The 113,535-nt window shown below is 65.3% G+C and carries 100 protein-coding genes (2 of these 100 cut by a window edge); 38 read left to right on the top strand and 62 right to left on the bottom strand.

The features are described from left to right. On the top strand, nt 1–484 hold the final stretch of the coding sequence (ftrA, locus tag AC13GF_RS14315) for a transcriptional regulator FtrA (RefSeq protein ID WP_483005036.1). Its footprint begins 518 nt before the window's first position; the window shows 484 of its 1,002 coding nt (coding positions 519–1,002); the start codon falls outside the window, past its left edge; the stop codon is at nt 482–484. Between the two features lie 65 nt (nt 485–549). Here the strand turns inward: ftrA and AC13GF_RS14310 are convergent, their stop codons facing one another. Together AC13GF_RS14310 and AC13GF_RS14305 are read right to left on the bottom strand one after the other, a co-directional pair. Then, nucleotides 550–1,470 carry an NADP-dependent oxidoreductase gene (locus tag AC13GF_RS14310; RefSeq protein ID WP_483005035.1) on the bottom strand — a complete coding sequence of 307 codons (921 nt, stop codon included), beginning with the start codon at nt 1,468–1,470 and terminating at the stop codon, nt 550–552. Nucleotides 1,471–1,559: 89 nt separating this feature from the next. After that, nucleotides 1,560–1,895 (bottom strand): pirin-like C-terminal cupin domain-containing protein, encoded by a 336-nt coding sequence (locus AC13GF_RS14305; protein ID WP_483005034.1) that lies wholly within the window; start codon nt 1,893–1,895, stop codon nt 1,560–1,562. A gap of 95 nt (nt 1,896–1,990) precedes the next feature. Between AC13GF_RS14305 and AC13GF_RS14300 the strand changes: the two genes are divergently transcribed. Further along, a complete protein-coding gene (locus AC13GF_RS14300) occupies nt 1,991–2,395 on the top strand; it encodes a winged helix-turn-helix transcriptional regulator (RefSeq protein ID WP_483005033.1) in 405 nt (134 codons plus the stop codon). A gap of 27 nt (nt 2,396–2,422) precedes the next feature. Here the strand turns inward: AC13GF_RS14300 and AC13GF_RS14295 are convergent, their stop codons facing one another. Beyond that, nucleotides 2,423–2,947: a GNAT family N-acetyltransferase gene (locus AC13GF_RS14295; RefSeq protein ID WP_483005032.1), complete on the bottom strand. Its 525-nt coding sequence runs from the start codon at nt 2,945–2,947 to the stop codon at nt 2,423–2,425. A gap of 165 nt (nt 2,948–3,112) precedes the next feature. On the opposite strand from AC13GF_RS14295, the gene AC13GF_RS14290 reads away from it, so the two are divergent. From AC13GF_RS14290 to AC13GF_RS14275, 4 genes are all read left to right on the top strand, one after another. Then, the gene (locus AC13GF_RS14290; protein ID WP_483005031.1) at nt 3,113–3,568 is read left to right on the top strand and encodes an SRPBCC family protein; all 456 of its coding nucleotides are present in this window, start codon (nt 3,113–3,115) and stop codon (nt 3,566–3,568) included. A 10-nt stretch (nt 3,569–3,578) separates the two neighbouring features. Continuing rightward, nucleotides 3,579–3,911, top strand: coding sequence for an ArsR/SmtB family transcription factor (locus AC13GF_RS14285; RefSeq protein ID WP_126930369.1), 333 nt, complete (start codon nt 3,579–3,581; stop codon nt 3,909–3,911). A gap of 2 nt (nt 3,912–3,913) precedes the next feature. Then, nucleotides 3,914–4,381, top strand: coding sequence for an SRPBCC family protein (locus AC13GF_RS14280; RefSeq protein WP_483005030.1), 468 nt, complete (start codon nt 3,914–3,916; stop codon nt 4,379–4,381). 97 nt (nt 4,382–4,478) lie between these two features. Continuing rightward, nucleotides 4,479–5,243 (top strand): COG4705 family protein, encoded by a 765-nt coding sequence (locus AC13GF_RS14275; RefSeq protein ID WP_483005029.1) that lies wholly within the window; start codon nt 4,479–4,481, stop codon nt 5,241–5,243. Here the strand turns inward: AC13GF_RS14275 and AC13GF_RS14270 are convergent. From AC13GF_RS14270 to AC13GF_RS14235, 8 genes are all read right to left on the bottom strand, one after another. Next, nucleotides 5,240–6,022 (bottom strand): 3-hydroxybutyrate dehydrogenase, encoded by a 783-nt coding sequence (locus AC13GF_RS14270; protein WP_483005028.1) that lies wholly within the window; start codon nt 6,020–6,022, stop codon nt 5,240–5,242. The genes AC13GF_RS14275 and AC13GF_RS14270 overlap by 4 nt on opposite strands. Nucleotides 6,023–6,523: 501 nt before the next feature. After that, a complete protein-coding gene (locus AC13GF_RS14265; RefSeq protein WP_414577698.1) occupies nt 6,524–7,069 on the bottom strand; it encodes a hypothetical protein in 546 nt (181 codons plus the stop codon). Between the two features lie 3 nt (nt 7,070–7,072). Then, nucleotides 7,073–8,119, bottom strand: a complete 1,047-nt coding sequence (locus AC13GF_RS14260) for a hypothetical protein (RefSeq protein ID WP_189719593.1) — start codon at nt 8,117–8,119, stop codon at nt 7,073–7,075. Next, entirely contained in the window at nt 8,116–9,150 is a 1,035-nt protein-coding gene (locus tag AC13GF_RS14255) for a radical SAM protein (protein WP_032129299.1), read from the bottom strand. The genes AC13GF_RS14260 and AC13GF_RS14255 overlap by 4 nt, the downstream gene beginning before the upstream one ends. A gap of 174 nt (nt 9,151–9,324) precedes the next feature. Then, complete coding sequence (locus tag AC13GF_RS14250) at nt 9,325–10,611, bottom strand: alpha/beta hydrolase (protein ID WP_483005027.1); 1,287 nt, start codon at nt 10,609–10,611, stop codon at nt 9,325–9,327. A gap of 564 nt (nt 10,612–11,175) precedes the next feature. Continuing rightward, nucleotides 11,176–11,655: a hypothetical protein gene (locus AC13GF_RS14245; RefSeq protein ID WP_483005026.1), complete on the bottom strand. Its 480-nt coding sequence runs from the start codon at nt 11,653–11,655 to the stop codon at nt 11,176–11,178. Between the two features lie 85 nt (nt 11,656–11,740). Next, complete coding sequence (locus AC13GF_RS14240) at nt 11,741–12,478, bottom strand: hypothetical protein (RefSeq protein WP_483005025.1); 738 nt, start codon at nt 12,476–12,478, stop codon at nt 11,741–11,743. 99 nt (nt 12,479–12,577) lie between these two features. Beyond that, nucleotides 12,578–13,417: a type 1 glutamine amidotransferase domain-containing protein gene (locus tag AC13GF_RS14235; RefSeq protein WP_483005024.1), complete on the bottom strand. Its 840-nt coding sequence runs from the start codon at nt 13,415–13,417 to the stop codon at nt 12,578–12,580. A 97-nt stretch (nt 13,418–13,514) separates the two neighbouring features. On the opposite strand from AC13GF_RS14235, the gene AC13GF_RS14230 reads away from it, so the two are divergent. Then, a complete protein-coding gene (locus tag AC13GF_RS14230) occupies nt 13,515–14,438 on the top strand; it encodes a LysR family transcriptional regulator (RefSeq protein ID WP_483005023.1) in 924 nt (307 codons plus the stop codon). A 550-nt stretch (nt 14,439–14,988) separates the two neighbouring features. Further along, nucleotides 14,989–15,363 (top strand): hypothetical protein, encoded by a 375-nt coding sequence (locus AC13GF_RS14225; protein ID WP_483005022.1) that lies wholly within the window; start codon nt 14,989–14,991, stop codon nt 15,361–15,363. Between the two features lie 41 nt (nt 15,364–15,404). On the opposite strand, the gene AC13GF_RS14220 is transcribed toward AC13GF_RS14225, so the two are convergent. From AC13GF_RS14220 to moeB, 8 genes are all read right to left on the bottom strand, one after another. Further along, entirely contained in the window at nt 15,405–17,252 is a 1,848-nt protein-coding gene (locus AC13GF_RS14220; RefSeq protein WP_483005021.1) for a DUF3732 domain-containing protein, read from the bottom strand. Beyond that, a complete protein-coding gene (locus AC13GF_RS14215; protein WP_483005020.1) occupies nt 17,249–17,689 on the bottom strand; it encodes a three component ABC system middle component in 441 nt (146 codons plus the stop codon). The genes AC13GF_RS14220 and AC13GF_RS14215 overlap by 4 nt, the downstream gene beginning before the upstream one ends. Then, nucleotides 17,686–18,900 carry an ABC-three component system protein gene (locus AC13GF_RS14210; protein WP_483005019.1) on the bottom strand — a complete coding sequence of 405 codons (1,215 nt, stop codon included), beginning with the start codon at nt 18,898–18,900 and terminating at the stop codon, nt 17,686–17,688. Before AC13GF_RS14210 ends, AC13GF_RS14215 begins: the two co-directional genes overlap by 4 nt. Nucleotides 18,901–19,272: 372 nt before the next feature. After that, the gene (gene guaA / locus AC13GF_RS14205) at nt 19,273–20,838 is read right to left on the bottom strand and encodes a glutamine-hydrolyzing GMP synthase (protein WP_097047922.1); all 1,566 of its coding nucleotides are present in this window, start codon (nt 20,836–20,838) and stop codon (nt 19,273–19,275) included. A 103-nt stretch (nt 20,839–20,941) separates the two neighbouring features. After that, on the bottom strand, nt 20,942–22,399 hold the full coding sequence (guaB, locus tag AC13GF_RS14200) for an IMP dehydrogenase (RefSeq protein ID WP_075676539.1): 1,458 nt from the start codon (nt 22,397–22,399) through the stop codon (nt 20,942–20,944). Between the two features lie 327 nt (nt 22,400–22,726). Next, nucleotides 22,727–23,605, bottom strand: coding sequence for a bifunctional methylenetetrahydrofolate dehydrogenase/methenyltetrahydrofolate cyclohydrolase FolD (folD, locus tag AC13GF_RS14195; RefSeq protein WP_132809944.1), 879 nt, complete (start codon nt 23,603–23,605; stop codon nt 22,727–22,729). Nucleotides 23,606–23,771: 166 nt separating this feature from the next. Further along, complete coding sequence (locus tag AC13GF_RS14190) at nt 23,772–25,604, bottom strand: monovalent cation:proton antiporter-2 (CPA2) family protein (protein ID WP_126929942.1); 1,833 nt, start codon at nt 25,602–25,604, stop codon at nt 23,772–23,774. Nucleotides 25,605–26,070: 466 nt separating this feature from the next. Then, nucleotides 26,071–27,207 carry a molybdopterin-synthase adenylyltransferase MoeB gene (gene moeB / locus AC13GF_RS14185; RefSeq protein ID WP_483005018.1) on the bottom strand — a complete coding sequence of 379 codons (1,137 nt, stop codon included), beginning with the start codon at nt 27,205–27,207 and terminating at the stop codon, nt 26,071–26,073. 90 nt (nt 27,208–27,297) lie between these two features. Here moeB and AC13GF_RS14180 point away from each other — a divergent pair, with 90 nt between their 5' ends. The 3 genes from AC13GF_RS14180 (at nt 27,298) to AC13GF_RS14170 (ending at nt 29,700) form a co-directional block, all read left to right on the top strand. Beyond that, the gene (locus AC13GF_RS14180) at nt 27,298–28,113 is read left to right on the top strand and encodes a helix-turn-helix domain-containing protein (protein ID WP_483005017.1); all 816 of its coding nucleotides are present in this window, start codon (nt 27,298–27,300) and stop codon (nt 28,111–28,113) included. Nucleotides 28,114–28,187: 74 nt separating this feature from the next. Further along, a complete protein-coding gene (locus AC13GF_RS14175) occupies nt 28,188–28,823 on the top strand; it encodes a LysE family translocator (protein ID WP_439450172.1) in 636 nt (211 codons plus the stop codon). After that, complete coding sequence (locus AC13GF_RS14170) at nt 28,780–29,700, top strand: lysine transporter LysE (protein ID WP_483005016.1); 921 nt, start codon at nt 28,780–28,782, stop codon at nt 29,698–29,700. The genes AC13GF_RS14175 and AC13GF_RS14170 overlap by 44 nt, the downstream gene beginning before the upstream one ends. A 137-nt stretch (nt 29,701–29,837) precedes the next feature. On the opposite strand, the gene der is transcribed toward AC13GF_RS14170, so the two are convergent. From der to ndk, 7 genes are all read right to left on the bottom strand, one after another. Continuing rightward, nucleotides 29,838–31,235: a ribosome biogenesis GTPase Der gene (der, locus tag AC13GF_RS14165; protein WP_049453247.1), complete on the bottom strand. Its 1,398-nt coding sequence runs from the start codon at nt 31,233–31,235 to the stop codon at nt 29,838–29,840. A gap of 15 nt (nt 31,236–31,250) precedes the next feature. Continuing rightward, nucleotides 31,251–32,459 (bottom strand): outer membrane protein assembly factor BamB, encoded by a 1,209-nt coding sequence (gene bamB / locus AC13GF_RS14160; RefSeq protein ID WP_483005015.1) that lies wholly within the window; start codon nt 32,457–32,459, stop codon nt 31,251–31,253. Continuing rightward, on the bottom strand, nt 32,459–33,097 hold the full coding sequence (locus AC13GF_RS14155; protein WP_032130493.1) for a YfgM family protein: 639 nt from the start codon (nt 33,095–33,097) through the stop codon (nt 32,459–32,461). Before AC13GF_RS14155 ends, bamB begins: the two co-directional genes overlap by 1 nt. A 65-nt stretch (nt 33,098–33,162) precedes the next feature. Then, nucleotides 33,163–34,035, bottom strand: coding sequence for a RodZ domain-containing protein (locus AC13GF_RS14150; protein ID WP_483005014.1), 873 nt, complete (start codon nt 34,033–34,035; stop codon nt 33,163–33,165). Nucleotides 34,036–34,053: 18 nt separating this feature from the next. Further along, a complete protein-coding gene (pilW, locus tag AC13GF_RS14145; protein WP_483005013.1) occupies nt 34,054–34,839 on the bottom strand; it encodes a type IV pilus biogenesis/stability protein PilW in 786 nt (261 codons plus the stop codon). Beyond that, the gene (gene rlmN / locus AC13GF_RS14140) at nt 34,826–36,031 is read right to left on the bottom strand and encodes a dual-specificity RNA methyltransferase RlmN (RefSeq protein ID WP_483005012.1); all 1,206 of its coding nucleotides are present in this window, start codon (nt 36,029–36,031) and stop codon (nt 34,826–34,828) included. The genes pilW and rlmN overlap by 14 nt, the downstream gene beginning before the upstream one ends. Nucleotides 36,032–36,041: 10 nt before the next feature. Then, a complete protein-coding gene (gene ndk, locus AC13GF_RS14135) occupies nt 36,042–36,467 on the bottom strand; it encodes a nucleoside-diphosphate kinase (protein WP_008265389.1) in 426 nt (141 codons plus the stop codon). A gap of 319 nt (nt 36,468–36,786) precedes the next feature. Here ndk and AC13GF_RS14130 point away from each other — a divergent pair, with 319 nt between their 5' ends. The 3 genes from AC13GF_RS14130 (at nt 36,787) to AC13GF_RS14120 (ending at nt 41,172) form a co-directional block, all read left to right on the top strand. Further along, nucleotides 36,787–37,440, top strand: a complete 654-nt coding sequence (locus AC13GF_RS14130) for a TetR/AcrR family transcriptional regulator (protein WP_099497437.1) — start codon at nt 36,787–36,789, stop codon at nt 37,438–37,440. 39 nt (nt 37,441–37,479) lie between these two features. Next, the gene (locus tag AC13GF_RS14125; protein ID WP_033834902.1) at nt 37,480–39,852 is read left to right on the top strand and encodes a 3-hydroxyacyl-CoA dehydrogenase/enoyl-CoA hydratase family protein; all 2,373 of its coding nucleotides are present in this window, start codon (nt 37,480–37,482) and stop codon (nt 39,850–39,852) included. A 111-nt stretch (nt 39,853–39,963) separates the two neighbouring features. Beyond that, nucleotides 39,964–41,172 (top strand): acetyl-CoA C-acyltransferase, encoded by a 1,209-nt coding sequence (locus tag AC13GF_RS14120; RefSeq protein WP_482996838.1) that lies wholly within the window; start codon nt 39,964–39,966, stop codon nt 41,170–41,172. Between the two features lie 477 nt (nt 41,173–41,649). Here the strand turns inward: AC13GF_RS14120 and galU are convergent, their stop codons facing one another. The 8 genes from galU to cmk form a co-directional block, all read right to left on the bottom strand. Next, nucleotides 41,650–42,528 carry a UTP--glucose-1-phosphate uridylyltransferase GalU gene (gene galU / locus AC13GF_RS14115; protein WP_019336276.1) on the bottom strand — a complete coding sequence of 293 codons (879 nt, stop codon included), beginning with the start codon at nt 42,526–42,528 and terminating at the stop codon, nt 41,650–41,652. After that, nucleotides 42,525–44,438 (bottom strand): polysaccharide biosynthesis protein, encoded by a 1,914-nt coding sequence (locus AC13GF_RS14110; RefSeq protein WP_483005011.1) that lies wholly within the window; start codon nt 44,436–44,438, stop codon nt 42,525–42,527. Before AC13GF_RS14110 ends, galU begins: the two co-directional genes overlap by 4 nt. 3 nt (nt 44,439–44,441) lie before the next feature. Next, a complete protein-coding gene (locus AC13GF_RS14105) occupies nt 44,442–45,431 on the bottom strand; it encodes an MraY family glycosyltransferase (protein ID WP_483005010.1) in 990 nt (329 codons plus the stop codon). Nucleotides 45,432–45,434: 3 nt separating this feature from the next. Beyond that, nucleotides 45,435–46,613, bottom strand: a complete 1,179-nt coding sequence (gene lapB, locus AC13GF_RS14100; protein ID WP_005416232.1) for a lipopolysaccharide assembly protein LapB — start codon at nt 46,611–46,613, stop codon at nt 45,435–45,437. A gap of 6 nt (nt 46,614–46,619) precedes the next feature. Beyond that, nucleotides 46,620–46,904: a LapA family protein gene (locus tag AC13GF_RS14095; protein ID WP_010484569.1), complete on the bottom strand. Its 285-nt coding sequence runs from the start codon at nt 46,902–46,904 to the stop codon at nt 46,620–46,622. A gap of 77 nt (nt 46,905–46,981) precedes the next feature. Further along, nucleotides 46,982–47,287 carry an integration host factor subunit beta gene (locus AC13GF_RS14090; protein ID WP_005409286.1) on the bottom strand — a complete coding sequence of 102 codons (306 nt, stop codon included), beginning with the start codon at nt 47,285–47,287 and terminating at the stop codon, nt 46,982–46,984. Between the two features lie 87 nt (nt 47,288–47,374). Further along, complete coding sequence (rpsA, locus tag AC13GF_RS14085; RefSeq protein WP_005416230.1) at nt 47,375–49,060, bottom strand: 30S ribosomal protein S1; 1,686 nt, start codon at nt 49,058–49,060, stop codon at nt 47,375–47,377. A gap of 198 nt (nt 49,061–49,258) precedes the next feature. Beyond that, on the bottom strand, nt 49,259–49,936 hold the full coding sequence (cmk, locus tag AC13GF_RS14080) for a (d)CMP kinase (protein WP_483005009.1): 678 nt from the start codon (nt 49,934–49,936) through the stop codon (nt 49,259–49,261). 197 nt (nt 49,937–50,133) lie between these two features. Between cmk and ykgO the strand changes: the two genes are divergently transcribed. The 6 genes from ykgO to AC13GF_RS14050 all read left to right on the top strand — a co-directional run bounded on the left by ykgO (nt 50,134) and on the right by AC13GF_RS14050 (nt 54,631). Beyond that, entirely contained in the window at nt 50,134–50,259 is a 126-nt protein-coding gene (ykgO, locus tag AC13GF_RS14075; protein ID WP_005409283.1) for a type B 50S ribosomal protein L36, read from the top strand. 176 nt (nt 50,260–50,435) lie between these two features. Continuing rightward, on the top strand, nt 50,436–50,735 hold the full coding sequence (locus AC13GF_RS14070; RefSeq protein WP_227837998.1) for a hypothetical protein: 300 nt from the start codon (nt 50,436–50,438) through the stop codon (nt 50,733–50,735). Nucleotides 50,736–50,774: 39 nt separating this feature from the next. Further along, entirely contained in the window at nt 50,775–51,812 is a 1,038-nt protein-coding gene (locus tag AC13GF_RS14065; RefSeq protein ID WP_483005008.1) for an agmatine deiminase family protein, read from the top strand. Between the two features lie 161 nt (nt 51,813–51,973). After that, entirely contained in the window at nt 51,974–52,861 is an 888-nt protein-coding gene (locus AC13GF_RS14060; protein ID WP_005409280.1) for a carbon-nitrogen hydrolase, read from the top strand. 14 nt (nt 52,862–52,875) lie between these two features. Beyond that, nucleotides 52,876–53,406: a GNAT family N-acetyltransferase gene (locus tag AC13GF_RS14055; RefSeq protein ID WP_483005007.1), complete on the top strand. Its 531-nt coding sequence runs from the start codon at nt 52,876–52,878 to the stop codon at nt 53,404–53,406. A gap of 4 nt (nt 53,407–53,410) precedes the next feature. After that, nucleotides 53,411–54,631, top strand: coding sequence for a TraB/GumN family protein (locus AC13GF_RS14050; RefSeq protein WP_478057143.1), 1,221 nt, complete (start codon nt 53,411–53,413; stop codon nt 54,629–54,631). A gap of 141 nt (nt 54,632–54,772) precedes the next feature. Here the strand turns inward: AC13GF_RS14050 and AC13GF_RS14045 are convergent, their stop codons facing one another. The 3 genes from AC13GF_RS14045 to AC13GF_RS14035 are packed head-to-tail and all read right to left on the bottom strand — an operon-like array spanning nt 54,773 to nt 62,525. Further along, entirely contained in the window at nt 54,773–57,859 is a 3,087-nt protein-coding gene (locus AC13GF_RS14045; RefSeq protein WP_483005006.1) for an efflux RND transporter permease subunit, read from the bottom strand. Continuing rightward, complete coding sequence (locus tag AC13GF_RS14040) at nt 57,856–61,377, bottom strand: efflux RND transporter permease subunit (RefSeq protein ID WP_483005005.1); 3,522 nt, start codon at nt 61,375–61,377, stop codon at nt 57,856–57,858. The genes AC13GF_RS14045 and AC13GF_RS14040 overlap by 4 nt, the downstream gene beginning before the upstream one ends. After that, nucleotides 61,374–62,525, bottom strand: coding sequence for an efflux RND transporter periplasmic adaptor subunit (locus AC13GF_RS14035; RefSeq protein WP_483005004.1), 1,152 nt, complete (start codon nt 62,523–62,525; stop codon nt 61,374–61,376). The genes AC13GF_RS14040 and AC13GF_RS14035 overlap by 4 nt, the downstream gene beginning before the upstream one ends. Before the next feature lie 206 nt (nt 62,526–62,731). Between AC13GF_RS14035 and AC13GF_RS14030 the strand changes: the two genes are divergently transcribed. Together AC13GF_RS14030 and AC13GF_RS14025 are read left to right on the top strand one after the other, a co-directional pair. Next, the gene (locus tag AC13GF_RS14030) at nt 62,732–63,121 is read left to right on the top strand and encodes a c-type cytochrome (RefSeq protein WP_005413034.1); all 390 of its coding nucleotides are present in this window, start codon (nt 62,732–62,734) and stop codon (nt 63,119–63,121) included. A gap of 9 nt (nt 63,122–63,130) precedes the next feature. Continuing rightward, on the top strand, nt 63,131–63,592 hold the full coding sequence (locus tag AC13GF_RS14025; protein WP_126930619.1) for a c-type cytochrome: 462 nt from the start codon (nt 63,131–63,133) through the stop codon (nt 63,590–63,592). A gap of 180 nt (nt 63,593–63,772) precedes the next feature. Here AC13GF_RS14025 and AC13GF_RS14020 read toward each other — a convergent pair whose 3' ends face one another. Next, on the bottom strand, nt 63,773–65,653 hold the full coding sequence (locus AC13GF_RS14020; protein ID WP_483005003.1) for an ATP-binding cassette domain-containing protein: 1,881 nt from the start codon (nt 65,651–65,653) through the stop codon (nt 63,773–63,775). Between the two features lie 256 nt (nt 65,654–65,909). Further along, entirely contained in the window at nt 65,910–66,785 is an 876-nt protein-coding gene (locus tag AC13GF_RS14015) for a LysR family transcriptional regulator (protein WP_483005002.1), read from the bottom strand. A gap of 102 nt (nt 66,786–66,887) precedes the next feature. On the opposite strand from AC13GF_RS14015, the gene AC13GF_RS14010 reads away from it, so the two are divergent. Then, complete coding sequence (locus tag AC13GF_RS14010; RefSeq protein WP_483005001.1) at nt 66,888–67,967, top strand: YeiH family protein; 1,080 nt, start codon at nt 66,888–66,890, stop codon at nt 67,965–67,967. 142 nt (nt 67,968–68,109) lie between these two features. Beyond that, the gene (gene dbpA, locus AC13GF_RS14005) at nt 68,110–69,486 is read left to right on the top strand and encodes an ATP-dependent RNA helicase DbpA (RefSeq protein ID WP_483005000.1); all 1,377 of its coding nucleotides are present in this window, start codon (nt 68,110–68,112) and stop codon (nt 69,484–69,486) included. A 78-nt stretch (nt 69,487–69,564) separates the two neighbouring features. Here the strand turns inward: dbpA and AC13GF_RS14000 are convergent, their stop codons facing one another. The 4 genes from AC13GF_RS14000 to AC13GF_RS13985 all read right to left on the bottom strand — a co-directional run bounded on the left by AC13GF_RS14000 (nt 69,565) and on the right by AC13GF_RS13985 (nt 73,374). Next, a complete protein-coding gene (locus tag AC13GF_RS14000; RefSeq protein WP_154348896.1) occupies nt 69,565–70,101 on the bottom strand; it encodes an adenine phosphoribosyltransferase in 537 nt (178 codons plus the stop codon). A gap of 592 nt (nt 70,102–70,693) precedes the next feature. After that, a complete protein-coding gene (locus AC13GF_RS13995) occupies nt 70,694–72,259 on the bottom strand; it encodes a protein adenylyltransferase SelO (protein WP_483004999.1) in 1,566 nt (521 codons plus the stop codon). 32 nt (nt 72,260–72,291) lie between these two features. Further along, nucleotides 72,292–72,981, bottom strand: a complete 690-nt coding sequence (locus tag AC13GF_RS13990) for a glutathione S-transferase family protein (RefSeq protein ID WP_010484523.1) — start codon at nt 72,979–72,981, stop codon at nt 72,292–72,294. 183 nt (nt 72,982–73,164) lie between these two features. After that, nucleotides 73,165–73,374, bottom strand: coding sequence for a cold-shock protein (locus tag AC13GF_RS13985; protein ID WP_004153307.1), 210 nt, complete (start codon nt 73,372–73,374; stop codon nt 73,165–73,167). Between the two features lie 301 nt (nt 73,375–73,675). Here AC13GF_RS13985 and AC13GF_RS13980 point away from each other — a divergent pair, with 301 nt between their 5' ends. Then, entirely contained in the window at nt 73,676–74,164 is a 489-nt protein-coding gene (locus AC13GF_RS13980) for a YaiI/YqxD family protein (protein WP_010484520.1), read from the top strand. A 6-nt stretch (nt 74,165–74,170) separates the two neighbouring features. On the opposite strand, the gene AC13GF_RS13975 is transcribed toward AC13GF_RS13980, so the two are convergent. Further along, entirely contained in the window at nt 74,171–75,049 is an 879-nt protein-coding gene (locus AC13GF_RS13975) for a pseudouridine synthase (protein WP_483004998.1), read from the bottom strand. Nucleotides 75,050–75,173: 124 nt separating this feature from the next. Here AC13GF_RS13975 and AC13GF_RS13970 point away from each other — a divergent pair, with 124 nt between their 5' ends. The 3 genes from AC13GF_RS13970 to AC13GF_RS13960 all read left to right on the top strand — a co-directional run bounded on the left by AC13GF_RS13970 (nt 75,174) and on the right by AC13GF_RS13960 (nt 79,064). Continuing rightward, complete coding sequence (locus AC13GF_RS13970) at nt 75,174–75,722, top strand: YaeQ family protein (protein WP_043403207.1); 549 nt, start codon at nt 75,174–75,176, stop codon at nt 75,720–75,722. Beyond that, entirely contained in the window at nt 75,719–76,903 is a 1,185-nt protein-coding gene (locus AC13GF_RS13965; protein WP_483004997.1) for a BaiN/RdsA family NAD(P)/FAD-dependent oxidoreductase, read from the top strand. Before AC13GF_RS13970 ends, AC13GF_RS13965 begins: the two co-directional genes overlap by 4 nt. A gap of 91 nt (nt 76,904–76,994) precedes the next feature. Beyond that, the gene (locus AC13GF_RS13960) at nt 76,995–79,064 is read left to right on the top strand and encodes an EAL domain-containing response regulator (RefSeq protein WP_483004996.1); all 2,070 of its coding nucleotides are present in this window, start codon (nt 76,995–76,997) and stop codon (nt 79,062–79,064) included. A gap of 108 nt (nt 79,065–79,172) precedes the next feature. Here the strand turns inward: AC13GF_RS13960 and fabV are convergent, their stop codons facing one another. The 7 genes from fabV to queA all read right to left on the bottom strand — a co-directional run bounded on the left by fabV (nt 79,173) and on the right by queA (nt 88,269). Continuing rightward, nucleotides 79,173–80,432, bottom strand: a complete 1,260-nt coding sequence (gene fabV / locus AC13GF_RS13955) for an enoyl-ACP reductase FabV (protein WP_483004995.1) — start codon at nt 80,430–80,432, stop codon at nt 79,173–79,175. 709 nt (nt 80,433–81,141) lie between these two features. Further along, nucleotides 81,142–82,122 carry a protein translocase subunit SecF gene (gene secF / locus AC13GF_RS13950; protein ID WP_126929910.1) on the bottom strand — a complete coding sequence of 327 codons (981 nt, stop codon included), beginning with the start codon at nt 82,120–82,122 and terminating at the stop codon, nt 81,142–81,144. Between the two features lie 15 nt (nt 82,123–82,137). Beyond that, the gene (secD, locus tag AC13GF_RS13945; protein WP_483004994.1) at nt 82,138–83,994 is read right to left on the bottom strand and encodes a protein translocase subunit SecD; all 1,857 of its coding nucleotides are present in this window, start codon (nt 83,992–83,994) and stop codon (nt 82,138–82,140) included. A 61-nt stretch (nt 83,995–84,055) separates the two neighbouring features. Then, nucleotides 84,056–84,400 carry a preprotein translocase subunit YajC gene (gene yajC / locus AC13GF_RS13940; RefSeq protein ID WP_005409257.1) on the bottom strand — a complete coding sequence of 115 codons (345 nt, stop codon included), beginning with the start codon at nt 84,398–84,400 and terminating at the stop codon, nt 84,056–84,058. Between the two features lie 134 nt (nt 84,401–84,534). Continuing rightward, entirely contained in the window at nt 84,535–85,665 is a 1,131-nt protein-coding gene (tgt, locus tag AC13GF_RS13935) for a tRNA guanosine(34) transglycosylase Tgt (protein WP_029379947.1), read from the bottom strand. An 80-nt stretch (nt 85,666–85,745) separates the two neighbouring features. Next, a complete protein-coding gene (locus AC13GF_RS13930) occupies nt 85,746–86,843 on the bottom strand; it encodes an alpha/beta hydrolase (protein ID WP_483004993.1) in 1,098 nt (365 codons plus the stop codon). Nucleotides 86,844–87,201: 358 nt separating this feature from the next. Beyond that, nucleotides 87,202–88,269 carry a tRNA preQ1(34) S-adenosylmethionine ribosyltransferase-isomerase QueA gene (gene queA / locus AC13GF_RS13925; RefSeq protein ID WP_483004992.1) on the bottom strand — a complete coding sequence of 356 codons (1,068 nt, stop codon included), beginning with the start codon at nt 88,267–88,269 and terminating at the stop codon, nt 87,202–87,204. 210 nt (nt 88,270–88,479) lie between these two features. Here queA and AC13GF_RS13920 point away from each other — a divergent pair, with 210 nt between their 5' ends. Further along, nucleotides 88,480–89,976, top strand: coding sequence for an aminotransferase class III-fold pyridoxal phosphate-dependent enzyme (locus AC13GF_RS13920; protein WP_032128302.1), 1,497 nt, complete (start codon nt 88,480–88,482; stop codon nt 89,974–89,976). Nucleotides 89,977–90,193: 217 nt separating this feature from the next. Beyond that, on the top strand, nt 90,194–90,787 hold the full coding sequence (locus AC13GF_RS13915) for an LOG family protein (protein ID WP_049428514.1): 594 nt from the start codon (nt 90,194–90,196) through the stop codon (nt 90,785–90,787). Between the two features lie 19 nt (nt 90,788–90,806). On the opposite strand, the gene AC13GF_RS13910 is transcribed toward AC13GF_RS13915, so the two are convergent. Continuing rightward, complete coding sequence (locus tag AC13GF_RS13910; RefSeq protein WP_483004991.1) at nt 90,807–93,647, bottom strand: bifunctional diguanylate cyclase/phosphodiesterase; 2,841 nt, start codon at nt 93,645–93,647, stop codon at nt 90,807–90,809. Between the two features lie 247 nt (nt 93,648–93,894). Between AC13GF_RS13910 and AC13GF_RS13905 the strand changes: the two genes are divergently transcribed. From AC13GF_RS13905 to AC13GF_RS13885, 5 genes are all read left to right on the top strand, one after another. Beyond that, the gene (locus tag AC13GF_RS13905; RefSeq protein WP_229301232.1) at nt 93,895–94,413 is read left to right on the top strand and encodes an RNA polymerase sigma factor; all 519 of its coding nucleotides are present in this window, start codon (nt 93,895–93,897) and stop codon (nt 94,411–94,413) included. Beyond that, nucleotides 94,410–95,417 carry a hypothetical protein gene (locus AC13GF_RS13900; protein ID WP_483004990.1) on the top strand — a complete coding sequence of 336 codons (1,008 nt, stop codon included), beginning with the start codon at nt 94,410–94,412 and terminating at the stop codon, nt 95,415–95,417. The genes AC13GF_RS13905 and AC13GF_RS13900 overlap by 4 nt, the downstream gene beginning before the upstream one ends. 40 nt (nt 95,418–95,457) lie before the next feature. Beyond that, on the top strand, nt 95,458–96,054 hold the full coding sequence (locus AC13GF_RS13895) for an IMPACT family protein (RefSeq protein ID WP_483004989.1): 597 nt from the start codon (nt 95,458–95,460) through the stop codon (nt 96,052–96,054). Continuing rightward, on the top strand, nt 96,047–97,819 hold the full coding sequence (locus tag AC13GF_RS13890) for an ABC transporter transmembrane domain-containing protein (protein ID WP_483004988.1): 1,773 nt from the start codon (nt 96,047–96,049) through the stop codon (nt 97,817–97,819). The genes AC13GF_RS13895 and AC13GF_RS13890 overlap by 8 nt, the downstream gene beginning before the upstream one ends. Nucleotides 97,820–97,889: 70 nt before the next feature. Then, entirely contained in the window at nt 97,890–98,084 is a 195-nt protein-coding gene (locus AC13GF_RS13885) for a hypothetical protein (protein ID WP_010484482.1), read from the top strand. A 270-nt stretch (nt 98,085–98,354) separates the two neighbouring features. Here the strand turns inward: AC13GF_RS13885 and AC13GF_RS13880 are convergent, their stop codons facing one another. From AC13GF_RS13880 to AC13GF_RS13870, 3 genes are all read right to left on the bottom strand, one after another. Continuing rightward, nucleotides 98,355–99,479, bottom strand: a complete 1,125-nt coding sequence (locus tag AC13GF_RS13880) for a prephenate dehydrogenase (protein WP_483004987.1) — start codon at nt 99,477–99,479, stop codon at nt 98,355–98,357. Next, the gene (gene pdxY, locus AC13GF_RS13875) at nt 99,476–100,384 is read right to left on the bottom strand and encodes a pyridoxal kinase (RefSeq protein ID WP_180847154.1); all 909 of its coding nucleotides are present in this window, start codon (nt 100,382–100,384) and stop codon (nt 99,476–99,478) included. Before pdxY ends, AC13GF_RS13880 begins: the two co-directional genes overlap by 4 nt. A gap of 669 nt (nt 100,385–101,053) precedes the next feature. Continuing rightward, nucleotides 101,054–102,253: an MFS transporter gene (locus AC13GF_RS13870; protein WP_483004986.1), complete on the bottom strand. Its 1,200-nt coding sequence runs from the start codon at nt 102,251–102,253 to the stop codon at nt 101,054–101,056. 72 nt (nt 102,254–102,325) lie between these two features. Between AC13GF_RS13870 and AC13GF_RS13865 the strand changes: the two genes are divergently transcribed. After that, nucleotides 102,326–103,123, top strand: coding sequence for an AraC family transcriptional regulator (locus tag AC13GF_RS13865; RefSeq protein ID WP_483004985.1), 798 nt, complete (start codon nt 102,326–102,328; stop codon nt 103,121–103,123). A 2-nt stretch (nt 103,124–103,125) separates the two neighbouring features. Here the strand turns inward: AC13GF_RS13865 and AC13GF_RS13860 are convergent, their stop codons facing one another. From AC13GF_RS13860 to hrcA, 5 genes are all read right to left on the bottom strand, one after another. After that, nucleotides 103,126–103,956, bottom strand: coding sequence for a hypothetical protein (locus AC13GF_RS13860; protein ID WP_483004984.1), 831 nt, complete (start codon nt 103,954–103,956; stop codon nt 103,126–103,128). Between the two features lie 131 nt (nt 103,957–104,087). After that, entirely contained in the window at nt 104,088–105,215 is a 1,128-nt protein-coding gene (gene dnaJ / locus AC13GF_RS13855) for a molecular chaperone DnaJ (protein ID WP_483004983.1), read from the bottom strand. A gap of 154 nt (nt 105,216–105,369) precedes the next feature. Next, complete coding sequence (dnaK, locus tag AC13GF_RS13850) at nt 105,370–107,292, bottom strand: molecular chaperone DnaK (RefSeq protein WP_057500812.1); 1,923 nt, start codon at nt 107,290–107,292, stop codon at nt 105,370–105,372. Between the two features lie 182 nt (nt 107,293–107,474). Further along, nucleotides 107,475–107,990, bottom strand: coding sequence for a nucleotide exchange factor GrpE (gene grpE / locus AC13GF_RS13845; protein ID WP_126930179.1), 516 nt, complete (start codon nt 107,988–107,990; stop codon nt 107,475–107,477). Between the two features lie 63 nt (nt 107,991–108,053). Further along, nucleotides 108,054–109,118: a heat-inducible transcriptional repressor HrcA gene (hrcA, locus tag AC13GF_RS13840; protein WP_008266321.1), complete on the bottom strand. Its 1,065-nt coding sequence runs from the start codon at nt 109,116–109,118 to the stop codon at nt 108,054–108,056. Between the two features lie 115 nt (nt 109,119–109,233). On the opposite strand from hrcA, the gene recN reads away from it, so the two are divergent. Further along, the gene (recN, locus tag AC13GF_RS13835; RefSeq protein WP_483004982.1) at nt 109,234–110,895 is read left to right on the top strand and encodes a DNA repair protein RecN; all 1,662 of its coding nucleotides are present in this window, start codon (nt 109,234–109,236) and stop codon (nt 110,893–110,895) included. Nucleotides 110,896–111,016: 121 nt separating this feature from the next. Here recN and AC13GF_RS13830 read toward each other — a convergent pair whose 3' ends face one another. Next, nucleotides 111,017–111,934: a LysR family transcriptional regulator gene (locus tag AC13GF_RS13830; protein WP_483004981.1), complete on the bottom strand. Its 918-nt coding sequence runs from the start codon at nt 111,932–111,934 to the stop codon at nt 111,017–111,019. Between the two features lie 97 nt (nt 111,935–112,031). Here AC13GF_RS13830 and AC13GF_RS13825 point away from each other — a divergent pair, with 97 nt between their 5' ends. Continuing rightward, nucleotides 112,032–113,288, top strand: a complete 1,257-nt coding sequence (locus tag AC13GF_RS13825; protein ID WP_483004980.1) for an SGNH/GDSL hydrolase family protein — start codon at nt 112,032–112,034, stop codon at nt 113,286–113,288. Nucleotides 113,289–113,351: 63 nt separating this feature from the next. On the opposite strand, the gene fur is transcribed toward AC13GF_RS13825, so the two are convergent. Next, nucleotides 113,352–113,535, bottom strand: the 3' portion of a protein-coding gene (fur, locus tag AC13GF_RS13820; RefSeq protein WP_005409235.1) for a ferric iron uptake transcriptional regulator. Its footprint extends 224 nt past the window's final position; 184 of the gene's 408 nt are visible here — the last part of the coding sequence; the start codon falls outside the window, past its right edge; the stop codon is at nt 113,352–113,354.

Here is a 113,535-nt window from a genome sequence, read left to right as displayed (position 1 = left end):
CATGATGCTGCACATGGTGCGCAAGGACTACGGCGCACGTGTAGCCAACCTGGTGGCCGAACGGCTGGTACTGGCGCCATGGCGTGATGCCGAACGCAGCCAGCGCGTCAGCCGCGCCATTCCCCATGGCGAGCCCACGCGCCTGGCAAAGCTGATGGAATGGATGCGCCGCAACTTGCGCGAGCCGCACTCGCTGGGCAGCCTCGCCGAGCAGGCCGCGCTCAGCCAGCGCACCCTGCAGCGGCAGTTCCTGGAAGCCACCGGCCTGTCACCCATCGACTGGCTCATCCGCGAGCGCGTGGCCTTTGCCCGCGAGCTGCTGGAAACCACTGACCGGCCGCTGCAGTGGATTGCAGAACAGGCCGGCTTTGGTTCGCAGGAATCGTTCCGTCGGCACTTCCGCGGTCAGGTTGCTGCAAGTCCTACCGAGTACCGCAGCCAGCATCGCGGCGGTATCGCAGCCGATCGCCTGGTTGGCTGCTGATACCAGGTCCACTCGACCCTCCTACCTCATCCCAGACACTCCCGGGACACAGCAGCAGCCGATCGTCATTGCGGCAACAGAAGCACCGATTTGCCTCGGGTATGGCCCTTGAGGATATCGTCGTAGGCCTTCGCGGCATCATCGAAGGCGTAGGTGCGGCTCACGCTCCAGCGCAACGTGCCATCGGCCACACCGGCAACCACCCGGCGCAGCTCCTCGACATCGCGGGACACCCAGATCGGGAAGACCCTCGCCGAGGTGATCGGCTTCCCGGCGATCGTCGCGATCTGGCCATCGGCACGCACCAGCGCCAGCGACACGGAGGTCGCCTCCTGGGTCCCCGCCATATCGACCGAGGCATCGAACGGCGTCGGATGCACTGCACGGATGCGATCGGCAAGTCCAGGGCCGTAGGCCACCGCAATCGCGCCGAGCTCGGCGAGATAGGCAAGGTTGTCTTCCGACGATGTGGCAACCACCGTTACCCCAGCCTGTCGCGCAAGCTGCACGGTGATTGAACCTACGCCACCCGATCCACCATGGATGAGCAGAGCGCTTCCCGGCACGAGCTTCAATGTCGACAGGATCGTCGAGGCCGTCTGGCTTGCGCCCGCCAGCGATCCTGCGACCTCCCATGTCATGGCCGCCGGCTTCACGATCAGGTTCGCGGATGGAACCAGGATGTGGGTGGCATGGGTGAATCCTGCGCCCGAACCCAGGACTTCCGTGCCCACCGGAAAGCCCGGCGCCGCCGCGCCCACCGCGCGCACAACGCCGGCGAACTCAGTGCCGAACGCCAATGGCAGTGCTGAGTGACGGACTTCACCGGTCATGCGCCGGGCATCGATGGGGTTGATCCCAGCGGCCCTGACTTCGATCAGGACCTCGCCTACGCTTGGCTTGGGCATCTTCGCAGTCAAGCGTTCAACCACACTGGCATTGCCGTACTGGCGCGCCACGAACATCGTGAATTGGGACGGAAGCATTTCTTCAGGAACTCCGGGACTGTGGGGGATGGTGCGGTGCGAATGGAGGCCGCCGCTGTGCTTCAGGGAACCACTGTCAGCTCACAACGTCAGGTGGATGGTGTGTGGGAGCGGACGGGATAATCGCGCTCGGCTTCCGTCGAGGCAGCAGGCGCCAGCGACGAGAATCGCCCCACCGTTTTCGGATGTACCGGGCCATCTTCCTGCCAGGGCCATCCGCCGAACTGCGTTGCGGAAAAATCTGCATGGGCCTGTCGCAGGCCCGCTTCGTCATTCATCACGAATGGGTCACTGGCGACCACCGGCTCAGCAATGGGCTGCTCTTGCATGAGGAGGATTTCCAACAGCGTCTGGTCACGGTTGGCAACGGCGTTGCCCCTCCTTGGGCGCGACAGACTTGCAACATCCAGCACAACCGAACTCATCGGAAACCCTCGCCTGACAGACTGACGTGCGCACTAACAAAATGTGCGTACGAGCATGGTAGGGTCCATTTTTCAACGTACAAGACGGCACATTCATGGGCGGAACACACACCGGTGTTCGTACTGGCATCGCGCATGGCAGCGGCGTCTGTCCAGCGATCACCGACACGTTGTCGCGCATCGGCGACAAATGGACGGTGCTGATCGTCGGCACCCTGCGTGATGGGCCGATGCGCTACAGCGAACTGGGCCGCGCCATCGGCGGCATCTCACAACGCATGTTGACCTTGACGCTCAAGGGGCTGGAGCGCGACGGGCTTGTCAGCAGAACGGTCTATCCATCTGTGCCGCCGCGCGTGGACTATGAGCTCACCGAGCTCGGCCGTCTGCTGCTCGCGCCCCTGCATGCGCTCTTTCAATGGGCGGTCGCATATCAGCCCACGATGCTGGAAGCGCGGGAGCGCTACGACAACAAATCGGGGGCGACGTCCTCGCAATGATCAGGAGTCGTAACCTTGGCTGGTCGTTCAGAGCTGCCGGCCCAGCAGCATGCGCGGCCAGCCGTCCACGTTGAAAGGCGCGATGCGCGTATAGCCACAGGACTCGTAGAAACGCACCAGATCACCGCTGCCACCGGCATAGCAGTCCACGCGCAGATGATCGAGACCGGCAACGCGCGCCTGCTCATCGGCAAACACCATCAAGCGACGACCAATGCCGCGCACGCGAGGATCGCGTGAGGCCACCAGCACCCGCACGTACAGCTCCGGCCCGGTGGGCGCTGGTACATAGGGCATCGACTCGCCCAGCGTCAGGAACGCGCGCACGTGGCCGTGCTCGTCCTGCGCCACCCACGCTCCCGGCAGGGCACACGCCTCGGTCACCTGGGCAATCCGGCGCGGCATCGTTGACCACGGCTCGCTGCCCCATTGCTGCAGATTGCCGATCGACACGAACCACGCAATGACTTCGTCGAAGAGCGTCAGCACCGCAGGCGCATCGGCCACGCTGGCGCGGCGGATGTTCAAGGTGTCCTTTCCAGCTTCAGTCATGCATGCACTCCCTGACGTCCCGTAGATCCAGTAGTGCCAGGCCATGCCTGGCAGGCGCCCAGTGTATTGATCCAGTCCCCCGGACACCGAACTTGACATGCAGGTATTTGCCTGCACATAGTTCACTCGACGGCGGCGCCTGTCCGCCCACGCGAGGAACCTGCAATGGTGGATATCGCACACAGGGTCGGCATCAAGGCCCCTGCAAGCCAGGTGTACCAAGCCCTGGCCACCCCCGAAGGCGTCGCCGCCTGGTGGGCCGAAGACACCCATGGCGACCGCGAAGCCGGCGGCACGGTCAAGGTCCGCTTCACCAACAACGGTGAGGAAATCGGCGCCATGCAGATGAAGCTGGAGCAGCTCGTTCCCGGCCAGCTGGTGCTCTGGCAGTTCCTCGCCGGACCTGCCGAATGGATCGGCACCCACGCGCGCTTCACGCTGAAGCAGGAAGGCGACTACTGCATTGTCCTGTTCACCCACGAAGGCTGGAAGGAGCGTGTCGAGTTCACCTCCCACTGCAGTACCAAGTGGGCGGTGTTCCTGATGAGCCTGAAGGCGCTGCTGGAGACCGGCAAGGGGCAGCCCAACCCACACGACGTCAGGATCGACAACTGGAACTGAAGACATCCCCATGGCGGTAGACAACGTGCGCGACGCAGACAAGGTATTCAAGGCACTGGCCGATCCCACGCGCCGGACGCTGCTGGATCTGCTCTGCGAACACAACGGGCAGACGCTCGGCCAGTTGTGCGAGCACCTGGACATGGCCCGGCAATCGGTCACCCAGCACCTGGGCCTGCTGGAAGACGCCAACCTGATCAGCACCGTGCGCCGTGGCCGCGAGAAGCTGCACTTCATCAACCCGGTGCCGCTGCATGAAGTCTATGAGCGCTGGGTACGCAAGTTCGAGCAGCAGCGCCTGAGCCTGCTGCATGACCTGAAACGAGAACTGGAAGGAGAATGACGATGTCCGCAGAGTCCACCCGCTTCATCCACGTGATCTATATCGCCTCCACACCGCAGAAGGTGTTCGAGGCCATCACCCGGCCCGAGATCGCCAGCCGCTACTGGGGCCACGAGAACGTCTCGGACTGGAAACCCGGCTCGCGCTGGCAGCACGTGCGCGCCAACGAAACGCGCTCGGTCGAACTGGTCGGCGAAGTGGTGGAAAGCACCCCGCCCTCGCGGCTGGTCATCACCTGGGCCGCCGTCTCGCAGGCAGACAATCCAGATGCCTACAGCCGGGTCACCTTCGACATCGTGCCCTACCAGGACATGGTGCGCCTGACCGTCACTCACGACGAACTGGAACCCGGCAGCGGCATGGATACCGGCATCCGCCAGGGCTGGCCGATCGTGCTGTCGAGCCTGAAGTCGTTGTTGGAGACGGGCAAGGGGCTGGATGTGTTTGCGAAGCCGAGTGCTACCAGCTGAATCGCGGCATTCGGTTGACACAGAACGAAGACTGCTACGACCGCGTTCCGACGCGCGCACCGACACGATCGCCCACAGGCATCCCTGACGACGTTCGATGAGTGCTTCAGACGCAGACTCCCTGCACAGCAAAGTGGCGGCGGTCACCCTCGGCTTCTGGGTGATGAAGATCGCCGCCACCACCCTCGGCGAGACCGCGGGCGACCTGCTGTCGATGACGCTCAACCTGGGTTACGTGGCCAGCTCGGCCATCCTGCTGGCGATCTTCGCCGGCCTGTTGGCCCTGCAGCTGTCTGCGCAGCGCTTCCACCCGGTGCTGTTCTGGTCGGTGGTACTGGCGACCAGCACTGCCGGCACCACCATGTCGGACCTGATCGACCGCACGCTCGGCCTGGGCTACGCCACCGGCGCCAGCCTGCTGGCCGGTTGCCTGGCGCTGGTGCTGCTGACTTGGCGCATGTCGGAGAAGTCGATCTCGGTCAGCAACATCGCATCGCGCCGCGCCGAGGGCTTCTACTGGACCGCCGTGCTGTTCTCCAACACATTGGGTACGGCGCTGGGCGACTTCCTGGCCGACGATTCCGGGCTGGGCTTCACCGGCGGCGCACTGCTGATCGGCAGCCTCATCGCGCTCACCGCACTAGCCAGCCGCATCAAGGGCATCAACCGGGTCATCCTGTTCTGGATCGCCTTCGTGCTCACCCGCCCGTTCGGCGCCACCTTCGGCGATCTGCTCACCAAGCCGCTGGAAAAGGGCGGGCTGGGCTTCGGCACAGTCGGCTCGTCGCTGGTGCTGTTCACCATCCTTGCCACGCTGGTGGCGCTGCCGATGATGAAGCGTAAGGCACAGCCGGCCAGCTAGCGCGCGGTCCAGCCCCCATCCACCGGCAGCGCCGTGCCGGTAATCTGCGCCGCCGCGTCCGAGGCCAGGAATACCACCATCTCGCCCAGCTGATCGGGCGTCACGAACTGCAACGAGGGCTGCTTCTCAGCCAGCAACGCGCGCGCAGCGGTCTCCTGATCCGTGCCCTCGCGCTCTGCCAAGGCGGTGATCTGCTGCTCAACCAGCGCCGTCCGCACCCAGCCCGGGCAGATCGCATTGGCGGTGATGCCGGTGCCCGCATTCTCCAGCGCGGTCACCTTGGTGAAGCCCACCACGCCATGCTTGGCCGCCACATAGGCCGACTTGTTCACCGAGCCCACCAGCCCATGCACAGAGGCGATGTTGATGATGCGGCCGGCGCCCTGCTGCTTCATGTGCGGCAAGGCCGCCGCCGTTGCGTGGAACACCGCCGAGAGATTCAGTGCCAGGATCGCATCCCACTTCTCGACCGGGAACTCCTCGATCGATGCTGTGTGCTGGATGCCCGCGTTGTTCACCAGGATGTCGATGCGACCCATCGTCGCGACAGCGTGGGCGATCAGACCGCGCACTGCTTCACCTCGTGAAAGGTCGGCGCCGTCATGGGCCACGCGCACGCCGAACTCGGCTTCCAGTTTGGAACGGATGCGTTCGATTTCCGCCGCATCACCGAAGCCATTCAGAACGATGTCGGCACCTTGCCGCGCCAAGGCGGTGGCGATGCCAAGACCGATACCACTGGTGGATCCGGTAACTACCGCGACCTTTCCAGAGAACATGGGCGAGCTTCCATCGGGCGTAGGTGGTCAGTGTAGCTTCACCGGTGCCCCCTTTAAGCGACGCTACCTTGGTCAATCAACGGTTAGAACGCGTTGGGCATCCGCCGAGGGAAGTGTCCAGCGTTCATTCAAAACGGACGGTACACCTCAGAGGGGGCGCAGCCGTGGCCTGCTGGCGATACTGTCCGACTCCCACAAGGGCAATGCATCCATGCTTTGCCCAGCGGATCGAACACGTCCGAAAATAGCTTCTGCGGCCGTTCTACTCCCCCCACCTCCAACCGGGCGGAGCGCCTTTCATCCAGCAGATAAGGACAAGGACCAACACTACGGCCCACGTGTAGAGCTGAAACGCGATGGGCTCGCGAAATGGAGAGAACAGAAACGGACCTGCCAGCAGCAGGCCGAATGCGACTGCGTACACAAGCCAGCCCTGCCACGCGCACGGCATCCCCCAACCCCATCCGTACTTTTTCCTGGTAAACCAGTACTTCCTGCTGATCATTGCAATCTTCCTCGATGGCCGCCGGTCTCACGTACCTGATCCATGCATGCTTTGAGCTGTTCGTGAAGACGTCGGTCCAGAATCAAGTCAGTATCCCCTCTGGCTTTGACGAGAACAGAGCTACGGTCCGTGCGCAGCACGAAGACGTTGCGACCGCTGTGCATGCGGAACTTGCCAAGCTCAACGCCACCGGTGCTCGTTCCAAGTTGCCGGTGAGGCAGCGTGATCCTTGAAGCATCGGAAGCGTCCTGCCACGAGACACTGGAAAGCGGGAGCTGCAGTCGGACAAACGCTGCTGACCCAATCAGCTGGCCATCTGTAACGGCGATGTACGCTGTCCGCGCTTGATATACGAGGCCAAAGGCAACTACGACAACAACGGCCAGCGCCGAGCCGAGCGCAATATTCCTGGCTGGCACCCCGCCAGAGCGGGGTGCCAGCCATACTGCGATCAGAACCACGGCTGCTGCCACGCATATGCCGAGAGGAAGCGCATAGGCATGAATCAGGGAGACGTCCAGCGTGGATCGGCACATCATCATGAACTACTCCGCAGAGATTGACCGCATGCCGTAAACGTAAGTCGCTTCGACAATCGTCTCAAATGCATCTTCTTCATAGGTGACAAGGCCGACGTTTCGCATCGCGCGCAGGAACGAGCGAACCTCGTTCTTTATTACGAGTTTTGCGTGTTCGTCGTAAAGGCCGGGGGCTCCCAGGATGGAAGCTGCACGATGTGCAACGTCGCAACTGTCGCAGATGTCACCGTCCAGCCGACTCAGCTGGCCGTTGAACACATGATTGTATGACGGTATCTGGGTCTCGTTTCCGGCAACCACTACCTTGTTCACAACGGCAACCATGGTGAATGCAGCCACGGCTACGGTCACACCAACAATGGCGTCAACAGCCGCAACCACAATCACAGCCGCGCCAACAACCGCTTGACCAGGGGCTGTCCGCAGAAGCTCCGCCACACTGGCGAGGGCCGCGAGGTCTGCCGTTGTAGGAGGCTTGTCAGTAGCTTTGATGAAAGCGAGTACCGATTCGGCATCGGGAGACTCGTCCCCAGAAAGCTCCATCACGCCGCGGATCATGTCTATATTGCTCTGGAGTGCGTGCTGCATCTTCATGGTGAGCACGTCTTCCTTTGGACGCGCCAACGCACCAGATGCCTGGAGATAGTTCAACATTTGCGTATAGTCACGACGTTTGGCCGCGTCTTGTACATCCCTATCCGACAGAGCAACCAGCAGAGCCAGAGATGGTGCGTTCAGTGTCTCTTTGCTGGTGTCGAACCCAAGCGTGGAAAGATATCGACCAGGATTGGTGTTGAAGAGCGAACGCTTCTTCTCGTCAGAAAACATATCGACAGCAGCGGCACTCAACTTTGACCAGTGATCCCAGCCGGCTGCAGGCATGCCGCTACGCGAGAGTGGAAGAAGCATTCGTGTTGCGTTGACATCCGTGCCGCCGGTAAGGCTCGCAGGTGTGCCGAACACCCTCTTGTCGCCCGCGGCAGCCGCCGCCCCGGAAATTGATGCAGCAGCACTGGCCGCGAGTGTGGACTGGATGAACTTCCGCCGCTTCATTTGAACGCTCCTTGTTGCCGAGAAAGGGTGTCTACTGCCTTACCGAGTGCGTGGCGACTCATTACCTCTGGAATGAACTTCTGGTAATCCGATTCAAGTCTTGCGCGCACTTCACTGTTCTTGTGAAGCACTGCGCAGTCGTGGCACATGTGCACCGATCCATTCAGTAGTTCATCGGCTTTCTCTTCGCCCATCACGCGCCTGATGATCTCCGCAGGGCCGTCCACTCTGATCCAGAACTTGAGGAAATCGTCCGTTTGAGAGAGATAGGCGTTGCTGACGCCATCCTCGAGACGCCCAACTTTCATCTCTGGGATGTGCTCAAGTGTCAGTCCGCAACAGGCAGCGACTTCCTTGTAGGGCGTGACAACGATGTTGTCATGAATCTGGTGGCACGGGGCTATTCGCAGGTGCTGTGGAACCGTATTCTCGCGCTTGACCTGATCGCTTTTGAACTCCATCCAGCTGTTTGACTGCAGTTGCAAGCCCTTCTTCAGAAGCATCCGTATTGTCGAATCCTCGGCGAAGGTCGCCATTGTTCGACCGTCTTCCGTGTCTGCCTCCACCGTCACGAGAACGTGCAGCCCCGCAGTGAGGCCGGCCTCGGCAGCATTGACCACGGAAGAATGAGGTACCCACTCCTGATGATCTTTGCCGGAGCTGATATTGAGCTCTTTCAATCCCGCGGTTGAAAGCTTTTCAGCCCAACGCTTCGCGGTGGATCGGGTCTTCGCCCAGGAGCCATTCGATACCATCCGCGTGCCGAGCCCTAGCGATGTCGCTTCGGCTATCACACTGATCAAATCGTCTTTGAGAAGTGTCGCCTCGCCGCCGGTGAAGACGATGACAGACAGCGAGGGGAAGGAGCCTTTGGCATCATGAAGCGCTGTGATCATCTCATCGCGACTGAGCCTTCCTTTGACCGTCGGGCTCGACTCGAAACAGCACTGAACGCATGCCGCAGTGCAGCGATAGGTTGTGATAAACGTCAGCGTCCTGGGCGATAGCACCTGGGTAGCGCATAAATCCATTTTTGCTTCTCCATGTTACTGGCAAGGGCCAATCCGGGCCGCCTGTGGACACTACGGCGGGTCCAAACAGCAGATCCACCATAAGGAATATTTCGGAAGATTGAAACCCCGCAGATCTTCGATTGCATATTTGACGGGAGAACGCCTACGGGCGCTCATGGCCCGACAGCCTCATTACTTCTGGGCTTTAAGCCAACGCGCGAGATCGCTGATCATTACCGGGTCCACGCTTCCGGGCTGCATGTATTCCTGGGGGGAAGCCGGGCCATCACCTGCAATGCCGAGGTGGTTGAGTGCGGAATACTCTCTCAGTTGCACTTCCTGCTGCCCCTCCAGCGATTCGTTCCACATGCGCCAGTCAATCGCTGTTACCTGAAAATCGCGGCCACCATGCAATAGAAGCAATGGTTTCCGGAGTGACCTGGCGTCACCGCGCGCGTCAACTGCTTCGATGCTCTTCCAGAAGGATTGGGGTGCACCCAGCGGGAGCTTGCTGGCCTCAACTTCCTGATCACCCAAAGCAGCCGCGATTTGTGTATCCAGCATGGCCAGCTGCTCTTCCGCTTTTGGCCCAAGCTGCCCGTCTACCGAAAGGAGGCGGCGGGTCTGCTCTGGAATAATCTGCAACAGGCTTCGCGCGGGTGCGGCCCATAGGACTACCCCTCTCACTTCAGGTGATCGCTGGGCGATGCGCGGCGCCAGCATCGCGCCTTGGCTATGGCCCAGCACAAATAGACGCTTGCCATCTATGCTTCGATCAGCGCCCAACGCCGTGAGCGCGGCGACCGCATCGTCGGTTGTTTCATCATCAATGCTGAAGTCGCCATTAAGATCCTGGGGGCGCGCACGGCTTCGCTTGTCGTATCGAAGTACTGCGATACCCTGCGCGGCGAGACCGCGCGCGACGTCCAGGAAGGGCCGATTGGGTCCAACGGTTTCGTCACGATCCTGCGGTCCTGAGCCATGCACCAGCACAACGGCGGGAAATGGGCCTTCTCCTTTGGGAAGCGATAGCGTGCCTGGAAGCGCACCGCGTGCCTGTGGAACGACGAAATCGATCTCATGGTAGCTGGCACTGGCCGGGGCCGGCGCCGCTTGTTCGGGCGCGGCGGGCCGCAACATTAACCCGGCGACTTTCTCCTGTTTGTCGACCACCACTTGTGCAACAAATCGACCGTTGCTGAACTGCAATGGCACCAACACCAGCTGCATGCCTTCATGAGTGCTGATCGCTGCCAGGCCACGACTCTTCAAAGTCCCCAATGAGTTCCACAGGGTGCTGAGAGATTCCGCCGGTACCGCTTCGGCCATTTGTGGAGTGAACATTGCTTCGGCTTCAGCGATGCGCCCAGCCTCCAGGTGATCGAGCAAGCGGGCTACGACTTGCTCAGGCTCTGCTGCGACCGCTGAATGAACAAGCATCGTTAGCGACAAGATCAACATCCCAATGCGCTTCTTCAATGTTATAGCTCCATCTTGACGCTGCCCAACAGGGGTAGTCAGCGTCGACGTGATAGCGCTCACCAACCCAGTTCTGGCGGATTCGTTGAGTCGAGGCAGCGCATACGCAGTTCATCCTGAATGACGCCATCATGGATGCATGCGGGTACGGAGGTCAACGTGTGCTAGAGGTGGCTGCGATTCTTGGTTGGAGATGGGTCGCAAGCAAGCGGGGATATTCGTCTAGAGCGCGCTACGAACTTTGAAGCAGATATACCCCTCGCTGACACAGGCCGGCTTCACAGCCTGACCGGTCACATGCTGGACCTTCCGAGCCAGAGTGCCAACCTGCGCGCGCTCCTGCTCATTCGCCAGCACGGGCAATATATGGCCGAGCGTGTCCACGGCAATGTGAAACTTGCTTCCATTCTTGCGTTTATTGTCGTCATAGCCTGCGCGCGGGCCACCCCCGCACGTCGATTGCGCAACAAACGCCCATTTCTCATCGATCACATCGGTCGAACAGGGGCTGCGCGCTGTGATGCCATTGCAGTGACACTGTTCATGCCGAACTTCAAACACGCTCTAGAAGATGACGCTTGCCCGATCAACGGTCGCGAGCGGATTAGCCTTCCGCACCGCCTCCAGGAACAGCAGGAAGTCGCGGTTGAACAGCGACAGATTGTTGGTGAACGTCACGCACTTTCTACCCGATGCTCTGCTGAAGCATACCTGCCAGACATAGCGCGCGTAGATGACATCGGACGTTCGTGTGACTGAGGTGATCTGGGAGAGCGGAACTGCCGTGGGTACCGGGCCCCGCTGCAGGTAGAAGGATTCTGTATCAAAGAAGTAGTGCTCCCGATCCTCTTTCCCATCCACCATCACCAAGGTCATGGACGTGCCGGAGATCCGGCGCGGGGAATTCAAACGCAACCCTGATCCCAACGCCGAACGGGCTCTCGCTGACATTTGCCGAAGGATGAACCAAAGGATCACCAACGGAAGTGCCGCAAGGACAACAAAACCTACGGTCTTCAAAACAGTTTCCAGCGTGCTGGGCACACAGATCTCCAGGATGAACGTTCAGGCAATGGCGACGCCCGGGTAGATCCACGCCACGCGTGGATGGCGCTCCCTCAACGCCCCATCACTTCCAATGATCCGGCCCCAGGAACGGCAGGCTCAACACAAACACCGGAACCGCCACCGGCACCAACGCCGCACCCAGCACCTTTCCGGCCGCCGTCCCAACCCCAGGCTTTTCCGTATCGTCCGGCCGGATCCGCTCAGCCCGCGCGGTGATCGACTGCGGCAGCTTCGCCTTCGCGGCCAGCGCCGCAGCATCCGGCAACGTCACCCGCTCGCCATCACTCTCGAACAGCGCGCTGTAGTAGCTTCCGCCCTGCCTGGAAAGGTTGCAGTCCGGGTTGGCCGCCAGCTCGTAGCGGCTCCGGGCTTCAAGAATGTACGGCCGGCGCGTCAACGCATCGATGGCCTTGGCCACCCTCGGGCTGATCTCCAACCGCTCCAGCTTGAACTGCGCCGCCTGTTCCGGCGTCACCTGCTCCGGCCGCAGCAGCAGCGCGTAGCTGCCATGCACCTTGGCCCGGTCGGCCGGCACGCGCCAGTCCTCACGGAAGTACATCTGCGCGCAGACCACGGCCTCGCGCAGCGGGCTGTCCATCAGGGCGCGGTAATCACGGAACGGCGCCGCATCAAAGCGCATGGGTTCGTCATAGACCGTCAGCAGGTACAGCTTGCCATCGTCGGCCACGAATGCGCTGGTGATCTCGCGATTGGAATGATGGTAATCCGGCCCGCTGGCGCAGCCAGACAGCAGGGTCAGGCATAGGGCGGAAAGAATGAAGAGGATGGACGTTCGCATTTCGTATTGAAGGGCTTCCCTGGAAAACCGCCCCCCCCCCATAAGGACGGGGCCAGTCCGCCATGGTGCCACGGCGCCGCTTGCGATGCAGGGCCCGCCTTACTTCAACCGCTCCACCAGCCGCTGCCCCACCTCCAGCGCCGAAGCCGGGTTCTGCCCGGTAATCAGCTCGCGGTCCACCACCACATGCCCGGTCCACGGCGTGGTATTGCTGCCGAACTTCGCACCCGCCCGCTGCAACGCAGTCTGCGGGTAGAACTTCATCTCACCACCACCCAGCAACGGCTTGGCCTGCGCTTCTTCCTGGTTGCTGATCACCGTCATCTGGTAGCCGCTGTAGATCCACTTCGGCGTGGCCGGCATCGCACCCGCTTCCAGCGTCGCCACGAACCCAGCGGCAACCGGCAGCGTGGACAGCAGCGCGATCGGCCCGTGGCAGACCAGCGCGGTGGTCTTGTTGCGCCGGTGGAAGTCGGCCAGCAGCCGGCCAAGCGCGGGGCTCTTCAGCAGGTCCTGCATCGGCGCGTGGCCACCGGGAATGTAGACCGCATCGAAACGCGCGTAGCCTTGCTGCTCCACGCGCGCAAGGCTGACCACCGGCGATGCCGTCGGCGAGGTCAGCGCCAATTTCTCCAGCAGCTCCTTGTGCAGCGTCAGCTGCGCGGCATCGTTACCGAAATACGCCGGCGTCACCGAGGACGCATCCACCGTCGGCGCCCGCCCCTGCGGCGTGGCGAAGGTCACCTCGTGGCCGGCGTCGAGCAGCAGCTTGACCGGCTGCATCAGCTCGTTGAGATAGAAGCCGGTGGACAGCACCTTGCCGTCCTTCAGGTCCAGGTGGTTTTCGTCGGACAGCACCACCAGCACGTTGGCAGCCTGCACGCCGGTCACGGCCAGGGTCAGGGCCAGCGCTGCGGCCAGCCGGGTCATCAGGTTCATGGGATAACTCCTATCGGGGAATGGCCGCCACTTTATTCATCGCCCCAGCGGCGATAAATTGGCCCCATCACAAAACATCTGTTCCCCGGAGAGCCAAATGAGCCGCAAGTTCGACTACCTGGGCGATGTGGAGGTGTTCCTGGCGGTGGTCGAGCACGGCTCGTTCACCGCCGGCGCGGTGGCGCTGTCCACCACGCCCTCGGTGCTCAGCCGCGCGGTCACCCGCCTGGAAGCGCGGCTGGGCCGGCAGCTGTTGCAGCGGACCACCCGCCGTGTGGGCCTGACCGACGCCGGGCGGCTCTATCTGGAACAGGTGCGCACCGCCTTTGGCCTGCTGGACGACGCCGAGCGCGACGTACTGGCCCAGGACGGTGCACTGGCCGGCCGCGTGCGCCTGAGCGTGCCCACCACCTATGGCCACTACCGGCTGCCGCCCGTGCTGGCGCGCTTTGCGCGGCAGTACCCGCAGGTGCAGGTGGAACTGAACATCACCAACCGCAACGTGGACCTGGTGGCCGAAGGCTTCGACCTGGCCATCCGCCTGGGCCAGTTGCCGGACAGCGGGCTGGTGGGGCGGAAGCTGGAGGATGCGCCTTTGGTGCTGGTGGCTTCGCCGGAGTACCTGCAGCGCTGTGGTACGCCGCAGACGCTGGACGACCTGCAGCAGCACCTGTGCCTGCCGTTCGTGATGCCGCGCACCGGGCGGTTGGCGCCGTGGGTCTTCCGCGACGGCGGGCGCGACGTGGACTGGCTGCCGCGTTCGTCCATCGAGACCTCCGACGATGTGCTGGGCGTGGTGTCGCTGGCCGGACAGGGCATCGGCATCTGCCAGAGCTATGAATTCATCGTGCGCGAGCGGCTGCAGCGTGGGGGGCTGGTGGAGGTGTTGCCGCAGCTGCGGGGGAGATCGCGGCCGTTCTCGGTGATCTATGCGCCGCATCGGCGGCAGTCGGCGGCGGCGCGGGCGATGATTGAGTTGCTGGTGGGGAATGCGAGCGCGGCTGAGGATCGCGTTGGTTGAGGCTGCGAGCTTGTTAACGGTGTCGGGTTTGAACCGATTTTCGGAGTGTGCGGCTGATCGCGCGCCGTCGCTTGGCGAGGCGGACTAAGAACTGTTGCAAAGAAGGCCGTCGCGCTATTCGCTTGTGGCATGGACGATTGCGCCACTTTGATTCGTAACTAACAGAGCAGCTGCGCGAATGCGTCTGCTGGCGTCGCGTGCTGCACGAAAGGTGCGTGCAACAATAGTTCTTCGCTTTCGGATTCCGCGATTCCTTCGCGAATTTCTATTGGCATTCGAAGCGGCTGCGTAAACACCATGGCGCGCCACCGACAACGGGTGGCCCCGGGTCTGCAAACCCGTTTGATGCACGCGCAAGTTGTTTACGCTTGCCCGTCGGCACCGTCCTTAACCGGTGCCGGCGGGCAATCCGTCGGCCTTTCTGGCGGGCGGTGCGTGGGAGTCTTCGGACTCACCGGCCAATAGCGCTGCATCAACCGGTTTGCAGCCACGCATCGTCCGCCACCTCTTCACGGTGGCGCTGTTAAGCACAGCCACGGAAGCCGACGCCATGAACGAATCCGACACCTTCTCCTCGTACACCGTTGTTGAGCCCATCAACGACGACACTCCCCTGCCCGATCTGAACTCCCTGCTCGGTATCCTCGAGCGCATGCGCGGTTGCGAGGGGGCTGACGGTCACCCGTGGCCAGAGACCGACGTGTCACCCGGCCGTCGCGTGAGCCTGGCGCGGAGCGAACGCGCGATGGTGGGGGCGCTGACGGTTCTGGAGTTGCTGCACGCCGCAGACCGCTGCCGGGTAGCTGCGGACCCGGAGCGGCATTTGGATGAGGGGGTTGTGGATGGCCTGTTTCTGGCCTGCCGGGGGTTGGCCGAGTGGGCTTGTCAGGAAGTTCGGCCCAATCCCGAACAATCAAAGAGATGAAAGGCGCCCAGCTTTAGCAGCTCATCCATGCAGAACTAGATTTACGGCAGCCAAGATCTGGGAATCAGCGCTTCACCACCACGGAATTCGGGGAGCAAGTGCACATATTCCATTCCCTCAAATGCCGCCCTTGGGACATGCTCGAACACAATCATTTGGAATTGCGCGGCATACTCTCTATTCATCTTTCCAATAAAATCACTTAGCAGCTTGAATGCTATTGAAACCTTTTCACTATCACTATTATCCAATGCAATGCCATCCATACCCCCCTCATCAGGATAATATGGCCGACTTGGCTGATCAATAATTAGACACCTCGGAACAAAGGGCGAGCCATGACTAATTGCCACCTCATGAAGCGCAAGAAATTGCAAAAGATGCAAGAACATGTGATTCGAGCTACTCCCGACATTCTCAATTAGACTTGACTTTGGCTTCCTAAGCCTAAGCCTTTTCTCCTTATAAGAAAAATCCGTCTGATACTTTGAATAGTTTGCAAGAGCCGCACCTGTCTCAGCAAGGTAGTCCTGAGCTATTTCGTTAATCATTGAAACAACGGATGCCCTTGTTTCATCAACGTCACGAACGTTGATCGAATCAATCTCATTCTGCAGTTGATCAGCGGATGAATGCAGATGAATCGAGGGGGCCTTTGGAGTAGAGTCAAATACACTAAGGCGCCCCTTCGTTTCCCCTACGAACAACCATTTATCACGCTCCGACTCGAATGATCTAGGCTCTTCCGGAAGCGCCTCCAGCTCACGACGAAGCCCCCCTTGCTCAATAGTCAGTGCATCGATAATAGATCCAACCTGGCCGTCGACGGGCTGCTTCCGACTCGTGGATCTTCTTATCTCCGAAAGATCGAACTTCAAACTCGCCATCAAATCATCAAATATTTCAGATTTAACTAATAGTGGCGCATTCTCTATTAGATGACCAACCGGAAGCAAGCTATCTTCCGCCGAGCTCAGTGCCCGCTTGTATTCCTTATAATCAGCTGAGAACTGTCGCAGCTGCCGAAGTCTTTTATCCACGGAGAACAACTCGGCAGCGATCTCTGCGCGACGACCCATCGCCTTCCCGGTATCAACTGAAGCAGCTCGCTCGATTGCATCTCGGACAGCCTCGCGAGAAATATTCTTAACGCTTGAATCAAATATTCCATATTCGGCAGCTCGTGAAGCTATAGTGCGTATTTCATCATCGAAATCATCTTGCCCCGCGTGAAGCCGCGACTCTCTGCGCAGCACCTTTGCAAGCTCCCGCCCCAAAACATCACGTCGCTCGCGCGCGGCCATATTCCCGAGATCGTCAATTCCCAGAGCCATATCAAATATACGAGGGAGCGCTTCCCGGTAGCGATCCTCAGACTGCTTATCAAAAAACACCTTACTATTAGTAATAATATCTTCAGATATTGTATTGAACATCAAAAAATATCTAAACGACACCTTGGAGCCTGCCTTTATCGCTCCACCGCCGAATGGGACTACAACACCCCCATCAATACTAAATTCGCTTTCAATTATCTTCTTGATATCATCCTCACGTGCATTCGGCACGGGCACATCAGGAAGATTGCCGATTGAAGAGAAAAAGTACTCCGCCGATACTTTGTTTCCTTCCGGACTTCTCCTGGCTAGCGTGTATACCTTTTCATTGACATAGAAGACAACCCCATACCAAGCAACGTTTTCATTTATTACGCTATCTGGCAGCTTATGCGAGCCAGCCAAGAAGCAATAGTCAATTATATCCAGGAGAGCGCTTTTCCCGGTGTGACTCTCGCCAGATATTACATTAACTCTATTCCTCTCGAAATCAAGCGAACGGCACTCGCCACTCTTTGACCATATAACAATTTTATCGAAACCAAATTTCACAGTTTCACCCTAAAATTTAGATAAAGCTCTTCATCTGATGAACTCAGAAGACTAGAAATGTGGCCCGACGCCTTCACGATGCGAATTGCTCGATCACCAAATTCAGGGCCAATTTTCAGGGGAGACACTAGCTTGACACCCCCGTCAAATTCCACGTATCCGGCCGCAACAAGCCATTGAATTGCATTTACCGATGTGACGAGGCTACTGAAGAATCTCTCATTGAAGTTCGCAAATAAGTCCGGGCGCACTGCGACGAGACCGGATACTTCACGGAACGCCACATTCGATCGCCCTAGGTAGCGCACGGTCGAATCGTGCATAACCAATGGCATGATAAGAATCGTCTTTGCAACGGATAATTCTTTGGAATGGGCAAGCACGGAAAGGATTGATGAGGCACATATCGCGGGATTGTTATAGGCAGACCCAATCATTCAGACACCTGTGCCCAGTCCCTGTGCCAACCAATCTTTCCGATATCTGAAAGATAATAAAGCTCACCATTACTCAGCTTGACATCCAGCACACTCTCATTTAGCGAGAAGCGCTCCCTCTTAAGGCGCCTAAGTATATCCATGCCACAATCAACGACATCCTCTATGGACTTGCACTTTTCGAATGCCCCGTGGAATTCATTGTCCCAGCTTGTATAGACCTCATCATGGAAGCGGGCAACTTCTTCACCAACAAGGTCTCCTGCCTGAACCCACCTCTCCAAGTTGGTTGAGAGACGAATCTTTTGACCGGTATATTCTATGGCCCGCTCCTTATCGGAAGCACTCAGCGCACCAACTTCAATTAACCGAGCAACAAATACCTGGTTAAATACGTCAGAGGGAACTATAGGCTCGAAGTTGTGCTGAACCAGCTTTCCACCTCGAGCATCCTCGAATATCTTCCGGTACCTTGCAATGAATTCGTCAAATGAGATTACGCAGAATCCACCATTTTTTACTGCAATGAAGTTGTCACTCCGCACCTGAGAATCAAGACGTTCGAACACTTGATCAATCTTATTCTCTGCGATGATTTTTTCATGGATTGATTTCTTAACCATTCCAATAATGTCATCGGCGCCCAGCTCAAACTTAACATTCGCAAGGAATCGTGAGCGCACCTGAACATTGAGAGCCAGCACTGAGGATATATACGCGGCGATCTTTGCGTCCTTTGTTTTTTCAAGGAGGCGTCCGAGATGAATATCCACATCACCAAAGTCGGATGTTCTTTGGCACTCCAAAAGCTTCTTTATGAAATCATTTGTCTTACTCTCGGACTTATTAGAGACAAGATGAAATTCAGTTTTCGCAACGAATAGCAGCTGCTCATCGACCGTTTTGCGCCCATCTGCCGCGTCCGAAATCACCTTAGACCAGTTGTACATGGTCTTCCACAAATCGCCATCGAGTTCGGTAAGCGCTATTGGACTGCCACTGGAATTAGTCTGAACCGTATGTTTTAACTGATAAAGAACATTAAAGTCCGCGGCCAACTCGGTGTGGACATCGTCCTTCAACTCAAGGCCTACGGATTGGCCTTTACCAAGATTCAGAATTCTGTATAGAAAGTAGTAGTGCTGATAGTCGAAACCGATACTTGTATCTGCCGCACTGGTCTTTTCTGTAAAGGATTTTTCGTCCGTCATGCGCCCCTCCTTTGCGCCGCGTTCCAGATTGACTCTCTAATCGCCCGTGACCCAAACCGCCAGTTTTTTGACGGCTCGGGCCTAGCAGGACGAAGCGTCAGTCCGGATCATACTGTGGTCAGTCCGACGTGGGAAACCTCGTTGGTGCTCTACGCAACTCCGAACTGGCTTCCCACCTTACGGGTAATGCCCAATCGCAAATCCGCTCTTCACTCAGCTCGACAATGTAGAGACCAGCGATCCGCAGCATTCTAGGTGGGCATTCAAGGAGGTCAGTTGGAGACGACTGAGAACAGGAACTGGAATCAGAGCAGCATCGAAAGTTCATCTACAAACAAAGAGGGCGCCTCTCGGCGCCCTCATTCTTTCAACTCATTCCCACTCAATGGTCGCCGGCGGCTTCCCCGAGATGTCATAAACCACCCGCGACACCCCCCGCAACTCATTGATGATCCGGTTGCTCACCGTACCCAGGAACTCATACGGCAGATGCGCCCAATGCGCCGTCATGAAGTCAATCGTCTCCACAGCCCGCAGCGCAATCACCCACTCATAAGCACGCGCATCGCCCACCACGCCCACCGACTTCACCGGCAGGAACACGGCAAACGCCTGGCTGGTCTTGTCGTACAGGTCCGCCTTGCGCAGCTCATCAATGAAGATGGCATCGGCCTTGGCCAGCAGCTCGGCGTATTCGCGCTTCACTTCGCCCAGGATACGCACGCCCAGGCCCGGGCCCGGGAACGGATGGCGGTAGACCATGGTCCGCGGCAGGCCCAGCTCAACGCCCAGGCGGCGCACTTCGTCCTTGAACAGCTCGCGCAGCGGCTCCACCAGGCCCAGCTTCATGTGCTCCGGCAGGCCGCCCACGTTGTGGTGGCTCTTGATCACATGCGCCTTGCCGGTCTTGCTGCCGGCCGACTCGATCACGTCCGGGTAGATGGTGCCCTGCGCCAGCCACTTGGCGTTCTTCAGCTTGTTCGACTCTTCGTCGAAGATCTCGACGAACAGGTTGCCGATGATCTTGCGCTTGGCTTCCGGGTCGCTCACGCCTTCCAGTGCGGCGAAGTAGCGGTCGGCGGCGTTCACGCGAACGACCTTTACGCCCATGTGCTCGGCGAACATCGCCATCACCTGGTCACCTTCCTGCCAGCGCAGCAGGCCGGTATCCACGAACACGCAGGTCAGCTTCTCGCCGATGGCCTTGTGCAGCAGCGCGGCCACCACGGACGAATCGACGCCACCGGACAGGCCCAGGATCACTTCGTCATCGCCCACCTGATCTCTTACGCGGGCAATCTGGTCGTCGATGATGTTGGCGGCGGTCCACAGGGTCTGGCAGCCGCACACGTCCACCACGAAGCGGCGCAGCAGCGCCTGGCCCTGCAGGGTGTGGGTCACTTCCGGGTGGAACTGCACGCCGTACCAGCGCTTTTCTTCGTTGGCCATGGCAGCCACCGGAATGCGGTCGGTGGTGGCGGTGATGGTGAAGCCCGGCGGTGCAACGGAGACGTGGTCGCCGTGGCTCATCCAGACATTCAGCTTCGGCTCGCCGCCGTGGTCGCTCAGGCCCTTGAACAGTGCATCGGGGTTGATCACGTTCACTTCGGCGTGGCCGAACTCGCGCTGGTCAGCCGCTTCAGTGGCACCGCCCAGCTGCGCAGCCAGGGTCTGCATGCCGTAGCAGATGCCGAAGATCGGCAGGCCGCTGTCGAACACTTCCTGCGGCGCGGCCGGCGCACCCGGCAGCGTGGTCGATTCTGGGCCACCTGACAGGATGATGCCCTTGGCGCCAAACGCGGCGATCTCGGCCGGGTTGTGGTCCCACGCCCAGATTTCGCAGTAGACGCCCAGCTCGCGGATGCGGCGGGCGATCAGCTGCGTGTACTGCGCGCCGAAATCGAGGATGAGGATCTTGTCGTTATGGATGTTGGTCATGGCGCCCCGGCAATGCAGTAGGGAAAACGAAATCAGATTTACGGCGGCAGATGGAGAAAGAGGAACGGGAAGTGCTTCCCCGTTCCTCTTTGCTCGGCCCGCGTCAGGCGCGGTAGTTCGGCGGCTCTTTGGTGATCGTCACGTCGTGGACGTGGCTCTCACGCTGGCCGGCGCCGCTGATCTTCACGAACTTGGGCTTGCTGCGCATGTCTTCGATGGTGGCACAGCCCACGTAGCCCATGGTGGCGCGCAGGCCGCCCATCAGCTGGTGGATGATGCCGCCCACCGGGCCGCGGTACGGCACGCGGCCTTCGATGCCTTCCGGCACCAGCTTGTCGGCGGTGGCGGCGTCCTGGAAGTAGCGGTCCTTCGACCCCTTCTCCATGGCAGCCAGCGAACCCATGCCGCGGTAGCTCTTGTACGAACGGCCCTGGTACAGCTCGGTCTCGCCCGGCGATTCTTCGGTACCGGCCAGCAGGCCGCCGACCATGATGGTCGAGGCACCGGCGGCCAGCGCCTTGCCGATGTCGCCCGAGTAGCGGATGCCACCGTCGGCGATCAGCGGGATGCGGTCCTGCAGCGCTTCGGCCACCAGGTCAATGGCAGTCACCTGCGGCACGCCGACGCCGGCGACGACGCGGGTGGTGCAGATCGAGCCCGGGCCGATGCCGACCTTGACCGCATCCGCGCCGCTGTCCAGCAGCGCCAGTGCGGCTTCGCCGGTGCAGATGTTGCCACCGATGACCTGCACGTGCGGGAAGTTCTTCTTGACCCAGCTGACGCGGTCCAGCACGCCCTGCGAGTGGCCGTGCGCGGTATCGACCACGATCACGTCCACGCCGGCGGCGACCAGCGCTTCCACGCGGCGGTCGGTGTCACCACCCACGCCGACGGCAGCGCCGACCAGCAGACGGGTCGACAGATCCTTGGCAGCGTTCGGGAAGTCGGTGTTCTTCTGGATGTCCTTGACGGTGATCAGGCCACGCAGCTCGAACGAATCATTGACCACCAGCACCTTCTCGATGCGGTTGCGGTGCAGCAGCTGCAGCACTTCGTCGGAGGCGGCGCCTTCCTTGACCGTGATCAGGCGATCCTTCTTGGTCATGATGTGGCGGACCGGATCGTCCAGCTCGGTCTCGAAGCGCATGTCGCGGTGGGTCACGATGCCGGCCAGCAGGCCGTCGCTGCCCACCACCGGCACGCCGGAGATGTTGTGCGCCTGGGTCAGGGCCAGCACGTCGCGGATGGTGGTTTCCGGGCCGACGGTGATCGGGTCGCGGATGACACCGGCCTCGAACTTCTTGACCTTGGCCACTTCCGCGGCCTGCTGTTCCAGGCTGAGATTCTTGTGGATGATGCCCATGCCGCCGAGCTGTGCCATGGCGATGGCCAGGCGGGCTTCGGTGACGGTGTCCATGGCTGCAGACAGGATCGGAAGCTTCAGCTTCAGGTCGCGAGTCAACCGAGTTTCGAGGTTGACGTCCTTGGGCAGGATGGTCGAATGGGCGGGGACGAGCGAGACGTCGTCGTAAGTGAGTGCTTCAGCCTGGATGCGCAGCATCGGCATACCCGAGATGTGGGGAAGCGCGACATTTTACCCCTTTTCAGGAGCCAAGAACAGCATTTTTGGTAGCCAGAATTGGATTTCCGCGCGACACAGTGTCGCACCAGCGGTGATCCGTTCAGGGCGCCCAAGCGCACCGCCTTTGGTAGGTGCCAACCTTGGTTGGCACAAACAGCCAGAGGCCTTCACCCCATCTGGGGTCCAGGTGCCGGACGGATCGTGCCAACCAAGGTTGGCACCTACCAGGAGCGGGTCATCGGCCTGCCCTGGCATTGTGCCGACCAACGGTCGGCACCCACCAACAGCAGACAGCTCCAACTGGGGTCAGCTCAGCGCTTCCGCCGCTTCCAACGTGTTCTGCATCAACGTGGCCACGGTCATCGGGCCCACGCCACCCGGCACGGGGGTGATCCAGCTCGCCCGCTGGGCAGCCGCTTCAAATCCAACATCACCCACCAGGCGGCCGTCATCCAACCGGTTGATACCCACATCGATCACCACCGCGCCCGGCTTCACCCACTCGCCCGGCACGATGCCCGGGCGGCCGACCGCCACCACCAGGATGTCGGCGTTGCGCACGGCCTGTTCCAGCACGTCCTTGGGGGTGAACTTGTGGCAGCTGGTCACGGTGCAGCCGGCAATCAGCAGCTCCAGACCCATCGGGCGGCCGACGTGGTTGCTCACGCCCACGATGGTGGCGTTGCGGCCGCGCACCGGCTGGTCGGTGTGGCCCAGCAGCGTGGTGATGCCGCGCGGGGTGCACGGGCGCAGGCCGAATTCGCGCAGGGCCAGGTGGCCGACGTTTTCCGGGTGGAAACCGTCCACGTCCTTGCGCGGGTCGATGCGCTGGATCAGCCGGCGCGCGTCGGGAATGCCGGGCAGCGGCAGCTGGATCAGGATGCCGTTGATCTTCGGATCGGCGTTGAGCTGGTCGATCAGGTCGAGCAGCTCGGCTTCGGTGGTACCGGCCGGCAGATCGTAGTCATGCGCTTCGATGCCGACCTTCTCGGCGGCACGGCGCTTGTTGCGCACGTACACGGTCGAAGCCGGGTCGCCACCCACCAGCACCACGGCCAGGCCCGGGCGACTGCCGCCGGCGGCCACGCGGGCGTCGACGCGCACCTTCAGGCTGTCGAGCAGGTCCTCGGCGATACGGCGGCCATCGAGGATGCGGGCAGGAAGCGGGGAGGCGGAATCGGTCATCGGGAGCAGGCGTGGGGCGGCGGGGACGCTATTGTCCCTGATTCACGCCCCCTCGCCCACCGCCGCGCGCCGACACCGCGCACCGGTAGTGCCGGCCGCTGGCCGGCAACCCGATGACGTCGGAACGTTTCCGTATTTGCCGGCCAGCGGCCGGCACTACCGGGCTTTATTCTTCCTCTTCCGGCACATCCTGCGGGTTCAGCGTCTTGCTCTCGCGCTTCGGCGCGGTGAACGGGGTCGGCGTCGGTACGCCCTGCGGGCTGTTGCCGTAGATCATGCGCGCGCCGGCATTCAAGCCACCGCCGGCAATCTCCAGCTCGAAGCGCTCCGCATCGCGGCGACGGATCTGCTCGGCAATCTCGATCGCGTCGTCTTCGTCTGCACCCAGTTCCACCAACGCGGCCTGGCCGAACAGCACTGCCGATTCAAACGTCTCGCGGATCTGGAAATCGACGCCGGCATGGATCAGCCGCAGCGAATGCTCGCGGTCGAACGAGCGCACCATCAGCTTGGCCTGCGGGAACTCGTGTGCCACCAGTTCGACGATGCGGTCGGCGGCCTCGGCCTTGTCCACGCACACCGCAATCGCACGCGCGGTCGCGGCACCCGAAGCATGCAGCACATCCAGGCGGGTGCCATCACCGTAATAGATCTTGAAACCAAATCGCGCGGCGCTCTGGATCATCTCCACATCGTTGTCGATGATGGTCACGTCCACGTCGCGCGCCAGCAGCGACTGGCTGGCGACCTGGCCGAAGCGGCCGAAGCCGATCAGCAGCACGCTGCCGGACAGGCCATCGGCCTCGTCCACGCCGTCCATGTTCACCGTCGGCTTCGGCGCGATGCGCTTGTAGACCAGCACCACCAGCGGGGTCAGCGCCATCGACAGCACCACCACGGCGGTGAAGTTGGCATTGATCTCCAGATCGATCACGCCGGCCGATGCGGCAGCGGAGAACAGCACGAAGGCGAACTCGCCGCCCTGCGCCATCAGCACGCCACGGTCCAGCGCCTGTGCGTGGTCGCTGCCCATGATGCGCGCCACCACATAGATGCACAGCGCCTTGGCTGCCATCAGGGCCAGCACCAGGCCGAGGATCAGCTGCCAGTGCGCAGCCACCACGCTCAGGTCCAGCGCCATGCCCACGCTGAGGAAGAACAGGCCGAGCAGGATGCCGCGGAACGGTTCGATGTCCGCCTCGATCTGGTGGCGGAAGGTCGATTCGCTCAGCAGCACGCCGGCCAGGAACGCGCCCATCGCCATCGACAGGCCGGACAGCTGCATCAGCAGCGCCGCACCGAGCACCACCAGCAACGCGGCGGCGGTCATCACCTCGCGCGCCTTCGATTCGGCCAGCAGGCGGAACAGCGGGTTGAGCAGGAAGCGGCCGACCAGCACCAGGCCGACGATGGCACCGACGCCGATCGCCACCGACAGCCAGCGCGAACCCTCGCCATCGGCGCTGCCCGCACTCGGGCCCATCCAGGCCACCAGCGCCAGCAACGGCACGATCAGCAGGTCTTCAAACAGCAGGATGGAGACGATCTTCTGCCCCGACGGCAGTGCGATGTCGCCGCGCTCGGCCAGCAACTGCATCACCACCGCGGTGGAGGTCAGCACGAAGCCGGTGGCGCCGATGAAGGCCACCTGCCACGGCAGGCCGAACAGCTTGGCGATGCTGGTCAGCACCAGCGCACAGGTGACGATCTGCAGCGTGCCCAGCCCGAAGATCTCCTTGCGCAGGCTCCACAGGTGCGAGGGCCGCATTTCCAGGCCGATCACGAACAGGAACATCACCACACCGAGCTCGGCGGTATGCAGGATGGCTTGGGGGTCGGAGAACCAGCCCAGCCCGAACGGTCCGATCGCCAGGCCAGCGGCGAAGTAGCCCAGTACCGAGCCCAGGCCGGCCCGGCGGAACAAAGGCACCATCACCACCGCCGCGCCCAACAGGGCCACGACCTTGACCAGCTCGCTGGTCGCTGCTTCTACCGCCATGCGGTGTTTTCCCCAAGATCCAGAATCGGGTTCAACAATAGAGCAATGCCGATGACGGCAATAGCACGCATGTTGCGTCGGATTGTCTTGGAGATGGAACGATGCCAGGAGTGACCCCCAGCATCATCCCGAAACCATGCATGCGCGTCGGTGGGTGCCTTGCATCCGCGTCGGTGGGTGCCAACCCTGCATCCGCTTCGGTAGGTGCCAACCTTGGTTGGCACGAAAGCGCCGACCAAGGTCGGCATCCACCAAGGCATTCCCCGGCCGGGTTCACCCACCCCGACAAAACGCGGCGTAATCGATATACCCCGGGAAGGGCACGCCCGGTGCGCACACCGGGCAGTGCGGGTCCGGCCGGATACCGGATCCCGAAACCATGCACCCGCTTCGGTAGGTGCCAACCTTGGTTGGCACGAAAACGCCGACCAAGGTCGGCATCCACCAAGGCATTCCCCGACCGGCTTCACCCACCCCGGCAGAACGCGGCGTAATCGATATACCCCGGGAACGGCACGCCCGGCGCGCACACCGGGCAGTGCGGGTCCGGCCGGATGCCGGTCTCGCGGAAGCGCATGCCCAGCGCATCGAAGCGCAGCAGGCGGCCGACCAGCGGCTCGCCGATGCCCAGCAGCAGCTTCAGCACCTCGGTGGCCTGCAGCACGCCGGCCAGCCCGGGCAGTACACCCAGCACACCCGCCTCGGAACAATTCGGCGCAAACTCCGGCGGCGGCGGCTCGGGGAACAGGCAGCGGTAGCACGGCGCCACGCCACGCTGGCGGCCGGCGTCAAACACGCTTACCTGGCCGTCAAAGCGCTCGATGGCGGCATACACCAGTGGCTTAGCGTGCTTGATGCAGGCGTCGTTGAGCAGGTAGCGCAGCGGGAAGTTGTCCGACCCATCCAGCACCACGTCCACGCCCTCCAGCAATGCATCCACGTTCTCGGAGGTGACCCGCTCCGGCACGGCCTCGACCTCGATCGACGGGTTCAGCGCCAGCAGCCGCTCGCGCGCGGAATCGACCTTGAGCTGGCCGACGCTGGCCTCGGTATGCACGATCTGCCGGTGCAGGTTGCTGCGCTCCACGCGGTCATGATCGGCAAAGCGCAGGTGCCCTACCCCGGCGGCGGCCAGGTAGAAGCCGGCCGGCGCGCCCAGCCCACCCGCGCCCAGCACCAGCACGCGCGACTGCTGCAGCCGGCGCTGGCCCGCCTCGCCCACCTGCGGCAGCAGCAGGTGGCGCGAATAACGGTCGTAGAAATCGCGGTCGGCAGCGCTGGCCAGCGGCTGCACCAGTGGCAGCGACTGCTCGCGCCAGGCCACGGTACCGCCCGTCACGGAAGCGACGCGGGTGTACCCGGCCTCCAGCAGGAACTGCGCGGCATCGGCCGAGCGCTTGCCGCTCTGGCAGATCAGCAGGATTTCCTGGTCGTGCCGCGGCAGATGCGCGGACGGGTCGGCCTGCAGCTCGCCCTTGGCCACGCCGCGCGCGCCCTCGGCCATCCCGCCGGCCCGTTCATGCGCCTCGCGTACATCGATCAGCACCGCGCCATGGGCCAGGCGCTCGCGTGCCTGCGCGGGGGAAAGCTCTTGGATGCTCATGGCCGCATTATCGCGCAGACACCCTCGACGCGCCTTGCCCCGAACATGGCACCATGCGGGCGTTGCCCCCCTGCATCCCGGAACCGCCGCATGCGCTCTGCCACCGAATTCTGGCGTGACCCGCGCATGCCCTTCGTCGAAAGCCGACGGGCGTGCGACAGCCGCGCCTGCCATCGCCCGCACAGCCATGACACCTTCTCGATCGGCGCCGTGGACGCCGGCAGCAGCCTGTTCACCGGCGCCACGGAAGGACCGCGCCTGCTGCAGCCCGGCAGTCTGGTGGGCGTACCCGCAGGCCGCGTGCACGCCTGCAACCCCTTGCCCGGCCAGGTCTGGAGCTACCAGATGCTGCATCTGGACGCGCGCTGGATGGCCGAGGTCCGCGCCGAGTATGACGACCTGCCCGAACCCGACTGGCAGCAGGAGCCGATCCGGATTTCCAACCATCGCCCGCGCTACCAGCAGTACTGCCAGCTCAACGAGACGCTGTTCTCCGACGATCCGGCCAGTGTCAAGGAAGCCGCCCTGATCGCGTTCGTCGGCGATCTGGATGAACACGATGGTGTAGCCGTCGCTGGCCCGCCTGAAGATGCCGCATTACAGCAGAGGATGCAGCCGGTGATGGACGTTCTGCGCCAGCGGCTCGAACACACCCCGGCCCTGCAGGAGCTGGCATCGCTGGCAGGCATGAGCCGCTACCAGCTTATCCGCGCCTTCCGACGTGCCACGGGCCTGACCCCGCACGCCTGGCAGATCGACCAGCGCATCCAGGAGGCCCGCCGCCGGCTGTGCGAAGGGCAGGCACTGGCCGTGGTCGCGCATGCGCTGGGTTTTGCCGACCAGAGCCATTTCCAGCGGGTCTTCAAGGCCCACGCCGGTGCGACCCCGGGCCAGTACCGGCGCTGAGCCTGCAATAACGTTCAATACCATCGCGCGGCGCATCCCCAGACTGGCGGCCCAGCCAGCCGCCGCCGGACCCGATGGAACAGTTCCTGGTCATCGCCACCGTACATTTTCTCGCCCTGCTCTCACCCGGCCCCGACTTCTTCCTCGTTGCACGTACCGCGATCACCTCTGGCTGGCGCACCGCCAGCGGCGCCTGCGCAGGCATCGCCGTCGGCAATGGCGTCTTCATCGTGGCCGCTTTCACCGGAATGGCCATGCTGCGCGCAGGCAGCGCGGGGTTCATTGCGGTGCAGTTGGCGGGCTGCGGGTTCCTGTTGTACCTCGGCACGCTGTTCCTGCGCCATGCGGGTTCGACGACGCTGCAGGCATCTGAAGCTGCCGCCGGATCGCGAGCGGGTGGTGCCCACGGATGGTGGAAGGCGGCAGGGCTGGGCGCCCTGTCTGCGCTGCTCAACCCGAAGAATGCGATGTTCTACGCAACGCTGGCGGCAATGCTCAACGGTCCGCAGGCCAATGCCGCAACAAAATTCTTCTATGGCGCGTGGATGTTCGGCATCGTCCTGCTATGGGATCTGCTGGTCGCCGCGCTGGTCGGCCACCCGTGGGTGCTGGGTCGATTCGCACGCGCCCTGCCCTGGCTGGAGCGGGCCGCAGGACTCCTGATGATTGCGCTGGCGCTATGGATCGTCGTGTCGCTGTGGGTGGGCTGATGCCAGCGGTTCGCGCCTGCCGCAATGGCGTTCAATACGGCGCGTCCGCCGCAGCCCACACTCGGCACTTTCTGTAGGTCAGTGGCAGGTTTACGTGCAGCAGTTCTTCATCGTCGCGGTGCTGTACGGCTTCGCCATGCTCCTGCCTGCTTCGAATCACGCCAAGATCCTGCGCACCGCGATGGGCGCGGGCGGGCGCGCCGCCATGGCCGCGTCGTTCGGTATCGCCATCGGTACAGGCGTCATCTGCGCCACGGCGTTCGTAGCAGCGGGCATGCTGGGAAACCTTGGCCTGTGGGCGCTGGCGATGCAGTGCGCGGGCTGCCTCCTGCTGCTGCGCCTGGCGGGCATGTGCCTGCGCGACGCCGGCTTGACTACCTTCTCTCCGCTTTCCCTGCAGATGCCCTGGGGCCTGAGCGCCCGCTCCCGTTGGCCGCACGCCGAAGCAGGATGCCTGCTGGCGCTCGCCAGCAGCAGCAACTGGATGCTGCAGTTCGCGATTGCAGCCCTGGTCAGCGGCCTCGTTGCCGACATGGGCACCAAGGCCGCCTACGTGGCCTGCCTGAGCGGTGTTGCATTGTCGCTCGGCCTGCTGATGGCGTGGCTCGGCAGCCATCCGCGCTGGGCACAGGGGTGTTGCCGATTGCTTCCGTGGCTGGAGCATGCCGCGGGCCTGGTGATCGGCGCGGTGTCGGTGGCGTACCTGGCGGGTGCACTGGGTACGACCCTGGTCTGGGCAAGCATCACGGGGCAGGCGCGGGCGCCGGAATCGATCCCGGCCGCAAGCCAGGTGCAGCCGGCTTCAACATCGCGACGCAGCCGAGGCGTCCCATGCGCGTTGCCGCACTGCCGCGCTCGTCGCAGCAGTCCGCCCTGATCAATATCTATAGACGCGGGGTAGTGCCGGCCGCTGGCCGGCAACCTCGTGTCGTCTGATGCGTTCATGACCCTGCCGGCCAGCGGCCTGCACTACCACAAACAAGAAAGGCGGCCCTGCGGCCGCCTTCTTCTGAATCACTTGCCCTTGACGTGCTTCATCAAGCGCCGCTTGGCCTTGACCTGCCGCTCGGTGAGGACGTTCTTCTTGCCCTCGTACGGGTTGGTGCCCTCGCGGAAGATGAAGCTCACCGGCGTGCCGATCAGCTTGAAGCGCTTGCGGAAGAAGTTCTCCAGGTAGCGCTTGTACGACTCCTGCAGCTCCTTCAGGCGCGTGCCGTGCACGATGAAGGTCGGCGGGTTTGCGCCGGCCGGGTGCACGTAGCGCAGCTTGGAGACGTGGCCGCGGATGGTCGGCGGCGGGTTGGTCTCGTAGGCCACTTCCAGCGCCTTGTTCACTTCGCTGGTGGTGAAGGTCTTGTTCGCCGATTCGTGCGCACGGTGCACCGCACGAAACAGTTCGCGCAGGCCCGAGCCGTGCTTGGCCGAGATGCGGACCGATTCAGCCCACGGCACGAAGCCCAGCTTCAGCGACAGCATGGTTTCAGCCTGTTCGCGCTGGTACTCGGTCAGGCCATCCCACTTGTTGATGGCGATCACCAGCGCGCGGCCGGCATCGAGCACTGCACCGAGCACGGTGGCGTCCTGGTCGGTCACGCCTTCGGTGGCGTCGAGCATCAGCACGGCCACCTGGCACTGCTCGATCGACTGCATGGTCTTGACCACCGAGAACTTCTCGACGACTTCGTCCACGCGCGAACGGCGACGCAGGCCAGCGGTATCGATCAGGCGGTATTCGCGGCCGTCACGCTCCAGGTCCACCGCGATCGAGTCGCGGGTGGTACCCGGTACGTCGGAGGCGATCATGCGCTCCTCGCCGAGAATACGGTTGACCAGGGTCGACTTGCCCACGTTCGGGCGGCCGACGAAGGCGATGCGGATGCGGTTCGGATCGTTGTCCAGCTCTTCGCCGCTGCCTTCTTCCGGCAGGCGCTGGACCACTTCGTCCAGCAGGTCGTCCAGGCCCTGGCGGTGCGCAGCCGACACGGTCAGCATCTCGCCGAAGCCGTAACGGGCGAACTCCGAACGCACGGTGTCCTCGTCGGTACCGTCGATCTTGTTGATCAGCAGCAGCGTCGGGCGCGACAGCTTGCGCAGCCAGGCCAGGATCTCGTCGTCCATCGCCGAGGTACCCTCACGGGCATCGACCACGAACAGGATCAGGTCGGCTTCGGCGGCAGCGGCGCGGGCCTGGCGGGTGGTAGCCCCTGCCAGACCCTCTTCCTCTTCCGCGATACCGCCGGTGTCGACGACGAGGAAATGATTGTCCTCGTCCAGACGGCAGACACCGTAGTTACGGTCGCGGGTGACGCCGGGCTGGTCATGGACCAGCGCGTCACGGGTGCGCGTAAGCGCATTGAAAATAGTCGACTTGCCGACATTCGGCCGTCCAACCAGGGCGACCAAAGGCAGCATCGCGATTACTCCAATTTAATTTGCCAACCGGAAGGCGGTCAGCTTGCCATCAACGTTCTGCACCAGCAGCACCCCGTCTACGACGATTGGCTGGGCCAGCAGGGCGTCACCGCCACTCTTTGCCCGTGCCGCCATCGCACCATCGGAGGTCTGCAACCAGTGCAGGTATCCCTTGTAGTCGCCGACCACGACGTAGTCGCCGTGCAGTGCCGGGCCGGTCAGCGAGCGACGGGCCAGTGCGGTCTGCGACCACATCGCCGCACCGCTGGCCTTGTCCAGGCCGAACACGCCGCCCTTGTTGTCGGTGACGAACACATTGCCGGACGAGACCGCCACACCACCGGCACCGCCATGGTCGCGCGCCCACAGTGGGCGACCGGTCGGGCCTTCGATGGCCATCGTCTGGTTCTTGAAGCTGCTCACGAACAGGGTGTTGCCATCCAGCACCGGCGCGCCGTCGACATCGGCCATGCGCTCCAGCTCGGTACGGCCTTCACCGTTGCCCACGTTCTGTTCCCACAGGGTGCGGCCATCCTGCTGGGCCAGGGCGGCAACCGCACCCTCGTCCTTGCCGATGAACAGCACGCCCGGGCCGGTTACCACCGGCGCGTTGCCACGCACGGTCAGTGCCGGCAGCTCACTCGGGTTGAACCACTTCTGGGTGCCGTTGCCGGCATCGAACGCGGTGATGCGACCGTCATTGCTGCGCACGTAGACCGCGCCCTGGGCGATGGCCGGCGCGGCGATGACTTCACCCGGAACACGGGCGCGCCACTTCTCGCTGCCGTCGTTGATGTCCAGGGCGATGACCTGGCCATCCAGCGTGCCGATCACGACCAGGTTCTCACCGACACCCGGGCCGCCGGACAGGCGCAGCTTGGCCTTCTTCTTTTCCTTCTTCGGCTCCCAGGTCCAGACCTTCTTGCCGGTCTGCAGGTCGATGGCGTGCACGCCACCGGTGAGCGCCGCAGCGAACACGTGGCCGTTGGCCACGGCCGGGCCCTGGCGCACGCCGATACGGCGCTCGCCCTTGCCGAGGTTGACCGACCAGGCCTTGTTGACCTTCAGGGTCGGCTCGAACTTGACCAGCTCAGCCGGTTCCTGTGCCTTCTTCGCGGCCGCGTCCTTGCCGGCGAACCAGCCCTTCACGGTGCTGCAGCCGGTCAGGGCCATGCCCATCAGGAGCACGGTGGCGACGCGGGTGATCATGACCTTCTGACTCATCAAACCGACTCCGCAGGGGCGGCAACGGTGCCGCCGGCGTCCATAACCTTGGTTTCCAGCAGGCGCCGCTGCGGCGCTGCCACGTCCAGCGACTTCAGCGCCTTCTCGTACTGGCCCCGGGCGTCATCACGCTTGCCCTGCGCCATCAGCGCGTCGCCATGGATTTCCAGGCTGCTGCTGTCAGTGGCGCTGCCCAGCAGCTTGATCGCCTCGTCACTCTTGCCGGTGGCCACCAGCAGGCGGGCCACGCGCTGGTCGACCACGCGCTGCAGGTCACCTTCGACCTTCACGCCGCGCAGGGTGGCCAGGGCTTCTTCGTTCTTGCCGGCGTCGACCTGGGCCTTGGCCAGCTGCAGCGCCGCGAGGTCGCCGTAGATGCTGGACGGGCCGGCTTCGAGCGCCTTGACCGCCTTGGAGGCGTCGTCGAGCTTGTTCTGCTGCAGGCCAACGAGCGCCTTCTGGTACTCGACATTGGCCGAGGCCAGCTTGCCGCCCTGATCCTTCTGGTACCACTGCCAGCCGGCAATCGCACCGATGGCGATGACTACGCCACCGAGGATGCTGGCGCCATTCTTCCGCAGCCAGCTGCGGACGCGTTCACTTTGTTCGTGCTCGTCGAGCAGATCGTCGATCGCCATGCGTACTCTCGCCCCGCCCATCGGGAGGGACCATTGGGATTAATCGAAGGTGGTGAAACCGCGCCTCAGTGCGAAACCGGGACTACGGAGCCTTCAGAGGATACCTGAAAGCGTGCCACGTTGGCTCGCTGGTAGGGGGTCAGATCGACGATAGCGCCGTTCTGCTGAACCTGGACCGCCGAGGCGTTGCCCAGGGTCACCCGGGTCACCTGGCCCGGCGTGAAGCTGCGGCTCTCGCCGGACTTGATCAGCGCCTTCTCGACGGTAGCGCCGTCCGGGCCGCCGATATCGACCCAGCTGTCGCCGCTGAACTGCATGTCCAGCGTATTGGCGGCAGCCGCTGGCGCCGGGGCTGAACGCGGCACCGGGGCCAGCGAGGCTACGTACGGGGTGGCGGCCGGCTTGCTGACCGGGGCGCTCGCCACGTCAGCCACGGCAGCCGGCTCGACGCCGGCGGCAGACGGAGTCACCGGCACGGCGGCCGGGATCGCGTCCAGCGAAGCGGTGTTCGGCGACGGCGTCGCACTGCCATCGAAATGGTCACGGGTGGCGAACCACACCGGCACCGCCAGCACCGCGGTGATACCGACATACAGCACGCGACGGCCGAGATTCTCGGCAATGCGGCGCGCACGCGGGGTATGGGTATGGCTGACCAGGGTGGGCGGAACCACCGGGCCGACCTGGGCCTGCTCCAGCAGCTGGCTCACATCCACGTCCAGCAGGCGCGCATAGCTGCGCAGCTGGCCGCGCACGAACACCGGCGCGCCGAGCTTCTGCCATTGTTCTTCTTCCAGCGACCTGACCACCTGGACCGGCATGCGCAGGCGCGAGCCGACATCTTCGAGGGTCAGTCCGGCCGCCTCGCGGGCCTGGCGCAGGCGGCTGCCGCAGCCGGCCGCAGTCTCGAGAGCGCTCACAGTCTGGTCATCAATCACAATGCATCAACCCTGGAGTTAGGAGCCCGCTTCCTGCGGAAATTCCTGTCGAATGCGCTGAAGATAGCGGTCAGATGCCGCCCGATCACCCAGCCGCGCTTCGATTTGAGACGCAAGTTGTAACACGGAACGCGTTGCGGGTGCAGCCGCAATCCTACGTTCGGCGAAGGCCCGGGCCTCCATGAAGCGGCCCTGGCGGAAGCTGAGCTGGGCCATCGCCTCCAGCGCGACCGGGTTTCCCGGCAGCGTCGACAGCGCCGCGCGCAGGTCGCGCTCGGCACGTTCAAGCTGGCCAGCGTCCAGGGCACAGCCCCCGGCATTGGCCCGGGACTCGGCCGGCGTAGCGTAGCCCGGCGCCTGCAGCGCACGATCGAACCAGACCAGCGACTCGGCCGGGCGACCCTGCTGGCACAGCCACGCGCCGTAGTTGTTGAGGATGTCCCCGCGCTGCGGCGCCTGTTCGGCAGCCCTGCGGAAGCGCTCGCCAGCCTGCTGGGTACGGCCACGACGCTCGTCGATGCCAGCCAGCAGCACCAGCGCATCAGGCGATTCGGGGGCCAGCTTCAACGCCTCGCGCGCCTTGCGTTCGGCCGCATCGAGGTTGCCGACCTGCATGTCGCGGGCGGCCAGCGCCAGCAGGTCCTGCAGGCGCACCTGACGCCGCACGTTGTCCGGATCACGGACCGAGTAGACCGGCGCCTCGCTCGGGCCCAGCTTGGCCTTGGGTTGGGATTTGCAGCCGCCGACCGCAACGGTCAGCACGCCTGCGAACAGAACCAGCCAGAGGCGGTCAGGCCGCGGCATCGCTCCCCTTCCCCGCCTGCAGCGTCTTGTTGAACTCCGCCTGGCGGCGGGTGCGGTCCATCACCTGACCCTTGAGCTGACCGCAGGCGGCGTCGATGTCGTCGCCTCGGGTGCGGCGGACCATGGTCAGCACGTTGCTGTCGAGCAGGATCTTCTGGAAGGCGCGGATATGTGCTTCTTCCGAACGCTCGTAGCGGGTACCCGGGAACGGGTTGAACGGAATCAGGTTGACCTTGCCCGAATCCTTGGCCTGCACCGCGTTGTCGAACTGGCGCATCAGGCGGGCCAGTTCGCGGGCATGCTCGGGCTTGTCGTTGATGCCCTTCATCAGGGTGTATTCGAAGGTGACCGATTCGCGGCGCTTGTTGGCGCGCAGGTAGCGTGCGCACGAGGCCATCAGCTCGGCGATCGGATACTTCTTGTTGAGCGGCACCAGGGTCTCGCGCAGCGCGTCGTTCGGCGCATGCAGCGACACCGCCAGCGACACGTCGCTTTCGGCAGACAGCCGGTCGATCTGCGGCACCAGGCCGGAGGTCGACAGGGTCACGCGCTTGTTGGCCAGGCCGTAGCCCAGGTCGTCGCGCATCACGCTCATGGCGCGCACGACGTTGTCGAAATTCATCAGCGGCTCGCCCATGCCCATCATCACCACGTTGGTGAGGCGACGCATCTGGTGCGGCACGTTGCCCAGGTGGCGTGCGGCAACCCACACCTGGCCGATGATCTCGGCGGTGGTCAGGTTGCGGTTGAAGCCCTGGGTGGCAGTGGAGCAGAACGTGCAGTTCAGGCCGCAACCGACCTGCGAGGAGACGCACAGCGTGCCGCGGGTCTTGTCGGGGATGTACACGGTCTCGATGGCGTTCTTGCCATCCACGCCCATCGCCAGCAGCCACTTGTGGGTGCCGTCGGCGGAGGGCTTGTCGAACACGATGTTGGGAACCAGCACCTCGGCATGGGACTGCAGCTTGGCGCGCAGGACCTTGCCGAGGTCGGTCATTTCATCGAAGTCGGTGACGTAGCGATGGTGGATCCACTTCATCACCTGATGGGCACGGAACTTCTTTTCGCCAAGAACCTCGACGAAAAACTTCTCCAGGCCCGCGCGATCGAGGTCGAGCAGGTTCTGCTTGCCAGCCGTGGGTGCCGACTTCGGCAGCGGCTGGATGGCGGGGGACTGTACGACCTCGTTCACGGCATTACTCTCAGCGCGAAACGACTTCGGTGGCGGCGAAGAAGTAGGCGATTTCAATCGCGGCATTCTCGACCGAGTCCGAGCCGTGGGCGGCGTTGGCATCGATGGATTCGGCGAAGTCGGCGCGGATGGTGCCCGCAGCGGCTTCCTTCGGGTTGGTGGCGCCCAGCAGGTCGCGGTGGGCCAGGACGGCGTTCTCGCCTTCCAGGGCCTGGATCATCACCGGGCCGGAGATCATGAACTCGACCAGCGCGTTGAAGAACGGACGCTCGCGGTGAACGGCGTAGAAGCCTTCGGCTTCACGGCGCGACAGCTGCTTGTACTTGGCGGCCACGACCTTCAGGCCGGCCTTTTCGAAGCGGGCGTAGATTTCGCCGATGACGTTCTTGGCAACGGCGTCCGGCTTGATGATCGAAAGGGTGCGCTCCAGCGCCATGGGATGTCTCCAATGGAATCGGGCCGCTGATGGCCCGAAGGGTAACATGAAAAAAACCCGCGTCGGGACGCGGGCTTAGCCTGATAAACGTAGGCGAATTGTAAGAGATCCCACTCAGTAGTGCCAGCCCATGGCTGGCAGGCCTCATGCCGGGCATTTCGGGCCTGGGGCTCCCATTCAGCGTCGCGAGCTGCCAGCCATGGGCTGGCACTACTGAATCCCCTGTAACCGCCTAGGCAGTTTTGCTGCACTGCAAAATGCCATACGCTACCGTCTGGTCCTAGTATCAAACAATCGTTTGATTAAGGTCCGCCCGCCGATGGCCAAACCCGCCCACTTCTCGACCAAGGACCGGATCCTAGGCGCGGCCGAGGAGCTGTTCGCCCAGCATGGCTTCGCCGGCACCTCGCTGCGCCAGGTGACCAGCCAGGCCGACGTCAACATCGCCGCGGTCAACTACCACTTCGGCTCCAAGGAAAACCTGGTCAACGAGGTGTTCCGCCGCCGCATGGACGAAATGACCGGGGCACGCCTGGCGCAGCTCGAGCGCGCCCGCAGCGAGCACCCCGGCGAACTGCGCCCGGTGCTGGCCGCCTTCGTCGAACCGGCGCTGGCGCTGGCCCAGGACCGCCAGAACGGCGGCGCCTTCGTACGCGTGATCGCCCGCGCCTACGCCGAGAAGAACGACAACCTGCGCAAGTTCCTGTCCGACCACTACGGCCACGTGCTGCGTGCGTTCGGCAAGGCGATTGCCGAATGCGCGCCCGACCTGAGCAAGGAAGAGCTGTACTGGCGCCTCGACTTCCTGGCCGGCTCGCTCACCTATGCCATGGCCGACTTCGGGCTGATCAAGCGTCCCGCCGGTGTCACCGAAGCGGCGCATCGTGCCCATGCCGCCCACGAACTGATCCATTTCGCCGAAGCCGGGTTCCGCGCCGCCGCACGCGCCAGCGCCCTGCCCGCTTCCCCTTGATTCCACCCAGTAACTGCTGACCAACAAAGGCCCTACACCATGTCCAATTCCCTGCTAGTCCGCCGCGCCGCCGTGCTGGGTGCCGGCGTCATGGGTGCCCAGATCGCCGCCCACCTCACCAACGCTGGCGTCGACACCGTGCTGTTCGACCTGCCCGCCAAGGAAGGTCCGGCCGATGGCATCGTGCTGAAGGCGATCGCCAACCTGGGCAAGCTGAGCCCGGCGCCGCTGGCCAGCAAGTCGCTGGCCGAAGCCATCACCCCGGCCAACTACGAGTCCGGCCTGGAGCAGCTGAAGGACTGCGACCTGATCATCGAGGCCATCGCCGAGCGCATGGACTGGAAGCAGGACCTGTACAAGAAGATCGCCCCGTTCGTGGCCGACCACGCGGTGCTGGCCTCCAACACCTCGGGCCTGGGCATCAACAAGCTGGCCGACGTGCTGCCCGAGCAGCTGCGCCACCGCTTCTGCGGCGTGCACTTCTTCAACCCGCCGCGCTACATGCACCTGGCCGAGCTGATTCCGGCAACCACCACCGATGCCGCCGTACTGGAAGGCCTGGAAGCATTCCTGGTCACCACCCTGGGCAAGGGCGTGGTGTACGCCAAGGACACCCCGAACTTCATCGGCAACCGCATCGGCGTGTTCTCGATCCTGTCCACCATCCACCACACCCAGCAGTTCGGCCTGGGCTTCGATGAAGTGGACGGTCTGACCGGCCCGCTGGTCGGCCGCCCGAAGTCGGCCACCTACCGCACCTCCGACGTGGTCGGCCTGGACACCATGGCCCACGTCATCAAGACCATGGGCGACACCCTGCCAAACGATCCGTGGCATGAGTTCTTCAAGTCGCCGAAGTGGCTGGACGCGCTGATTTCCAAGGGCGCACTGGGCCAGAAGACCGGTGCCGGCATCTTCCGCAAGGTCGGCAAGGACATCGTCGTACTGGACCTGGAGAAGCAGGACTACCGTCCGGCTGATCGCGCTGCCGCGCCGGAAGTGGTCGAGATCCTGAAGATCAAGAACCCGGCCGAGAAGTTCGCCAAGCTGCGCGAAAGCCAGCACCCGCAGGCGCAGTTCCTGTGGGCGACCTTCCGCGACCTCTTCCACTACAGCGCCTACCACCTGGCCGACATCGCCGAGACCGCGCGCGACGTGGACCTGGCCATCCGCTGGGGCTACGGCTGGTCGCTGGGCCCGTTCGAAACCTGGCAGGCCGCCGGCTGGAAGCAGGTCGCGCAGTGGATTGCCGATGACATCGTGGCCGGCAAGAGCATGAGCAACGCCCCGCTGCCGGACTGGGTGTTCGATGGCCGCGACGGCGTGCACGCCGCCGAGGGCAGCTACAGCCCGTCGCGCAACGCCAAGCTGCCGCGCTCGTCGCTGCCGGTGTACCAGCGCCAGCGCTTCCCGGATCCGCTGCTGGGCGAGAAGTTCGCGCCGGGTGAGACCGTGTTCGAGAACGACGGCCTGCGCATGTGGCACGACGGTGATGGCATCGCCGTGGTCAGCTTCAAGACCAAGATGAACACCGTGTCCGACCAGGTGCTGGACGGCCTGCAGGAATGCGTGAGCCGCGCCGAGAAGGACTTCCAGGGCCTGGTGATCTGGCAGCAGAAGGAACCGTTCTCCGCCGGTGCCGACCTGGCCGGTGCCCTCGGCCTGCTGCAGGCCGGCAAGGTCGACCAGTTCGAAGAGATGGTCGCCAACTTCCAGCGCACCAGCCAGCGCATCAAGTACTCGCTGGTGCCGGTGGTGGCTGCCGTGCGCGGCCTGGCCCTGGGTGGCGGCTGCGAGTTCCAGATGCACAGCGCCAAGACCGTAGCCTTCCTGGAAAGCTACATCGGCCTGGTCGAGGCCGGTGTCGGCCTGCTGCCGGCCGGTGGTGGCCTGAAGGAACTGGCCGTGCGCGCCTCGCAGGCCGCAGGCCCGGGCGGCGACGTGTTCGCCGAACTGAAGAAGACCTTCGAGACCGTGGCGATGGCCAAGGTCTCCAACTCGGCGGTCAACGCCAAGGAACTGGGCCTGCTGCGCAGCACCGACAAGGTGGTGTTCAACAGCTACGAGGCCCTGCACATCGCCAAGGCCGAAGCCCGCGCCCTGGCCGAAGCGGGCTACCGTCCGCCGCTGCCGGCACGCCGCATCCAGGTCGCCGGTGACGTGGGTATCGCCACCTTCAAGATGATGCTGGTCAACATGCTGGAAGGCCGCTTCATCAGCCCGTACGACTATGAGATCGCCGAGCGCATCGCCACCGTGCTGTGCGGCGGCAAGGTCGACCGCGGCACCCTGGTCGACGAAGAATGGCTGCTGACCCTGGAGCGCAAGCACTTCGTCGAACTGGCCCAGCAGGAAAAGACCCAGGCCCGCATCGCGCACATGCTGAAGACCGGCAAGCCGCTGCGTAACTGATCGCCCCTCCCTGCTTTTGGTGGGTGCCCACCTTGGTGGGCACTCCTCTGCCTCTGGTGGGTGCCGACCGTTGGTCGGCACTCCGGCTAAAAAATTCGAGAGATCACTGCAATGACCAAGCAAATCCAGGACGCCTACATCGTCGCCGCCACCCGTACTCCGGTTGGCAAGGCGCCCAAGGGCATGTTCCGCAACACCCGCCCCGACGACATGCTTGCGCACGTGCTGCGCAGCGTCGTCGCCCAGGCCCCGGGCGTGGACGTCAACCGCATCGATGACGCGATCATCGGCTGCGCCATGCCGGAAGCCGAGCAGGGCATGAACGTGGCGCGCATCGGCGTGCTGCTGGCCGGCCTGCCGAACACCATCGCCGCACAGACCGTGAACCGCTTCTGCTCCTCCGGCCTGCAGGCCGTGGCGCAGGCCGCCGACGCGATCCGCCTGGGCAATGCCGACCTGATGCTGGCCGGTGGCACCGAGTCGATGTCGATGGTGCCGATGATGGGCAACAAGATCGCGATGGCGCCGAGCGTGTTCGACAACGACCATGTTGCCATCGCCTACGGCATGGGCATCACCGCCGAGAAGGTCGCCGAAGAGTGGAAGGTCTCGCGCGAAGAGCAGGACGCCTTCGCCCTGGCCTCGCACCAGAAGGCGATGGCCGCCATCCAGAACGGCGACTTCAAGGACGAGATCAGCCCGTACGAGATCGTCTCGCACCAGCCGGACCTCGCTGACGGCAAGCGCATCATCACCCGCAACAAGATCGCCGACACCGACGAAGGCCCGCGCCCGGATTCGTCCGCTGAAGGCCTGGCCAAGCTGCGCCCGGTGTTCCGCAACGGCCAGTTCGGCGGCACCGTCACCGCTGGCAACTCGTCGCAGATGAGCGATGGCGCCGGCGCCGTGCTGCTGGCCTCCGAGCAGGCGATCAAGGATTACGGCCTGACCCCGCTGGCGCGTTTCGTCAGCTTCTCGGTAGCCGGCGTGCGTCCGGAAGTGATGGGCATCGGCCCGATCGCCGCGATCCCGAAGGCACTGAAGCAGGCCGGCCTGACCCAGGACCAGCTGGACTGGATTGAACTGAACGAAGCGTTCGCCGCGCAGTCGCTGGCAGTGATCCGCGACTGCGGCCTGGACCCGAGCAAGGTCAATCCGCTGGGCGGCGCCATTGCCCTGGGCCATCCGCTGGGTGCAACCGGCGCGATCCGTACCGCAACCCTGCTGCACGGCCTGCGTCGTCGCCAGCAGAAGTACGGCATGGTGACGATGTGCATCGGCACCGGCATGGGTGCAGCGGGTATTTTCGAGGCGCTGTAAGGTTCAAAGCGTTGCCGGCGGGATGTCGGTCTGCTTGCAGGGCCCGGGTGGGTGAGGCTGCCCGGGACACGCCGTGAACCCGTCCCTGGGGGCTTGGCAGCGGCATCCATGCCGCTGACAGTCCCGGTCAGCCTCACCCACCCGCGCCATCCATCATTCCGCGCGGCGGAGGGGTGAGCAAAGGCAGGATCAAGAGCTGGGGTCAGATCCCTTTGCTGCGCAAAGGGATCTGACCCCAACAAGCAGAAAAGGCAGCCTATGGCTGCCTTTTTGCTTTTGCTCTTGCCCTTGATTCCGCCCTTCCCGTCCGCGCTCGCAGGAAACTGTCGAGAGGCGTGGGCAGTCCGCTGCAGGACCGTTGGCGCCATGGATGGCGCCATCGAGCCCCCAGGGATGGGTTTACGGCGTGTCCTGCAGCGGACTGCCCACGCCTCCCCCACTTTGGCAGGAAGGCGCTGACGGAACGCTTGATAAACCTTATTCCGCCAACATCGCCGTCAGCTTCTCCCGCGCCGGGCCGGCCAGCTTCGGGTTGTCCAGCGCGAAGCGGATCGTCGCCTCCACCAGACCCAGGTGCGTACCGCAGTCAAAGCGGGTGCCCTCGAAACGGTAGGCATCCACCTCTTCGGTCTTCAGCAGCTGCGCGATCGCGTCGGTCAGCTGGATCTCGCCACCGGCACCGCTGCCGGTCTGCTCCAGCAGCTCGAAGATCTTCGGGCTCAGCACATAGCGGCCGACCACGGCCAGGTCACTTGGCGCGTCCTCCGGCTTCGGCTTCTCCACGATCTGCGAAATGCGACCCTTGCGGCCGTCGAACGCGTCAGTGGCAACGATGCCGTAGCTGGCAGTCTTGTCGTGCGGCACGTCTTCAACGGCGATCACGCTGGCACCACTGGCCTCGTTGAGGTCGGCCATCTGCTTCAGTGCACCGTCACCGCGGTTCCAGATCAGGTCATCCGGCAGCAGCACCGCGAACGGTTCGTCACCGATCACCGCCTTGGCGCACAGCACTGCATGGCCCAGGCCCAGAGCTTCAGCCTGGGTCACGAAGATCGCGCGCACGCCATTGGGCAGCACATGGCGGATCATCTCCAGCTGCTCCTGCTTGCCGGCGCGCTCGAGCTTCTGCTCCAGTTCGTAGGCCTTGTCGAAGTAGTCGGCCACGGCATGCTTGTAGCGGTTGGTGATGAACACCAGCGTGTCGCAACCGGCTTCAATCGCTTCATCGACCGCGTACTGGATCAACGGACGATCAATGATCGGCAACATTTCCTTCGGAACCGTCTTGGTTGCCGGCAAAAAGCGCGTCCCGAGCCCTGCCACTGGAAAAACTGCCTTGCGAATTCGCTTGCTCATTGGTGCCTGTTGGCCTCACGTGCCGGAAAGGGCACAACTTTAGCGGATGAAATGTAAGCATCCTGTTCGATGGGAGAGAACTCCGGCATCGTCGCGAACAGGATCTCCTGGATGCTGGTGGTGTCGTAACCAGCCACGGCATCGCGCAGGCGCGGAACATTGCCCAGGACCACATCGCGCGCGAACGTGCGCACACCGGCCTCGAGAATCTTCGGGTGCGCGGTGGAACGGTAGTCCTCGTCCGAATAGAACAGCGTCTCGTGCAGCTTCTCGCCCGGACGCAGCCCGGTGTAGATGATCTGAATGTCCTTGTACGGCTGCTTGCCAGCCAGGCGGATCATCTGCTCGGCCAGCACGCGGATCGGCACCGGCTCGCCCATGTCGAGCGTATAGATCGCACCATGCGATGCCGAAGCGGCCGCCTGCAGGATCAGCTGGCAGGCCTCCGGGATGGTCATGAAGTAGCGACTGACTTCCGGGTCGGTGACGGTCACCGGACCGCCACGCAGGATCTGTTCGCGGAACAGCGGCACCACGCTGCCGGCCGAGGCCAGCACGTTGCCGAAGCGCACCGTGACGAAACGGGTATGCGTGGACTTCTGGTCCAGGCTCTGGCAGATCATCTCCGCATAGCGCTTGCTGGCGCCCAGTGCATTGACCGGGTCGACCGCCTTGTCGGTGGAAATGAACACGAAATGCTCGACGCGCGCTTCCAGGCAGGCGCGGGCCACGTTCTCGGTGGCCAGGATGTTGTTGCGCACCGCTTCGCGCAGCTGCCGCTCCAGCACCGGCACATGCTTGTACGCGGCGGCATGGAAGGCGGTGTCGACGGGGTGCAGCGACAGGGCGTGGCGGATCACTGCCGGGTCACCGCAGTCGCCCAGCACCGCTTCGATCTCGACGTCCGGGAAGCTGCGCCGCAGCTCGCCTTCGATGGTCAGCAGCAGCAGTTCGCTGATCTCGAGCAGGATGATGCGGCCGGCACCGTGACGCGCGCACTGGCGGCACAGCTCGGAACCGATCGAACCGCCGGCGCCGGTGACCATCACCGTACGCCCGCCCAACCAGCCACGGATCAGGTTCCAGTCCGGCATGATCGGCTTGCGGCCGAGCAGGTCCTCGATCGCCACTTCCTTCAGCTGCCCGGGCAGCGACTGGCCCTGCAGGATGTCGCTGAGCTTGGGCACAGTGCGGAACGGCACGCCGGTGCTTTCGCAGATGGCGACGATGCGCTGCATGCCCGCCGCGTCCAGCGACGGAATGGCGATCACCAGCAGCTTGGCCGCCGTCTCACGGACCACCGTCGGCGCATCGTCCAGGGTGCCGAGGATCGGCAGGCCCTGCAGCTTGGCACCGCGCAGGTGCGGCGCGTCGTCCAGCAGGCCGACCGGCTCGAAGTTACCGGAACGGCGCAGGTCACGGACCAGGGTCTCGGCGGCCTGGCCGGCCCCCAGGATCAGCACGCGACGGGCGGACGAGTCCGACTGCAGCGCCTGATAGTCCTTCCAGGCCCGGTACAGCAGGCGCGGCGCGCCCAGCAGCGCCGACAGCGCGAACGGATAGATCACCAGCACCGACATCGGCACGCCGTCGAAGCGCTTCCACATCAGCACCAGCACGATGGCGACCATGCCGATGAAGCTGGCCTTGAAGATGTTCAGCAGGTCGCTGACGCTGGCGAATCGCCACAGGCCGCGATAGAGGCCCACGCGCCAGAACACCATGCCCTGCAGCAGCAGTACCAGCGTGGTGTCGACGTTCCAGAGCGGGAGCTCGGGGGCGTTGGCCAGGATCGAGTACCGCCCCGCGTGGAGCAGCTGCCAGCATGCCCAGACCATGAACAGGTCGTGGCAGACGATGGCCGAACGCGGCATCAGGCCGAGGATTCTGTCCCGCCAGGGTGAAGCCATAAGTCAGGTATTTCCTTTTGGGTGGCGCAATCCATTGCGCAGGAGGAGCCAGAGGACGCTCAGCGCAATGAACCACGCGATCGCCACGGCAGCCTCCCACCTCGGCTGCAGATTGGAGCAGACATTGAGCACTGTAATACTGAACAGGCCTAAAGCAAAGTACATCCCTGTTACCTGGGCGTGACTGGCTCCTGCCTGCACCGCGCGCTGGTAGACGTGCTGGGTATGGGGTTCCATCCAGCGTTGTCCGGAAATGATGCGCGCCAGCAGTGTGAAGCCCGCGTCCACAAGGAAGGGCGATGCCGACACCAGCAGCAGGATCCAGTGGATGTCGGTCTTTACGCTGGCCAGTGCCAGCACTGCCGCCACCGCATAGCCCAGCGCGCCACTTCCGACATCGCCCATGAAGATCCGGGCCCGCGGGAAGTTGAACGGCAGGAAGCCCAGGCAGGCCAGGCCCAACGCGACCGCCGCCAGCGAGTACGGCCAGGGCAGCAGCGGTGCCAGCCCCAGCGCGACCACGATGGCCTGGCTGGCCGCGATGCCGTTGATCCCATCCATGAAATTCCAGATGTTGATCAGCGAGGCAGTGAACAGCAGGACCAGCACGGCCAGCAGCCAGCTGCCGCCGTGGACCTTGACCAGCGCGGCCAGCAGCGCGGCGGCGATGAAGTGCACCATCAAGCGACGCATCGCCGGAAGCGGCCGGTGGTCGTCCCACCAGCCGATACCCGCCACCAGCGCCAGGCCAAGGCTGGCAACCAGCAGGCTCGGAAGCGCTTCGGGCCAGGCCCACATGGCAACACCGGCGGTCACCAGCAGGCTGATGACGATGGCGATACCGCCGCCGCGCGGGGTCGCTACGCTATGGCTGCGTCGCTCGCCCGGCTGGTCAAACAGTTGCCGGCGCAGCGCGTAGCCCCGCGCTGCCCAAGTCAATGCCGCACTCAGCAGGGCCAGGCCCAGCAGCGCGCCCATCACGAGCCACGGCATGGATCAGAGCACCGCGTAGTTCAGCAGCGGCTTGACCGTACCCCACTCCTTGCAGCTCGGGCACTGCCAGTGGTGGGTGCGCGCACCGAAACCACAACGGGTGCAGCGATAAGCCGGGTTGCGCACCAGCAACTGGTCGGTGATGTGCTTGAGGTCGTGCAGGGTCGCCGTGGAATCGGCACCTTCAGCCAGGGTCAGGTCGATCAGCGCGGACTCGCCACGCACCGACGGGCGATCCTTGAGCTGGCGACCCAGGTAGGCACGGGCCGGGGCCACGCCCTCCTGCTCTTCCATCAGGCGGGTCAGCGCCAGCACCGGAGCAATGCCACGGTAGTGCTCGGTCATCTCCGACAGGAAGGCGCGCGCGCCTGCCAGATCGCCCACCTTGCGGTAGTTCTGCATCAGCGCCGGCAGCAGCTCCGGCAGGTACTCCGGATCATTGCGCGCAGCGCGCTCGAAGGCGCGCACGGCCGCTTCCGGATTGCCGGCATCGGTTTCCAGGCGGCCTTCAATGATGCCGGCACGCACCGACATCGCATCGGCCTGGTAGGCCCGGGCAATCGCCGCCCTCGCCTCTTCCAGCTTGCCGGCGCCGCGGAAACGTTCGGCCAGTTCGCACTCGAACTGCCCGATCAGCTTGCCCATCGGCTCGCCGGTGACGTCCTCGAAACGGGTGGCGTTGTCGATCGCCTTTTCCCAGTCGCGCTCGGCCTGGTAGATGCCGATCAGGTGCTTGAGTGCCTGCGGCGCACGCTGGTCCAGCTGGGCCAGTTCGGTGAACACGGTCTCGGCGCGGTCCAGCAGGCCGGACTTCATGTAGTCCTCGCCCAGCGCCAGCAGCGCCTGCACGCGTTGCGCATCACTGAGGTCGTGGCGGTTGACCAGGCCCTGGTGCAGTCGGATGGCGCGGTCGACTTCGCCGCGACGGCGGAACAGGTGGCCCAGCGCGACCTGGGTCTCGAAGGTTTCCTTGTCCAGCTCGGCGATGTGCAGGAACAGCTCGATGGCCTTGTCCGGCTGCTCGTTGAGCAGATAGTTCAGGCCGCGGAAGTAGGTGCTGGACAGGCGGCTGACCTGGCTGTCACCGTGGCGTTGACCACCACGCCGTCCGATCACCCACCCGGCCAGTGCGGCCAGCGGAACGAACAGGAAGAACCAGAACCACTCGGTGACGAAATCCATCTTCGATCAGCGTCCATCAAAGGATTGGGGGGAAGCAACCGGTGCCGGCGTGGCGACAGCGGACTTGTTGGCGCGGCGCAACTGGCTGTAGAGCGGAATGACCACGCTCACCAGCACCAGGCCAGCGCCGACGATGACACCCACCAGCAGCGCGGCGATCAGGGCCACGCCCACCGAGGTGTGCAGTTGGGTAAACAGCAGGTTGATCGACATTGCGGTCATGTTGACCGCACCGATGATCAATCCAAGGATCAGAACCGCCAGCAGGACCAGCAGACGAAAAACCTTCATGCGACAGCTCCAGTGGCAGGAGTCCGTAGCTTATCCGACTCGCGGCTGGATTCGCACGCGGTGGCGCGACGGGAGGCTCAGGCCGGATCGGCGTCCAGCGGCAGCACACTGCTGACCCGCTCGCGCAGTTCCTTGCCCGGCTTGAAATGGGGGACGTGCTTGCCCGGCAGGGCAACCGATTCGCCGGTCTTCGGGTTGCGACCCAGGCGCGGCGGACGATAGTGCAGCGAGAAGCTGCCAAAACCACGGATTTCGATGCGATCCCCGGCGGACAGCGATCCGCCCATCATTTCCAGCAACGACTTCACCGCCAGATCGACATCATCGGCCTTCAGGTGCGCCTGGCGGCGCGCAAGGATTTCGATCAGTTCGGATTTGGTCATTACCGGCTCACATCAGGGGTATCCCAGCCTGAAACGGCCCGGGCAATGCCCGGGCCGTCCAGGAAACAACGAACAGCGTAAGGCCGATTACTCGGACTTGTTGCCGTTCAGCTGTGCACGCAGCAGCGCGCCCAGCTGGGTGGTGCCGCTGGAAGCCGAAGAAGACTGGTATTCCTCCAGCACTTCGCGCATTTCAGCGTCGTCCTTGGCCTTGATCGACAGCTGCAGGGTGCGGCCCTTGCGGTCCATGCCCACGAACTTGGCTTCGACCTTGTCGCCGACCTTCAGGTGCTGGGTGGCGTCGTCAACGCGCTCGTTGGCGATGTCGCGGGCCGAGACGTAACCTTCGATGCCGTCAGCCAGCTCGATGATCGCGCCCTTGGCGTCGACTTCCTTCACCACGCCTTCGACCTTGGAGCCCTTCGGATTGGCAGCCATGTACTGGCCGAACGGATCCTGCTCCAGCTGCTTCACGCCCAGGGAGATGCGCTCGCGCTCCGGATCGACAGCCAGGACGACGGCGTCCAGGGTATCGCCCTTCTTGAAGTTGCGAACGACGTCTTCGCCGGTGGTGTTCCAGCTGATGTCGGACAGGTGGACCAGACCGTCGATGCCGCCGTCCAGGCCGATGAAGATGCCGAAGTCGGTGATCGACTTGATCTGGCCCGACACCTTGTCACCCTTCTTGTGGGTGGCAGCGAAGGTTTCCCACGGATTGGCGGCAACCTGCTTCATGCCCAGCGAGATACGGCGACGCTCTTCATCGACGTCCAGCACCATCACTTCGACTTCATCACCAACCTGGACAACCTTGGACGGGTTGACGTTCTTGTTGGTCCAATCCATCTCGGAGACGTGCACCAGGCCTTCGACGCCCGGCTCGATCTCAACGAACGCACCGTAATCGGTGACGTTGGAGACCTTGCCGAAGACGCGGCTGTTGGCCGGGTAACGACGGCCGATGTTGTCCCACGGATCCTCGCCCAGCTGCTTCAGGCCCAGCGAAACGCGGTTGCGCTCGCGGTCGAACTTCAGCACGCGGACGTCCAGCTCGTCGCCGACGTTCACGACTTCCGACGGGTGACGCACGCGCTTCCACGCCATGTCGGTGATGTGCAGCAGGCCGTCGATACCGCCCAGGTCCACGAACGCGCCGTAATCGGTCAGGTTCTTGACGACACCCTTCAGGATCGCGCCTTCCTGCAGCTTGTCCATCAGCTGCTCGCGCTCTTCCGAGTGCTCGCTCTCGACGACAGCGCGGCGCGAGACCACGACGTTGTTACGCTTGCGGTCCAGCTTGATGAGCTTGAACTCGAGTTCCTTGCCTTCCAGGTAGGCCGGATCGCGCACCGGGCGCACATCGACCAGGGAACCCGGCAGGAAGGCGCGGACATCCTTGATGTCCACGGTGAAACCACCCTTGACCTTGCCGCTGATGCGGCCGGTGATGGTTTCGTTCTTTTCCAACGCTTCTTCCAGCTCGTCCCACACCATCGCGCGCTTGGCCTTCTCGCGCGACAGGACGGTTTCGCCGAAGCCGTTCTCGATCGAGTCGAGGGCGACCTTGACGATGTCGCCTTCGGCGACGTCGATTTCGCCAGCGTCGTTACGGAACTGTTCGATCGGCACGATGCCTTCGGACTTCAGGCCAGCGTTGATCACCACGACGTCGCCGCGGACTTCAACAACGGTACCGCTGACGATGGCGCCCGGCTTCAGCTTGGCCAGGTTGGCCTGGCTGGCTTCAAACAGTTCGGCAAATGATTCGGTCATTAGATTTACTCTGTTGGACACATGGGTCGGTGGCGTCCCCTTCAGGGGAATGGCGACCGCCCGCCTGTTGGTCGACCCCGGAAACGCAGGTCGTGTGTAGTAGGAAAACCGCCACGCATCATTGCGCGACGGAGCTGGTACAGCACTGCTATGCGCGACCACCGCCGATGCTGCTGGCAGTGCTCCCGCGCGAACGGATCAGGCAGCCGGAACCGGAAGCAGATCCATCACTCTGGCAACGACATCATCGATGCCGATGCCTGTGGTGTCGATGAGGACAGCATCGTCTGCCGGCTTCAGGGGCGCCACGGTACGCTGAGCGTCACGGGCGTCGCGGGCCATGATCTCGCGCAGGAGGTCATCAAAGTTAACAGAAACCCCCTTGTCTTTCAACTGCTTATGCCGGCGCTCGGCGCGCTCCTCGGCACTGGCGGTCAGGAAGACCTTGTAGGGGGCGTCCTTGAAGATCACCGTGCCCATGTCGCGGCCATCGGCAACCAGGCCGGGCAGCTCCCTGAATGCGCGCTGGCGCTCCTTCAGGGCGGCGCGGACCTCGGGAATGGCGGCAATGGCCGAGGCCAGCGCACCGGTGGTCTCCAGGCGCAGCTCGTCAGTGGCATCGGTGCCGTTCACCATGACCCGCATGGCATCGCCCTGCTCGACAAACTGAACGTGGGTATCGAAGGTGCAGCGGACCAGTGCCGAGGCATCGGAGGTATCGATGTCGGCCCAGCTTGCGGCCACGCCCACCGCCCGGTACAGCGCGCCCGAATCCAGGTAATGCCAGCCCATCCGGCGCGCGATGATGCGGCTGATGGTACCCTTGCCAGCCCCTGAAGGGCCGTCGATGGTCAGGACGGGAGCGAGTGGATTCATGGGGTTCCCAGAGCGTGTGAAGGGGTCATTCTAGCCCCTGTCAGACGCCCCCAATGGGATCTTTTGTGCAACCACTTGAAACCATGAGGAAAAGCCCGGTAGAATGGCGGGCTTGAACGAGCGTCAACTGCCGATTGTCTTTCGCATATCGCGGCCACGCTCCACCCGAACAACTACTGTTTACGCCGAGGTATGCCATGAAAGTCCTGTCCTCCCTGAAGTCGGCGAAGGCCCGTCACCGTGACTGCAAGGTCGTGCGTCGTCGTGGCAAGATCTTCGTCATCTGCAAGTCGAACCCGCGTTTCAAGGCGCGTCAGCGCTAAGCCCAACAGCCTTCGCGGCTGCGGCTGGCCCTACGCGGGGCCGACCCGATGCAAAAAGCCGCCTTCGGGCGGTTTTTTGTTTATGCGGCTTTTTCCTGCCGTTTTTGCTGTAATCGCCTTTCTTGACCACTGGGGAGTAGATCGAGATGAAGCGTTACCTGTCCGCCCTGGCCGTGATGGCCACCCTGGCCGCCGCCACGCCGGCGCTGGCCGATACCCTGCTTGTCGACCGTGCCCGAGAGAAGCCGGCCGGCGCCCTGCCCGTGCGCGGCCAGAGCATGCAGCAGGTGCAGGCGCAGTTCGGCGCGCCGAGCGAGCAGCTGCAGCCGCGTGGCGGGCAGAAGCGGCAATGGCCGACCATCAACCGCTGGGTGTACCCGCAGTTCACCGTCTACTTCGAGAAGCAGAAGGTGATCGACGTGGTGGCCAACCAGGCGGACCCGAACGAAATCGGCCCGAAACCGCCGATCCGTTGATCCCTTTACCCGCCGTGGGCGGGCCTGTGTAGCGAGACCATGAACCAGACCCTTCGTTTTCCTGCCGAGTGGGAAGCCCAGAGCGGCGTCCTGATTGCCTGGCCCACCGCCGACACCGACTGGGCTGACCGCCTGGGCCAGGTGGAAGAGACCTACATCGCCCTGGTCGCGGCCATCACCCGCTTCCAGCCGGTGCTGATCTGCGTGGCCGACGATGACGTGGAGACCTACGCCGAGATGCGGCTGCGCTCCAACCGCATCGACATGGACAAGGTCCACTTCACCACGGCGGCCTACGACGATACCTGGCTGCGCGACTCCGGCCCGATCACCCTGCGCCGTGCCGACGGCGGGTTCCAGTTGCTGGATTTCCGCTTCACCGGCTGGGGCGGCAAGTTCGACGCCACCCTGGATGACCAGCTGGTGGGCGCGCTCGACCAGGCCGGCGTGTTCAACGATGCGCCGGTGCGCAGCATTCCGTTCGCCCTGGAAGGCGGCGGCATCGAAACCGACGGCGAAGGCACCCTGCTGACCACCTGGAAGTGCCTGCACGAGCGCCATCCGGACCGCGACCGCGCCAGCCTGAGCGCCGACCTGGCCGACTGGCTGCAGCAGGACCGCGTGCTGTGGCTGGACCACGGCTACCTGGAAGGCGACGACACCGACGCGCATATCGACACCCTCGCCCGCTTCGCCTCGGCTGACAGCATCGTCTACCAGGCCTGCGACGACGAGAGCGACTCGCACTACGCCGAACTGCAGGCGATGGGCAACGAGCTTGCGGCGCTGCGTACCAAGGATGGCCAGCCGTATCGCCTGTTCCCGCTGCCGTGGGCACAGCCGGTGATCGACGAAGGCCGCCGCCTGGCTGCGTCGTACGCGAACTACCTGATCGTCAATGGCGCAGTGCTGATGCCGGCCTACGGCGATCCGGCCGACGACCTGGCCCGCGATGTGCTGGCGCAGGCGCACCCGGGCCGTGAGATCGTGCAGGTGCCCTGCCGTTCGCTGATCTGGCAGAACGGCAGCCTGCACTGCATCACCATGCAGCTGCCGGCAGGGTTGCTGAAGGCATGACGGTAGTGCCGGCCGCTGGCCGGCAACCCTGCACTGCCTGATGGATTGACGGGGTTGCCGGCCAACGGCCGGCACTACCGATCGCACCCATTCAGCGCGCGACACGCCGTCGCCGCCCATCCGCGCTAACATGCTGGTTTTCCCCCGCAGGAACGCCCCGCATGAACTCGCGCAGCCCCCTTACCGTCGCCCTGATCCAGGAGCGCAACCACGGTGATGCCGCCGCCAACCTGGCGGTGATCGAAGCACGCGTGGCCGAGGCGGCTGCACAGGGTGCCAAGCTGGTGCTGCTGCAGGAACTGCATAACGGTCCGTACTTCTGCCAGCACGAATCGGTGGACGAATTCGACCTGGCCGAACCGATTCCGGGCCCGAGCACCGAGCGCCTGGGCGCGCTGGCGAAGAAGCATGGCGTGGTGCTGGTCGGCTCGCTGTTCGAGCGCCGCGCTGCCGGCCTGTACCACAACACCGCGGTGGTGTTCGAGAAGGACGGTACGCTGCTCGGCAAGTACCGCAAGATGCACATCCCGGACGATCCGGGCTTCTACGAGAAGTTCTACTTCACCCCGGGCGACATCGGCTTCAAGCCGATCGATACCTCGGTCGGTCGCCTTGGCGTGCTGGTGTGCTGGGACCAGTGGTACCCGGAAGCGGCGCGCCTGATGGCGCTGGCCGGTGCCGAGCTGCTGCTCTACCCGACCGCGATCGGCTGGGACCCGGACGACGTGCAGGACGAGAAGACCCGCCAGCGCGACGCCTGGGTGCTGAGCCACCGCGGCCACGCCGTGGCCAACGGCCTGCCGGTGCTGAGCTGCAACCGCGTCGGCCACGAGGCCTCGCCGCTGGGCGCGTCGGGCATCCAGTTCTGGGGCAACAGCCACGTGCTGGGCCCGCAGGGCGAGTTCCTGGCCGAAGCCGGCACCGACGCCACCGTGCTGCTGTGCGATGTCGACCTGCAGCGCAGCGAGCACGTGCGCCGCATCTGGCCGTTCCTGCGCGACCGTCGCATCGACGCGTACGGTGACCTGCTCAAGCGCTACATCGACTGAGCCGGAGCCCGCGCATGGCCGTCCTCATCCGTGATGCCGGCCCGGCCGACATCGCCGCGATCACCGCGATCTACGCGGTGGAAGTGACCGACTTCGTCAACACTTACGAGTACGACATCCCGGACGCGACCGAGATGCTGCGCCGCATGCGTGACATCATCGACCGCGGCTTCCCCTACCTGGTTGCCGAGATCGACGGCCAGGTCGCCGGCTATGCCTACGCCAACACTTACCGCACCCGCGTTGCCTACCAGTGGACCGTGGAGAACTCGGTCTACGTCGATGCTGCGTTCCAGGGCAAAGGCGTGGGCACCGGCCTGCTGCAGGCGTTGATCGATGCCTGCGTGGCGCGTGGCTACCGGCAGATGGTGGCCGTGATCGGCGAACCGACCAACACCGCCTCCATCAAGCTGCACGAACGCTTCGGCTTCGAGCTGGTCGGCGTGTTCCGTGGCCTCGGCCGCAAGCATGGCCGCTGGCTGGATACCGTGCAGATGCAGCGCGCGCTCGGCGATGGCGCCGACACCGCACCTTCCAATGAATGAACCCATGACCGAAACCCTTCCCGAGACCGGCGACGACCTGTTCGCCGGCCAGCCGGTGCGCGTCGTCGAACGCGACGGCGTGCGCTACACCCTGCTGGGCACCGCCCACGTCTCCCGCGCCAGCGTCGAGGCGGTGGAAAAGGCCATCGACAGCGGCCGCTTCGATGCGGTGGCCGTTGAACTGGACCCGCAACGCCTGCAGGCGCTGAGCGATCCGGACACGCTGGCCAAGCTCGACCTGGTCGAGGTGATCCGCAAGGGCCGCGTCGCCCTGTTCGCCGCCAACCTGGCCCTGTCCGCCTACCAGCGCCGCCTGGCCGAACAGCTCGACATCGAGCCCGGCGCGGAGCTGAAACGCGCGGTGGAACTGGCGCGCGAACGCAACCTGCCGGTGCACCTGATCGACCGCGAGGTTGGCCTGACCTTCCGTCGCGCCTCGCAGCGGCTGGGCTTCTTCGGCAAGCTGAAGCTGGTTGCCGGTCTCGGCGCCGGCCTGTTCTCGTCCGAGGAAGTGGGCGAGAACGAGATCGAGAAGCTCAAGCAGGGCGACATGCTGGAGTCGAGCTTCGGCGAGTTCGCCAGCGAGAGCCCGGCGCTGTACGAGACCATCATCGGCGAGCGCGACCGCTACATGGCCACGCGCCTGCGCGAGGAACACGACCCACACCAGCGCGAAGTGCTGGCCGTGGTCGGCGCCGGCCATCTGGCTGGTCTGGCACGCTACCTGGAAACCGACACCGAGGCACCGGCACCGCTGCGCGCCGAGCTGGAAGCGGTGCCGAAGAAGCGCAACATTCCGTGGTTCACGCTGGGCATCCTGGCGATCGTGGCGACCGGTATCGGCGTGGGCTTCTACCGCGGCGGGCTGGGCGTGGGCACCGAGCTGCTGGCGACCTGGGCGATGTATACCGGCGGCCTGGCGGGCCTGGGCTGCCTGCTGGCCGGCGGTCACCCGCTGAGCATCCTGACTGCGATCGCAGTGGCCCCGTTCAAGCCGTTCCGCTTGAGCATCCCGACCGGCGCGTTCTCGGCGCTGGTGGAAGCACGCCTGCGCAAACCGGCGTACGAAGACTTCCTGAAGCTGCGCGACGATGCGCAGAGCCTGAAGGGCTGGTATCGCAATCGGGTCACGCGCGTGGTGCTGACTTTCATGCTGACCAACATCGGCAGCATGCTCGGCCTGTGGCTGACCACGTTCAAGGTGTGGGGCAAGGTCGCCGGTTGATTGCTTTGTGTAGCGTCGAGCCATGCTCGACTGCGCTCTGGTGGGTGCCAACCTTGGTTGGCGCCGCCATGCCCAGAAAAAAAAGGGGGAGGCCGCCCCACTACGACCGGCCTCCCCCACACCACAACACGTTGACGTGCATTACAGCCGGGCAGCGCCCGGCTCTACCATCTCCAGGCCACGCGCACGGCGGATCAGCCGCGTGACGGCGGTTCGCAGGTCATCCAGCACCGCATAGATCGTCGGCAGGAACAGCAGGCTGACCACGGTCGAGAACGCCAGGCCGCCGGCAATCGCGCGCGCCATCGGCGCGTACTCCGGGCCATTGCCGAACATCTGCGTATTGGTCAGCGAGATCGGCACCATCGCCAGGATCGCCGTGCCCATGGTCATCATGATTGGCCGCAATCGCTCGCGTGAGCCTTCCACCAGTGCCTGGGTACGGCCCATGCCGCCGCGCCGCAGGTTGTTTATGTGCTCGATCATCACGATGCCGTTGTTCACCACCACACCCATCAGCACCAGGATGCCGATGAAGGACATGATCCCGAACGAGGTACCGGTGATCCAGAACAGCCAGAACACGCCGAAGATCGAGAACAGCACGCCACTCATGATTGCCGCCGGGAACAGCAGCGATTCGAACACCGCCGCCATCACCACGTAGATCATCACCAGCGCGATCAGCAGGTTGAACACCATCTGCTGCATCGCTTCGTCGTCGTTGCCGTAGTCGCCGCCATCGAAGGTGAAGCCATAGCCGGCCGGGAAGTTCATCGGCTTGAGCACGGACTCCATCGCCTTGCGGCCATCCGGCGCGGTGACCTTCTCGGCCAGGTTGGCCTTGATGGTCAGCGTAGTCTGGCGGTTGGTGCGGCCGATCTGGGTGGCCGACGAACCAACGTCGACAGTGACCAGGCTCAGCAGTGGCACGCTGCGGCCGTCACCGGTGCGCACGCTGAAACCGGCCAGGTCTTCCGGGCTGCTCTGCTCGGCGCCGGCGAAGCGCACCCATACCGGCACTTCGTTGTCGCCGCGGCGGAACTCGCGCATCGGCGCACCGCGCAGGGCCATCCCGACGAAGCTGGCCACCTGCTCGGCGTTGAATCCGAACGCGGCGGCACGCTCGCGGTCGACGCGCACCTTCAGCTCGCCGCCCTTCTCACCATTGTCGATGCGCACATCGCGCAGCTCGGCACGCTGCGCCAGCAGCGGCACCACTTCCTGGCCGATCTCCTGCAGCATCGAACTGGAGTCGCCCACCAGCTGCACCTGCACGCCCTGGTTGCCGCCACCACCGCCGTCGCCGCCCTGGTTGCCGACGAAGTAGTCGGTGCGGGCCGACTTCGGCAGGCCCTTGCGCAGTTCTTCCTGCAGCGCCTTGATGTCCTTGGCGTACTTCTCGTCCAGGGTGACCACGGTGGAGCTGCCTTCCTGCTCGCTGTACCAGGAATACACCTGCTTCACGTGCAGGCGTTCGCGGTTCTGGTCGATCCAGCTCTCCACCCGTGCCACTTCCTCGGACATCTGCCGGTAGGTGTAGGCGCCCTTCCACATGTAGCCGATGAAGATGTCCTTGCCGCCGTCACCACCGAACATGTCGACCTTGGTCAGCTTCATCGGCACCAGGCTGACCAGCACCACCAGCACGATGCCGAGCAGGCTCCAGCCACGATGGCGCAGCGACCAGTCCAGCAGTGTCGCGTAGCGGCGCTGCAGGCGCGCGATCATGCCGGTCTGCGAGTGCACCAGTTTGGGCGTAGCCATGCGCGCGGACAGCATCGGGATCAGGCTGACCGCGACCAGCCACGAGGCCAGCAGCGAGACCGAGATGGTGATCGCGATCTGCGCCATGAAGATGCTGATGTTGTTGGTCTCGCCAAACAGGTTCGGCACGAACACGATGCAGTGGCACAGCGTGCCGGCGCTGAGCGCAATGGCCACGTTGCGGGTACCGATGATCGAAGCCAGCCGCGGCTGCCCCGGCAGGCGCTCGCGCTCCTGGTAGATGCTCTCCACCACCACCACGGCATTATCGACCAGCATGCCCACCGCCAGCAGCAGGCCCATCATGGTCAGGATGTTCAGCGTCACCCCCACGAAGTACATGAAGCCCAGGGTGATGGTGAAGCAGATCGGAATGGCCAGGGTCACCATCAGCGTTGATGGCCAGTGGCGCAGGAAGAAGAACAGCACCGTCACCGACAGGATCAGGCCGACGCCACCGGCCTCGGCCAGTTCCAGCAGCGAGGAGGTCACCGCCTTGCCCTGGTTGTCGATCACCTTGATCTGCACATCGCGCATCGACGGCTCCGCGCGGATCGATTCGACCTCGGCCAGCGCCGCCCGCGACACCTCGACCAGGTTGGCGCTGCGCTCCTTGAAGATGTCCAGGCCGACGGCCGGGTTGCCGTCCAGGCGACGCCCGTAATTCATCCGCGCCGGCTTCAGGCGCACGTCGGCGATGTCGCCCAGGCGCAGGCCCTTGGCGTTGATCACCAGGTCGCGCATTTCCTGCAGGTCGGTGATCTCGCCCACCGGCTGCACGCGCACGCGCTGGCCGTTGTCATCGATCTGTCCGGCCGAGATCGAGAAGTTCAACGTGCGCAGGCGGTCACTCAACTCGTTGATGCTCAGCCCGTGCGCATTGAGCCGGTTCGGATCGATGGCGATCTCCACCTCGTTCGGCGGCGCACCGGTGATGTCGACGCGGGCCACGCCGGGGATGCGCTCGATGCGCCGCTTGAACTCGCGGTCGAGCATGTCGTAGGCGGTGGTCAGGTCGGTGGTGCTGGCCAGGCGCACCTTCAGCACCGGCTGGTCGCTGCTGGACCACTTGAACACGTTGTAGCGTTGCAGGTCGTCGGGCAGGTCGCTGCGGATCGCGTCGATACGCTCGCGCGCGTCGGAGGCGGCAATGGCGATGTCGCGGTCCCAGTCGCTGAACTCGATGAAGATCAGGGCGGCCTCGGAGGTGGCCGACGAGCGCATGCGCTTGATGCCGGTCATCGTCGCCAGCGATTCCTCCACCGGGCGGATGATGGTCCGCTCCACTTCCTCCGGGGTTGAACCGGTATACGGAATCTGCACGAACAGGAACGGCGCGGAGATGTCCGGCAGCGCCTCCAGCGGCAGCCGGAACGAAGCGATCAGGCCGATCACCACCAGTGACACGAAGCACATGATGGTGGTGACCGGGCGGCGGATGGAGAACTCGGCAACACTCATGCCGGTTCCTCCGTGCCCGCCGCGCTGCCTGCTGCGCCCGGCTCGATTTCGCCGGCGTGCTTGCGGCCGCGCTCACGGTAGTAGGCATCGCCGCGACGATCCATCAGGTCGTAGACCACCGGGATCACCAGCAGCGTCAACAGGGTCGACACCAGCAGGCCGCCGATCACGGTGATCGCCATCGGTGCACGCACTTCAGCGCCCTCGCCCATCGCCACCGCCAGCGGCAGGAAGCCGAACAGCGTGCACAGCGTGGTCATGATGATCGGCCGCAGGCGCGAGCGCGCACCTTCCACCAGTGCTTCGTGCTTGGCCACGCCGGCCTCGCGCAGCTGGTTGACCTTGTCGATCAGGATGATCGCGTTCTTGGTGACCAGGCCGACCAGCAGGATCAGGCCGATGAACACCACCACCGAGATGGGCTTGCCGGTCAGCATCAGCGCCAGGATCGCGCCGACCAGCGCCAGCGGGATGGTGAACAGGATCACGAACGGATGCAGCAGCGACTCGAACTGCGAAGCCATCACCAGGTAGACCAGGAAGATCGCCAGGCCGAAGGCAAAGATCAGCGACGTCGCCGCCTGTGCCAGTTCCTCGCCCTGGCCGCCAATGTGCAGGCCGACGCCCGCGCCCAGTGGCTGCTCGGCCACCATCTGCTGCACTTCACGCATAGCCGCGCCGAGATCGATATCGCGCAGGTTGGCCGACACCACCGCGACGCGGGTCTGGTCGGCACGATGGATCTCGCTGGGGCCAGTGGTGGCAACCACGTCAGCCACCGCGTCCAGGGTGACCGGCCGGGTGCTGCCCGGATTGACGATCAGCCGACGGATGCTTTCCACGCTGGCACGATCACCTTCCTGCGCACGCACCAGCACGTCGATCTTGCGGTCACGGAAGCTGTAGCGGGTGGCCACGTCGCCGCGCACCTTCTTCACCACCACATCGGCGATCTGGCGGGTGGTCAGGCCCAGCGCACCGGCGCGCTCCTGGTCGAAGCGGATCTGGATTTCCGGGAAGCCCTCTTCCACTGTCGACTTCACATCGGCGTAGTGCGCGTTGCCGCGCAGCATCGCCGCCAGCCGCTGGCCGGCTACTTCGAGCGTCGCCATGTCCTGCCCGCGCAGTTCGATTTCCAGCGGCGTGGAGAAGCTGAACAGCGCCGGCCGCGCGAAGTCGACCTGTGCACCCGGATGCTGGCCCATGGTGTCACGCAGGCGCTCGGTGATCTCCGCTTCGGTGCGCGCGTTGCCGCCGCCTTCCATCACCACGGTCAGCTTGCCGATGTTCTCGCCGCTTTCAGTCGGGCTGGCATCCAGGCGGGTGCCGCTGCCACTGACGCCGTACAGCGAAGCCACGCCTTCACCCTTGCCATGCGCCAGCTGCAGCTCGCGCACCAGCGCATCGGTCTGCTTCAGCGGCGTGCCGGCCGGCAGCTTCACCGTCATCTCGAAACGGTCCTGCGCCAACTGCGGGATCAGGTCGGCACCGAGCATCGGCACCAGCGCCATGGTCGCCACGAAAATGATCGAGGCCACGCCCAGCACTTTGCCCGGATGCGCCAGCGCACTCGGCAGCAGTCGCAGGTAACCGCGCTCGGCACCGGCATAAGGCTTCATCGCCAGATCGCTGGCCTTGCGCATCACCGGGCCGACCACCGCCACCACGCCACGCCACGCCCGCACGACCAGCCAGGCCAGCGCATAGAAGGTCCAGCGCGCGGTCGCCACGGCGCCACGACGGCCCAGCGCAACCGGCTTCTGCCAGCGGTTCTGCGGTTGCCACGGTTCGTTCGGTGCCTCTTCCGGGAACGCCAGCGGCGGCCGTCCCTTCAGCGAGCTCAGCATCGGAATCAGGGTCATCGACACCAGCAGCGAGATCGCGATGGCGATCGCCACGGTCAGTGCCTGGTCGCGGAACAGCTGGCCGGCGATGCCGTCGACGAACACCAGCGGCAGGAACACCGCGATGGTGGTCAGGGTCGAGGCGACCACCGCCATGCTCACTTCGCGGGTACCGGTGATGGCCGCCTGCAGGATGCCCAGGCCACGCTCGCGGGCCTTGGCGATGCTCTCCAGCACCACGATCGAGTCGTCCACCACCAGGCCGGTGGCCAGCGCCAGGCCGCCCAGCGACATCACGTTCAAGCTGAGGCCGAGCTGGCCCATGAAGAAGAACGTGGCGATGATCGAGACCGGCAGCGACAGGCTGATCACGAACGTGCTCCAGCCATCACGCAGGAACAGGAAGATGATCAGGATCGCCAGCAGGCCACCGATCACCGCATCCTTCTTGACGTCGGCAATGGCGTGCTCGATGAAGCGCGACTGGTCCTCGATGGTGGTCATCTCGACGTCGGACGGGAACGTGCCCTTGATCTGTTCCAGGCGCTTGCGCAGCGCTTCGGCGGTGGACACGGTATTGGCGTCGCCTTCCTTGTAGATCGCCAGTTCCACCGATTCCTTGCCGCCCAGGCGGATCACCGCTTCGCGCTCCTTGTAGCCCTGGCGCACGGTGGCCACGTCCTTCAGGCGCACCGGTACACCGTTGGCGACCACGCTGGAGCCACCACCGGACGATGCGCTCTGCGCCGCCGAAGCCGCCGCGATGGCTGCCGCCGAACCGGTCGACGCGGCGATGTTGAACATCTGCTGCAACGCCGAGTCGGCCGCACTGCCGTTCGACGCCTGGGTGGTGACCAGCAGGTTGCGGATCTCCTCCAGATCGGCGAACTGATTGACGGTACGCACCAGGAAGCGCTGCGAACCCTCCTCCAGGCGACCGCCGGAGATGTTGATGTTCTCGTCCTTCAGGCGCTTGATGACGGTGTCGATCGGCAGGTTCAACTGGGCCAGCTTCTGCTGGTCGATGTCGACCTGGATCTCATCTTCCAGGCCGCCACCGACCTTGACCGCAGCCACGCCGGTAACCGGCTCCAGCTTCTTCTTCAGGTCTTCATCGGCATAGCGGCGCAGGCCGGTCAGCTCGCGGATCGCATCGGCATCGCTGGCCGGTGCGGTCTTGCTGGACAGCACCAGGCGCATGATCGGCTCGGTGGACGGATTGAAGCGCAGCAGCACCGGGGCCTTGGCCTCCAGTGGCAGGTTCAGCGCTTCCATCTTGTCGCGCACCTCCAGGCTGGCCTGGTCCATGTTGGTGCCCCAGGCAAACTCCAGCACCACATCGCTCTGGCCGGTACGCGAGACTGACTTCAGCTTGCGCAGGTTCTTGACCACGCCGACCGCTTCTTCGACCGGCTGGGTGATCAGGGTTTCGATTTCGGTCGGCGCCGCACCGGTGTACTCGGTGCGCACGGTCAGCGTCGGATAGCTCAGGTCCGGCAGCAGATTGACCTTGAGGTTGCCCAAGGCGATCAGGCCGAACAGCAGCAGCGTGACCGTGCACATGGCGATGGTCACGCGGCGGCGGGTGGCGAATTCCACCAGGCCGCCGCGCAGGCCGGCGGCGGCGCCGTCGCTCGCCGGCGAGGCACCGTGGTCGTGGCCCGGGGCGGTCATTGCTTGCTCCCGGCCTTGTCTGCCGGCTTGGCGGCCGCTGCGACCGTCTTCGCCTTTGCCTTCGGATCGGCGATCACCTGCACTGCGGTGCCGTCGCGCAGGGCGACCTTGCCGGCGGTGACCACCTGATCACCGGCCGCCAGGCCATCACGGATCTCCACCCACGGGCCCTCGGCGTAACCCAGCTTGACCGGAACGCGTGCGACCTTGCCTTCGCGCACCCGGAACACCGCCGGCTCACCGTCGTCGAGCAGCGCCAGGCGCGGCACCACCAGCGCATCGGCACGCTGGTCGTAATCGATGCGGATGCGCCCGAACATGCCGGGCTGCAGCGCGTGCGCGGCGCCATCGAAAGCACTGACCACGCGAAACGTGCCGCTGCCAGAGTCCACCACCGGCGCGATGCGGTCGACGGTGCCGGTGAAGCTCTGGCCCTGCAGCGCGTCGGCGGCCAGGGTCACCGGCTGTCCCGCGCGCAGGGTGGCCAGCTCACGCTCGGGCACGTTGAGGGTGGCTTCCAGCCGAGAGTTGTCGACGATGCGGAAGATCGGCGTGTTGATCTGCACGAAGTTGCCGGTCTTGATCGAGCGCGAGGCGATCACGCCGGAGATCGGTGCCACGACGGTGGTGTAGGACAGTTCCAGCGTGGCCAGGCGGTACTGCGCGCGGACGTTCTCCAGGTCGTAGCGCAGTTGGTCGACATCGGCGGCGCTGACCATCTGCTGGCCGACCAGCTTCTGTGCACGCTGGTAGTTGTTTTCCAGCTTGCGCATCTGCGCTTCGCTCTGCGCTACGGCCAGGCGCGCGCGGTCCGGGTCCAGGCGCACCAGCGGCTGGCCGGCGGTGACCCGCTGGCCTTCCTCAACCAGCACCGCCAGCGCCACGCCGGAGGTCTTGGCCACCACCTGCGACTCGGCGCGCGGTTCCAGCGCAGCGGTACCGGTGTAGCTGGCCGCGACGGCACGGTGGCTGGCCACGGCCACTTCGACCGGGACCGCATCGACCTTCTTCTCCTCCTTGGTCTCGGCAGCCTTGGCTTCGGAATTGGGCCCTGCGGCGCAACCGCCCAGCAGCAGGGAGGTGGAGATCAGCAGTGCGGCAGCGCAGATTCCGCTGCGGCGGCCGGACAGGAAGGTTGGGTGCGACATCGTCAGATCCCTGGAGGATGCGTGGACAGGTGTGGTAGCAAAGTAATGCACCACTTCACGGCAACACCATATCCCAAAGGTCATGGTGCCTTCGTGCCACTGGTCGGCCCGCCCCCCATTTCAGCTAGATGAAACCTGAGGCTATACTCGGGTCGTTCCGTACCCCACGCCGGAACGACCAGACCCGAATCCCCGGAAACGACACCATGCGCCCGCAGCCGCTCGCCGCTTGTCTCGCTCTGGCCGTCCTCCTGCCCCTTGGGGCCGCCGCACAGCCCGCTCCTGCTCCTGCCACACCCGCCCCGGCCCCGGCTCCCGCCGCTGCGCCGGCGCCTGCCGCCCCCACCGGCAACTTCGACAATGGCCGTGTCCTGGCCTATACCTGCCAGGGGTGCCATGGCATCACCGGTTACAAGAACGCCTACCCCAGTTACCGGGTGCCGAAGATCGGCGGCCAGACCCAGCAGTACCTGGCCCAGGCCCTGACCGAGTACCGCCAGGGCAAGCGCCGGCATCCGACGATGCAGGCGCAGTCGATGAGTTTCAGCGAACAGGAGATCGCCGATCTCTCTGTTTACCTGTCCACCGTCAAGTAAGGCCCGCCCATGTCGAAAGCCGCGCATCCGATGCGTCACGCCATCGCCCTGTCCGTTGCCCTGCTGCTGGCCGCCTGTTCACAGTCGCAGGTGGAAAACAGCGAGAAATCCGCCGCCGACCCGGGCCATGCCAGCGGCGAACACGGTTCTTCGTCCTCTGCCGGCCTGCCGCCGGGCCGCGAGGCCGCCGGTGAAGCCCGCGCCAAGGTGAAGGGCAAGGCCACCAACCAGAGCTGCATCGACTGTCACGGGGCCGACGGCAATGCGCCGATCGATCCGACCTATCCGAAGCTGGGTGGGCAGTACGGTGACTATCTGGCCCATGCGCTGCAGGCCTACCGCGCCGGTGACCGCCAGCACATGTTGATGACGCCGCAGGCGAAGGACCTGAGTGATCAGGATATCGCCGATCTGGCGGCGTATTTCGGCAGCCGGCCGAGCCAGCTGCGGGATCTGCACGGGGTCAAATGACCGCCGGCCCCGGTGGGGGCGGACCGTTGGTTGGTGGGTGCGGACCGTTGGTCCGTACGGAGGCGTAACCGGCTTCGGTGGGTGCGGACCGTTGGTCCGCACAGATCCGGATCCACGCATGGCGTGGATCTACTGATTCTCCACCCGATCAATCGGCGCACTGCTGGCGCCGATCAACGCTCAGCCTTCCAGCTCTTCCCAGCGCGCGTAAGCGGCATCCAGTTCGGCCTGCACCTTGGCCAGCTGCTGGGTGTGCGCGGTCACTTCGGCGCTGCTGCGGGTGTAGAACGACGGGTCGTTCATCGCCGAGGTCAGGCCTTCGACGTCGCCTTCCAGCTTCTCGATGGTCTTCGGCAGCTGCTCCAGCTCGCGCGCTTCCTTGTAGGCCAGCTTGCGCTTGGGTGCAGCCGGAGCAGCGGCCGTGGCGGCCGGTGCAGCAACCACTGGCTTGGCTGCCGGAGCCGCAGCAGGCGTCGCCACACTGGCCGCATAGCGCTGCCAGTCGCTGTAGCCGCCGACGTACTCACCGATAACGCCGTCGCCTTCCATCACCAGCGTGGAGGTCACCACGTTGTCGATGAAGTCACGGTCGTGGCTGACCAGCAGCAGGGTGCCGGTGTAGTCGCCCAGCAGCTCTTCCAGCAGCTCCAGGGTTTCCACGTCAAGGTCGTTGGTCGGTTCGTCCATCACCAGCAGGTTGGACGGCTGCGCGAACAGCTTGGCCAGCAGCAGGCGGTTGCGCTCGCCACCGGACAGGCGGGTGATCGGCGCACGCGCACGTTCCGGGGTGAACATGAAGTCCTGCAGGTAGGCATGCACGTGCTTGCGCTTGCCGTTGAACTCGAGGAAATCGCGGCCTTCGGCCACGTTCTCGATCGCGCTCCAGTCTTCGCGCAGCACCGCGCGGTACTGGTCGAAATACGCGATCTGCAGGTTGGTGCCCGCATTGACCTCACCCTTGGCCGGCTGCAGTTCGCCCAGCAGCAGCTTGAGCAGCGTGGTCTTGCCGCTGCCGTTGGGGCCGATCAGGCCGATGCGGTCCCCACGCAGGATGGTGGTGGTGAAATCACGGACCATGGTGCGCTCGCCGAAGGCGAACGAAACGTCCTTGACGTCGATGACCTTCTTGCCGGAGCTGACGCCCTGCGCGGCTTCCATCTTGACGTTGCCGCTGAGGTCGCGACGCTGCGAACGTTCGGTGCGCATCGCCTTCAGGCGGCGCACGCGGCCTTCGTCGCGGGTGCGACGGGCCTTGATGCCCTGCCGGATCCAGACTTCTTCCTGCGCCAGCAGCTTGTCGAAGCGCGCGTTTTCCTGCGCCTGCGCATTGAGGCGCTCCTCGCGGCGGCGCTCGTAGTTGGCCCAGTCGCCCGGCCAGCTGGTGACCTGGCCGCGGTCGATCTCGACGATGCGGGTGGCCAGTGCACGCAGGAAGCGGCGGTCATGGGTGACGAACACCACGCTGCCGCTCCAGCCCTTCAGGAACGCTTCGAGCCAATCGATGGCTTCGATGTCGAGGTGGTTGGTGGGTTCGTCCAGCAGCAGCACATCGGGGCTGGACACCAACGCGCGCGCCAGCAGCACGCGGCGCTTCATGCCGCCGGACAGGCGGCCGAATTCGGCTTCGCCGTCGAGGTCGAGCTTGGTCAGGGTTTCGCTGACGCGCTGGTCCAGGCCCCAGCCGTTGGCGGCGTCGATCTTGGCCTGCACGTTGCCGAGCGCTTCGCCATCGAACACCTCGGCGTGGCTGAGGTGGTGGAATTCGGCCAGCCACTGGCCCAGTTCGCCGAGGCCATCGGCGACGACGTCGAACACCGAACCGGCAGCGCCGTGCGGCACTTCCTGCTCCAGGCGGGTGACACGCACGCCCTGCTGCACGCGGACTTCGCCGTCATCGGGCTTGTGATCGCCGGACAGCAGCTTGAGCAGGGTGGATTTGCCGGCGCCGTTGCGGCCGATCAGGGCGATGCGTTCGCCCGGCTCGATCGACAGTTCGGCCTTTTCCAGCAACAACGGGCCGCCGACGCTGAAGTCGACGTTCTGCAGAGTAATCAGAGGCATCCGGATATTGTACGGGTTGGGGGCGTCGGCCGGGATGCACCCGGCACCCGCGGTAGTGCCGGCCGCTGGCCGGCAACTTCAAAGGCAACGTCAAAAGCGGGTTTCCTGTGGGATGGCGGGGTGGGTCCCGCGATCTGTCGGAACGACATTCTGCTCTGGTGGGTGTCGACCTTGGTCGACACAGTAGATCCACGCCATGCGTGGATGAGCGCTGCAGGGACTGTCGATGGATGGAATCGACTAGGGGTCTGATGGCTTACTCCACGTCCCCCAACAACGCCTGCAACCCCGGCAACCACTGCTTGCCCGGGTGGCGTACCAGCCACAGCATGCGCTGCAGGGCCGGCAGCGGGGTGTCCAGCACGCGCAGGCGGCCGAGGGCCAAGGGTTCTTCCAGCGCGTGGCGCGAGAGGCAGGCCAGACCGAGGCCGGCGATGGCGGCCTGCTTGATCGCTTCGGTATTGCCCAACTGCAGGGTCTGGGCGAAGCCGCGCAGGTGCGGCAGCAGCGCCTGTTCGACGGCTTCGCGGGTGCCGGAGCCGGGCTCGCGCAGCAGCCAGCGTGCGCGGCGCAGTTCGTCCAGCGTCCAGCTGGCGGGGGCATCGGCGGCAGCCACGATCACCAGCGGGTCCTGCTGCCAGGCGGTCACCTGCAGGCCGCGCTCGTGGCACGGGCCTTCGATCAGGCCGGCGTCCACGTCCAGGCGCTGCACGGCAGCGACCACGCCGGCACTGTTGTCGATGCGCAGGTCGACCTCGGCCTGTGGCGCCTGGCGCAGCAGTTCGGCAATGCGCGGCGGCAGCAGGTAATTGCCGATGGTGGTACTGGCGGCCAGCACCAGCCGCAGCGGTGCACCCTGCGACGGGTCGCCGCCGGCGGCCAGCTGCCGCTCCAGATCGGCGGCGTTGACCAGCAAGGTACGCGCCGGCTCCAGCAGTGCGCGACCGTGCCCGTTCAGAGCCAGGCGGCGCCCGATGCGGTCGAACAGCGGGGTGCCGAAGTGGGCTTCCAGCTCCTGCAGGGCGGCGCTGCTGGCCGATTGCGAAAGCGCGATGGCCTGGCCGGCGGCGGTAGTGCTGCCGTGATCGGCGATGGCGACAAAGACCTGCAGCTGGCGCAAGGTCAGGCGCATGGCACTTACCTTCTTGATGGGTAGGTTTCACCCATATTATTCGTTTTACAGGTCATCGTCCCGGGCGCACGCTTGCCCCATCACTCCAGCCCTGCCCCTGCCATGAACGCCCCCGCCCTCTCTCCCTGGTCCCTGCCCGCCCTGCGCCAACGCTGGCAGCCGCGCCTGCCCGGCCTTCTGCTGGTGGGCCTGATCGCGGCGGCGTCGCTGTATCTGGCCGAGCTGCCGTGGCTGCAGGCACATGGCCTGAGCGCGCTGACCGTGGCGATCGTCGCCGGCATCGTGGTCGGCAACACGTTCTACCCGCGGCTGGCACCGAACAGCGCGGCCGGTGTCGGCTTTTCCAAGCACTGGCTGCTGCGCGCCGGCATCGTGCTGTACGGGCTGCGCCTGACCTTCCAGGACATCGGCCATGTCGGCGTCACTGGCGTGCTGATGGACGTGCTGGTGGTGGCCAGCACCTTCGGCCTGGCCTGCTGGCTGGGCGTGCGCGTGTTCAAGATGGAGCGCGAGGCAGCCATGCTGATCGGTGCTGGCAGCGCGATCTGCGGTGCGGCAGCGGTGATGGCTGCCGAACCGGTGGTGCGTGGCCGCGCTGCGCATGTCACCGTCGCGGTCTCGACGGTGGTGGTGTTCGGCACGCTGGCGATGTTCCTGTACCCGGCGCTGTATGCACTGGTGCAGTCGCACGGCTGGCTGGCGATGGACGCGCGGCAGTACGGCCTGTTCACCGGTGCGACGGTGCATGAAGTGGCACAGGTGGTGGCGGCCGGCCGCGCCGTCAACGAAGCGGCGGCCGACACGGCGGTGATCACCAAGATGGTGCGGGTGATGCTGCTGGCGCCGTTCCTGATCGCGCTGTCACTGTGGCTGGCCCGTGGCGGCAAGGCCAGCGCCGACGGCAGCAGGGCGCGCATCGTGGTGCCGTGGTTCGCGTTCGGTTTCGTGGCGGTGGCCGGGTTCAACTCGCTGCATCTGCTGCCGGCCGGCCTGCAGGCCGGGCTGGTGCAGCTGGATACGGTGCTGCTGGCGATGGCGATGGCCGCGCTGGGCCTGACCACCCACGTCTCGGCGCTGCGCCAGGCGGGCCTGAAGCCGCTGCTGCTGGCACTGATCCTGTTCGCCTGGCTGCTGTTCGGCGGCCTGGCGATCCACCAGGGTGTGCTGGCGGTGCTGGGCTGAGCAGGAGCGTGCCGACCAAGGTCGGCACCCACCAGTAGATCCACGCCATGCGTGGATGCCCCCCCGGTGTATCCACGCCACGCGTGGATGGCGCCCCCACCCCATTAGGCGGGAGCTGCCTTCCGGACGGGTACAATGCGCCATGACTGACTTCTCGACCCTGCCGCTGAGCCCGGCCCTGCAGCCCGGCCTGGATGCCCTCGGCTACACCACCCTCACCCCCGTGCAGGCGCAGAGCCTGCCGGCCATCCTCGATGGCCGCGATGTGATCGCACAGGCGCCGACCGGCAGCGGCAAGACCGCCGCCTTCGGCCTGGGCCTGCTGCAAGCCATCGACCCCAGCCTGATCCGCGTGCAGGCGCTGGTGCTGTGCCCGACCCGCGAACTGGCCGACCAGGTCGGCAAGCAGATCCGCAAGCTGGCAACCGGCATCCCCAACCTGAAGCTGCTGCTGCTGGTCGGCGGCGTGCCGCTGGGCCCGCAGCTGGCGTCGCTTGAAGGCCATGACCCGCACGTGGTGGTCGGCACGCCCGGCCGCGTGCAGGAACTGGCGCGCAAGCGCGCGCTGAATCTTGGCGCGGTGCGCACGCTGGTGCTGGACGAGGCCGACCGCATGCTCGACATGGGCTTCGAGGAGCCGATCCGCGAGATCGCCGGCCGCACCCACAGGGATCGCCAGAGCCTGCTGTTCTCCGCCACCTTCCCGGACAGCATCCGCGCCATGGCGCGTGACCTGCTGCGTGATGCGGTGGAAGTGACCGTGGAAGGCGCCGACCAGGCACCGGCCATCCGCCACCTGTTCTGCGATGTGGAACCGGCGCATCGCCAGAAGGCGCTGGCCGGCCTGCTGCTGAAGTACACGCCGGAGTCGGCGGTGGTGTTCTGCAACACCCGCAAGGACGTGGACGAAGTGGCCAACTCGCTGCAGCAGTTCGGCTTCTCCGCACTGGCCCTGCATGGCGACATGGAACAGCGCGACCGCGAGGAAGTGCTGCTGCTGCTGGCCAACCGCAGCTGCAACGTGCTGGTGGCCAGCGACGTGGCCGCACGCGGCCTGGACGTGGAAGAGCTGGCGGCGGTGATCAATTACGAGCTGCCGACCGACGTGGAAAGCTACCAGCACCGCGTGGGCCGTACCGGCCGTGCCGGTGCCAGCGGCCTGGCGATCAGTCTGGTGGCCGGCCGCGAGAAGACCCGTGCCGAAGCCATCGAAGCGCAGATGGGGCAGCCGCTGGACTGGCAGAAGACGCCGCTGGCAACCTCGCGCCCGGCCGAGCTGCCGCAGGCCGCGATGCGCACGCTGCGGATTGACGGCGGCAAGACCGACAAGCTGCGCCCGGGCGACATCCTCGGTGCGCTGACCGGTGATGCCGGCCTGTCGAGCAAGTTCATCGGCAAGATCGCGATCTTCCCGACCCGCTCCTACGTGGCAATCGCGCGTGAGCAGGCCAACAAGGCCGTGGCCAAGCTGGAAGCCGGCAAGATCAAGGGCCGTCGTTTCCGCGTGCGGATGATGTGATTGAAGCAGCGTTGCCAACCACGGTTGGCAACGATCTGACCTGGTAGTGGCCAACCTTGGTTGGCACCTGCCCTTCGATCAGAACACCAGTTCGGTGTGCAGCGGCAGATCCGATTCCCAGCGGGCGCGACCACCGAGGCCGTCCAGTTCGACCAGTACACCGGCACCGACCACGTCAACGCCCAGGCGGCGCACCAGCGACAGCGCAGCGACCAGCGTGCCGCCAGTGGCCAGCACGTCGTCGATGATCGCCACGCGAGCGCCGGCCGGCAGCGCATCGGCGTGCACTTCGATGCAGTCACTGCGGTATTCCAGCGTGTATTCCTCGCGCAGCACCTGGCCCGGCAGCTTGCCCGGCTTGCGCACCGGCACGAAGCCCACGCCCAGCTCCAGCGCCATCGCGGCGCCGAGGATGAAGCCACGCGATTCGATACCGATCACCGCGTCCAGCTTCTGGTCGCGCCAACGGTCGGCCATCGCGGTGATGGCACCACGGAAGTCCTCGCTATGTGCGAGCAGCGGCATGATGTCCTTGAAGAGGATGCCGGGCTTGGGGAAGTCGGCGATGTCGCGCAGGCGGGAGGCCCACTGCGGAGCGACGATGGCGTCGGTCATGTCACATTGGCTATCTGATGGCGGCATAGGGTACCTGTTCCGGGCGCCGCCTGCCTGTTGGGGGGGGGTCGGCCGGGCTGCGCCCGGCACCTGCAGAGGCCACCGCGCAAGCAAAAGCGAAAGCAAAAGCCGCATTCCGAGGGATGGCAGGGTGGGTCCGGTTGCGGGGGTCGCTGCAAGTACGTCCATGTAAGCTCGGTCGCCGCATCCATGCGGCTCACGCCCCCGCAACCGGACCCACCCCGCCTTCGACAGTCTCCTGCGATCTGTCGTAGATCCACGCCATGCGTGGATGAATCTTCATCGAAATCGAATATTTCGAGAATTGAACGAAGAGCATCCACGCATGGCGTGGATCTACCGTGTCGACCAAGGTCGACACCTACCCACGGCAGTCGGAATCTGTCGGAGGCGGGGCGGTGTCGGAGTGCGGGGTGTCAGCCGCATGGATGCGGCTGCCAAGCCTACAGGGACGTACTTGCGGCGTCCCCGCACTCCGATACCGCCCCGCCAAGCCACGGAATCCAGCTTCTGCTCTGGCCTTTGACCAGGCCTCTGCAGGTGCAGGGCGCAGCCCTGCCGAAACCCACCCTCAGGAACTGCAGGACAGCATCGAGCAGCCGGCGCGATTTTCTGCCCACGCCGGGCGCTTGCCGGCGAAGTGTTCCAGGCCGGCACGCTCGGTGTATGGATCGCGCAGTACGTCCTGCAACGCATGAATACCGCCGAGGTCGCCCTGTTCGGCGCGGTCGATGGCCTCCTGCGCCAACCAGTTGCGCAGTACGTACAGCGGATTGGCTGCAGCCATCTTCCCCGCGCGCTCAGTGGCTGACAGCGGATCGGCCTGCAACCGCACCGCGTAGTCCTGCAGCCACTGCTGCAACGGCGCCTGCACCGCCTGCTGGCGTGCCTCGTCGTAGTACACCGCGTCCAGCAGCGCCGCATCCGGTGCCGCCGGATCGATCCGCATCAGTGCGCGCCAGGCCAGGGTCATGTCCATGGCACCGTCCTGCATCAGCTGCTGCCAGCGCAGGTAGAGCTGCAGGTCGTCGTCGTCGGCCGCGGCCAGGCCCAGCTTGGCTGCGGCGTCGCGGCGCGTGCAGGCCACGAACGTGGACTGGTATGCGGCCAATCCAGCCTGCAGCGGTGCCACATCGGCAAACAACGGCGACAGCGCCTGCGCCAACCGGCTCAGGTTCCAGTACGCCACCTGCGGCTGGGTGCCGAAGCGATAGCGGCGACCCTGCGCGTCGGTGGTGTTCGGCGTCCAGTCCGGATCGAAATCCTCGACCCAGCCATAGGGGCCGTAATCGAGTGTGAGGCCGAGCACGGACAGGTTGTCGGTGTTCATCACGCCATGCACGAAGCCGACGCGCATCCAGTGCGCGATCATCTCGGCGGTACGCACCGCGATCTGCGCGAACCAGTCGCCATACAGCGCCTCTCCCTGCCCTTCCAGTTCGGGGAAATCACGCGCGATGCAGGCATCAACCAGCTGCCGCAGCAAGGCGGTTTCCCCGCGCGACGCCGGCAGTTCGAAGGAACCAAAGCGTAGGAACGACGGCGACACCCGGCATACGATGGCGCCGGGCTCTGCACGCGGATGGCCGTCGTAGAACATGTCGCGCACCACGTCGTCGCCGGTGCCGACCAGCGACAGCGCGCGCGTGGTCGGCACACCCAGGTGGTGCATGGCCTCGCTGCACAGGAATTCGCGTATCGACGAGCGCAGCACTGCGCGTCCATCAGCACCGCGCGAATAAGGTGTGGGGCCGGCACCCTTCAGCTGCAGCTCCCAGTGGCGGCCATCCGGCGCGACCAGTTCACCCAGCGAGATCGCACGGCCATCGCCGAGCTGGCCGGCCCAATGGCCAAACTGATGGCCGCCGTAGTTGGCTGCCCATGGCTGCATGCCGGCGTACAGTGCATTGCCGCCAAACACCTGCGCGAAGCCTTCGCTTTCGACTTCAGCGGTATCGAAGCCAAGCATCGCGGCGACGTCCGGCGCCCAGGCCAGCAGCGTGGGCGCCGTCACTGGAGTCGGCATCACCGGCGACCAGGCCGCGCCCAGCACTTCGCGGCGGCGCGGGCCGGATTCGGGGTCGCCCGGCAGGGTCTGCAGCAGGCGGTTGTCGAAACGGGGGCTGTCGGTATCCATGGTGCTGAAGATGGGGGCGACGGCCGCCCTCCTCAATTGCCGCTGAGCGCCTGCAGATGACCGCCGTGGGCCTCGGCACGCTGGTAGGCCGGACGCTCACCGATACGCTTGAGGAAGCCACGCAGTGCCGGCTTGTCGTCGAGGCCACCACCGCGCGCGGCGGCCGCCTGGATCGGGAAGCTCATCTGGATGTCGGCCGCACTGAAGCGCTCGCCAGCGAACCACGGGCTTTCGGCCAGACGGCGCTCCATCCAGTCCAGGTGCAGTCGTCGCTGCGGGCCGATGAAGCCGCGCTCGGCCTTGTCGGCAATGCTGCGCGCGATCGGGCGGGCGAAGAACGGCATCGGCGCGTTGCGGATGCGGCCCATCACCAGAGTCAACAGCAGCGGCGGCATCGCCGAGCCTTCAGCGTAGTGCAGCCAGTAGCGGTAAGCGATGCGCTCGGCACCATCAGCCGGCATCGGCGACGGCGACAGCTGGCGCTGGGTGTCGTAGCGGTCCGCGAGGTAGTCGAGGATCGCGCCGGACTCGGCCAGTACCAGCTCGCCATCCTGCAGTACCGGCGACTTGCCCAGCGGATGCACGTTGCGCAGTTCCGGCGGTGCCAGCAGCGTCTTCGGATCACGCGGATAACGGCGCAGTTCGTAGTCCAGCCCCAGCTCCTCCAGCATCCACAGCACACGCAGGGAACGGGAGTTTTCCAGGTGATGGACGATACGCATGGGGGTGATCCTTGGGGAGGAATTTCATCCTACCGCGCAGAGTGCATGCCGCTTGTAGAGTCGAGCTTGCTCGACTGTCGTTGAAATCAGTCGAGCAAGCTCGACTCTACAAAACGGCAGGCAATAAAAAACGCCGGAAGCTTTCGCTTCCGGCGTTCTGGCTACCAAACGGTAGCAGACGGATTAGACCGCCTGCACCTGGTCAGCCTGCATACCCTTCTGACCCTGGACGGCGATGAAGGTAACCTTCTGGCCTTCCTGCAGGGTCTTGAAGCCGGTGCCCTGGATGGCACGGAAGTGCACAAACAGGTCCGGGCCGCTTTCCGGGGTGATGAAGCCGAAGCCCTTGGCGTCGTTGAACCACTTGACGGTGCCGGTCTGACGATCAGACATTTGACTAACTCCTGAAACACATGTTGAAAAAATCGCAGCCACCGGGTATCGGGGCCGAGACTGAGTTGCAGGCGTTGGTAAAGCGGATCGATGAGCGGATCGTGAGATCAACTGCACCAGGCCACGATTCACGGTGACCCTAGCAAACACAGTGGGACGAACGATACGCGTGTTTTCTGCAAAAAGCGATAGCCCGGACGTTCATCGGCTGGCCCCGCCCGCTAGACGTGACAAGGGCTGGCAGCCGATCGAGGCTAACCCCGAGTCCCCATTCAGGATTTTCCTACCCTACACTGGGTAAATGACTGAAGCTGAAACCCAAGCTGAACCCGCCCTCCCCCGTATCTGGGTGGACGCGGACGCCTGCCCCACCGTCATTCGCGACATCCTGTTCCGTGCCGCTGAACGCGTTGGCATCGAGCTGACCCTGGTCGCCAACCAGTGGATCCGGACCCCGCCCTCACGCTGGCTGCGCTCGATCCAGGTGCCCCAGGGTCTGGACGTGGCCGACAGCGCCATCGTCGAACGGGTCGCCGCCGGAGACCTGGTCGTCACCCAGGACATCCCGCTGGCCGCGCTGGTGCTGGAGAAGAAGGCCGTGGCGCTGAACCCGCGCGGCCAGCTGTACACCCCGAACAACATGGCCGAGCGGCTGTCGATGCGCAATTTCATGGAAGAGCTGCGCGGCGCCGGCGTGCAGACCGGGGGCCCGCCGCCGCTGGGCCCGCGCGACCGGCAGCTGTTCGCCGCCGAGCTGGACCGCTGGCTGGCCCGACGCCCGGTTCGCTGAACGGCCCTACCCGCCCTGGCCGGGCAGGCACAGGCGGCGCTGGCTGCTGAACCTCCGGGGCTCCCCGCTCAGCGGGTCATCGAAGGCCAGCCCCTGCGCCAGCAGCTGCAGGGGCGACTCGACCATTTCATCCGGGCGCGGCCTCAGCAGCGGATACAGGTCATCGCCCTCGATGGGGGCGCCCAGCATCGCCATATGCACGCGCAGCTGGTGCTTGCGGCCGGTTTCCGGCCGCAGCCGGTAGCGCCAGACCGGCCCTTCGGCCTCGATCAGCTCGATCCGGCTGCGCGCATTGGGCTCGCCCGGCACTTCGGCCATGCGGAAGAACGGCTCCCCCGGCACCAGACGGCTGTCCCGCTGCAACGGAAACGCCAGCCCGGGCAGCGCCGGTGCCAGCGCCTCATAGGTCTTCTCGATACGCCGTTCGCGGAACAGCCGCTGGTAGGCATCACGCGTGGCTGCCTGGGTCGAGAACAGCACCAGGCCGGCGGTCAGCCGGTCCAAGCGGTGCAACGGCGCCAGTTCGGTGTTGCCGGTGCGTGCGACCAGGCGCGCCAGCAGGGTTTCGCGCACATAGCCACCGGCCGGCGTCACCGGCAGGAAGTGCGGCTTGTCGGCCACCAGAAGATGCGCATCCAGATGCAGGATGGTCTCGGCGAAGGGAATCACCGGCTCGTCGGCCACCTCGCGGAAGTACTGGATTTCCAGCCCCACCTGCCAGGGCATGTCCGGCGCCAGTGCCCTGCCCTGCGCATCCTGCACACGGCCCCGGGCGAAGCGGTCCTGCCATTGCGCGCGGTCGATGCACGGGAAACGCGCGCACAGGCCATCGAGCAGGCTGGGCCAGTGGCCGGGCGGCAGCTGCAGGCGGCTGGGCAAGGTCATGGCGTCCACTCCGACCACGGGAAAGAGCGCAAGAGTGCCACCGTTGACGCTGCGCAGACAGACCGGCAACGGACACCCCTGGAGCAAACCTCTATCATTGTCGTCTTTAGTCCACGGACCCCCCATGGCTCTCACCGCCACCATCCGCAAGGCCGAACTGCAGATCAGCGACATGGATCGCGGCTACTACGTGACCCACAACCTGACCCTGGCCCAGCACCCGTCCGAGACCGACGATCGCCTGATGGTGCGCCTGCTCGCCTTCGCGCTGAACGCCGGCGACCGCCTGGAATTCGGCCGCGGCCTGAGCACCGATGACGAGCCGGACCTGTGGGAACACGACTACACCGGTGACATCCTGCAGTGGATCGACCTGGGTCATCCAGACGAATCGCGCATCCGCAAGGCCAGCAACCGCAGCCGCCAGGTGCAGGTGGTGAACTACGGCGGCAACGCTTCGGACATCTGGTGGAGCAAGCAGAGCAAGGGCCTGGCGCGCTTCGACAACCTTTCGGTGGTCGACCTCGATGGAGCCTTCGTCGAACTGTGGGGCCAGCAGATCCAGCGCGCCATGCGCTGGAGCGTGCTGATCCAGGACGGTGAAGTGCAGCTGCTCAATGACCAGATCCAGCTCGACGTGATCCCGAACTGGCGCAAGCGCGCCAAGGCATGAGCACCATCCGTTGCGATGTGGTGGTCATCGGTGCCGGCGCGGCCGGGCTGATGACCGCAATCACGGCTGGCCAGCGCGGCCGCCAGGTGCAGGTGATCGACCATGCCAACAAGGTCGGCAAGAAGATCCTGATGTCCGGCGGTGGCCGCTGCAACTTCACCAACACCGGCACTACCCCGGCCAACTTCCTGTCGGCCAACCCGCACTTCTGCAAGTCGGCGCTGGCGCGCTACACGCCCTGGCACTTCATTGAGCTGGTGCACAAGCACGGCATCGCGTATCACGAAAAAGAGCTGGGCCAGCTGTTCTGCGATGTCTCGTCCAAGCAGATCGTGAAGATGCTGATGGACGAATGCCAGGCGGCAAGCGTGCAGGTGCGTACCGACTGCAGCGTGCAGCGCATCGAGCACGGCAGCGACGGCTTCCGCGTGCACACCACCCATGGCCTGTTCCATTGCGCCTCGCTGGTGGTTGCCACCGGCGGCCTGTCCATTCCCAGCATGGGCGCCACCGGCTTTGGTTATGAAGTGGCTCGGCAGTTCGGCCACCAGGTGCTGCCGACCCGCGCCGGGCTGGTGCCGCTGACGCTCAGCGGCAAGCACCAGGAACGGCTGGCCGATCTCAGCGGCGTCGCTCTCCCCATCGAGGCGCGCTGCAACGGAAAGAGCTTCCAGAACTTCATGCTGCTGACCCATCGCGGCGTGAGTGGCCCGGCGATCCTGCAGATCTCCTCGTTCTGGCAACCGGGCGACGCACTGGAGCTGGACCTGCTGCCCGGCCAGGATGCCGGCGAGTGGCTGCGCCAGATGAAGCGCGAACGACCCGCCGCCGAGCTGCGCACGGTGCTGGGCGAGGTACTGCCGAAGCGGCTGGCACAGCGGCTGTGCGAACACTGGCTGCCCGACCGGCCCGTGCGCCAGCTGGACGAGCCGGTGCTGCGCCAGGCCGCGCAGCTGCTGGGCGCGTTCCCGCTGGTGGCCAGTGGCACCGAGGGCTACCGTACCGCCGAGGTCACCCTGGGCGGCGTGGACACCGCCGAGGTCTCGTCTTCGACGATGGAATCCAAGCGCGTACCCGGCCTGCATTTCGTTGGCGAGGTGCTGGATGTGACCGGCTGGCTGGGCGGCTACAACTTCCAGTGGGCCTGGGCCAGCGGCCACGCGGCCGGTGGCGTGGTGTGAACCACATCGCCGTTCGATGCGTGCAAGGGGTGCGCGCATGGACGGTTCGGCGCGCATCGTGTATCTAGATTTGCAGATTGGGGAGCAGTGCATGCAGAACGCGAACGACATCACCATCCGCCTGCTGATCGTCGATGACAGCGGCGAAAATGCCGAGGCCATCGTCAGCACCCTGCGCAACAGCGGCATCGCAGTACGCCCGTGGCGCCCGCAGGATGCGGCCGAGCTGGCCCAGGTGCTGGCCAGCCAGGCCATCGACCTGGTCCTGGCTTCGCCCTCGCAGGGCATCCCGCTGCCACTGGTGGCCCAGCATATTGCTGCCAGCGGCAAGGACATTCCGCTGGTGCTGCTGGCCGAGCGCATCGACGAAGACGAACTGGTGCAGGCCAGCAGCCATGGCATCCGTGCCCTCGCCCTGCGCCAGCGTTCCGAGCACCTGCTCGCCGTGGTCCGTGACCAGTGGGTGGACCTGCAGGCACGTCGTGGCCTGCGCCGCATCGAGGCGCAGATGCGCGAGACCGAGCGCCGCTGCGATGCCCTGATCGCTTCCTCGCGCGACCCCATCGCCTACGTGCATGAAGGCATGCACATCCGCGCCAACGATGCCTATCTGGAGATGTTCGGCTACGAGCATTTCGATGACATCGAAGGCATCTCGCTGCTGGACATGGTTGCCGCCCAGCATGTGGAAGGCTTCAAGCAGCTGCTGAAGGGCCTCAGCCGTGGCGAGGCGCCGCCGCCGCAGTACCAGCTCGACGCGCGCCACGAGGATGGCAGCGCGTTCCCGGCGACGATGGAATTCACCGCCGCCACCTACGAAGGCGAATCCTGCCTGCAGGTGGTGCTTCGCCGCCGCATGGAATTCGACCCCGAGCTGGCACGCGAGGTCGAGGACCTGCGCCAGCGCGACCAGGTGACCGGCCTGCTCAATCGCCCGACCTTCATGCTGCAGCTGGAAAGCGCGGTGGCCCAGGCCGGGCGCAGCGAAGGCCAGTTCGGTCTGCTGCTGATCGAGCCGGACCACTACGCGCGCCTGCTGCCGGACATCGGCCTGGCCTCGGCCGACACCCTGATCGGCGCCCTGGCGTCACTGCTGGCCGAGGTCGTTGGCGAAGACGCGCAGCTGGCCCGCTTCGGCGAACACAATTTCGCCGTGCTGCAGGCCGGGCCCTACGCGCAGACCGTGGCACTGGCCGAGCGCATCCGCGAAGCCTACGCCGCACACGTCTTCAGCATCGGCGCGCGTTCGGCCACGGTAACGGTCAGCATCGGAGGCGTGCAGGTGGGCGAAAAGATCGCCAGCATCGGCCAGGTGCTGGCACGCGCCAGCGAATGCACGCAGGCCGCCGCCGAACTGGGCAATACCTGCCGCATCTTCGACCCGGCCGCTGCCGACCGCGTGGAGGAAGAACGCGTGCTGCGCTGGGTTGCCCGTATCCGTGAAGCGCTGGCCGGTGACGGCTTCCAGCTGCACTACCAGCCGGTGCTGAACCTGCAGGGTGAGTCGCTGGAACTGTATGAGGCCTACCTGCGCCTGGAACACAATGGCGAACTGCTGAGCCCGACCGCGTTCCTCGGTATCGCGGAGGAACACGGCCTGCTGGCCGACATCAACCGCTGGGTGGTGTCACAGGCCATCGCCGTGCTGGGCCAACGTGCCCGCGAAGGCCATGCCACGCAGATGCTGGTGAAGGTGACGCCGGAATCGTTCGACGACCCGCAGATGATCGCCACCCTGCGCCGCGAGTTGCAGGCACAGGGGGTTCCCGGCGAACGGCTGTGGCTGCATGCGCCGGAAGCGAAGGTGTTCACCCACCTGCGCAGTGCGCAGCAGTTCCTTGCCGAAGTTGCACCTTTGGGCTGCCGCATCGGCCTGGAGCAGTTCGGTTCGGGGCTGGATTCGTTCCAGCTGCTGGCCCACTTCCAGCCGCAGTTCCTCAAGCTGGACCGCGGTTTCACCAGCGATCTGGCCGCCACCCGCGAAAACATCGACCGCATCAGCCAGATTACCGCGCGTGCGCAGGAAGCCGGCATCCGCACCATCGCCGAGTTCGTCAGCGACGCCAATTCGATGACCCTGCTGTTCAGTGCCGGCGTGGATTACGTGCAGGGCGACTTCGTCGGCCCGGCGCTGCCGGAAATGGGGTTCGAGTTTGGGTGATCGATGGTAGTGCCGGCCGCTGGCCGGCAGCCTCAGGTTCCCGGGGTTGCCGGCCAGCGGCCGGCACTACCAAACGAGAAGGCCGGCTTTCGCCGGCCTTTTCATTGATCAGGTCATGTCGACCAGATTTTCGATCTTCACGTCCGGATTGACGTCGGCTTCGTAGTCAACGCCCTCCACGCCGAAACCGAACAGGCGCAGGAAGTCAGCCTTGTAACCGGCCAGGTCGCTGATCTCGTACAGGTTCTCGTTGGTCACCTGCGGCCACAGCGCGACCACCTTGCCCTGCACGTCCGCAGCCATTTCCTTGTAGTCGGCACGCAGGCGGCCTTCGTCATCGACCAGCGCGACGGTGTGGCCATCCCCATCGACCAGGTCGTGGCGCAGGCGATCGATCGCCACGCCCTCGGCCTTGCCGCCGTAGAGAATGTCGTACAGCACGTCGAGCTGCTCGATGCAGCCTTCGTGGGTGCCCTTTTCCTTCATTACCTTGAACAGCAGCGACAGGTACAGCGGCATGGTCGGAATGGCCGAGCTGGCCTGGGTGACCACGGCCTTCAGTACCGATACGCGTGCATCACCACCGATCTTGGCCAGCTTCTCGCGCAGGCCCAGCACCTTGGTGTCCAGGTCCTTCTTGGCCGCGCCGATCGAACCGTTCCAGTAGATCGCCTGTGTGATCTCTTCGCCCACATAGGTGAAGGCGGTGGTGGTGCAGCCGTTGGCCAGCACGCCGGCGTCGGCCAGCGCGTCGATCCACATCTGCCAGTCTTCACCGCCCATCACCGCGACGGTACCGGCGATCTCTTCCGGGGTAGCCGGCTGCAGATGGGTCTCGGTCAGCACTTCCTTGTCGGTATCCAGGCCACGCAGCGTGATCGGCTCGCCGATCGGCTTCAGCGTGGAGCTGATGATTTCACCGGTCTTCGGGTGCTTGCGGCGCGGCGCGGCGAGGCTGTAGACGACCTGGTCGACCTGGCCGAGATCGGCCTTGATCATTTCGATGGTCTTCGCCTTCACTTCATCGGAGAAGGCATCGCCGTTGATGCTCTTGGCGTACAGGCCGGCTTCGTGGGCGTACTTGTGGAACGCGGCCGAGTTGTACCAGCCCGCCGTGCCCGGCTTGGTTTCGCTGCCCGGGCGTTCGAAGAAGATGCCGAGGGTGGCAGCGCCGCTGCCGAAGGCAGCGGTGATGCGCGCAGCCAGGCCGTAGCCGGTGGAGGCGCCGATCACCAGCACGCGCTTGGGGCCGTTCTGGATCGGCGGACGTGCGCGGATGTAGTCGATCTGCTGCTTGACCGCGGCTTCGCAGCCGGTCGGGTGGGTGGTGACGCAGATGAAGCCGCGGACGCGCGGTTTGATGACCATGGATACCTCGGGTTGGCAGATGCGGCGCACGGGGCGCTCAGCAGGAATACGGGCGCGCGCCTGCGCGCGCGAACCGCAGGATCGTAGTGCGCGGGGGAAGATTGCACAACCGACGCTGGCGTAGGGTGGGGTTTGTTCTGCAGGGTTGCACCCTGCACCCGCTGGAAGCCAGAGCAACGTCAACCTCAACGGCAACAGCTGGCTATCCGTGGGTTGGCGGGGTGGGTCCGGTTGCGGGGGACGCCGTTAACCCGTCCATGGGGGCTTGGCCGCGGCATCCATGCCGCGGACTGATCAGACACCCCCGCAACCGGACCCACCCCGCCTTCGACAGTTTTCCGCGATCTGTCGGAACGGCATTCTGCTCTGGTGGGTGTCGACCTTGGTCGACACAGTAGATCCACGCCATGCGTGGATGACTCATTCGATATCTGACAAATGTGTCGACCAAGGTCGACACCTACCCACAGCCGTGGGGATCTGTCAGAGGTGGGGCGGTGTCGGAGTGCGGGGTGTCAGCCGCATGGATGCGGCTGCCAAGCCTACACGGACGTACTTGCGGCGTCCCCGCACTCCGACACCGCCCCACCAATCCACGGAATGCCCGCTGTTGCTGTTGCTGTTGCCTCTGCAGGTGCAGGGCTGCAGGCCCTGCCAACAAAAAACCCCGCTTGCGCGGGGTTCTCTGTGTGCTGCGTGCAGCAAGTGCTTACGGGCGACGGGCCAGGGCCTCGACGTCCTTCGCCTTCGGCAGCAGGTCCTGCTTGCTGACACGCAGGAAACCGATCGTCAGCATCGGCACCGCCACCAGGATCGAGGACAGCACCACGATCACCGCACCGATCATGTGCGTCTCGGCCAGGCCTTCCATCGAGCTGCCGCCGTACATGTACAGGGCCAGCGCCGACAGGAAGAACATCACCGCGGTGATCACCGTACGCGACAACGTCTGGTTGATCGAACGGTTCAGCACTTCCATCGAGTCCACGCGCAGGCTGCGGAAGTTCTCGCGGACGCGGTCGAAGACCACGATCAGATCGTTGATCGCAAAGCCCATCACCGACAGCAGGCCGGCCAGCACGGTCAGGTCGAACTCACGGCCCAGCAGGGACACGTAAGCGACCGTCACGATCAGGTCGAACATCGCCACGACGCTGGCGGTGACCGCGAACTTCCATTCGAAGCGCACCGCGATGTAGATCAGGAAGCCGGCCAGCATGAAGATGGTGGCGTACAGGCCATTCATCGCCAGGTCCTTGCCGATCTGCGGGCCCACGAACTCGTTGCGGAGTACGGTGGCCTGGTTGTCGGCGGTGGACAGGGCCTTCACCACGGCCGCGGCAGTGGCCTTGTCCTCGTGCGCGGCGTCGCCGGTACCGGCAGCGTGCTCACCGTGCGGGGCCAGGCGGATCAGCAGATCGGTGTTGCCACCGACGCTCTGCACCTGGGCACCGTCAAAGCCATTTTCCTCAAGCTTGGTACGGACCTGCTCGACGTCCACCGCCTTCTCGAAGCGGGCTTCGATCAGGGTGCCGCCGGTGAAGTCCAGGGCGTAGTTGAAGCCCTTGAAGCCGATGATGGCTACCGAGGCCAGGAACACGATGACCGTGACGACCATCGCGACATGGCGCCAGCGCATGAAGTCGATCTTGGTGTCGTTCGGGAGGATGTGCAGCGGAAACAGTTTCATGTGCGTGTCGTCCCGTCAGATGGCCACGTTCTGGAGCTTCTTGCGGCGGCCGTAGATCAGCGTCGCCAGCGCACGCGACACGGTGATCGCGGTGAACATGGAGGCGAAAATACCGATGATCATGGTCAGCGCGAAGCCCTTCAGCGGACCGGTACCGAATGCGAACAGCGCCACACCGACGATCAGGCCGGTCAGGTTGGCGTCGAGGATGGTGCCGGAAGCACGCTCATAACCGGTGACGATCGCGGTCTTGCCCGGCACGCCGGCACGCAGCTCTTCACGGATACGCTCGTTGATCAGCACGTTGGCGTCCACCGACAGGCCGACCGACAACGCCAGGCCGGCGAAGCCCGGCAGGGTCATGGTCGCGCCGAACAGCGACATCACCGCCACCACGATCAGCAGGTTGAACAGCATCGCGATCGAGGTGATCACGCCGAACATGCGGTAGTAGACGCTGAAGAACACCAGGGTGAACAGGAATGCGAACACCACTGCACGCATACCGTTCTTGACGTTCTCGGCGCCCAGGCTCGGGCCGACCACGCGCTCTTCGACGAAGTCCATCGGCGCGGCCAGCGAGCCGGACTTCAGCAGCTTGGCCAGGTCTTCGGCTTCCTTCTTCTGCAGGCCGGTGGTCTGGAAGTTCTTGCCGAACACGCCGTTGATGTTGGCCACCGAGATCACTTCCTCGTTGACCTTGAAGCCACGCACTTCCTGGCCGTCGACGACGGTCACGGTCGGCACGCGCTCGGTGTAGACCACCGCCATCGGCTTGTTCACGTTGGCGCTGGTGAAGTCGAACATGCGCTGGCCGCCGACATTGTTCAGCGTCACGCTGACTGCCGGAGAACCGCTGTTCGAATCAGTCACCGCCTGCGCGCCGACCATCTGGTCACCGGTGACGATCACGCGCTTGTTCAGCAGGACCGGACCACCGCCATCACGACGCTGGTAGACCTTCGCTTCCGGCGGAATGCGGCCGGAGTTGATGGCGTCCTGTGCATTGCCGTCAACCACCGCGCGGTACTCGAGGGTAGCGGTGGCACCGATCATGCGCTTGGCTTCGGCGGTGTCCTGCACGCCCGGCAGCTGCACGACCACGCGATCGGCACCCTGGCGCTGGATGATCGGCTCGGCCACGCCGAGCTGGTTCACGCGGTTGCGCAGGGTGTTGATGTTCTGCTCGATGGCGCCGTTGGCAATCTGGGTGATCTCGGTTTCCGGCACGGTCACCGTGATGCGATTGCCACTGACGTCGTAGCCGAGGGTCGGCTGCGCCTTGACCAGGGCGGCGCGGGCACGCTGCGCGGCGTCGTCACCGGCGGATGGGCTCAGGTTCGCCACGATGCTGTTGTCAGCGCGGCGTTCCACCGACTGGTACGGAATGCGCGCGTCGCGCAGGGTGCTGCGCACGTCTTCGGTGTAGGCGTCCAGGCGCTTGTCGAGAGCGGCCTTCTGGTCGACCTGCAGCACGAAGTGCACGCCGCCCTGCAGGTCCAGGCCCAGCACCATCGGGCGACCGCCGAGGTTGGCCAGCCAGTCCGGCACGGTCGAGGCCAGGTTCAGGGCCACGGTGTACTGCTCGCCGACGGTGTCACGCAGGGCGTCGCTGGCAGCGGACTGCGCCTTCAGGTCCGGCAGGCGGACAATCAGGCTTTCCCCTTCCTTCTCGACACCGATGGTGGTGACACCGGCCGTCTTCAGGTCGGCCAGCACACGGTCGCGCAGCGCATCGTCGATCTGGCCGCCACGGTTGGCGGTGATCTGGAGGGCCGGGTCCTTCTGGTAGATGTTGGGCAGCGCGTACAGCGCGCTGAGCGCCAGTACGATCAGGATGACGACGTACTTCCAGCGTGGAAATTCGAGCATTGCTTGGGTCCCGCGCGGCGCCATCCCCGGCGCCGCGGTTGTGCATCGGAAAGGGAGTGGCTTACTGGGCCGACTTCAGGGTACCGGCCGGCAGCACGTTGCCGACAGCGCCCTTCTGCACGCGGATGCGCACGTTGTCAGCCACTTCAATGGTGATGAAGTTGTCGCCGATGTCGGTGACGATGCCGGCGATGCCGCCGTTGGTCAGCACTTCATCGCCACGCTTGATCTTCTCCAGCATGGCCTTGTGCTCCTTCTGCCGCTTCATCTGCGGGCGGATCATCAGGAAGTACATGATGGCGATCAGGATCACCGGGAACAGCAGCGTGGTCAGGCCCATGCCCTGCGGTTGGCCGCCGGCGGCCTGGGCGTGGGCGGCGGGAATCAGGAAAGCAAGCAGGTTCATCGTTGGTCCTTTGGTTGGGCGGCGCTCCGGCCCTTTCACGGGCACGGGGTGTCGACCGCGGATCTGGGTCAGCCTTGAAGTATGCCACGGCCCCGGGCGTTCGTCCTTGGGCCGTTTGGCAGGGGGTGTTCGGGTTACAGGGGCGGCGCTACCGCCCCGCGTGCCGCGTAGAAAGACTCACGGAAGGCCAGGAAGGTTCCCGCTTCGATGGCCGCACGGATGTCGGCCATGAGCTTTTCGTAATAGAACAGGTTGTGCAGCGTGCCCAGCATCGGCGCCAGCATCTCGTTGCAGCGGTCCAGGTGGCGCAGGTAGGAACGGGTGTAGCCGCCGGTGCAGGCCACGCAGCCGCAGCCCGGCTCGATCGGGTCCATGTCCCGCGCGTACTGGGAATTCCGGATGCGAACGGTGCCGAACGAGGTGAAATAGTGGCCGTTGCGGGCGTTACGGGTGGGCATCACGCAGTCGAACATGTCCACGCCACGTGCGACACCCTCGACCAGGTCTTCCGGCCGGCCCACGCCCATCAGATAGCGCGGGCGGTCACCCGGCAGCTCCGGATCCAGGTGGTCGAGCATGGCGTTGCGCTCGTGCTCCGGCTCGCCCACGGCCAGGCCGCCGATGGCGTAGCCGTCGAAGCCGATCGCCTGCAGGGCCTCGGCCGAACGGCTGCGCAGATCGGTGTGCACCCCGCCCTGGACGATGCCGAACAGGGCCGCGTCGTTGCCGAGCTCGTCATGCGCGTTGCGGCTGCGCTGGGCCCAGCGCAGGCTCAGCTCCATCGAGCGGCGCGCCACATCCTCGGTGGCCGGGTACGGGGTGCACTCGTCGAAGATCATCACCACGTCCGAATCGAGCACCTTCTGGATCTTCATGCTCTCTTCCGGGCCCAGGAACACACGGGCACCGTCGGTGGGCGAGGCAAAGGTCACGCCCTGCTCGGTGATCTTGCGGCGGTGGGCCAGCGAGAATACCTGGAAGCCGCCGGAGTCGGTCAGGATCGGGCCATCCCAGCGGCAGAAGCCGTGCAGGCCGCCGTGGTCGGCGATGATGTCCAGGCCCGGGCGCAGGTACAGGTGGAAGGTGTTGCCGAGGATGATCTCGGCGCCCAGCGCACGCACCTGGTCCGGCAGGATGCCCTTGACCGAGCCATAGGTTCCCACCGGCATGAAGGCCGGCGTTTCCACCGTGCCACGCGGGAAGGTCAGGCGGCCACGGCGGGCACGGCCGTCGCGGGTCTGGAGCTGGAACTGCAATCGGGACATGGAGCGGTCATTCAGGCAAATAATTGTCTATTGTCCCCCAAAACCCGGCGCCGACGAACCCCACGACCTGTCTACGCCGTTCAGCGCCCCGCCCGCAGGCGCCAGCGCTGCGCCACGAGGTCGGCCAGGGCCTCCGCCTGGATCGAGTTCAGGATGTCGTTGTGGTCGGCCGAGACACTGTCTGCGCCTGCGATCACCCAGACCGGACGTTGCTGCATTGGCGCACAGCCCTGGCCCGGTATGGTCCGGGCGCGCAGAACGAAACGGCCATCGGCAAGCGTTGCGGTACAGGCGTCCAGCGGCGGTGGCGGACAGGCATCGGCCGTGGCGCAGACCCAGGCTCGATGGGTCTGGCGCTGACGGTCAAATCCAATGGGCGTGCCCCTGAACGCAATCCGGTAGCCCATACCGACGGCCTTGTCGCCCTGCGCCTGCAGCACCGTCACCTTTCGATGCTGGCGCAAAGCGTCCGCAGCCGTGATCGATACCGTTCCGGCAAACGCCGGTGACGCTGCCCACGCGGAGACCAGCGCCTGCTCGACCTCGTCGAACTCACGCTCGGCCACTGCCGGATTGAGCATGAAGTACTCAAAGCCATCCAACTGCTCCTGCACCAGGCCATCCTTGATGGCATGGAACAGGGCGGAGCCGCCGAAACTGTGGCCGATCATGTAGACCGCCCTCTCCGGATGCTGCTCGCGCAACAGGGCCACCACCTGCGCCAGCCCGTTCTCCCCTACCGTCACCGAGGCGTTCTTTCGATCCCAAACCGTCAGAAAGTCGCTCGGCTCCCAGGCCAGCGGGGTATCGTAGGAGTCACCACGCCACCCCACATAGAGCCCCCTCACCGGGGTTCCCGCCTTGGCCTCGACCTTGCCAAGGAATTCTTCAAAATCAGTGAAGTTGCTGTCATTGGGCGATGCGTTGTGGTGCCAGCCGTTGATGAAGACCACCACCGGGAGATCAACAGGTTCCGCCGCCAGCCAGCGCTGCAGGCGGTTGAACTGGCCCGGCCAATGGAAGCCCCCGGCATCATTGATCTCGATCACCATTCGCTCGCTGCGCGCAGGCAATGCGAGGGGACGGGCCTCATGCTCGGGCCAGTAGGCGACATCGGGCACGCTGGAACAGGACGAAAGGCCACACACGATCAGGCACAACCCGGCAATCCGGCGCATGAACGTTCTCCTTGGTGGGGCACTGGCCCCTCCCCGGGGTCTGCGCGATGCGATCCTAGCCCGCTGTCGCAGGCCTTGGACGACCGCCTGTCGGCGGGCTGCCCGCTTAATCCTGAAAAAAGCGACAAACCTCGCGGGGCGCGGTTTCACCTTCGTCGCCACTGGCCTTGGCGGGTGGTCACCACATCACTCGCAGTGCACCTTCTGCCGGGAAGAACGTTGGGATGCCATCCACGCATGGCGTGGATCTACTGATTCCAGCGGCAGTAGGGCCACGCCATGCGTGGCTTTCCGCCCATCCGGGTATCGGCAAGTGCGCACCAACGGTGCGCACCCACAACAAGCAGAGGCTGTGGCCCTACCCCGCCTGCGGGAACAGCAGCATCGCGTCGCCGTAGCTGAAGAAGCGGTAGCGCTGCTCGATCGCGTGCTGATAGGCCTCGAACACGCGCTCCTTGCCCGCGAACGCGGAGATCATCATCAGCAGCGTGCTTTCCGGCAGGTGGAAGTTGGTCACCATCGCGTCGACGCTGCGGATGCGGTAGCCGGGGGTGATGAAGATCTGCGTCTCGCCGGCGAACGGCAGCAGTTCGCCATCGCGCATCGCGCTTTCCAGCGCGCGCACCACGGTGGTGCCGACGCCGATCACGCGGCCGCCGGCGGCGCGCGTGCGCCGCACCTGCTGCACCAGTTCGGCGCCGACGTTCAGCCACTCGCGGTGCATCACGTGGTCCTTCAGGTCATCGGCGCGCACCGGCTGGAAGGTGCCCGCGCCCACGTGCAGGGTGACGTGGCCGAACTCCACGCCCTTGTCCTTCAGCGCGGCCAGCAGCGGCTCGTCGAAATGCAGGCCGGCGGTCGGCGCCGCCACCGCGCCCACTTCGCGCGCGAACACGGTCTGGTAGCGCTCGCGGTCGTCCACGCCCGGCTCGCGCTGGATGTACGGCGGCAGTGGCAGGCGGCCGGCATGCAGCAGCCATTGTTCCAGCGATTCCGGCACATGGAACTGCAGCACGTAGAACTCGCCATCGCGGCCCAGCACCTCGGCTTCGCCACCGGCATCCAGCGCGATGCGGCTGCCGGCCTTCGGCGACTTGCTGGCCCCCACCTGCGCGCGGGCCTGCTGGGCGCCGAGCAGGCGCTCGATCAGGATCTCCACGCGGCCACCGCTGGCCTTCTGCCCGAACAGGCGTGCCGGGATCACCCGGGTGTCGTTGAACACCAGCAGGTCGCCCGGCTGCAGCAGCGACGGCAGGTCGCGCACCTGCAGATCGGTGAAGGCATCGGGCGCCCGCGGTACCAGCAGCAGGCGGCTTGCGGAACGTTCGGCCAGGGGAGCCTGCGCGATCAGTTCAGCCGGCAGGTCGTAGTGGAAATCGGACTTCTTCAAGGCAGTGGGCGGCAACAGGTCGACAATGGCGCGCATTGTACGTCCAGCGTCTGCGAGCCGGCGTGCTTCGCGGCGAACGTCGCGCAAAATGCTGCTATGCAGCAGGTTTCTGCGGGGTTATCGCGCAAAAAAACAAGTGCTAGCATCGAGCCGGAAGTCCGCTGCACGAGCCCGCCCCAAGCGCGCGTGATGACGCGCGTTTTGCTTTTGAAGGCCCGTGCGACCCATTGTTTCAGGAGATCTGCAATGAGCTTCATCGAACGCCTCGCCCCCCTGCGCAACCAGCCCGGCACCCGCCTCACCTCCGGCCTGGACGATGCCACCCTGACCGCCCTGTCCGCCAACCACCCGCAGCTGATCGCCGCGGTGGACGCCGCCGCCGAGGAATTCGCGCGCGTGCAGGCCGACCTGGGGCCGCTGCTGGCGCAGGACGAACAGGCGCAGATCGACGCGATGCAGGACGGTTTCGTCAATTTCTACGCCGATGACGCAGTGACCCCGTACGTGGCACTGGCTGCGCGCGGCCCATGGGTGGTCACCCTGAAGGGCGCCGTGCTGTACGACGCCGGCGGCTACGGCATGCTCGGCTTCGGGCACACCCCGGATGCCGTGCTGGAGGCGATGGCCCGCCCGCAGGTGATGGCCAACATCATGACCCCCAGCCTGTCGCAGCAGCGCTTCATCACCGCCCTGCGTGCCGAGATCGGCCACCGCCGTGGCGGCTGCCCGTTCGCCCGTTTCATGTGCCTGAATTCCGGCTCCGAAGCGGTCGGCCTGGCCGCGCGCATCGCCGACGTCAACGCCAAGCTGCAGACCGACCCGGGTGCGCGCCACGCTGGTGCTGCGATCAAGCGCGTGGTGGTCAAGGGCAGCTTCCATGGCCGTACCGACCGCCCTGCCCTCTATTCGGATTCCAGCCGCAAGAGCTACATGCAGCACCTGGCCAGCTACCGCGGTGAGGACTCGGTGATCACCGTGGCGCCTTACGACGAGGCCGGCCTGCGCAAGGTGTTCGAGGACGCCGCGCGCAACCAGTGGTTCATCGAGGCGGTGTTCCTGGAACCGGTGATGGGCGAAGGCGACCCGGGCCGCTCGGTGCCGCCGTCGTTCTACGCCGTGGCCCGCGAACTGACCCGTGCGCATGGCAGCCTGCTGCTGCTCGACTCGATCCAGGCCGGCCTGCGTGCGCATGGCGTGCTCTCGGTGGTCGATTATCCGGGCTTCGAAGGCCTGGACCCGCCGGACATGGAGACCTACTCCAAGGCACTCAATGCCGCGCAGTACCCGCTGTCGGTGCTGGCGGTGACCGAGCATGCCGCGCAGCTGTACCGCAAGGGCATCTATGGCAACACCATGACCAGCAACCCGCGTGCGCTGGACGTGGCCTGCGCCACCCTGGCCCAGCTGACCCCGCAGGTGCGCGCCAACATCGCCGAGCGTGGTGCCGAGGCCGTGCGCAAGCTTGAACAGCTGAAGAACGAGCTGGGCGGGCTGATCACCAAGGTGCAGGGCACTGGCCTGCTGTTTTCCTGCGAGCTGGCCCCACAGTTCAAGTGCTACGGCGCCAACTCCACCGAGGAATGGCTGCGCCAGCACGGCATCAACGTGATCCACGGTGGCGAGAACTCGCTGCGCTTCACCCCGCACTTCGGCATGGACAGCGAGGAGCTGGACCTGCTGGTGGGCATGGTTGGCCGCGCCCTGCGTGAAGGCCCGCGCCGCGAGCAGGCCGCTGCGGCGTAAGTCTCGTTCATTGTAGAGTCGAGCTTGCTCGACTGCATTTCGTTCAGGCACCGCGACAGTCGAGCAAGCTCGACTCTACTGAACGAAGATCAGCCGAGCGCGGCTCGGCTCTACAGAAGGCCTCTCAAGGCCTCATAATCCACTGGCACCCCGTCCCTGACCGCCCTGCGGTCGGCGACGGGGCGTTTTCGTTTCCGGCCAAGAGACAGGAAGATCCATGAAATCGATCTGTGTGTACTGTGGTTCCAACGCTGGCAGCAAGCCGGCCTATACCGAACGCGCCATTGCACTGGGTGACCGCATCGCCCGCGACGGCCTGCGCCTGGTCTATGGCGGCGGCAATGTCGGCCTGATGGGAACCGTGGCCAATGCCGTACTCGCCGCCGGCGGCGAGGTGACCGGCGTGATCCCGCGCCAGCTGGCCGACTGGGAAGTGGCCCACCGCGGCCTGACCGAACTGGAAATTGTCGGTTCGATGCATGAGCGCAAGTCGCGCATGTTCGACCTCGCCGATGGCTTCGTCACCCTGCCCGGCGGCTTCGGCACCATGGAAGAGATCTTCGAGATGCTGACCTGGCGCCAGCTGGGCATCGGCAACAAGCCGTGCGCGTTCCTCGACGTGGAAGGTTTCTATGCCCCGTTGATCGGCATGATCGACCGCATGGTGGAAGAGCGCTTCCTGCACCCGGACCAGCGCCAGGATCTGTGGTACGGCTCGGACATCGAAGAGATGCTGGAGTGGATGAAGAACTACCAGCCGGCGCAGGCCTCGAAGTGGATCGACGAAAAGCGTCGCGCCGCCCTGCGTTGATGCAGCTGCACGCGGTGGCTCAGGCCGCCGCGTGCGACCACGGGGCGGGCCGCCCCAGCAGATAGCCCTGGCCGTAATCGCAGCCCAGTTCGCGCAGGGTCTGCCGCTGCGCCTCGGTCTCGATGCCTTCACCGATGGTCTCGATGCCCAGCGTGCGCGCCAGCGACAGCACGCCTTCGACCAGCGCCCGCGTGCTCTGCACTTCCGGCCCATGCAGGCCGGCGATGAAGCTCTGGTCGATCTTCAGCGTACTGATCGGGAAACGGTGCAGGTAGGACAGCGCGGAGAAGCCGGTACCGAAATCGTCCAGCTGCACCTGGATGCCGCGCTCGCGCAGGCCCTGCAGGATGCGCAGCGTGTGCGGGCCATCGTCCAGCAGCGCCACCTCGGTGATCTCCAGGCGCAGCCGCCGCGGATCGGCACCACATGCGTCCAGCAGGCCGAACAGGCGGCCGCTGAACCCGGCGGAACGGAAATGGCGCGGTGACACGTTCACCGAAACGTAGCTCTGCCCGCCTTCGGCAAGGCCGGCAATCACCTGTTCGTAGATCAGCCAGTCGACCTGCTCGATCAGGCCGCTTTCCTCGCCCAGCTCCAGGAACGCGCCCGGCAGCAGCAGGCCACGGCGCTCATGCTGCCAGCGCAGCAGCGCCTCGTGGCCGACCACCTCGCCATCGGACAGGCGCACGATCGGCTGGTAGAACGGCACGAAATCGCGGTTGTTGATCGCACGGCGCAGGTCGGCCTCCAGATCGAGGCTGCGCATGGCCTGCTCGCGCATGTCTTCGTCGAAGATCGCACAGCGGTCATGGCCCTGCGCCTTGGCCCGGTACATTGCCGCATCGGCATCGCGCAGCAGCTCTTCGCCGGTGCGGTAGCGCGGGTTCCACAGCGCGATGCCCAGGCTGCCGGACGGGAACAGTTCACGCCCGGCGATCCACATCGATTCCTGCAGCGCCAGCAGCAGGCGCTGGCCAAAGTCCAAGGCCTGGGCCAGGCCCTGCGGGCATTGCAGCAGCACCGCGAATTCATCGCCGCCCAGCCGGGCCACCACGTCCTCGGTACCGGCCATCGAAACGATGCGCTTGGCCACTTCCACCAGCATGCGGTCGCCGGCGGCATGGCCGATGCTGTCGTTGACCAGCTTGAAGCGGTCCAGATCGAGGAACAGCACAGCGAACACCGGGCCACCCTCACGCTTGGCCAGTGCCAGCGCATCCTGCAGGCGGTCCAGCAGGTGCAGGCGGTTGGGCAGGCCGGTCAGCGCATCGTGCATGGCCTGGTGGGTCAGCCGCTGTTCGGCACGCAGGCGCTCGCCGATCTGGCCGAGCAGCTTTTCGTTGACCTCGGCCAGTTCGCGCGTGCGCTCCTCCACGCGCTTCTCCAGCTCGGCATGCGCCGAGCGCAGCCGTTGCTGGTCGCGCTGACGGGCCAGGCCGGTTCCGATGTTCTGTGCGACGAAGGTCAGCAGGCGCTGGTCATGCACGCTGAAAATGCTGTTCTCACTGTAGCTCTGCACCACGATCGCGCCGACCACTTCGTCGTCGCGCAGCAGCGGCACGCCCAGCCAGCAGTGCGAACGCGCACCGGATTCACGCACTTCACCACTGGCCAGCAGCGCATCGATCTGCGCGCGTGACGCCAGCAGTGGCCGCCGGTTGCGCACCACATACTCGGTCAGGCCCCGGCTGAAGGGCCGTGGCGCGCGGCTGGCATTGTGCTCGTCCACCGAGTACACGAAGTCCAGGCCGTTGCCGGCCGGGTTGACCAGGGCGATGTAGAAATTGCGTGCGTCGAGCAGGCGCCCGACCACCCCATGCACCTGTCCGTAGAACTGCGCCAGGCTGTCGGCCGACATCGCCATCTCGGCGATGTTGTACAGGGCGGTCTGCAGCTGTTCGGCGCGGCGACGCTCGGCCACCTCGTCCTGCAGGCTGTGGTTGGCGCGCTGCAGTTCCTGGGTGCGCCGCTCCACCTGCTGCTCCAGCCGCACCTGCGCCTGGCGCCGGTCCATCGCGGTCTGCACGTGCTGCGCAACGAAGCCCAGCAATGCGCGCTCGGCCTCGCCATAGCGGGCCGCCTGTTCATAGCTCTGAACCACGATGGCACCGCATACGCGGCCATCGCGCAGCATCGGCACGCCCAGCCAGTCCAGGCTTTCGGGCCCACGCTGCGGGTCGTGCTCCTGTTCCATCACCTGCGCCAGCAGTTTGCGCGAGGGGCCACTGAGCGGCTTGCCATGGCGCAGCAACGCCACGGTCAGGCTGCGCGGCATCTCGCTGGCATCATGGCTCTGCGTGGGATCGGCGACGAAGTCATCGACCTGATCGGCGAAGTACAGGAAACGGATCTGGTCGCGCACATCGTCGTATTCCACGATGTAGCAGTTCTCGGCATACATCAGCGTGCCCAGCACACCATGCACGTGGCGCAGCATCTCGGGCATTTCCAGGTCGGCACCAGCCAGATCTGCAATCTGGAACAAGGCCTGCTGCAGCCGTTCGGCCTCTTCCAGCGCCTTGATCTGGCCGGCCTGGCGGCCGCGCTGCAGCGCCAGCTCCATCGCCTGCCGGGCAACCCCCCACCATGCCGGCGAAGGCACCGCGCCTTCCACCGACAACAGCAGGCGCGCACCATCATGTTCCCAGCCGTGCTGGCCATCGCCCACGCCTGGCGCTGCCGCATCACCTCCTGCAGCCGCCGTCGGCCAGGCCCCCTGGCCACGGCCAAGCTGCGGGTCATCCCAGCCGACGCGGACCACGGCCGTTTCCGGCAAAAGCGCATGCAACGCGCGCACCAGCGCCGTGCTCAGCACGGCCTCGTGTGGTGGCTCTTCCGCCGGTTCAGCATGCGTGGACAAATGACAATCTCTTGGCGCCGTCTGTGCGTCGCCTCCCCTGAGCCGCCGAGCATAGCGCGCCACCCGGGGGGCAATGGAAGCCCGTAAACCCCGAATCGTGCGCCCGTACGTTTTTCCTGCTGTCCGTAGCCCCTTCCGAGCCATGACCCTCGCCCTGCCCGCCACCGCCACCGGCTATGCGCCATCGCCTGCAGGCCTTACCCTGTACGCCGTGGAAGCCAGCGCACTGCCAACCGATGAAGCCTTGATGCTGGCCTGGGCCGGTGGCGACCTGCGCGCGTTCGAAAGCCTGTATGCGCGCCATCGCAAGCGCCTGTTCGGCTTCCTGCTGCGGCAACTGCGCGACAACGCGCTGGCCGAGGAGATCTTCCAGGACGTCTGGCAACGGGTGATCAGCGCCCGTGCCGGGTGGCAACCGGACGCGGCATTCAGCACCTGGCTGTTCCGCATCGCCCACAACCGCCTGAACGACCATTGGCGCGCCGCCCGCCACCGCCCGGCTGCCCCGGCCGATGCCGATCTGCGCCTGGCCGCGATCGAGGATGGGCAGACCCCGGAAGGTGAGCTTTCCGAATTCGAACAACGTCGCCGCATCCAGCTGGCGATGGAACAACTGCCGCCGGAACAGCGCGAAGTGCTGCAACTGCGGCTGGATCAGGAACTGAGCCTGGAGGAGATCGGCCAGATCACCGGCGTAGGCCGGGAAACCGTGAAATCGCGGCTGCGCTATGCGATGGACAAGCTGCGTGCGGGATTGAACGCATGAACCGAGACGAACCGCTGACGCCGGAAGAACGCGAGCTGGCCCGGCTGCTCGGCCGTCGCGCCGAGCAGGCACCGCCCACCGCACTGGACGCCGCCATCCTGGCTGCGGCCCGCGCTGCCGTGGACGCTCCGGCTGCCGATGCGGTCGCCTCTCCCGAGGCGCCGCGCACGCAGCGCACACGCCCGCGTTGGCCGGCGGTGTTCGGCATCGCCGCCTCGATGGTGTTCGCCATCGGCATCGCCTGGCAGCTGCGCCCGGAGCCGCCGCCGGTTCCGGCCGGTGAGGCCGCTGTTGCTGCGGCACCGGCTGCGGCAGAAGACGTTGCGGCTGCCGATCAGGCCGCTGACAGCAGTGCAGCCGACAGCGCGGTGGCGGCGGCGGAACCGGCCGCTGCGCCCGCAGCACCCGAGGCAACCCCTGTTGCCACTGCCCCGGCACCGGCCATCGCGCGCGCGCGCAAGCCTGCGTCGGCCGAGACCGCTGAAGCGCCGGCCCAGGCTGCACGATCGATGGCTGCAGATGCGGCCGCCGATACCTCCTTTGCGGCCCTTCCGCCCGCTCCGGCCGCAGCGCCGGCAGCAGCGCCGCCTGCGCCACCGGCACCCGCCGCCTACTCGGCACCGGCACCGGCACCGGCATTCGCGCCGGTAGCGTCCGGGGCGCTGAAAGCACGCACGGCCACAGCACCGGCAGCCAATGCCGCCGAAGTCGAGCGGGCGCAGGCGCTGGACCGGGTAGAAATCACCTCGATGAAGCGTGAGGCTCCCAGCCGTTCCGCACCGGGCATCATGCGCCGCGGCAGCGATGCGGGCCTGAGCGCGGATGCCGTGCAGGCCGAGGTGGACGCTGACGCACGACTGCCGCGCCGGCAGTGGCTGCAGAAGATCCGCACACGACGCGACGACGGCCAGCGCGATCTGGCCCGTGCCAGCCTGGAACGCTACATGCAGCAGTACCCGGAAGCACGCCTGCCGCGCGACCTGCACCCGCTGCTGGACGACTGAAGCGGACGGGAACACCCGGCAACCCCGTAGAATGACGGGAATGCTCGATACTCTCGCCCAGCCGGTCAGCCACACGCTGGAAGTCAAACACAGCCGTTTCATCGCCCATGCCGCGCCGATCGATGGCGCCGCAGCGGCGATGGCATTCATGCAGCAGGTTGCGGTGGCCGATGCCACCCACAACTGCTGGGCCTACCGGCACGGGCAGGACTATCGCTCCAGCGACGATGGCGAGCCGGCCGGCACGGCTGGACGTCCGATCCTGGCGGCGATCGACGGCCAGGGTTTCGACCAGGTGATGGTGGTGGTGACGCGCTGGTTCGGCGGTATCAAGCTCGGTGCCGGTGGCCTTGTGCGCGCCTACGGTGGCGCCGCCGCCGAGTGCCTGCGCACCGCCCCGCGCCTGCCTCTGGTGGCGATGGCCAGGCTGCAGCTGCTGGCCGGCTTCGACGACCTGGGTACCCTGCACGCCACCCTGCCCGTCTTCGGTGCCGAAAAGCGCGATGAACAGTTCGATGCCAATGGTGTGTGCCTGCGGATCGAATTGCCTGCCGATCAGGTCGACGCATTGAAAATCCGCCTGCGCGACGCCACCCGTGACCGTATCCGCATAGAAGACGACGACCAGGATGACTGACAAGGACGACGCCCCCGCTTCGACCCCGCCGCTGCGGCGCCTCGGCAGCCTGCGCACGCTATGGCCATTCGTACGCCGCCATAGCGGGCTGTTCACCGCCTGGCTGCTGGCCCTGGCGGTGTCTTCGGCCGCCACGCTGAGCCTGCCTCCGGCGGTGAAGCAGATGATCGATCACGGTTTCAGCAGCGGCGGCCAGATCAACCGCGCCTTCGCCCTGCTGATGCTGGTGGCGGTGGTGATGGCGTTGGGCACGGCCGCGCGCTTCTACTTCGTGTCGCTGCTCGGCGAAAAAGTCGTGGCCGACCTGCGCAGCCAGCTGTATGCCCACCTGATCCAGCTGGGTGCCGGCTTCCACGACCGCAGCCGCAGCGGAGAACTGGTCTCGCGCCTGACCGCGGACACCGAACTGCTGCGCAGCGTGGTCGGCTCGACCATGTCCGTAGCATTGCGCAGCACGGTCACCGTCATCGGCAGCCTGGCAATGCTGTTCGTCACCAGCCCGCGGCTGGCCGCATGGTCGCTGCTCGGCATTCCGCTGGCGGTGCTGCCCATCATCATCGGCGCGCGCAAGCTGCGCACGGTCGCACGCAACAGCCAGGACCGCATCGCCGATGCCAACAGCCTGGCCAGCGAGACGCTGGGCGCGGTGCGTACGGTGCAGGCACATGCACGCGAGCCGTACGAGCGCGGGCGCTTCGACAAGGCACTCGGTGATGCCATCGGTGCAGCACGCCGCCGCATCGGCGCACAGTCGCTGGTCACCGCCAGCGCCATCCTGCTGGTGTTCGGCGCCATCGTCGGTGTGTTGTGGCTGGGCGCGCACGACGTCATCGACGGCCGCCTCAGCGCCGGTACGCTGGGCCAGTTCGTGCTGTATGCATTGATCGGCGGCGGCTCGGTGGGCGCGCTGGCCGAAGTATGGAACGAGCTGCAGCGCGCGGCCGGCGGCATGGGCCGCATCGGCGAACTGCTGCAGGAAGACATCGAGATCCGCGCGCCGGCACAGCCGCACGCGCTGCCGCAACCGCTGCGTGGCGAGATCCAGTTCGACGACGTGGTGTTCCACTACCCGCAGCGACCGGACCAGGCCGCACTGGACCACTTCAACCTGCACGTGCGCCCCGGCGAGACCGTGGCGCTGGTCGGCCCTTCGGGGGCGGGCAAGAGCACGGTGCTTTCGATGCTGCTGCGCTTCCATGATCCGGCCAGCGGCCGCATCGACGTGGACGGCATCGACGTGCGCCAGGTCGACCCGGCCGAGCTGCGTGCGCAGCTGGCGCTGGTGCCGCAACAGCCGACGCTGTTCGCTGCCAGTGCCCGCGACAACATCCGCTATGGCCGCCTGCAGGCCAGCGACGCCGAAGTCGAGGATGCCGCACGTGCCGCCGAGGCCGATGGTTTCCTGCGCGCGTTGCCGCAGGGCTATGACAGTGAGCTGGGTGAGCGCGGTGCCCGCCTGTCCGGTGGCCAGCAGCAGCGCGTGGCGATTGCCCGTGCGCTGCTGAAGGATGCGCCGATCCTGCTGCTGGATGAAGCCACCAGCGCATTGGACGCGCAGAGCGAGCACAGCGTGCAGCAGGCGCTGGAGCGTCTGATGGCGGGCCGTACCACACTGGTCATTGCCCACCGCCTGGCCACCGTACTCAAGGCCGACCGCATCGTGGTGATGGACCAGGGCCGCATTGTCGCCGAGGGCACGCACGCGCAGCTGCTGGCCGAAGGCGGACTGTACGCTGAACTGGCACGCCTGCAGTTCATCGATTGATGACGTCCGGCTAACATCGGCGCGGCCAAGCTGGCCGCGCAACAGCAGCATCCGCTGAAGGAGGTGCACGATGTCGTTCCGTCAGTTCCCCGCCGTCGACAGCAACGGCGAAAGCCACATCATCATCGAGTTCAAGCCCGAAGCGAATGGCAGCGGGCACCATTCCGAAGCCACGCCACGCTACGAACTGGATGATGGACGGCCGCTGGTACGCGACGGCCGCGAGTTCACCACCAATGGCGGTGAGCTGAGGCTGACGATCTGAGGTTCGCCGGGCATGGCCCGGCGCTCCCGGATTTCGTACCGCTCCGCTGTGGTGGGTGTCGACCTTGGTCGACACGCCTTTTGCCTCTGGTAGGTGTCGACCTTGGTCGACACGCTTTTCGCCAAAGGCAGTCGAGCATGGCTCGACGCTACAGAAAAAGCATGGTCAATTTTTCGCCAAGCATCTTGACAACCTTTGCTACCAAGGTCTGAGCGAGGTTATCCACACCTTTACTCAGAAACCATCCACACCGCCTGTGGATGAATGTGCTCAGCCGAGCACCCGCCCGATGCCGCTGGCGTCCACCTGGGCCGCCGCCAGCGCGATCACCGCCTGGTCGCTGCCGGCCACGAATCCGATACGGAAATGCACCTCGCCCCCAGGTGTGCGTGAGGAATGGATCGATGCCAGGCTGATGCGGTGCTGCTCGAACACGTTCAGCAGCTCACGCAATGAGCCCGGCCGGTCTTCCGGCAAATGCACCGACAGCGCGTTGCGCTCGGTCAGGTCCGCCAACAGGTAACCCACGCGTTCGAACGTGTAGTTGCCGTGAGCCAGTGCCTGCTCGCCGAAGGCACCGCGATTGGCCAACAACAGCTGCTCACGGAATGCACCGCGTGCACTGTCGTCGCCCTGCCCGACCTGCGCCTGCAGGGCCTGCAGCTGGCCCACCAGCCGCTCCAGCATCGGCGCCACGTACGGGTTGCCGAACTGGATGTCCTCGTAGATCGCGGGGTTGAGCGACAGGATGCGCGAGATGATCGCCGTATCCAGCTCGAACGACGCCGAACGGTACGGCATCATCGCAGCCAGATCACCCAGCTGCTGCTGGTACTGGCGCAGCACACCTGCCTGGGCCAGGTGGGTGGCATGCACCATCGCCTGTACCAGCGCCATCATCTGGTCGTGGTGCTGCGGCGTGGCGCGCACGCATTCGGCCTGCAGTGCCGCGCACAGCGAGTCAACCCACGGCTGCCAGTGCTGCAGGCGCGCTTCGCAGACCACCATCACCCGGCCCTTCAGGGTCGGCGCCTTCGGCGGCGCGGTCATCGGATGCAGGCCGACCACTTCGGCCTGCGAGGCCAACATCGCCTGCACCGGCGCCTCCTTTACCGAGGTCACATCCAGCCACAGCCGATCCTGCTCGCGGCCGGCCGACTGCTGGACGTACTGCGCGATCAACGCCGGCGTGTGCCGGATCGGCGCCGAGAACACCAGCACATCGGCCTGCGCCAGCAGCTGTTCCGGCGTGTGCGAGTCCGGATCGGCCGGATCGTGGCCAATCACCTGCAGCTGCATGTGCTGCTGGAAGAAGCGGCTCAGCCAGCGCCCATAGGCGCCGGCGCTGCCGATGATGCCGACCGTGCGCGGCGTACGTTCGAGCAGGCCGCTCATGCCACGCGTTCGGCGCGGAAGCGCGTTCCTTCGGCCAGCGCCGCCGGCGCGGCGGCGATCACATCGAACTCCTCGAAGCCGTTGTCCAGGGTCGCCTCCAGCGCCGCGTGGGTGCCGGCAATCGCACGCGAGATCGCCTGCTGCATCGATTCGCCGCGCAACAGGAACGACACCACCAGCGACATCAGCACATCACCCGTACCTGCTACATCCACCGGCAGCAGGGGCGAGGTCCAGCGCCAGGTCTCCTCGCGACCGACAGCCAGGGTCACCAGTTCACCCGGGTTGCCGCCCACGCTGTGCGCGATCACCCAGTGCGGACCACGGTCCAGCAGCGTGCGTGCGGCGGCGATGGCATCGGCCTCGGCGAGCGCCGGCATGCCGGTCAGGCGATTCAGTTCAAAGGCGTTCGGGGTCACCAGCCAGGCATGCGGCAACAGGCGCTCGGCGAAGATCGCTTCCAGTCCCGGTTCCACGTAGGGACCGGTGTGGGTATCACCAATCACCGGGTCCAGGCAGTAACGCAACTGCGGGCAGGCCGGCAGGATCTCGTCCAGCCAGTCTGCGAAGGCGGCACCGTTGGCGGTGCTGCCGAAGTAGCCGGAGACGAGCATCTTCGCCCGCTGCGGCAGGCCGCGCTCATGGGTGCCCAGCAGCAGATCGGCGAACCAGTCGGCGGGCAGCACACGGCCGCGGGTGGTGTCGTAGAACGGCGCATTGCTCAGCAACACGGTCGGGATCTCCGCCACGCGCACACCAAGTGCGCGCATTGGCGGTACGGCGGCGCTGTTGCCGGCGTGGCCGTAGACAAGTTGCGACTGGACCGAGATGACATCGATCGGCGACGGGCCGTCGGGCCGCTGGCGGCGGCCGTGGACCAGGTGGTTATCAAGGGATTCGCTCATGGCCGCATTCTACGCCCAAGGGGGTTTTCGGCAGGGCTTGCAGCCCTGCACCTGCCGAAGCTTCAAGCAACGGCAAAGGCAAATGCCAAAGCGAGCTATCCGTGGGATGGCGGGGCGGTGTCGGAGTGCGGGGACGCCGTGAACCCGTCCATGGGGGCTTGGCCGCGGCATCCATGCCGCGGACACCCCGCACTCCGACACCGCCCCACCTTCGACAGGTTCACGCGGCTGTTGGTAACTGCGGCTGTTGTGCCGCACGGCTGTTGGTAGGTGTCGACCTTGGTCGACACATCTGTCAGATATCGAATGAATTCATCCACGCATGGCGTCGATCTACCGTGTCGACCAAGGTCGACACCCACCAGAGCAGAGTGCTGTTCCAACAGATCGCGGCCAACTGTCGAAGGCGGGGTGGGTCCGGTTGAGGGGGCGTGAGCCGCATGGGCCTGAGGCATGCCTCGGGCGGGTTGGGCAGGACGCCCAACCCCGGTCTTGCCGTGTGCGCAGGACAGCGCACACGAGCAAGCGGCGACCGAGCTTACATGGACGTACTTGCAGCGTCCCCCTCAACCGGACCCACCCCGCCAACCCACGGATAGCCCGCTTCTGCCGTTGACGTTGCCTCTGCGGGTGCAGGGCTGCAAGCCCTGCAAACCAAACCAAACCCCCTCAGTGAACAGCAGGCCGCGACGGTGGCAGCCACGCCGCGACGATACCCAGCAACGGCAGGAACGCGGTCAGCTGGTAGACGTACTCGATGCTGGTCTTGTCCGCCAGCAGGCCGAGCACGGCAGCACCGAGTCCCCCCATGCCGAAGGCGAAGCCGAAGAACAGACCGGACACCATGCCGATGCGGTGCGGCATCATTTCCTGTGCGTACACCACGATCGCCGAGAACGCCGACGACAGCACGAAACCGATCAGCACCGCCAGCACCGTGGTCCAGAACAGATCCGCATGCGGCAACATCAGGGCGAACGGGGCCACGCCAAGGATCGAGGTCCAGATGATCGGCTTGCGGCCGATGCGGTCTCCCAGTGGGCCACCGAGGAAGCCGCCGGCGGCGGACGCCACCAGGAACGCGAACAGATGCAGCTGCGCCTGCGCCACCGGAATGCCGAAGTGGTGGATCAGGTAAAAGGTGAAGTAACTGCCGATGCTGGCCATGTAGAAGTACTTGCTGAAGATCAGCACCAGCAGGATCGCCAGCACCTTGGCCACGGTGCGCGACGGATGCCGGGGGGCCATCGACGCGGTGCTGGCCGGGCGTGGCGCGCCCAGATGCAATGCGTACCAGCGACCAACATAGGTCAGCAATGCGATACCGATCAGGGCGGCGCCGGCAAACCACGATGCGGCGTGTTGGCCATACGGCACGATCACCGCAGCGGCAATCAGCGGGCCCAGCGCGGTTCCGAAATTGCCACCCACCTGGAACACCGACTGCGCGAAGCCATGGCGACCGCCCGAGGCCAGCCGCGCGATGCGCGAGGCCTCCGGATGAAAGATCGCCGAACCGATGCCGACCATTGCCGCGGCCAGCAGCACCATCGCGTAGTTCGGTGCGAAGCCGAGCAGCAGCATGCCGCACAGGGTCGAGGCCATGCCGATCGGCAGCGAGTACGGCGCCGGGCGACGGTCGGTGGCCATGCCGATCAACGGCTGGAAGATCGAGGCGGTGAGCTGGTAGGTCAGCGTGATCAGGCCGATCTGGGTGAAGCTGAGGTTGAAGCCGCCCTTGATCACCGGGTAGATGGCCAGGATCAGCGACTGCATCATGTCGTTGACGACATGCGAGGTGGAGATGGCGGCCAGCACGCCGGGGGCCACCGGGCGTGAGGTCGTTGCGGGAGAAGCCAGGGTCGACATGGACACAGTCAGGTTGGGGGCGAGCCACGCATGCTACGGTGACCTCCCCCTCCCTTCTGCCGCGTTCGGGTCATGGCATATCGCAAAAAGGACACCCCCTGCCCGATCCGCGAGACTGCACCGTGGAACGAGGTTCCGGTGCACCGCCCGGTGACCTGCCGCGCCCGCCACTACAAGCCCGGCACCCACATCGCGCCCCACCGCCACCGCCGTCACCAGCTGGTGTTCGCCATGTCCGGACTGATGGTGGTGCGTGCAGACGGCGGCCACTGGGTGGTGCCCTCGACCCGCGCGATCTGGGTGCCGGCCGGCATGGCGCACGCAGTGGACTGCATCGCCGAAGTACACATGCGCAGCCTGTACGTGGAACCGGACTTCGCGCCACAGCTGCCGGACGAGGCGTTCGCGGTACAGGTAGCCCCGCTGCTGCGCGAGCTGCTGCTGGCCGCCAGCCTGATCGAGACCGCGCATGTGGACGACAGCCGCGACGGCCGCCTGGTGCGCCTGCTGCTGGACGAACTGCACCGCATGGACGTGCTGCCGCTGCACCTGCCCTCGCCCACCGACCCGCGCCTGCAGCGGATCTGCCAGCACATCCAGAAGCACCCCGGCGACGATGCCACCCTGCAGGACTGGGCACAGGCGCTGCAGGTGGACGTGAAAACCATCCAGCGCCATTTCGCCAGTGAGCTGGGCATGACTTTCGGGCAGTGGCGGCAACAGGCGCGACTGCTGGCCGCGATGGAACGGCTGGCAGTCGGCGACAAGGTCATCGATGTCGCGCTGGCGATGGGTTACGACAGCCCAAGCGCGTTCACCAGCATGTTCAAGCGGCAGCTGGGGCAGACACCGGCGGCGTTTTTCCGATGATGCTAACGGTCCGCGGGCACATGCGGATCACGCACCAGCCGGAACTCCCAAGTGTCATTGAACATCGGGCCGTAGTGCAAAGGCAGTACATCACGAGGCACACGCGCCTGCGTGGGAGGCGCGTCCACCCGGCAGCCGTCGGGCCGCTGGAAACCAATCAGTTCGGTGACAATCAGATTGGGGCTTTCGGTCTCGGCAGACAGATGGGCGGCATAGCCAGGATGAGCAGTGATGCTCCGCCGCAGCACGACCCGCCCAACGCTTGGCGCGTACCAGCTGATGCTGCGCTCCAGCCCCTCCGCCACCCCATTGCCTGCCAGGCGCATGTCCTTCATGTCATCCGAATGCGGATTGGACTTGCGCCAATGCGCATCGCGCTCGATCCGATAGGCGTTTACGTCACCCAGCGCGGTGCGCACCGTTTCGATGGCCACCACACGGCTGCTGGCCTGCTCTTGGTAGTCATAGCGATACCGGCCAAAGGGCGCGCGTATCTCGCCCGGCTCCTCGAATCTGTCCTGCCACTGGGCTCCGACGGATAACGGAAAGTGCAGCAGGATCTTTTCCCCTTTGCGTAGCGGATTCACGTCTGCGTAGCTCTCCCGCCACTCATGCCGCACGGACACGCCGGCCATCGCGAGCGTCAGCTGCTGCGGTTCCGCAGCCTCCAGCTGCATCGTGAGTGTCGGATGCGAAGCGCCGACGGAATAGGTCCAGCGCGTGCCGGGCAAAGGTGCCGGAGCGGGTTGTGGATCGACGAACGGCTCATCGAACACGCAGGCAGGCGCCGCCGAGACGTGGGATGCAGTCAACGCTGCGATCAGCATCGACATGCCGATGGCCCTCCGCCAGAGCAGTCTCTTCCAGATAAAGCGATTCATGCTTCCATTGTAGGAGGCAGGCATCGCAGAAACGAAAACGCCGGGCAGAGCCCGGCGTTTTCGTTGCACACCCACCTGAAGATTCAGGACGTCATCCGGTCCCAGAAGCCCTTCACGCCATCCATGAAGGTGGCGGACTTCGGCGAATGCTTGCGCGCTTCCTCGCCGACGAAGGTGGCTTCGAACTGTTCCAGCAGCTTGCGCTGGTCGTTGGTGAGGTTGACCGGAGTCTCCACCACCACGCGGCAGTACAGGTCACCTTCGCTGCGGCTGCGCACCGAGCGCACGCCCTTGCCACGCAGGCGGAACAGCTTGCCGGTCTGGGTCTCGGCCGGGATGCGGATCTCCGCCTCGCCGCCCAGGGTGGCCACGCGCACGGTGTCGCCCAGTGCCGCCTGCGAGATGCGGATCGGCACTTCGCAGTGCAGGTCATCGCCATCGCGCTGGAAGATCGCATGCTCGCGCACGCGCACTTCCACATACAGGTCGCCCGGCGGCGTACCGGCCGGACCGGCCTCGCCTTCGCCCTGCAGGCGGATGCGGTCGCCGGTATCGACACCGGCCGGCACCTTCACCGACAGCACCTTGTCTTCCTCGACACGGCCGTTGCCGTGGCAGGTCTTGCAGGGCTTGGCGATGATCTGGCCACGGCCACCGCAGTTGTGGCAGGCCTGCTGCATGGCGAAGATGCCGCGCTGGATGCGCACCTGGCCGCGGCCATGGCACACGTTGCAGGTCTCGACCTTGCCGTCCTCGGAGCCACTGCCATCGCAGTCGCCGCACTCGGCCAGGGTCGGGATCTCGATCCGGCGCTCGACGCCGCGCACGGCTTCTTCCAGGTCCAGCTCCATCACGTAGCCGATGTCGGCACCGCGACGGGCCTGGCGCGGACCACCGCCGCCGCCACCAAAGATGTTGCCGAAGATATCGCCGAAGATATCGTTCATGTCCGGGCCGCCCGGACCGCCGCCACCGCCCATGCCGTGCTCGAACGCGGCGTGGCCGTGGCTGTCATACATGCGGCGCTTGTTGCCGTCGGACAGCACTTCGTAGGCTTCCTTGCACTCCTTGAAGGAGGCTTCGGCCGCCGCATCACCCGGGTTGCGGTCCGGGTGGAACTTCATCGCGCAGCGACGGTAGGCCTTCTTCAGCTCTTCGTCGTTGGCGGTGCGGGCAACGCCCAGCACTTCGTAGTAATCGCGCTTGCTCATATCGTGAATCTGGTTCCGGAAAGTCGGGATTCGTCAAAGCGGAAGAGCGGAACCAGGTCCGCTCTTGCGTCGGGCGCCCCGACACGCCGGTGGGCGGTCAGGACCCTGATGCGACAACGGGACGCTGATGGCCAGCGTCCCGTGTCGGTCCGGATCAGGACTTCTTGTCGTCCTTGACTTCGGTGAACTCGGCGTCGACCACGTCGTCCTGCGCCTTGCCGGCATTGCCGGCGTCGGCACCCGGGGCACCGCCCTGGTCGGCCGAAGCAGCGGCGAACAGCGACTGGCCAGCTTCTTCCAGCGCCTTCGACTTGGCTTCGATCTGTGCCTTGTCGTCACCCTTCATCGCGGTTTCCAGGTCGGCCAGGGCCGCCTCGACCTTGCCGATGACATCGCCACCGACCTTGCTGCCGTGCTCGGTGATCGCGCTGCGGGTGCCGTGGATCAGGGCATCGGCCTGGTTACGGGCCTGCACCAGTTCCTGGAACTTCTTGTCTTCTTCGCGGTTGGCTTCCGCGTCGGCGACCATGCGCGCGATCTCTTCCTCGGACAGGCCCGAACCGGCCTTGATCTCGACCTTCTGTTCCTTGTTGGTCTTCTTGTCCTTGGCCGACACGTGCAGGATGCCGTTGGCGTCGATGTCGAAGGACACTTCCACCTGCGGCAGGCCACGCGGGGCGGGCTCGATGCCGGACAAGTCGAACTTGGCCAGCGACTTGTTGAAGCGGGCCTGTTCGCGCTCACCCTGCAGCACGTGCACGGTCACCGCCGACTGGTTGTCCTCGGCGGTGGAGAACACCTGCGAGGCCTTGGTCGGGATGGTGGTGTTCTTCTCGATGATCTTGGTGAACACGCCACCCATGGTCTCGATGCCCAGCGACAGCGGGGTCACGTCCAGCAGCAGCACGTCCTTGACGTCGCCGCCCAGCACGCCGCCCTGGATCGCAGCACCCAGTGCCACGGCTTCGTCCGGGTTGACGTCCTTGCGCGGTTCCTTGCCGAAGAACTCGGTCACCGCCTGCTGCACCTTCGGCATGCGGGTCTGGCCGCCGACCAGGATCACTTCACTGATGTCGCTCGAACGCAGGCCGGCATCGTTCAGGGCGACGCGGCACGGCTCGATCGACTTCTTGATCAGGTCTTCCACCAGCGCTTCCAGCTTGGCGCGGGTCAGCTTGATGTTCAGGTGCTTCGGACCCGAGGCGTCAGCGGTGACGTACGGCAGGTTCACTTCGGTCTGCTGGGCGCTGGACAGCTCGATCTTGGCGCGCTCGGCAGCATCCTTCAGGCGCTGCAGGGCCAGCGGATCCTTGCGCAGGTCGATGCCCTGGTCCTTGTTGAACTCTTCAACCAGGTACTCGATGACGCGGTTGTCGAAGTCTTCGCCGCCCAGGAAGGTGTCGCCGTTGGTGGCCAGCACTTCGAACTGCTTCTCGCCGTCGACGTTGGCGATCTCGATCACCGAGACGTCGAAGGTGCCGCCGCCCAGGTCGTACACCACGATCTTGCGATCCTTGTTGTCGCCCTTGTCCAGGCCATAGGCCAGCGCAGCCGCGGTCGGCTCGTTGATGATGCGCTTGACGTCCAGACCGGCAATGCGGCCGGCGTCCTTGGTCGCCTGGCGCTGGCTGTCGTTGAAGTAGGCCGGCACGGTGATGACCGCTTCGGTGACCTTCTCACCGAGGAAGTCCTCGGCGGTCTTCTTCATCTTTTCCAGCACCTTGGCCGAGATTTCCTGCGGGGCCATCTTCTTGCCGTCGCTGGTCGACACCCAGGCATCGCCGTTGTCATGGGCCAGGATGCCGTACGGGACGTGGGCGATGTCCTTCTGCACTTCGGCGTCGGTGAACTTGCGGCCGATCAGGCGCTTCACCGCGTAGAAGGTGTTCTTCGGGTTGGTGACAGCCTGGCGCTTGGCCGAGGCGCCGACCAGGACTTCGCCGTCCTTGGTGTAGGCGACGATCGACGGGGTGGTGCGATCGCCTTCCGAATTCTCGATGACGCGGGCCTTGCCGCCGTCCATGATCGCCACGCACGAGTTGGTGGTGCCGAGGTCGATACCAATGATCTTGCCCATGGGGGAGACTCCTGAGGATGCTTGTTGGGGTCAGTCCGGCCGCTCGGCCGGTGGATGAATACGATGTGGGGGAGGCTCGTGGAACATTCAAGCCATCTCCCGAACGCTGTGTTCAGCGCCTGGAAAACCTTGCCAGGCATGGCCTGGCACGACCGGGGCCGGGCATCACCCGGCCCGGCCGATCAATCGGCGGCCACCACCACCAGCGCCGGCCGCAGCAGGCGCTCGTTGAGCAGGTAGCCCTTCTGGAACACGGTCACCACGCTGCCCGGGGCGGCGCCCGGGGCCGGCACCTGGCTGATGGCCTGGTGGTGTTCCGGGTTGAACGGCTGGCCGGTCGGGTCCAGCAGGACCAGGCCATTGTCACCGGCCACCTTCAGCAGCTGCTTGTAGGTCAGCTCCAGGCCTTCGCGCAACGGGTGGGCGTCGTCGCCGGCGGCCTTCAGGCCGGCATCCAGGCTGTCGAATACCGGCAGCAGCTCGCCGAGCAGCTTCTCGTTGGCGAACTTGCGGGCCTGCTCGATGTCGCGGGCAACGCGCTTGCGCTGGTTCTCCAGGTCGGCGCGCTCACGCAGCGCATCGGCCTTGACCTGTTCAACTTCAGCGCGCAGGCGCTCCACTTCGTCGTTGACGCCGGCGGCGGCGGCCGCATCGGCGGCACTCTGCTGGGATTCGATATCTGGATGTTCGTGGTTCATGTCTGGGTCCCTGGCGGTCAATCTCCGCCTCCACCCACCCTAGTGTGGGCGGGATGCTGCGTTTCAAGCGTCGGATGTTCCGGGAGTGCGCCCGGCCGGTGAAAAGGCCGCGCCGAGCACATCGGCGGTGGCCTGGACCAGCGGGATCATGCGGTCGTAGGCCATGCGCTTGGGGCCGATCACGCCCAGCACACCCAGCACCTGGCCATTGGCGGTGTACGGGGCGGTGACCAGCGAGACGCCCTGCAGCGGCATCATCCCGGTCTCCTCGCCGATGAAGATGCGCACGCCGGGAGCCTGGATGGTCCGCTCCAGCAGCTGCAGGATCTCGCGCTTGCTGGAGAACAGCTCGAACAGCTCGCGCAGGCGCTCCAGGTCGGACAGGTCCTGCACCCCCATCAGACGGGTCTGGCCGGCCACCAGCATGTCGTCGGCCGCCGGCTGCAGGGCCTGCTCGGCCAGCTCGATGCTGTGCGCCAGCAGCTGCTCCAGCTCGGAACGGGCGTCGCGCAGCTCCAGCAGCAGGCGGGTGCGGATCTCGGCCATCGGCAGGCCGGCGAAATGGGCATTGAGGTAGTTGGCGACCTGCTCCAGCTGGCCCGGCGCGAACTCCTGGCGGGTCTCGATGACCCGGTTCTGCACCTCGTTGTCGGCAAACACCAGGATCGCCAGCACCCGGCGCCCGTCCAGCGCCACGAAATCGATCTGGCGGAAGGCGAACTGCTCGCGCCGCGGCGCGCTGACCACGCCGACGAAGTGGCTCATCGCCGACAGCAGCTCCGAGGCGCTGCCGAGCAGGGCCTGGGTACTGCCGCCGCCGGCCAGTTCCTGGCGCAACCGGGCCAGCTCGCCCTCGCCCGGCGGCTGCATCTGCAGCAGGCTGTCGACAAACACCCGGTAGCCGTGTGCGGTCGGGATGCGTCCGGCCGAGGTGTGCGGCGACGCCAGCAGCCCCAGGTCTTCCAGGTCGCCAAGGATGTTGCGGATGGTGGCCGGGCTGACCTCCAGGCCGGCCACGCGCGCCAGCGTCTGCGAGCCGACCGGCTCACCGTCCTGGATGTAACGCGCAATCAGCGTGCGCAGCAGATGGCGCGCACGTGGGGCAAGCTGGTCGGGAGAACCGTGCATGGAATCAACCTGTGAGACACGGACACTAGATAATGGCGGCGCATCACCTTGGCAAGTCATTGGACCTCCCTCGCGCGCGTGCTAGCGTTGCGCGGCTGCTGATACCCCCTTACCCATGCTCAGACATCTTTCGATCAAGGATTTCGCCGTCGTCCGCGCCACCGAACTGGAGTTCGGGCCAGGCATGACCGTGGTTTCAGGCGAGACCGGCGCCGGCAAGTCGCTGATGGTCGACGCGCTGGGCTTCCTGTCCGGCCTGCGCGCCGACAGCGGCGTGGTCCGCCACGGCGCCGCGCGCGCCGAGCTTTCGGCCGAGTTCGCGCTGGACCAGCTGCAGGCCGCGCGCCAGTGGCTGGCCGACAACGAACTGGACGACGAAGAACAATGCCAGCTGCGCCGCGTGATCCGTGCCGACGGCGGTTCGCGGGCGTGGATCAATGGCCGCCCGGTGACCCTGGCCCAGCTGGGCGACCTGGCCTCGTTGCTGGTGGAGATCCACGGCCAGCACGAACAGCAGGCCCTGCTGACGCGCCCGTCGCAGCTGGCCCTGCTGGACGCCTATGCCGGCAACGAAAACGAGCGTCGCCAGGTACGCCGCGCCGCGGCAGCCTGGCAGGCGCTGGTCGATGAATCTCTGGCACTGTCGCAACAGGGCGACGTGAGTGACCGGATCGGCTTCCTGGAACACCAGCTGCGCGAGCTCGACCGTGAAGACCTTGAGCCGGAGTCGATCGTGGCACTCGGTGCCAGCCACCGTCGCCAGGCCCATGCCAGCGCCCTGCTGAGCGCCTGTCAGGCGGCCAGCAACCAACTCAACGGCGATGACGGCAGCTCCGCGCTGGACCTGCTGCAGCAGGTGCGCCACGAGCTGTCGCGCCTGATCGAACACGACCCGCGCCTGGGCGAGGTGGACGGCCTGATCGAGAATGCCTCGATCCAGTTGCACGAAGCCCTGTCGCTGTTGGACCGCGTGCACGACGACCTCGACGCCGACCCGGAACAGTTCGAGGAGAACGAGCGCCGCCTCGGCCGCCTGCACGACCTGGCTCGCAAGCACCGCGTGCCGATGGACGAGCTGGGCGCGCAGCGCGAGCGCATGCACGCCGAAGTGGAGCAGCTGCGCGGCGCCGACGAACGCCTGCAGCGCCTGGCCGGCGAGATCGACAAGGCCGCCGCCGCCTGGCGCGTGCAGGCCGAGGTACTGAGTGCGAGCCGCCGCAAGGCTGCGGCCGAGCTGTCGGCCACCACCACCGGCATCATCGCCGAGCTGGGCATGGGCGGCGGCCAGTTCCTGATCGAACTGGAACCACAGGACGCCGGCAAGCCGGACCCACAGGGTGCCGAGCGTGTGGAGTTCCTGGTGGCGGCCAACGCCGGCCAGCCGCCGCGCGCCCTGCGCAAGGTGGCCTCGGGCGGTGAACTGTCGCGCATTTCGCTGGCCATCGAAGTGGCCGCGCTGGACCTGGATGCGGTGCCGACCATGGTGTTCGACGAGGTCGACTCCGGCATCGGCGGCGCAGTGGCTGACATCGTCGGCCAGAAGCTGCGCGCCCTCGGCGAGAAGCGCCAGGTGCTGTGCGTGACCCACCTGCCGCAGGTCGCTTCCAAGGGCCATGCCCATTACCGGGTCAGCAAGGCCCCGGTGGAAGGCATGACCCAGAGCGCGGTGGAAAAGCTGGACAGCAAGGCGCGCGAGGAAGAGCTGGCGCGCATGCTGGGCGGCGTGGAAGTGAGCAAGGAAGCGCGCGCCGCCGCACGCAAGCTTCTGCAGGTGTAACGCCTGTTCGCGGTTATCCACGCATGGCGTGGATCTACAACGCACGCGGTAGTGCCGGCCGCTGGCCGGCACCCCGATGCGGGTGGGCGAAGATCGTGAGGTTGCCTGCCAGCGGCCGGCACTACCCCCGTGGCTGCGTCAGGTCGACGTTCTCCACCAGGAAATCAAGAAACGCGCGCACCCGCAGCGGCAGGTAGCCACCCTGCCCCAGGAACACCGCGTGCACCTCTTCCAGGTCACCGGGATTGGCCTCCTCCAGCACCGGCAGCAGGCGCCCGGCGGCGATGTCCTCCTGCACCTGGTAGGTCGCCAGCCGCGCCATGCCCAACCCGCCCAGCACCAGCTGCCGCAGCGCGTTGCCGTTGCTGGCGCGGGCGTTGCCGCTGGGCAGCACCATCCGCTCGCGTCCGTCCTGCAGCAGCGGCCAGCCCTGCATCGCCCGGGCATGGCCGATATCCAGCCGATTGTGTGACTGCAGCTCCTCAGCGTTGCGCGGCAGTCCATGCCGCTGCACGTAGGCCGGCGCGGCCACGATCATCATCCGCGTCGCGCCCAGCCGCCGCGCCACCAGGCTGGAGCTCTTCAGTGGACCGGCGCGTACTGCCACATCGGTACGTTGCTCCAGCAGGTCGATCACCTCGTCGTTGAGGGTCAGGTCCACGCCCACCTGTGGGTTGCGCTCCAGGAACGCGGGCAGCAGCGGCAACAGGAAGTGCTGGCCGAACGGCACGTTGGAATTGACCCGCAGGCGCCCGCGCGGCTCGGCATGGGCACTGGCGCAGCGCTCGGCCTCCTCCAGGTCGGCCAGCACGCGCAGGCCGCGCTCGTAGAACGCACAACCTTCCGGGGTCAACTGCAACTGGCGGGTGGAGCGCTGCAGCAGGCGCGTGCCCAACCGCTGCTCCAGCCGGGCCACCAGCTTGCTCACCGCCGAGGGCGTCATGTCCAGCGTGCGGGCGGCGGCGGAGAAACCACCGGTCTCGATGACCCGCACGAATACTTCCAGTTCGCCGGATCGGTTGATGTCGGGTCGCGCCATGGCGATGAATCCAGTTCACAGATGATTGTCCATGCGCAGTCTAGTTCACAGATGAGCGCGGAATCACCATGGCGCTCCCTTCACCCAGGACCGCCCGATGAACCGCTTGCGCCTGCTCACCGCCACCGCCCTGCTCACCTTGTCCGGGGCCGGCGGCGCCTCATCTGCCCCGCACTGGGTTGCCAGCTGGCAGGCCAGCCCGCAACCGGTCTGGAGCGGGGAGTTCCTGTTCCCGACCCTGGTCCCGGCCGCACTGCAGGACCAGACCTTCCGCCAGACGGCGCGTATCAGCCTGGGCGCGCCTCGGCTGCGGGTACGGTTGAGCAATGCCTACGGCACCCAGCCGCTGCGGATCGGGGCGGCGAGCGTGGCCGCCCGGGTGGGGGATACACCGCAGCGACTGAGTTTCGGCGGCCAGCCCGGGGTACTGATCGGCCCCGGCCAGGAACAGCTGAGCGACCCGCTGCCACTGGCCACGAATGACCACCAGGCGCTGCAGGTCAGCGTCTTCGTGCCAGGGCCGACGCCGGTGCAGACGTTCCATTGGGAGGGTCGGCAGACCAGTTGGATTGCGCCCGGCGACCAGAGCCAGGCCCAGGCTCTGAGCGGGGCCAGCAGCACCACTGCCCGCCTGTTCCTGGCCGGCATCGAGGTCGAGGCCGCCGCCAGCGCACGCAGCGTGGTGGTGCTCGGCGACTCGATCACCGACGGCGCCACCGCCAGCCTCGACCAGGATCAGCGCTGGACCGACCACCTGGCCGCGCGTCTGGCACCGCGAGGCGTTGCCGTGGTCAACGCCGGTATTTCCGGGGGGCGGCTGCTGCGCGACGGCATGGGCGAATCCGCCCTGGCCCGCTTCCAGCGTGACGTGCTGGATCAGCCAGGCCTGGCCAGTGTGGTCGTGCTGATCGGCATCAACGACATCAGCTGGCCCGGCACCGCGTTCGCCCGGAACCAGGCCCGGCCCACGCTGACCGAACTGCAGGCGGGGTATCGCGCCCTGGCCGAGCAGGCCCGAAGCCGAGGTGTTCGGATCGTAAGCGCCACCCTGACACCGTTCGCCGGCGCCCTGCCCGGCACGCCGCTGGACGACTACTACCAGCCGGAGAAGGAAGCACTGCGCCAACAGCTCAATGCCTGGCTGCTCAGCGACAGCCCGTTCGATGCGGTGATCGACCTGGACGCGGCGCTGCGCGACCCGGCCGATCGGGCACGGATGGCGGCCGCTTACGACTCCGGCGACCACCTGCACCCGGGCGATGCGGGCAACCGGGCGATGGCCGAGGCGGTGGATCTGGAGATCCTGCTGGGTCGCAAGGGGTCAGAGCCCTTTCCTGAAGGGAAAGGGCTCTGACCCCAGCAACGAAAAACCCCGGGCAAGCCCGGGGTTTCGTCGCATCCAGCTGGCCGGAACGGCTTACTTGCGCTTCTTGCGCACGTACAGCACCAGCGAGTGCTCTTCCAGCTCGTAGCCGTGGTCGGCAGCGATCTTGCGCTGCAGCTCCTCGATCTCGTGGCTCTCGAACTCGATGATCTTGCCGCTGTCCACGTCGACCATGTGGTCGTGGTGGCCGCCACGGTCCAGCTCGTAGACGGCCTGG

It is taken from the genome of Stenotrophomonas sp. 22LJNL06-5-1, from assembly GCF_056861455.1.
This window is presented reverse-complemented; position numbering and strand designations above follow the sequence as displayed.

What these genes read in the sequence shown, in the direction of transcription:
- AC13GF_RS13965 (WP_483004997.1), top strand. Translation starts at nt 75,719, where the DNA reads ATGAGCACCATCCGTTGCGATGTGGTGGTCATCGGTGCCGGCGCGGCC.
- AC13GF_RS14120 (WP_482996838.1), top strand. Translation starts at nt 39,964, where the DNA reads ATGACCAAGCAAATCCAGGACGCCTACATCGTCGCCGCCACCCGTACT.
- AC13GF_RS14190 (WP_126929942.1), bottom strand. Translation starts at nt 25,604, where the DNA reads ATGGCGGTAGAAGCAGCGACCAGCGAGCTGGTCAAGGTCGTGGCCCTG.
- folD (WP_132809944.1), bottom strand. Translation starts at nt 23,605, where the DNA reads ATGACCGATTCCGCCTCCCCGCTTCCTGCCCGCATCCTCGATGGCCGC.
- secD (WP_483004994.1), bottom strand. Translation starts at nt 83,994, where the DNA reads ATGCTCGAATTTCCACGCTGGAAGTACGTCGTCATCCTGATCGTACTG.
- AC13GF_RS14090 (WP_005409286.1), bottom strand. Translation starts at nt 47,287, where the DNA reads ATGACCAAATCCGAACTGATCGAAATCCTTGCGCGCCGCCAGGCGCAC.
- guaB (WP_075676539.1), bottom strand. Translation starts at nt 22,399, where the DNA reads ATGCTGCGCATCCAGGCTGAAGCACTCACTTACGACGACGTCTCGCTC.
- AC13GF_RS13900 (WP_483004990.1), top strand. Translation starts at nt 94,410, where the DNA reads ATGAACCGAGACGAACCGCTGACGCCGGAAGAACGCGAGCTGGCCCGG.
- AC13GF_RS14130 (WP_099497437.1), top strand. Translation starts at nt 36,787, where the DNA reads ATGGCCAAACCCGCCCACTTCTCGACCAAGGACCGGATCCTAGGCGCG.
- lapB (WP_005416232.1), bottom strand. Translation starts at nt 46,613, where the DNA reads ATGGATTTCGTCACCGAGTGGTTCTGGTTCTTCCTGTTCGTTCCGCTG.
- queA (WP_483004992.1), bottom strand. Translation starts at nt 88,269, where the DNA reads ATGCGCGCCATTGTCGACCTGTTGCCGCCCACTGCCTTGAAGAAGTCC.
- secF (WP_126929910.1), bottom strand. Translation starts at nt 82,122, where the DNA reads ATGAAACTGTTTCCGCTGCACATCCTCCCGAACGACACCAAGATCGAC.
- rpsA (WP_005416230.1), bottom strand. Translation starts at nt 49,060, where the DNA reads ATGACCGAATCATTTGCCGAACTGTTTGAAGCCAGCCAGGCCAACCTG.
- yajC (WP_005409257.1), bottom strand. Translation starts at nt 84,400, where the DNA reads ATGAACCTGCTTGCTTTCCTGATTCCCGCCGCCCACGCCCAGGCCGCC.
- dnaK (WP_057500812.1), bottom strand. Translation starts at nt 107,292, where the DNA reads ATGGGCAAGATCATTGGTATCGACCTCGGCACCACCAACTCGTGCGTG.
- AC13GF_RS14290 (WP_483005031.1), top strand. Translation starts at nt 3,113, where the DNA reads ATGGTGGATATCGCACACAGGGTCGGCATCAAGGCCCCTGCAAGCCAG.
- AC13GF_RS14275 (WP_483005029.1), top strand. Translation starts at nt 4,479, where the DNA reads ATGAGTGCTTCAGACGCAGACTCCCTGCACAGCAAAGTGGCGGCGGTC.
- AC13GF_RS13830 (WP_483004981.1), bottom strand. Translation starts at nt 111,934, where the DNA reads ATGGCGCGACCCGACATCAACCGATCCGGCGAACTGGAAGTATTCGTG.
- dbpA (WP_483005000.1), top strand. Translation starts at nt 68,110, where the DNA reads ATGACTGACTTCTCGACCCTGCCGCTGAGCCCGGCCCTGCAGCCCGGC.
- AC13GF_RS13985 (WP_004153307.1), bottom strand. Translation starts at nt 73,374, where the DNA reads ATGTCTGATCGTCAGACCGGCACCGTCAAGTGGTTCAACGACGCCAAG.
- guaA (WP_097047922.1), bottom strand. Translation starts at nt 20,838, where the DNA reads ATGACCAACATCCATAACGACAAGATCCTCATCCTCGATTTCGGCGCG.
- AC13GF_RS14105 (WP_483005010.1), bottom strand. Translation starts at nt 45,431, where the DNA reads ATGCCGTGGCTCGTGATGGGCGCGCTGCTGGGCCTGGCCCTGCTGAGT.
- dnaJ (WP_483004983.1), bottom strand. Translation starts at nt 105,215, where the DNA reads ATGAGCAAGCGCGATTACTACGAAGTGCTGGGCGTTGCCCGCACCGCC.
- pdxY (WP_180847154.1), bottom strand. Translation starts at nt 100,384, where the DNA reads ATGAGCGAATCCCTTGATAACCACCTGGTCCACGGCCGCCGCCAGCGG.
- AC13GF_RS13970 (WP_043403207.1), top strand. Translation starts at nt 75,174, where the DNA reads ATGGCTCTCACCGCCACCATCCGCAAGGCCGAACTGCAGATCAGCGAC.
- AC13GF_RS14230 (WP_483005023.1), top strand. Translation starts at nt 13,515, where the DNA reads ATGAGCCGCAAGTTCGACTACCTGGGCGATGTGGAGGTGTTCCTGGCG.
- AC13GF_RS14310 (WP_483005035.1), bottom strand. Translation starts at nt 1,470, where the DNA reads ATGCTTCCGTCCCAATTCACGATGTTCGTGGCGCGCCAGTACGGCAAT.
- AC13GF_RS13930 (WP_483004993.1), bottom strand. Translation starts at nt 86,843, where the DNA reads ATGCGCCGGATTGCCGGGTTGTGCCTGATCGTGTGTGGCCTTTCGTCC.
- AC13GF_RS14305 (WP_483005034.1), bottom strand. Translation starts at nt 1,895, where the DNA reads ATGAGTTCGGTTGTGCTGGATGTTGCAAGTCTGTCGCGCCCAAGGAGG.
- hrcA (WP_008266321.1), bottom strand. Translation starts at nt 109,118, where the DNA reads ATGCACGGTTCTCCCGACCAGCTTGCCCCACGTGCGCGCCATCTGCTG.
- AC13GF_RS13990 (WP_010484523.1), bottom strand. Translation starts at nt 72,981, where the DNA reads ATGCGTATCGTCCATCACCTGGAAAACTCCCGTTCCCTGCGTGTGCTG.
- AC13GF_RS14240 (WP_483005025.1), bottom strand. Translation starts at nt 12,478, where the DNA reads ATGCGAACGTCCATCCTCTTCATTCTTTCCGCCCTATGCCTGACCCTG.
- AC13GF_RS14125 (WP_033834902.1), top strand. Translation starts at nt 37,480, where the DNA reads ATGTCCAATTCCCTGCTAGTCCGCCGCGCCGCCGTGCTGGGTGCCGGC.
- AC13GF_RS13880 (WP_483004987.1), bottom strand. Translation starts at nt 99,479, where the DNA reads ATGAGCGGCCTGCTCGAACGTACGCCGCGCACGGTCGGCATCATCGGC.
- AC13GF_RS13995 (WP_483004999.1), bottom strand. Translation starts at nt 72,259, where the DNA reads ATGGATACCGACAGCCCCCGTTTCGACAACCGCCTGCTGCAGACCCTG.
- bamB (WP_483005015.1), bottom strand. Translation starts at nt 32,459, where the DNA reads ATGAGTCAGAAGGTCATGATCACCCGCGTCGCCACCGTGCTCCTGATG.
- AC13GF_RS14035 (WP_483005004.1), bottom strand. Translation starts at nt 62,525, where the DNA reads ATGTCGCACCCAACCTTCCTGTCCGGCCGCCGCAGCGGAATCTGCGCT.
- ndk (WP_008265389.1), bottom strand. Translation starts at nt 36,467, where the DNA reads ATGGCGCTGGAGCGCACCCTTTCGATCATCAAGCCGGACGCCGTTGCC.
- AC13GF_RS13865 (WP_483004985.1), top strand. Translation starts at nt 102,326, where the DNA reads ATGGCATATCGCAAAAAGGACACCCCCTGCCCGATCCGCGAGACTGCA.
- AC13GF_RS13960 (WP_483004996.1), top strand. Translation starts at nt 76,995, where the DNA reads ATGCAGAACGCGAACGACATCACCATCCGCCTGCTGATCGTCGATGAC.
- AC13GF_RS14020 (WP_483005003.1), bottom strand. Translation starts at nt 65,653, where the DNA reads ATGCCTCTGATTACTCTGCAGAACGTCGACTTCAGCGTCGGCGGCCCG.
- AC13GF_RS14015 (WP_483005002.1), bottom strand. Translation starts at nt 66,785, where the DNA reads ATGCGCCTGACCTTGCGCCAGCTGCAGGTCTTTGTCGCCATCGCCGAT.
- AC13GF_RS14300 (WP_483005033.1), top strand. Translation starts at nt 1,991, where the DNA reads ATGGGCGGAACACACACCGGTGTTCGTACTGGCATCGCGCATGGCAGC.
- AC13GF_RS14280 (WP_483005030.1), top strand. Translation starts at nt 3,914, where the DNA reads ATGTCCGCAGAGTCCACCCGCTTCATCCACGTGATCTATATCGCCTCC.
- AC13GF_RS14215 (WP_483005020.1), bottom strand. Translation starts at nt 17,689, where the DNA reads ATGATTGGGTCTGCCTATAACAATCCCGCGATATGTGCCTCATCAATC.
- AC13GF_RS14110 (WP_483005011.1), bottom strand. Translation starts at nt 44,438, where the DNA reads ATGGCTTCACCCTGGCGGGACAGAATCCTCGGCCTGATGCCGCGTTCG.
- AC13GF_RS13895 (WP_483004989.1), top strand. Translation starts at nt 95,458, where the DNA reads ATGCTCGATACTCTCGCCCAGCCGGTCAGCCACACGCTGGAAGTCAAA.
- AC13GF_RS13885 (WP_010484482.1), top strand. Translation starts at nt 97,890, where the DNA reads ATGTCGTTCCGTCAGTTCCCCGCCGTCGACAGCAACGGCGAAAGCCAC.
- AC13GF_RS14255 (WP_032129299.1), bottom strand. Translation starts at nt 9,150, where the DNA reads ATGGATTTATGCGCTACCCAGGTGCTATCGCCCAGGACGCTGACGTTT.
- tgt (WP_029379947.1), bottom strand. Translation starts at nt 85,665, where the DNA reads ATGTCCCGATTGCAGTTCCAGCTCCAGACCCGCGACGGCCGTGCCCGC.
- AC13GF_RS14050 (WP_478057143.1), top strand. Translation starts at nt 53,411, where the DNA reads ATGACCGAAACCCTTCCCGAGACCGGCGACGACCTGTTCGCCGGCCAG.
- AC13GF_RS14285 (WP_126930369.1), top strand. Translation starts at nt 3,579, where the DNA reads ATGGCGGTAGACAACGTGCGCGACGCAGACAAGGTATTCAAGGCACTG.
- AC13GF_RS14210 (WP_483005019.1), bottom strand. Translation starts at nt 18,900, where the DNA reads ATGACGGACGAAAAATCCTTTACAGAAAAGACCAGTGCGGCAGATACA.
- AC13GF_RS14070 (WP_227837998.1), top strand. Translation starts at nt 50,436, where the DNA reads ATGGCCACCCTGGCCGCCGCCACGCCGGCGCTGGCCGATACCCTGCTT.
- AC13GF_RS14010 (WP_483005001.1), top strand. Translation starts at nt 66,888, where the DNA reads ATGAACGCCCCCGCCCTCTCTCCCTGGTCCCTGCCCGCCCTGCGCCAA.
- AC13GF_RS14270 (WP_483005028.1), bottom strand. Translation starts at nt 6,022, where the DNA reads ATGTTCTCTGGAAAGGTCGCGGTAGTTACCGGATCCACCAGTGGTATC.
- AC13GF_RS13825 (WP_483004980.1), top strand. Translation starts at nt 112,032, where the DNA reads ATGAACCGCTTGCGCCTGCTCACCGCCACCGCCCTGCTCACCTTGTCC.
- AC13GF_RS14295 (WP_483005032.1), bottom strand. Translation starts at nt 2,947, where the DNA reads ATGACTGAAGCTGGAAAGGACACCTTGAACATCCGCCGCGCCAGCGTG.
- AC13GF_RS14265 (WP_414577698.1), bottom strand. Translation starts at nt 7,069, where the DNA reads ATGATGATGTGCCGATCCACGCTGGACGTCTCCCTGATTCATGCCTAT.
- AC13GF_RS14045 (WP_483005006.1), bottom strand. Translation starts at nt 57,859, where the DNA reads ATGAGTGTTGCCGAGTTCTCCATCCGCCGCCCGGTCACCACCATCATG.
- AC13GF_RS14030 (WP_005413034.1), top strand. Translation starts at nt 62,732, where the DNA reads ATGCGCCCGCAGCCGCTCGCCGCTTGTCTCGCTCTGGCCGTCCTCCTG.
- cmk (WP_483005009.1), bottom strand. Translation starts at nt 49,936, where the DNA reads ATGAATCCACTCGCTCCCGTCCTGACCATCGACGGCCCTTCAGGGGCT.
- AC13GF_RS14040 (WP_483005005.1), bottom strand. Translation starts at nt 61,377, where the DNA reads ATGACCGCCCCGGGCCACGACCACGGTGCCTCGCCGGCGAGCGACGGC.
- AC13GF_RS13915 (WP_049428514.1), top strand. Translation starts at nt 90,194, where the DNA reads ATGAAATCGATCTGTGTGTACTGTGGTTCCAACGCTGGCAGCAAGCCG.
- AC13GF_RS14060 (WP_005409280.1), top strand. Translation starts at nt 51,974, where the DNA reads ATGAACTCGCGCAGCCCCCTTACCGTCGCCCTGATCCAGGAGCGCAAC.
- grpE (WP_126930179.1), bottom strand. Translation starts at nt 107,990, where the DNA reads ATGAACCACGAACATCCAGATATCGAATCCCAGCAGAGTGCCGCCGAT.
- ykgO (WP_005409283.1), top strand. Translation starts at nt 50,134, where the DNA reads ATGAAAGTCCTGTCCTCCCTGAAGTCGGCGAAGGCCCGTCACCGTGAC.
- AC13GF_RS14065 (WP_483005008.1), top strand. Translation starts at nt 50,775, where the DNA reads ATGAACCAGACCCTTCGTTTTCCTGCCGAGTGGGAAGCCCAGAGCGGC.
- AC13GF_RS14055 (WP_483005007.1), top strand. Translation starts at nt 52,876, where the DNA reads ATGGCCGTCCTCATCCGTGATGCCGGCCCGGCCGACATCGCCGCGATC.
- AC13GF_RS14225 (WP_483005022.1), top strand. Translation starts at nt 14,989, where the DNA reads ATGAACGAATCCGACACCTTCTCCTCGTACACCGTTGTTGAGCCCATC.
- AC13GF_RS14235 (WP_483005024.1), bottom strand. Translation starts at nt 13,417, where the DNA reads ATGAACCTGATGACCCGGCTGGCCGCAGCGCTGGCCCTGACCCTGGCC.
- pilW (WP_483005013.1), bottom strand. Translation starts at nt 34,839, where the DNA reads ATGCCGCGGCCTGACCGCCTCTGGCTGGTTCTGTTCGCAGGCGTGCTG.
- AC13GF_RS14175 (WP_439450172.1), top strand. Translation starts at nt 28,188, where the DNA reads ATGGAACAGTTCCTGGTCATCGCCACCGTACATTTTCTCGCCCTGCTC.
- AC13GF_RS13975 (WP_483004998.1), bottom strand. Translation starts at nt 75,049, where the DNA reads ATGACCTTGCCCAGCCGCCTGCAGCTGCCGCCCGGCCACTGGCCCAGC.
- AC13GF_RS14025 (WP_126930619.1), top strand. Translation starts at nt 63,131, where the DNA reads ATGTCGAAAGCCGCGCATCCGATGCGTCACGCCATCGCCCTGTCCGTT.
- fabV (WP_483004995.1), bottom strand. Translation starts at nt 80,432, where the DNA reads ATGGTCATCAAACCGCGCGTCCGCGGCTTCATCTGCGTCACCACCCAC.
- AC13GF_RS13920 (WP_032128302.1), top strand. Translation starts at nt 88,480, where the DNA reads ATGAGCTTCATCGAACGCCTCGCCCCCCTGCGCAACCAGCCCGGCACC.
- galU (WP_019336276.1), bottom strand. Translation starts at nt 42,528, where the DNA reads ATGAGCAAGCGAATTCGCAAGGCAGTTTTTCCAGTGGCAGGGCTCGGG.
- AC13GF_RS13870 (WP_483004986.1), bottom strand. Translation starts at nt 102,253, where the DNA reads ATGTCGACCCTGGCTTCTCCCGCAACGACCTCACGCCCGGTGGCCCCC.
- AC13GF_RS14155 (WP_032130493.1), bottom strand. Translation starts at nt 33,097, where the DNA reads ATGGCGATCGACGATCTGCTCGACGAGCACGAACAAAGTGAACGCGTC.
- AC13GF_RS13890 (WP_483004988.1), top strand. Translation starts at nt 96,047, where the DNA reads ATGACTGACAAGGACGACGCCCCCGCTTCGACCCCGCCGCTGCGGCGC.
- AC13GF_RS14260 (WP_189719593.1), bottom strand. Translation starts at nt 8,119, where the DNA reads ATGAAGCGGCGGAAGTTCATCCAGTCCACACTCGCGGCCAGTGCTGCT.
- AC13GF_RS14180 (WP_483005017.1), top strand. Translation starts at nt 27,298, where the DNA reads ATGCGCTCTGCCACCGAATTCTGGCGTGACCCGCGCATGCCCTTCGTC.
- AC13GF_RS13905 (WP_229301232.1), top strand. Translation starts at nt 93,895, where the DNA reads ATGCTGGCCTGGGCCGGTGGCGACCTGCGCGCGTTCGAAAGCCTGTAT.
- AC13GF_RS14095 (WP_010484569.1), bottom strand. Translation starts at nt 46,904, where the DNA reads ATGAAGGTTTTTCGTCTGCTGGTCCTGCTGGCGGTTCTGATCCTTGGA.
- AC13GF_RS13980 (WP_010484520.1), top strand. Translation starts at nt 73,676, where the DNA reads ATGACTGAAGCTGAAACCCAAGCTGAACCCGCCCTCCCCCGTATCTGG.
- recN (WP_483004982.1), top strand. Translation starts at nt 109,234, where the DNA reads ATGCTCAGACATCTTTCGATCAAGGATTTCGCCGTCGTCCGCGCCACC.
- moeB (WP_483005018.1), bottom strand. Translation starts at nt 27,207, where the DNA reads ATGAGCATCCAAGAGCTTTCCCCCGCGCAGGCACGCGAGCGCCTGGCC.
- AC13GF_RS13860 (WP_483004984.1), bottom strand. Translation starts at nt 103,956, where the DNA reads ATGTCGATGCTGATCGCAGCGTTGACTGCATCCCACGTCTCGGCGGCG.
- AC13GF_RS14000 (WP_154348896.1), bottom strand. Translation starts at nt 70,101, where the DNA reads ATGACCGACGCCATCGTCGCTCCGCAGTGGGCCTCCCGCCTGCGCGAC.
- der (WP_049453247.1), bottom strand. Translation starts at nt 31,235, where the DNA reads ATGCTGCCTTTGGTCGCCCTGGTTGGACGGCCGAATGTCGGCAAGTCG.